A 115,343-nucleotide genomic window follows, 5' to 3' on the forward strand; every position below is an offset into this window, starting at 1 on the left:
TGCGGCATAGTTAGCAACTTTTTAGCCGCCCTTTCCAAAAAACAGTGTTTGGTAGCTTACAGCTGTGTAATTCGAGTAAACTTCCATTGTGAAAATGAGAAAGAAAGCCACAAATGGTAATTAAATGGAATTATAAAAGTAATAGTTGGCTATTTTACAATTTTTTGCAACGCTGCGCCATCTCCATTAAATGATCAAACACATTTTTAGGTGCCTTCTTCAATCTGGTAATACTTACTATGAAGGTGGTTGTAGGAAATTGCTAATTTACGTTGTGTTGAAAAATTGGATGATAAACTTTAAAATTACCTTCTGGTTTTATTGGTAAAGATCCCTGCCTCTTTAAAAAGACGGATCATAACGACGTTGCAACTTGCTTAATTATCTTTGACCTTTATAAGCCATCCATCCATTAAACCATGGATAGTTCCTACATCGCCGTTGTTATTACTTTCAGTATTGCCGGCAACCCAAAAGCTTCCATCGGCATTCACTATAACACCGCTTGCTTCGTCGAAACCTGAACCGCCAAAAGTTTTGCTCCATAGTTTTTGGCCACTGCTGTTCAGTTTCAGCACCCACAAGTCTTCACCTCCCTTGTTTGCCGCTACATCGCCATCGGAAGAAGTGGAATACCCGGCTATTATATACCCCCCATCCGTAGTAATGGCTATTTGTGAATAATCGGCCACCCCATCATATTGTGCACCACCCAGCAGACTGTTCCATGTTATATCACCACTGGCGTTCAGTTTCACTATCCACACATCGTTATTGCCGTGGTTTTTACCGGTTACATCACCATTTTCGCTGTTGCTGGTTGTGCCTGCGATAAGGCATCCGCCATCAGATGTGCTTTTTATGGAAGAGGCCCAGTCGTCCTTGATGCCACCCAGTAGTTTGGTCCATACTTTATCTCCATTGCTGTTCAGTTTAATGACCCAGGCGTCATCCATGCCATGGCTGGCACCCACATCACCGCTGTTATTGCTTTCGGTAGTTCCTGCTATCAGTATAGATCCTTCGCTGGAAACGGCGAGTGTATTCCCTGAGTCATCACCAGTACCACCCAGTTTTTTCTGCCAAACAACATTCCCGCTACTGTTCAACTTGGCAACCATTACGTCTTGATTACCGTTGAGATCTATACTATAACCGCATACGGCAAAACCGCCGTCGGGTGTAATAGCTATGGAGGTAGGATATTCATCTATAGTAGTGCCAATGAGTTTTGTCCAGGCAGTATCACCATTATTTTTCAGTTTTATGATCCACCAGTCAGACCCGCCATGGTTCGTGCCTACATAACCGCTTTTATTACTATGGGTTTCGGCAGCAACTACATAACCCCCATCGCTGGTTGCCACTGCACTAAAGGCCCCATCGTAATTGGCGCCGCCCAGCGCACGTGTCCAAATTGTATCTCCGTTACTGTTTAGCTTCACTATCCATGCGTCGCCCTGGTACGTTTGACTGGAACCAACATAATTGGTAAGGCCGGTCAGTAGAATACCGCCATCCAATGCCGGGGCCATGGAAATGATACCATCTTTATAGGTACTGCCCAGGGTTTTCTGTGTTACCAATTGCACATTATACGATTGTTGTTGTTGGTTCTGGCTTTGCTGATCTTTTTTACAGGCCACAAAAGCGGCTGACAAAAGCAGGAGGGATAAAGCGCTTGTAAACTTACTGTTCATTTTATAGTGTTATAAGAGATTCAGAAGAAACGATCAAAAGGGGAATGAATATTGCAAACGGGTCAATATTTATTCCCCTTTTACATGTTTTCCCTAATATCGTTTACTCCCCAGATTTACTATCCCGGTTATGCGGTAAACCAATTAGTGCAAAGAAGTATGAGGCGTTGAACGTTACTGACAAAAATTTTTGTTTACGTATTGTTTTTTGCCACTTGCAGTAATGGAATAACATCTACCCTTTGGATCTGTGTAGTATTTTCTATTTGACGATTCATCAAGGCTACTCGCAGCACGTGCCTGTTTTGCCGCAGCAGTTTTTTTTCAACTGTGCGAAATATGCGGCGTTAGGTATGAAATTATAGTTCCTGCAAAGAACTAAATGCTACCATAATTACAGCCTGTTTTGCATTATTGCAGACTTGCTTCAGATCATTGCAGCCCGGAATGATTCATTGCAACCTGAATTCAATTCATTTCAATCTGGAAACGTTCCGTTGTCCTCCCGTTGCAACCCGGTTCCTGCCATACCTGCCCCGTATTTTTGCCGGTTTCTGCAACCCCATAGAATCCCTGCCCATCACCAGGTAATTCCCTTATACCTAAGCACATAGTCTATAGGAATACAGCCCGCTTTGTTGCGAATGGCGTACATTGCGGCGAGAAACCTATAGTATAGCAAAATCATTCAGGAGACTTACCCCATGACGAAGGAAAAGGAGATACAACAGGCCCTGGCAGCATACTTCCCGGCAGAAAGAGTAAAGACCCGCCCAATCGATCTGCATGCGTATTCATCGGATGCCAGTTTTTACTCCCTGGTGCCCAAGGCCGTGGTATTCCCGGTGAACATCGAGGAAGTGCAACTGCTTTTTCAGCTCGCCAAACAATACCAAACCTCCCTTACCTTTCGCACCGGCGGTACCAGCCTCAGCGGCCAGTCGGTTACCGAAGGCATACTCGTTGATCTGTCGCGCAACTGGCCCCTGGTAAAAGCTGAAATGGAAGGCAATGCCGTACGCGTGCAACCCGGTATTACCGGCAGCCGCGTGAACTATTTCCTGAAACAATATAAAAAGAAGATCGGGCCCGACCCGGCCTCTATCAACGCCGCCATGATGGGGGGCATCCTTTCCAATAACTCAAGCGGCATGTGCTGCGGCGTCGTCAATAATTCGTATCACACCGTACAATACCTGCAATTTGTACTGCCCAATGGGGAACTATTCAATACGGAAAACAAAGCCGATTACGAACGCTTTGAGACCACCCAGCCACAACTGTTCGCCGGTATTCAAAAACTCACCCAACAGGTCAGGAACAATGCGGCCTTAACAGCGAAGATCAGGGAGAAATACAAAATAAAAAATACCGTCGGGTACAGCATCAATGCCTTCCTCGACTACGAGCACCCGTTAGATGTGCTGGCGCATTTGCTCATTGGCGCCGAAGGAACCCTGGCCTTTATTGCGGAAGCAGTGCTGCACACCATTCCCGATAAACCATATAAAAGCACCGGACTGCTGTTCTTTGCTTCGCCGGCTGCGGCCTGCAACGCCATCCCGGCCCTGAAGGAAAGCGATGCGGAAGCGCTGGAGTTTATGGACCGCGCCGCCATTCATTCCATTGAAGACCTCGCCGGCGCACCGGCCTTTTTAAAATCATTGCCCGAAAACAGCGCGGGCATCCTGTGCGAATACCAGGCCGATACCGCAACAGGCTTGCAACAGAAAATGGAAAAAGCCGCGCAGCTCATCGAGGCGCTGCCCATCACGTATAAAACGGAATTCACCACCGATGAAACCATTCAGGCCGGCTACTGGAAGCTGCGCAAGGGCATGTACCCTGCCGTAGCTGCCGTCCGTCAAAAAGGCACTTCAGCATTGCTCGAAGATGTGGCTGTGCCGGTACAACACCTCGGCGCCGCCATCGAAGACCTGCAACAACTGTTCATCAAATACAAATATTACGATGCCATCGTATTCGGCCACGCAAAGGAAGGCAACCTGCACTTCCTGCTGTCGCAGTCGTTTGATACGCCTGAAGAAATAGCCGTTTTTGGCGCTTTTAATGATGAACTGGCGCAATTGGTGGTAAAACGGTACAATGGGGCCTTAAAAGCCGAACATGGCACGGGCCGGGTAATTGCGCCCTATGTTGAAACAGAGTGGGGGGCCGACGCGTATGCCGTCATGAAGGAATTAAAAGCCCTGATAGATCCCGGTAACATCCTGAACCCCGGCGTTATCATCAATGCCGATAGCCAGTGTCATTTAAAGAACCTGAAGCCCATGCCCGTGGTGGAAGCCGAGGTTGACAAATGCGTGGAATGCGGCTATTGCGAGAACCGCTGCCCCAGCCGCCATTTTACCCTTACCCCGCGCCAGCGCATCGTGCTGCGCCGTTCCCTGTCGCGGCTTAAAAAAGCAGGCGATACCGCCACGTATAACAGCATTGTAAAGGATTACGCCTACGATGGCCTCGATACCTGCGCGGTAGATGGGATGTGCGCTACTGATTGCCCCGTAGCCATCAATACCGGTGAACTGGTGAAACGGTTACGCAAAGAAAACCACTCCAAAACCGGGAATGCCATTGCCGGGCTGGTGGCCAAAAATTTTGGATTGGTGGAACGGTTGATCAAAACCGGCCTGCGGAGCGGACAACTGGTGAATAGTATTTTGGGTAAGAACGCCATGTTCAAACTCACCAGCGGCATACGAAAAATAGCACCGGCATTTCCTTTATGGCCCACCCAATTGACTGCGCCGGTACCAGTTACGCCACAATTGCCCGAAAAGGCTGATGTGGTGTATTTTGTTTCGTGCATCAGCAGAACGATGGGCCGCGATATCGAGAAAAAAGAATCCATTGTGGAAGTGTGCCGCCGCCTGGCCACGAAAGCGAACATCCGGCTGCTCATACCTGCCAACCTCACCGGTACCTGTTGCGCCCAGCCTTTTTCTTCAAAAGGATTTGCACCGGCATACAGTTTCTTCGTCAATAAAACAATCACCACTTTGTGGGAGTGGAGCAAACAGGGCGCACTGCCCATTGTGCTCGACATTACTTCGTGTACGCATTCACTGCAAACCTGCCGCCCACACCTTACGCCGGAGAATCAACAGCGTTTTGATAAATTGACCATTATCGACAGCCTGCAGTTTGCCACCGATATGCTGTTGCCCCGGCTCACCATCACAAGGAAAAAAGACAAAGCGGTGTTTCACCCCGTATGCTCGCTGCATAAAATGAACCTGAATAAGAACCTGTTGCAACTGGCAACTCAAACTGTACTGGAACCAATTATTCCCAGCACAGCAGGTTGTTGCGGCATGGCCGGCGACCGCGGCTTTTTTTATCCCGGGTTACCTGCTTCAGCCACCAGCGCCGAAGCGGCCGAAGTGAAGAACACCCAATGCAATGATTGCTATTCCACTGCAAAGACCTGTGAAATGGCGCTCGCCGAAGCATCGGGGAAGAACTATCGATCGATCTTGTATTTGCTTGATGAAGTAACGGATTAAAGTTACTGGTTACCAGTTCCCGGTTCCCGGTTACCAGGAACTTAATGTCAGCATGCCCGCCATTAATCGAACTGTCATAAATTTCTGCCCGGTAACTGGCAACTGGCAACTGGTAACTGGCAACTGGTAACTGGCAACTGGTAACTGGCAACTGGTAACTGGCAACTGGTAACTGGTAACTGGTAACTGGCAACTGGCAACTGGTACCCGGTACCCGGTAACAGCAACAACTGACTATTACTCAATAATCAACTATTTAAGAAAACGGTTTCTTAAATAGTTTCAAAATACCGGACGGCACAGGACGCAGAAAAAAAAATATTAATGCAACTTTACACTTCCCTTCCGTGTCTTACCAGAAAATATTAATCCTAAAAGTAATTGGTAATTCACCGAGATCAATTGCCTAATGAATTCATGAAATTTTAATGAGTGGTATAGGAATAATATTTAAAATATGTTATCTTTAAAAGAACAGGTTTAAATATCAGTTCCAACCGATTCAATTGTGCAACAATAACCAATCCTTGGCAGGTTTTCACTCGTTCCATCACTGTATTGATTCTCATTACCGTGTATAACAGAGATGAATTCGCTCCAATTTATTCAAAGATTCTACTCCGGAAACTCAGCTCTTACCCGCCGTGCCTTATCCGAACGTCACCAAGTAATCAATAACATTTTTCGTTCCTGCGAAGACACTATATGTCCATTGCATTGCCTGCCATGGCATGTAAACAGCTTTGTTACACTTTAAAACTCAACCAAACATGAAAAAGATTCTTGTTATTGAAGACAATGCCGGGATCAGGGAGAACATTGCCGAGATACTGGAGTTGGCTAATTACAAGGTTTTTACAGCGGAAGATGGAAAAATGGGGATCGAAATTGCTTTGCACGAGAAACCTGACCTCATCCTGTGCGACGTAATGATGCCGCAATTAGACGGTTATGGCGTTCTTCACTTATTGCATAAAAACCCCGCCGTTCGCAACACCCCCTTCATTTTCATGAGCGCCCGCGCCGAAAGGGCCGAAATGAGAAAAGGGATGGAACTGGGCGCCGATGATTATATCACCAAACCATTTGAGAAAACTGAACTGTTACAGGCCATTGAATGCCGGTTAAAGCGGGCCGAATGGCTGAAGCAGGAACTGGCGCCGCATGAAGCGCCGGTAAATGGCAATGGCCATGCCGTGAATGGGCTGTCGCCGCTTATAGCTGAAAGAGATATTTTATCCCTTTTAAGCGACAACCGCGACGTGTGCAAATACAAAAGAAAACAGATCATTTATGTAGAAGGCAACCGCCCCGCCCGCCTGTATTATATAAAGAAAGGAAAGATAAAGACGTATAAAACGAATGAAGAAGGGAAGGAGCTCATCGTGGGCATCTATGGCGAAGGCGATTTCCTGGGGTATGTTGCCCTGCTTGAAGGCACGGTGTATAAAGAACGCGCCGAAACCATGGAAAATACCGAACTGGCCATCATTCCCAAAGACGAATTTGATGCCCTCATGAATACGCGGCGCGAAGTAGTGCTGCGGTTTATGAACATGATGGCGAAGAACATCACGGAAAAAGAACAGTTATTGCTGGGGCTCGCCTACAACTCACTCCGCAAAAAAGTAGCCGATGCATTGATCACGGTGAACCGGAAATACAAATCATCCATCAACCTGAGCCGCGAGAACCTGGCGGCCATTGCCGGCACCGCCACTGCTTCCATGATAAGGACCCTCAGCGAATTCAAAAGCGAAAAGCTGATCGATATTCATGACGGCGCCATCACTATCCTCAACGAAAAAGAACTGGAAAATTTATTGAACTAATGTATTGAAGGATACACATAGCCTGTAGTTAACTAAAAATATTAAAAAGTAGGGGCCCCTTTTGCAATGGGGGCCCTTTGCTTTATGTTTATATGTATGAACATAAAAAAGGAGGCCCCGATGAATCGGCGCCTCGATCTGATTTTTTAAATATCCTATGAAAAACCCGTTATGCGAATATATAACAGGTGCGTATAGTTTTTTATGATGGCTATCATACGTTATTATGATTGTTGATAAATGTTGATCATAATTTTGCGGACCCGGTAATGTGCCCGGCAAAAAAATAAGGCAACCGGTCTGTATTCATCACAATCGATTGCGTTGCATTTAGCAATAAATGCCCCTTTTTTATATTAACTTGGTCTCGGAACTGCTTTTCAACATTATTGAATGAATAATCAACGCTACGGTGTCATTGGATAATACATATACCGACCGCGAACTGTTACAACAGGTGGCCAGTGGTGATGTGGTGGCCTTCAGGCAATTATTTGACCTGTATAGAATGCGGTTGTTTTCTTTTGTATTGAAGATGACCCATTCCGCTGCAGATGCGGAGGAAATTGTACAGGAAGTATTCACGAAATTATGGACGAACCGCGACAGTCTTCCTGCCGTTGAATTTCCCGGGAAATATATTTACACCATTGCGCGCAACAAAACATTGAACCATTTAGCCCGGGCGGCGCGCGATCAGCAGTTGCAACAACAATTATGGATCAATTTATCACCATACCACAATACCACGGAAGATCTGTTACAGGCACAGGAAAGCCAGCGCCTGATCAATGAAGCAATCAATTTGCTCTCGCCACAGCGGCAAACCATCTTTCGCCTGAGCCGTGAACAGGGGCTTACGCATGAGGAAATTGCCGCCCGGCTGGGTTTGTCAAAAAGCCGGATCAAAAATATTCTCGTTGAGATCCTGAAACATATAAAGGAACAATTGGTTCGTTATTCTGCCATTCTCCCCATTTTATTCTGGTTCTGAGCCCTTCAATCACCAACTTTCTCTTTTTTTTAAAAAAAGTTTCAATTTTCCCGGTCCTGCTTCTTTTTTCAACTGTCTGTATAGTTAATACCATTAACCATAAATCATTAATACTTTATTACATGTCCTTCACCGACCGCATACAATACCTGTTTGACCGGTACATGCAAAAAACATGTACCCGCGAGGAATTACAGGAATTATTACAACATATAGCCAACCCCGCGCACCGGCCATACCTCGAAAAATTGATGGATACCGAATATGACACCATGCAGTCGCTGGCTGTTGCACCGGACACCGATTGGGAATTTATGTTTCAACAGGCTGTGCAATCGAATGAGAACAAAATAGTTCCCTTAGGTAAACCGCACCGGTTTCGATGGATGCGGGTAGCTGTTGCCGCCATTGTTGTACTGGCAGTGGGTGTAACAGGTTACTGGTTTATTAACCGGCCGGCAAAAAATAAAATGGCTGAACAGGTACAACCCGTTCAACACCCGAATGATGTACAACCCGGCGGAAATAAAGCGGTGCTGACGCTGGCCGATGGATCCATCATAACCCTCGACAGTGCAGCAAATGGGCAACTTGTTCAACAGGGAAACAGTGTGGTGAACAAGACAAAAGATGGGGAGCTGAAGTATGAAGTAAGAAGTACGAAGTATGAAGTTGCCTATAATTCATTGTCAACCCCACGGGGCGGTCAGTATCAGCTTGTGTTGCCCGACGGCAGCAAAGTATGGTTGAACGCGGCTTCTTCTATTCGTTATCCGGTGGCATTTGCTAATAATGAACGCCGGGTAGAATTGACCGGTGAAGCCTATTTTGAAGTGGCAAAGGATAAAACCCGGCCCTTTCATGTAGCCGTTAATGGAATGCAGGTGGAGGTGCTCGGCACTCATTTTAATATAAACGCGTACGATGACGAGCCGGCAATCAAAACAACATTGTTGGAAGGCTCTGTGAAAGTTACAAAAGCTGATGCAACAGTTTTATTGAAGCCCGGAGAACAGACCTCATTATCCCAGTCATCCCATCTATCCCAACCCATCCCAGTTGAGACAGAAGAGGTAATGGCCTGGAAGAACGGCCTCACCGCTTTCAAAAGCGCTGATCTCAAAAGCATCATGCGGCAGGTGGCAAGATGGTATAATGTAGAGGTGGAGTATGAAGGCAACATTCCATCACGCACCTTTACCGGTGGCATTTCAAGGAATGCCCGCCTTTCTGAACTGTTGCATTTGCTGGAAGTAAGCAAGGTGCATTTCAGGATTGAAGGGAATAAATTAATTGTAACGCCTTAGGTATATAGAATTGTTGGTCCAAAAAAAACCGTTCCGGGTAGTAGCCGGAACGGCGAATGATCTGGATTGAAACAATAGTCCCCGATAGTTATCAGGGAAAGAAACATTGACTGTTTATTGCTTAACCCAAAACAAAACAAAGGTATGAATTTAAAAATTCATTCGCCGCTGTTCAGGAAAGCCCATGCGTGTAAGCCAGGCTCTTCTGGGTGGAGTCGAAGAACCAAAACACTGCTGATCATGAAGCTAACTGCCATCATTGTATTGGCAACCTGTTTACAGGTGAGTGCAACAGGCTATGCGCAAAAGATCTCTTTATCGGAGAAAAATGCGCCCCTGGAAAAAGTACTGCAACAAATTAAAAAGCAAAGCGGGTACCAGATCTGGTATGAAGACAAACTGCTGCAAAGATCATTGCCGGTAAATATCTCCGTTAAAAACGTTTTGCTCGAAGACGCGCTGAAACAGGTGTTCATCAATCAGCCGCTTTCTTTCGAAGTAATTGGCCAAACCATTGCGGTGAAGGAAAAAGCATTGACGCCGGTAACAACACCGCCACCATCAGCTGGTCCGCCGCCGGTTGATATAACCGGCCGCGTATTGAACGAACAGGGTGAACCACTGGCAGGGGCAACCGTTAGTTTGCAACGGGGTGGTAATATTCAAACCGATGCCAATGGTATCTTCCTGATAAAAGATGCCCGGCCCGAAGATGTGGTCACTGTTTCCTACACCGGTTATGAACCGGTCACTATAAAAGTAGGTAACAAAACTTTATTGTCTGTGGTCATGAAGCTCGCTGAAAAGGGGCTCGATGAAATGGTGATCGTTGCCTATGGCAAGCAAAAAAAGATAAGTGTCACGGGCTCCGTTGCTTCGGTGAACATGCAGGATATGCGTACGCCGGTGCGCTCACTCACCAATGCGCTGGCCGGCAAGGTTGCCGGTGTTATATCCATGCAAACCGGTGGCGAACCGGGTTATGATAATCCTACGTTCACCATCCGGGGTATTGGCACTTTCACCGGTGGCACATCGCCCCTGATCATCATCGATGGCGTGCAACGCGATGATGTGAACAGTTCATTTGGCGGCGCCTATAATAATATAGATCCGGAAGACATCGCTTCCATCTCTTTGTTGAAAGATGCTTCTGCTACGGCTGTTTACGGCGCCCGCGGCGCCAATGGGGTGCTCATCATCACTACCCGCAAAGGCGCTGCCGGCAAACCCCGGGTTTCCATAAAATCGGAATCGGGCGTGAGCGGGCTAACCAAAACGCCAAAAATGCTCGATGGCGTTTCCTACATGAAATTAATGAATGAAGCAAAGACCAATATGGGCGAAGCGCCGGTATACAGTGATGACGCCATTCAGAAAACAGCCAGTGGTCTTGATCCCTACCTGTACCCAAATGTGAACTGGATCAAGACGATCTATAAAGACTATACGCCCATGTATAACGCGAATGTGAATGTAAGCGGTGGCGGCGAGGCAATGCGGTATTACATTTCGGGTTCTTTTTACGACCAGGACGGCAGTTATAAAGTGTCTAAAATAAACGGGTACAATCCCAATCTCAATTTCAAACGGTACGATTTCCGGAGTAATATAGATGTGAACGTAAGTAAAACCACCCAGCTTTCGCTGAACCTCGATGCCATGCTGGTGAACAGCCGCTACCCGGGCACTTCGGCCGGCCGTATCTGGTATGCTGCCTACGCCACCAATCCCATCGCCTTCCCGGTGTCGTACCCCGGTGGCAAGTGGGCCGGCCCCCGCAACAATGGCGGTTCCAATCCTTTTAACCTGGTGCAGAATTCAGGGTACAGTACCGAGTTCAGGCCCACTATACAATCTATTGTCAGCCTTAATCAACGGCTCGACGTTATTACCAAAGGGTTGGGTGCCATGGCCCGGTTTTCCTTTGATTCATACGGCGAATTTGATAACAGCCGTAATGGCGTAAACGACCTGTGGTATGCGGGGTCAAGAGATGCAAATGGTAACCTGGTGTATGAACATGTGCGTACAGGCAGTCAGTTCCTGGGCTATTCTTCCAGCTCTACGGGCCAGCGGGTCATGTACCTGGAAGGGAACATTACCTATGACCGCTCATTGGGACCACACAGAGTGGGCGGTTTATTGTTATACAATATGCGCAACCGCGTAGTGGGTACGGCCAGCGATGTGAAGTATGCCATTCCATACCGTAACCAGAGTTTTGCCAGCCGCATTACTTATTCATACAATGATAAATACCTGGCCGAAGTAAATGCCGGCTATACCGGTTCAGAAAACTTTAAGAAAGGCGAGCGGTTTGGATTTTTTCCGGCCGTGTCAGTGGGCTGGGTAATTTCCCGCGAAAGTTTTTTTGACCCCTTAGCCAATACGGTTAACCTGTTAAAAATAAGAGCCTCGCATGGCGTTACGGGCAACGACCAGATAGGTAATGGCGACCGGTTCGGCTACCTCACCTATATCTCGGGCGGTAATTCGGCTGCTTTTGGGTTGTCGCCCACTTATTACGGCGGTATTACCGAAAGTGTATTTGGCGTAGAGAACCTGCGTTGGGAAAAATCGACCAAGGATAACCTGGGCCTCGAGCTGGGGTTGTTCAACAAAATAAATATCGTGGCCGATGTGTTCCGCGACCGCCGCAAAGACATTTTGATCCGGCGTCAATCTATTTCCTCCATAGGCGGGTATTCGTTGAGCAGCATCTATGCCAATATGGGCGAAATGAGTAACAAAGGCCTCGATGGCAGTATTGAATACAACGATAAATACGGCAAAAATGTACGGTTGCGCCTGTTCGGTAATTTCACTTATTCAAAGAACAAGATCATTTATGCCGATGAACCCAAACGTACCAATGCTTATCAGCAATGGGAAGGGCACCGGTATCCTGAGTTTACCGGTTATACGTCAGAGGGATTGTTTGTTGACCAGAACGATATTGATAAACATCCTGAACAAAAGCTGGGCAGTGTGCTTATTCAACCCGGCGATGTTAAATACCGCGACCTGAATGGGGATGGAACCGTAGATGCCAATGACTGGAGTTACCTCGGCAAATCTTCTTTTCCAACCCTGTTGTACGGGCTGGGTTTTACCATTGGCGTAAAACAGTTCGACCTCTCGGTTTTTCTGCAGGGCGTGTCTGATGTAGGCATAATGGCCAACGGCTCGGGTATCGCCAGCGTTGACGGCGCTGCCGCCGGGGTGGGGGTTGTTCCCTTTGCCGGCATTGGCCAGTATCCCGGTAATGTACTATCGAATGTAACCAGCAGGTGGACGAAAGAGAACCCGGTACAGAACGTAGATTATCCGCGCCTGAGCGTATCGAACCTCAGCAGTAATAATTATCAGAACAGCAGCTGGTGGTTAAAAGACGGAAGCTTTTGCCGCGTGAAGCAGGTTTCAGTAGGATATGATCTGGGTGCAACATCCCTCAAAAGAGCAGGTATTGCCAGCCTGTATTTTTATGCCGCCGCACAAAACCTGTTCACTTTTTCAAAGTTCAAATTGTGGGACCCCGAACTCGGCTCGTCAGGCGCCACCTATCCGCCTGCGCGTACGGTAACTGTTGGAGTAAGAGCTCAATTTTAAAGCGATTAAACGGAATCAATATGACTATCAATAAATGTTTTCAAGGTGTCCTGTATTTGTTATTGCCTGTTGTAATGGTATCGTGCTATTACCTCGATAAAAAACCGGATAACCTGCTCACGGAAGATATGATCTGGCAAACCCGCGCCAATGCCGAATCTTATTTGAATAACATCTATGGGTATATGCATAATACCGATGGCGGTGATTATGCCAGCATGGGCGCCAGCGATGAAACCAGTGTGTGCATTCCCGGCGTAAACGTTCGCCAGATGATTGCCGGTAACTGGAGCGCCGCCAGCGGTTATTTTTATAACTGGGGCGCTTATTATGTTGGCATCAGGCAGAGCTATGTATTTGAAAACAATATCGGCAAAGTGCCGGTGGTGGAACTGAGCGATGAATTGAAAACGCAGTACAAAGCCGAGAACCTGTTCCTGCGGGGCTGGTTTTACTGGCAATTACTGAAACAATATGGTCCCTTTGTAAAAGTGACCGGTGTATTGACCCAGGGTGAAGATTATAATCAATATGCCCGGACGCCCTTTGATACCTGCGTGGCCTATATCAACGAGCTCATGGATAAAGCGGCGCAAACCCTGCCACAGGCATGGGGTTCTTCAGCCAATTACGGCCGCCCTACCAAGGGATCGTGCCTGGCGGTAAAAGCACAACTGGCCCTGTTTGCGGCCAGTCCGCTCTGGAATGGCAATGCCCGGTTTGCAGCATTCAAAAACCAGGATGGTACGCAACTGGCGCCCACCCAATACGATGCAGCCAAATGGAAAACGGCAGCCGACGCCGCAAAAGCTGTGATCGCACTCAATACTTATAAATTATACACCAATCTCGACGATGGCGGCGCCACCTTCGATCCTTATTTATCGTGCCGCGATGTTTTTTTGACCACCTGGAATAGTGAGATCATTCTCTCGAATAACAACTGGTCGTATTGGGGCTGGACGAAATGTTCATCTCCCGGCCCGGGTGGCTATAACATGTACAATGCCACGCAGAACCTGGTAGATGCGTTCAGTATGAAGAACGGCCGCACCATCGATGACCCCGCGGCCGGTTATGTGGAAACCGGGTTTGCATCAGCCGGCGGCGCCAACGCCTGGGAACACAAAAAAGGCGACTGGAACATGTACGCCAACCGGGAGCCCCGCTTTTATGTCAGTATCCAGTACAATGGCCGGGCGGTATTACCTGCACCTACAGTAGATGATAAGAACTATTATTCTTCAGACGTCAATAAAGACGCTACGGGCCGTACGGAATTTTATTACAACGGTAAGAGCGGACAAAAATCAGCGGGCACCAATAATATCACGGGGTATGATGTGCTGAAAAGGATCAGTCCATCTGATAACATCCGCAGTGATGCCACTACCTACCGGCCTTACATCCTGATCCGCTATGCAGAGATCCTGCTGGATTATGCAGAGGCATTGAATGAATATGACCCCGCCAATGGTGATGTGGTAAAGTACCTGAACCTGGTGCGTGAGCGGGCCGGTTTACCCGGTATTGAAACGGTATACCCATCTGCGGTAGGAAATAAAGAGGAGATGCGCAAGCATATTTTAAGGGAGCGCGAAGTGGAACTGTGCTTTGAAGGCGACCGCTATCATACCCTGGTAAGAAGACTGCTGTTAGGCAAAACGGAGTACCAGACCATTTATGGCATGAATGTGAATGCCGATGACGGCGGACTGGGATTTTCTTTCACCGGTTTTTACCAGCGTACGTTATTCCAGAAAAGATACTGGGACGATCGCATGTACCTGTTCCCTATTGCGCAAAGCGATATTGAAAGGGACCGGTCCCTGGTTCAAAACCTGGGTTGGTAAGCTTTTTTAAATTTAGAGTTTCAACATATGGGTACCGGTTACCAGTTACCAGATGCCGGGCCTCGAATGTCGATCACTCTAACTATAATCGGGTTTGCTGAATTTTTTGCCCGGAAACCGGAAACCGGTAACCGGCACACCAATTACAAATAAAAATTATGTTGAAGAATATAACTACACCTTTACTGGCAGGTTGTCTTTTTATGATAGCCTGTGCAACAGGTTGCAAAAAAGACGGCGGTAATGGGCATAATGCCGGCGCGCCCGTTATCATTAACAGCTTCTCCCCTGTGCAGGGCGGTGGCGGTACGGAGGTACTGTTCACCGGTTCCAACTATATCAATGATACCAACCAGATCACGGTAACCCTGAATGGAAAACCACTAAAAGTAGTGGGCGTAAACGGGTCGCAAATAATGGCCGTGGTGCCAAAGAAAGCAGGCTCAGGCCATTTTGTGGTAACGATCAACGGCGACAGTGTGGTAAGCAGCGGTACTTTTAATTATGTATATACCAGAACGGTAAGTACGTTTGCCGGCGGCGACAAGGCCGGTTTTACCAATGGCAAAGGTACCGATGCCCTGTTTGATTTCAGTGGACAGAGCTGGTACCGCAGCATGGGTATAACGGTGGATGACAACCTGAATTTGTATGTGGCCGATTGCGGGAACCATTGTATAAGAAAGATCGACAGCAATGGCAATGTAACTACCTTCTGCGGCAGCCCCGCCGCTTCGGGGTATGCCGATGGCAAGGGAACGGTTGCCCGGTTCAGTCTGCCTTATGATGTGGCCCTCGATGCAACCGGAAATGTCTGGTGTGTTGATCCCGGTAACTGGGACATCCGCAAAATTGCACCCGATGGCACCGCCACTACCTGGGCCTGGGGTAACCAGGCGCCATGGAGTATCTCGGTCAATAAAACCACCGGTACGGTATATTACTCCAGTTGCGACCCCGCGGGTAATATTTACCCGGTCACTGCGCAGTGGACAACCGGCGCGCCGGTAGTTTCGGGCCTCAATTACCCCGCCGGTATGAGGTTCGATAAGAACGGTAACCTGTATGTGGTATTAAACGGAGATCATGTTATCAAAAAGTTTGCTGCCGGTAGCTTCACGGCCACAACCGTTGCGGGGCAAACCGGTATTGCCGGTTATGCAAACGGCACCAGCACCCTAGCTAAATTCGACCATCCCTGGGGGCTGGCCATTGACAATAGCGGCAACCTGTATGTAGCGGGTAATGGTACCTGGGATGGCGGCGCTTACAATACCGATCAGGCCATACGCTATATAGAAGCAGGCACCAATACGGTGAGCACCTTTGCCGGCAGCGGCAGCGCCGGTTATGCCGATGCGGTAGGCGAGGCGGCTGCCTTCAGCGCGCCCACCGGCGTGGCCGTTGATAAGAACGGAACGGTGTATGTGCTCGATAAAAATAATAACCGCATAAGAAAGATCATCTCTGAATAGTATAGCCAGGAGGAATGCTCCCGGTAATTGCCGGGAGCACGCCTCTTTACTGAATTTTCCCTTATTTATTTTAATGCATTGTATCGTATGTTAACCATCCTAGACCACACCTGTGGCAAAACCCTGCGCACAACGGCTTTTTTGTGCGTGCTGGCAGCTGCAGCCTGCAGTAAAAAAAGCAGCCCTTCTTCCGAAACCACGAATACGGCAACCGGCTATTATGTATCGCCCGATGGCAGTGATGGCAATACAGGCACTATCAATAATCCTTTGCGAAGCATCAACACCGCTTTAAGCAAAGTGCTGCCCGGCGATACGGTCTTCGTTCGGGGCGGCACGTACAGCGAAAAGATCGTGTTCCCAAAATCGGGCCGGCTCGATAAATACATTACATTAAAGGCCTATGCCGGTGAAAAACCGGTGATCGACGGCACCGGTCTTTCTGTTGTTGGAAAAGAAGCGCTGGTGACCCTGCGCAATAACAGTTTCATCATTTTTGAAGGCTTTGATGTGTGTAATTTTAAAAGCGCCACACCCTGGGTAAATGCGAATGGGATACTGGTTGACCAGGGATCGAAAAACATCCAGCTCAAAAAGAACCGCATCTATAATATTGAACACAATGTAAAACCTGATGACGGCAGAAGCGGCCACGGTATTGAGATCATTGGCAATACCGATGTAATGATGAAAAACATCCTGGTTGAAGAAAATGAGATCCACGACTGCAATACCGGCTATAGCGAAAACCTCACCATCAATGGGTATGTAGATAGTTTCATCATCAGGAAGAATAAAATATACAATGCGGAGAATATTGGCATCGATGCGGCCGGCGGTTATTCGGCCAACACCAATGCCGCTTACAATTATGCCCGCAACGGGCTCATCAGTGAAAATGAACTGTATAATATCGATATGACCACCGGGCCTATCGGTGGGGCGCATGGCCATGGGGCCATTGGTATTTATGTAGACGGCGCCCGGAATATTATTGTAGAACGGAACAAGGTGCATGAATGCGACCGGGGTATCGGTATTGTCAGTGAGAACGACGCCTATCCAACGAGTAACTGTATTGTACGGAACAATTTTGTATACAACAGTTGGCGCACCGGCATTTACCTCGGGGGCTATCTGAATTATACCTCAGGGGGTACCAATGATTGTTATGTGGTGAACAATACTTTGTATTATAACAATATTGAGACGGGCGCCTTTGGCGAAATAGAAGGCGAGATCAGGTTAACAGAGCGCTGCAACAATAATGTTATAAAGAACAATTTGGTGTATGCCCGCCCAACAGATGTGTTTGTACATAAATACACCACTACCGGCACCAACAATATCGTCGATAATAACCTGTACTACACTACCGGAACGGCCGGCTGGATCTGGAACGGCACGGCGTATGCCGACTTTGCTGCCTGGAAGACAGCCTGTGGCGGTGATGCCGGTTCTACCTACGGCATCGATCCGTTATTGCTCAATACGGCATTGCCCGATCTGCATCTTCAAAACGGTTCACCGGCAAAAAATACCGGTGTTATTATTGATGCAACCATACAGGGCGATAGGGATATAGATGGCAACCCGCGTATTGTAAACAACAAAATCAGCAAAGGAGCGCAGCAATGAACGCATATTTATATGTTAAGCACAAACTCATCTTTTTTATTTTTTTAGGGTTGGCCATACCGGCCTGTTCAAAAAGTAAAAGCGGTCCGTCGCCTGAAGTGGCTGCCGGGCAGGTGTATTATGTATCGCCCAATGGCAGTGATGGCAACACAGGCACCCTGACGGCGCCGTTCAAATCAATTACTGCCGCCCTCAATAAAGCGGTAGCGGGTGATACCGTATTGGTACGTGGCGGTACCTATTACGAAAAAATAAGTTTTCCCAGGTCGGGCACTTCCGAAAAAACAATAACGCTGAAAGCCTATGCGGGTGAAAAGCCGGTTATTGACGGAAGTTCGATCACCGTGAGTGGCTGGCTGGCGCTCGTTAGCTTCAATGCCGTGCGTTATATAACCCTCGAAGGTTTTGAGATCTGTAATTTGTTTACTGCTGCCCGCGCTGCAGATCCCGAAGGCATCTACATTGATGGCAATTCGAAAAATATAACGATAAAGAATTGCAACATTTATAATATTAAGAACAGTGCCAGCCTCAACGACTGGCGAAGCGGCCATGCCATCCTGGTGGCTGGTAATGGCACAGCGGCCATCAGCGATCTTGTTATTACCGGATGCACCGTACATGATACCCAAACCGGCACCAGCGAAAACATTACCCTGGCAGGCAATATCGACGGTTTTACCATAAGTAATAATACAATTTACAACACCGAGAACATCGGCATTATTATAGCCGGTGGCGATGGGTTAAATCCTTCCGGAAATGTGGCTACCAATTTTGCCCGCAATGGCGTGGTAAGCGACAATGTATTGTATAATATCTCCATGGCGAACAGTGTGGCTATCTGGGGCGCTAACAATTACGGCGCTATCGCCATTTATGTGTGCGGCGGGGCCAATACAGTCATTGAAAGAAATAAGGTCTATAACTGCGACCGGGGAATTGGATTGGTAAGCGAGAGTAAGATCTATGCAACCAGGACGACTATTGTTCGGAATAATTTTGTGTATAACTGTTGGCGTACCGGTATTTACATGGGTGATTATTTGAACTACGTCGGCAGTGGCACCAAAAATTGTTATGTGGTGAACAACACGCTGTTCCAGAACGACCGGGTAACCGGTGCATTCGGCGAAATAGAAGGGGAGATCCGCCTTACGGAAAACTGCGACAGCAACGTGGTGAAAAATAATCTTGTTTACGCACGGCCAACCGATGTGTTTATACACAAATACACGGCTACCGGCAGTAATAATAGCATTGATAACAACCTGTATTATACCACCGGCACCGCGCAATGGATCTGGAACGGTACGGGCTACACAGATTATACTGCCTGGAAAACAGCCTGCAGCGGCGACGCTGCTTCCACCAATGGCATTGATCCGTTATTGACGGGCACCGCGGCGCCCGATCTGCATCTTCAAACCGGTTCGCCGGCAAGGAACACCGGCGTGATCATCTCCACCGCTGTTAATGGTAATACGGATATAGATGGCAATGCCCGGATTGTAAACAACAAAATCAGCAAAGGAGCACAGCAATGAATTATAAAGCCGTTGGTCTTGTTCCGGTTTTGTTGATGTACTGGTTAGGGGCGTTTGCCCAAACTACCGTCGCCTTCGGCAATGCCGATGTACGATATGCTAAAAATAGTCCACCCGCACGGCAGGATATTTCAACGCAATGGACGGCCACTGCGTGGAAAGGAGAAAAAGTGCATACCCAGCTGGTAATACGTGCTACAACGCCGGTGAAAGCACTGCGTATCACAAGCGGGGTATTAAAAGATGGTAAAGGGCATAGCATTGCAGCCGCTGTTGTATCAACCGGTTTTATCAGGTATGTACTAAGCGACAGCCTGAATAAAGAAGGACATGGTTGCGGTATTTCTACCACGGCTGAATCGCGGGTTGAGCTGGTAGCGGATGGCATTGATTACATTCCGCAAAAAGCGGTGGCCGCAGGCACCACCCAACCGGTATGGGTTAGTATAACAGTGCCGCCTACTACCGTACCCGGAAATTATACCGGTAAACTGTATGTTCATATCGATAATAAGGTGCGTACCTTACCTTACCAGGTACGGGTAAAACCATACCAGCTTCCGCCGCCTGCCCAATGGAAATTCCATCTTGACCTGTGGCAGAACCCCTATGCGGTGGCCCGGATGTTTGGGGTGCCCGAATGGTCGAAAGCGCATTTCGACCGGCTGCGCCCCTATATGCAATGGTTGGCCAATGCCGGACAAAAGACCATAACGGTGAGTATGATCCACGATCCCTGGCGCGGCCAAACGTATGATATCTACAAATCAATGATCAAATGGATAAAGAAGAAAGATGGCGCCTGGGCATATGATTACAGCATTTTTGATCAATGGATAAATTTCATGCAATCGTTGGGGATCAACAAAGGGATCAATTGTTACACCATGGTTCCCTGGAATAATAAATTTTATTATTACGATGAAATTTTGCAACGCGATACCCTGCTGATAGCAAAAACCGGAACGCCCGAATATGAAGCCCACTGGCGGCCCATGCTTACCAGTTTTGTGCAACACCTGAAAGAAAAAGGGTGGTATAATAAAACGGCCATAGCCATGGATGAGCGGCCGCTGGAGGATATGCAAAAAGTGATCAAACTCATCAGGAGCGTAGATGCGAATATGAAGATCTCCCTGGCGGGAAGTTATCACCCTGAAATAGCCAATGAAGTATATGACTATTGCATTGCGTCGGCAGAAAAATTTGATTCATTGGTATTGCATAAGCGCATCGATGCCGGGTTGCCTACCACGTATTACACGTATTGCTGGGAAGGGCATCCCAACACGTTTACTTTTTCGCCGCCCGCGGAAAGCGCCTGGCTGGGCTGGTATGCCGCCAATAAGCAATTCAACGGGTATTTGCGCTGGGCTTACAATTGCTGGCCCCGTGATCCCATGCAGGATGCCCGCTATAGTACCTGGTCGGCAGGCGATACGTATTTCGTTTATCCGGGGGGAAGTTCTATAAGATTTGAGCGACTGATAGAAGGTGTCCAGGATTATGAAAAGATCAGGCTATTGAAAGCTCTATATAAAGACCAGCCGGCAAAATTGCAGCCGCTGCTGGATGTATTAAAAATATTTGAAACGGCTGCATTGCCCGATCAACCGGCAGCGGTGCAATTACAAAAAGCAAAAGCGGTATTACATGCTTATTAGAATACAATTTTTGGTAGGCGGCTTTTTATTAGCATTGACCGCATTCACGCAACAGGCGCCTTCTTATAACTGGCACAACCCGGTTGATAATCCATTTCCCGTTATTGAAGGACAGGCATGGCCGGCTGCAGCATTACAGGCGCCCTATGATCGCTTTCCGGCCCGTGCAGAAAAGGAGCTGAATCCCAATGTGTGGAATATTTCGCACAGCAGTGCGGGGTTGTACCTGAAATTCAAAACCAATGCTTCGGATATAATTGTACGGTATGTTGTTAAGGGATCCCGTGAAATGACCCACATGCCGGCTACCGGGGTAAGCGGGGTAGATCTGTATGCGATAGATCCCAATGGACAGTTGAAATGGGCGCCCGCCCGCCATTCGTTTGGGGATACGGTTGAATACCGGTTTTCGAACCTCGTGGTGAGCCGTGAATTTCCCGGTAAGGACTATGAATACAGATTGTATTTTCCGCTGTATAATTCGGTGGCCTGGCTTTCCATTGGCGTTCCGGGTAATAGTTCCTTTCATTTTATGCCGGTATCGCCCGAAAAACCCATTGTAGTATATGGTACCTCCATTGCCCAGGGGGCCTGCGCTTCCCGGCCCGGTATGGCCTGGACCGCCTTATTGCAACAACAATTAGACCGGCCGCTGATAAACCTGGGTTTCTCGGGATCAGGAAAACTGGAACCAGCTGTCATTGCCCTGATGAATGAAATTGATGCGCGGGTATATGTGTTGGATTGTGTTCCCAACTTAACGCAACGTGCCGGTATTACAGAAAAGGAATTGGAAAACAGAATATGGGCGGCTGTAAAAGCCTTGAAAGAAAAACGGCCCCAGGTGCCCGTGTTGTTGGTTGATCATAGCGGCGGTGCTGAAAACAATATAATGGATACAGCAGCACAGCATGATTATGAAAATGCCAACAAGGTGCTGCAACGCAGTTTTGATAAAATGAAGGCGGCGGGCATTACCGGTATTTATCTTTTAACGAATAAAGAGATTGGCCTGGGTGTATACAGTACTGTAGATGGATTGCATCCAAACGATGTGGGCATGATGGAATATGCAAAGGCCTATGAAAAAAGCATCCGTACTATTTTACAGGAGCCCACAGGGTTGTTGACTACTACCATTCCGGTTACACAATACCGCGATGGGTATTATGACTGGCGCAGCCGGCATAATGAAATAATTACCGGAAACAAATCAACAGCGCCCCGCATTGTTTTCCTCGGTAATTCCATTATTCATTACTGGGGTGGGCGGCCTGCCGCTCCATTGTCGCGCGGCGCCGATTCCTGGAATGAATTCCTGGAGCCGGCCGGGGTTAAAAACTTTGCTTTTGGCTGGGACCGGATCGAAAATGTACTATGGCGGGTATACCACGATGAACTGGACGGTTTTGATGCAGCGCAGGTATGGGTAATGATCGGTACAAATAATTTAACCATCAATACAGATGGGGAAATAACAGCCGGATTAAACAGGTTAATTGATGCTATAAAAGTTCGCCAGCCTGCTGCTTCCATTGTGTTATCGGGCATTTTGCCCCGCAGAGAGCTGGAAAAACGGATTGTTGCCCTGAATACCCGGATTGCTACCCTGGCCGGCCAGTTAAAAGTACAATACGTAAACCCGGGTATTGTATTATTAAACGGGCATAAGAAAATTGATGAATCCCTGTTCGAAGACGGATTGCATCCCAACGCAGCCGGATATAAAAAATTAGCAGTAGCCATTAAACCTTATTTAAAAAAGTAATAACCAAAACACGATAGTTGATGCGATTAAGTATGTACGTTTTATTGCTGCTGGCGCCGTTTTGTTTGCGTGCAGGTGATTTCGATGGTATTATGCAACTGGCCAAACGAAGAGTGCCCTGGCTGGCCAATAACCTTGTTTTTGCAAAAATGGAACCGGTGAAAGACCGGGAAACTTTTCGCGTACAATCTCAAAATGGAAAAGTGGTGATTGCCGCCACCGGCCCCAATGCCGCTGCGGTGGGGTTAAACTGGTACCTGAAATATTATTGTCACCGGTCTATGTCGCACATGGGCGATAATTTATCGCCCGTACAACCATTGCCGGTGGTGAAAGAGCCGGTTGTTATTGATGCCATGGCGCAATACCGGTTTGCCCTGAACTATTGCACGTATAATTACACCATGAGCTTTTACAACTGGATCGATTGGGAACGCGAGCTCGACTGGATGGCCCTGAATGGGGTGAACCTGATGCTGGTTGCCAATGGGGAAGAAGCCGTATGGCAAAACGTATTGCGGCAGCTGGGGTACAGCGAAAAAGAAATAAGTGAATTTATAACGGGACCTGCCTATAACGCCTGGTGGCTGATGGGCAATATTGAAGGGTGGGGCGGGCCCATGCCGCAAAGCCAGATCGATAGCCGGAAAGTGCTGGTGCAAAAAATGATTGCCCGGATGCAGGTGCTGGGTATTGAACCGGTGATGCCCGGTTTTTATGGAATGGTGCCGCACAACTTCAATAGCAAAACAAGAGCGCATATCATTACACAGGGTACCTGGGGCGCTTTTACGCGCCCTGCTATCCTCGACCCTACGGATACCGCTTTTAACCGGGTAGCCGGCATTTTTTATTCGGCAACCAAAAAACTGTATGGGCAGCATCTTCGCTTTTTTTCGGGCGATCCGTTTCATGAAGGCGGTATAACAAAAGGAGTAGACCTCGGAAAAGCCGGCGCCAATATCCAAAAGGCCATGCAGCAACAGTTTCCCGGCGCCATTTGGGTATTGCAGGGCTGGCAGGATAATCCTAAAAAAGAACTGCTGGCAGAAACTGACCGGTCCCATTTGCTTATCCAGGAATTATTTGGGGAGAATACCAATAACTGGGAAACCCGGAACGGGTATGAAGGCACGCCTTTTATCTGGTGTTGTGTAAACAATTTTGGCGAGCGGCCGGGGTTGAATGGCAAACTGGAACGATATGCCGGTGAAGTGTACCGGGCTGCAACCGGCCCTTTTAATACTTATATGAAAGGCGTGGGCATTATGCCCGAAGGGATCAATAATAACCCGGTATCGTATGACCTGGTGCTTGAACTGGGCTGGCATAATAAACCGGTTGAAACCGGTAGCTGGATCAACGATTACATAACAGCGCGGTATGGAAAACCCAATGACGATATTGCCACTGCCTGGAAGCTATTCCTGCAAACGATCTACAGCAATCCCGGGTACCAGGAAGGCCCACCCGAAAGTGTCTTATGCGCCCGGCCGGCCCTGCAGATAAAATCTACTTCGAGCTGGGGTAAATTGAAAAAAGGATATGATACGGCGCTGTTTGTAAAAGCCGTAAAAGCCTTTGCTGCGGCCGCACCTGCATTTGCCAACAGTGAGCCGTATAAAATTGACCTCATTAATTTTACCCGCCAGGTACTGGCTAACCGGGCCGACCAGGTATTTGACAACCTGGTAAAAGCGTATACCGGAAAAAATACCGCTGCCTTTAATACCGCGGCCAACGAATTTTTAACATTGCATACCCGTACCAATGACCTGCTCAACACACATTCCTGGTACCGGTTAAGTAGTTACCAGCAACAGGCGTTGCGGGCGGGCAATACGCCGGTTGAGAAAAAGAATAACCTGCACAATGCCATGATGCTGATCACCTATTGGGGCGAGAACAACCGGAAGGAAGATAATTTACATGAATACGCGTATAAGGAATGGGCCGGTATGATGCAGTCGTTTTATCAACAAAGATGGAAGTTGTATTTTGATCACCTGCGCAATGAGCTGGAAGGAAGAACAACCACGCCGCCCGATTTTTTTGCCTGGGAAAGGGAATGGGTACAACAAAATGAGCAGGTGAAAAAGGAATCACTGTCCGGCCAGTCTTTGAATAAAATAATTCAGCAGGTATTATATTGATAGCAATAATGCGCATACAACGAATAACGGCCATTGCAGCAGTGGCCTGTGTAATACAGGTTGCGGCTTCCGCACAAAATACAACCGCGCTCAATGCATTGATCGGGCGAAGGGTCCCTTTTTTAAACAACAAGGTTGTTTTTACGCGCATACCCAACGTGCAGAAGGATACCGCATCCTATTATACAAAGGGGCAACGGTTATATATTCAGGCGTCCAATACAACAGCCGCTGCTTTTGCATTGAATGATTATTTGCGTACCTGGTGCGGCATTAGTTTTTCTCATACCGGCGACCAGGTAAAGATGCCGGCTTCATTGCCTGAAGTAAGAAAGGCCATTCCTGTTGCGGCTAACTTCCGGTACCGTTATGCATTGAATTATTGCACGTATAATTATACCATGAGCTTTTGGGGATGGAAGGAATGGGAACATGAGCTGGACTGGATGGCCCTGAATGGTGTGAACCTGATGCTGGCGCCTGTAGGTACGGAAGTGGTTTGGCAACAGGTATTACGGGAAATAGGATTTAGTGAAGCCGATATCAGCGCTTATTTACCGGGCCCTGCTTTCAACGCCTGGTGGTTGATGGGAAATATACAGGGGTGGGGTGGGCCGGTAAGTGATACCATGATACAAAATTGGCGCAGCCTGCAGCAACAACTGTTACCGCGCATGCATGACCTGGATATACAACCGGTATTGCAGGGCTTTTGCGGATTGGTACCCTCCACTATTAAAAAATATTTTCCAACTGCACGCACCATTGACCAGGGCTCCTGGGGGAAAGGGTTTGTGCGGCCTGTTTTTTTATTGCCGCAGGATAGTTTATTTAAAACAATTGCCGGTAAATACTATACACAGTTGCGTAAGTTATATGGCAATACCGTGTTTTTGGGCGGCGATCTGTTTCATGAAGGCGGTGCTACGGGTAATATCGATCTGGCTGAAACGGCCGCATTGATCCAGGCCGGTATGCAGCACTATTACCCGGGTAGTACCTGGGTGCTACAGGCCTGGCAGGATAATCCGAAAAAGGAGCTGCTGAAAGGGTTGGATGTTCGCCATACATTGATCCTCGACCTGCGCGGTGATGCCGATAATAACTGGGAGCGCACCAATGGTTTTTCCGGTTATCCCTGGATCTGGTGCTCGATGGTGAATGGTGGCGGCACCCTGGGGATGGAAGGCCGGCTGCTTAGAATACTGAAAGAACCGGTGCGTGCCAAAGCAACGGCCGCCGGCCGTTCCATGGTAGGCACAGGAATTGTTCCGGAAGGTATTGCCAATAACGATATCATGTACACCTCGCTGTTACTGGCAGCCTGGCAAAAAGAAATCAATGATGTGGCGGTGTTTTTGAAAAGATATGTAGTTGCCCGTTATGGAAAATACGATGCCGATATTTATAATGCCTGGCAATTGTTATTGCAGTCGGCTTATATTTCGCATACCAATGAACTAACAGGTGCTTTTGAGTCCATCTTCTGCGCACGGCCCGATTCCAATTTTATTATCAGCGCCTCTACCTGGGGCTGTAAAAAACTTCCTTACGACACGGCGATATTTTACAGCGCCGCTGCCTGCTTTGCCAAAGCCGCTGCCCGGTTTGCTTCTTCAGAAACCTACCGCTACGATCTCACCGATCTATGGCGACAGGTTATAGCCCTGAAAGCCCGTCAACCTTATGCGGCCTTTATGAAAGCATGGCAAGAACATGACCTGGCAGCATTCAAAAGCAATGCAGCTGAATTTACTGCTTTGCTGCAATTGCAAAACCGATGGACGGCAACCAACGCCGGGTTTTGTTTACGCACCTGGCTACAGCAGGCAGAAAATAAGTGGCCGGATGAAAAGGACAAAGCACTGGCTGTATGGAATGCAAAAGTACAGATCAGCTATTGGGGGCATTCAGCCAATCCGGAAACCCTGGGCCACGATTATGCCAATAAGGAATGGAGCGGGTTGCTAAGCGGGTATTACCTGCCGCGCTGGCTTGCATTTTTTGACTATGTGGAAAAGCGGCTGCAGGGCATTTCTTGCGCCTGGCCCGATTTCTTTACTATGGAAAAAAACTGGACAGAACAAAATACAGCGCTGACCGGCAAAGGCGAAGATGGTATAGCTATTTTGCCCGAAGTGATGCGGCTGATCGCAGGCGAAAGGCCCTGAACCAATAATAACATAAATTGAACTTCACCAATTAGCAAAACAAACACCAATGTATACGGCAAAGAAGAGCTTCCTTTTTATTTTTTCCCTGTTATTGTTCCGGGAAATGCATGCGCAAAAGAAATTAGGGACTGAAACGCGGCAGCAAAAAGAAAAACGAATGGCCTGGTGGGCGCATGATCGCTTTGGGATGTTCATTCACTGGGGATTGTATGCCCAGCCTGCCCGGCACGAATGGGTGAAACGCTGGGAACGCATGAGCAACGAACAGTATCAACCGTATTTTGACATGTTCAATCCCGATATGTTCGATCCTAAAACCTGGGCTAAGCAGGCAAAAGCCGCAGGAATGAAATATGCCGTATTGACGACCAAGCACCATGAAGGTTTTTGTTTGTTCGATTCAAAATATACCGATTATAAAGCCACCAACACCAAAGCAAAACGTGATCTCGTAAAAGAATACGTGGATGCGTTCAGGGCAGAAGGAATTAAGATCGGGTTTTATTATTCATTGATCGACTGGCATCATCCTGATTTTACGGTAGATGGCATGCATCCCCTGCAGCCCAAAAGTGAAGCGGATTCAGATTACGCCAAAATAAATAAGGGAAGAGATTGGGCGAAGTATAAAGCTTATTTGCATAATCAGATCAGGGAGCTGCTCACCAATTATGGCAAAATAGATATTCTTTGGCTCGATTTTTCTTATCCAAACCCTAACGGCCATGGTAAAGGCAAAAACGACTGGGGGTCTGTTGAGCTCCTGAAAATGATCAGGCAGTTGCAACCCGGGATCATCGTCGATAACCGGCTCGATCTCGATGAATATGCAGATGGCGCCGATTTTGCCACACCCGAACAGGTAAAGCCATCGGAGTTACAAAGCCAGTATGGTGGTTTGCCATTTGAAACCTGCCAAACGTTTTCCGGTTCCTGGGGCTATTTTCGCGATGAGAACAGCTGGAAATCGAACCGCGAACTGCTTACCCTGCTCATAACTGCCGTAAGCAAAAGTGGTAACCTTATTTTAAATGTAGGACCCACAGCCAGGGGCTATTTTGATTACCGGGCTGTTCGGGCATTGGACAGTTTGGCCATGTGGATGAAATATAACAACCAGGCCATTTATGGTTGTACACAGGCGCCTGCAGAATTTAAAGCGCCGGAGAACACGTTGCTTACTTATAATCCCGTTACAAAGAAATTATACCTGCACCTGATGCAATACAACCAGGCAGCCCTTACCCTGCCCGGTTATGCCGGCAAAATAAAGTATGCCCAGTTCCTGCACGATAATTCAGAAATAAAATGGCAGGCGGCCGGTGATAATGGTTCAAACCTGGTTATAAAATTACCACAACAGCCGAATGTTGAAATTCCTGTTATTGAATTGACGTTACAACCATAGATAATGAAAAAATTATTAACAGTAATTATTTTATTAGCGGGCAGCCGTTTGCATGCCCAATACCAGCCGCCCAACGATCCGCTGGTAATTAAAAAGCTGGCCGAATGGCAGGACCAGAAATTTGGCCTGTTTATGCATTGGGGGCCTTACAGTCAGTGGGGCGTAGCCGAAAGCTGGACCATTTGTCCCGATGACTGGGTGGTGCGTACCGGCCCGTATGCCGGTAATTATTTTGACTATAAAAAAGCCTATGAAAACCTGTCAACCACATTTAACCCCGTAGCGTTCGATCCGGGGAAATGGGTGAAGGCGGCCAAAGCAGCCGGTATGCGGTATGTGGTATTCACCACAAAACACCACGATGGGTTTTGTATGTTCGATACAAAGCAAACCGATTATAAGATCACAGGCACGCAATCGCCCTTTGCCGGCAACCCGCGGAGTAATATCTCAAAAACGATCTTTGACGCTTTTCGCTCAGCAGGCTTTATGACCGGCGCTTATTTTTCAAAACCTGACTGGCATAGTGAAAATTTCTGGTGGTCCTATTTCCCGCCCAAAGACCATAATGTAAACTATAGCACTGCCAAATATCCCGACCGCTGGAAACAATTCCAGGATTTTACCTATAACCAGATTGAGGAACTGATGACTGGTTATGGACCGGTAGATATTTTGTGGCTCGATGGCGGTTGGGTGCGTCCATCGCAAAAAGCGGATGATCCATTTAATATGGATATAAATATGCCCCGCATTGCAGCCATGGCAAGAAGCCATCAGCCCGGTTTAATAGTGGTAGACCGTACGGTGCCCGGCGAGTTTGAAAATTATACTACCCCCGAACAGGAAGTGCCGGAAAAACCATTACCGTATCCCTGGGAAACCTGTATGACCATGGGCAATTCATGGAGCTACAGTAAGAACGATCAGTATAAAAGTGCGCATCATTTACTGGAACTGTTGGTAAAGATCGTATCGAGGGGCGGTAACTTTTTATTAAATGTTGGCCCCGATGGCAATGGCGATTGGGACCCGGTGGTGTATCAGCGGTTACAGGAAATAGGCGCGTGGATGACTATTAATGGCGAATGTATTTATGCCTCCCGGCCAGTTGCTCCTTATTCAAGTGACAATCTTTATTATACCCGGTCAAAAGACAGTAAGCATGTTTTTGCCTGCTGGTTGTCAGAAAAGGAAAACGTGCAGTTGCCGGCCACTATTCAAATACGGGTGAGTAAAACCGGTAAACCAAAACTGGTTACTGTATTGGGAGCGCCTAAGCAGAAAATAAAATGGACGTACGTCAATGAGGTGGTAACTGTACAGGTGCCGGCAGCATGGCAAAATAATTCCGGGTTTAAACACAGCGTGGTATTTAAAGTAACCTGGTAGCTGCTTATATCAAAAACGTCAACGCATTCTTTTGCACCCGTATACGTACGGGTGCATTTTCTTTTAATTTGATGGTTTCATCATCCACATGCACATGCGTGCCTTTCCATTTTATTTGTATGTCTTCTGCTTTGAGTGTTACAAACGAAAACGATACTTCTGCATCATTGATCCTGGTGTTAACATATGCGGCGAATTTGGGCTGGTCATCACCAGGTATCAACACCACTTCAAACCGGCCATCGCCCGGATGCCCATGCGGCGATAAAAAAAGATTGGGGCCAATGAAACGGGTATTCATAATTTCAGCCATCAGGAATTCACCTGAATGGTCTTCCCCGTCAATGATGAGTTCGCAATAATGCGGCTTATACGAATGGGAGATGCTGCGCATCAGTTGTAAGGCGGCTTTCATTTTTTCGTCTTTGTCTTCAATGTCGTTCTTGCCCTGTTTATGCATTTCCTGCATCAGGTAAGGGAATAATCCATACCCAAAGCTTTCAATAAAATAGAGCGTTTTTTCTTCTACATCAAAAACCTCACCCACATCAATGGCTGTAGTTTGCATGGTGCTCCAGGAGCGGATGATATCAACAGGCTCGCCGTTTATATTTAACGATTCCGCGATATTGTTGGCTGTTCCAAATGGCAGAATGGCTACCGGTATTCGTTTGATGGAAAATTCTTTTTTCAGTAACAGGGATACCACTTCTTTAACAGTTCCGTCGCCGCCCGCGATCACAATAAAGTCGGTCTCCCGGTCAATGTTTTTCCATTCGTCAGCGTCGTCTGTAGAACAATATCTACACACATATCCGGCGCCTTCGATCAAACGTAATAAAGCTGATTTTGAATGCGCTTCGTCGCCTGCGCCCGGATTGTGTATTAGATGAATATTTTTCATGGCTCTACTTCTATAAAAATTAGAGCTGATAAAATTATACCAGCCATGCTGGCATGATAATCTCATGCATAACTTCATGAAAATACTCATCACCAACGACGATGGAATTTATAGTCCGGGCATTGCCGCTTTGGCAACCGTCGCTTCCCGGTTTGGTAAGGTGACGGTGATTGCGCCCGATGTGGAACAAAGCTCCATGGGACATGCCGTAACGCATTCCCGGCCTTTGTCGTTAAAGAAATCACCCATTGCTTTTGATGGCCAGGGAATTGAGGCCTGGAAGGTAAATGGCACGCCGGCCGATTGTGTGGCCCTTGGTACGCATATATATGCGCATACTGATGTGGTTTTATCGGGTATAAACATGGGGCCCAACCTCGGTAATTCCATGTGGCATTCCGGAACGCTGGCTGCGGCCAAGCAGGCGGTGCTGTTAGGCATCCGGGGCATTGCATTGAGTACGCCGGTCGATAAATCGGAACCCGATTTTGAGGCGTTAGCACCCTTTGTTGAAAGAACGCTGGCGCTATTATTTGAAAATACCGCATTGGGTTTATACAACGTGAACTTTCCGCCGCAACCGCTGGGTATACAATGGACCCGGCAGTCTGTCAGGCTCTACGATGGCAAAATTGTACCGGGGGTTGACCCAATGGGCCGCAAGCATTACTGGTTCACCGTAACGCCGCTGGAGCCGGCTGAAGAAGGCACCGACCGCTGGGCAGTTGAGAACAGTTATGTTTCCATTACCCCGCTGCGGCTCGATTTAACCGATGAGCAACGGTTGAAGGAAGTAATGCGGATGCAGCCGGTTTAGTTTACCGGCATCACTGTTTTGCCGTTGATGGTAAAAGGTTTGCCTTCTTTATGCATCTCCCGTTTTATTCCGTTCAATACATCATCGAGGGAAATTGACGATCTGTCTTTTTCCAATGCTTTCAGGCAGGCATACTGTACAATGTTAATGATGTTGCCACCGGTGAGCTCGTATTTCTTTACCAGCGCGGGGATATCCATACCATCTGAAAATGCAATGTGGCGGGGGAACGATTTCTTCCAGATGAGGGCCCGGTCATCTTCAGCAGGCAGGGTAAAGCGAATGATCGTATTGAATCTTCTGATAAATGCATCGTCGATATTATTTTTCATATTCGATGCCAGTATCACCAGTCCATCAAAATCTTCCACCCGTTGCAGCAGATAAGATACTTCCTGGTTGGCATATTTGTCGTGCGCTTCCTTTACGCCGGTGCGTTTTCCAAACAACGCATCCGCTTCGTCAAAAAACAGGATCCAGTTCTTGGCCTCGGCCCTGGCAAAAAGATGCTCGAGATTCTTTTCGGTTTCTCCAATGTATTTCGAAACTACCATCGACAGATCGATGCGGTATACATCGCGCCCGGTATATTTTCCGAGCAGGCTGGCCGTAAGGGTTTTGCCGGTGCCGGGCGCACCATGGAACAACACGCGATACCCTTTTTTCAGCCTGTCGCGCATACCCCAGTCATTCATCAACACTTCCCCATGATAGATCCATTGCTCCAGCTCTTTCACCTGTTGCATGATCTCTTCACTCAGCACCAGGTCGTCCCACTCCAGCTCCGTTTGCATCAATTTGGCGGGAAAGCTTGCGCTGAAATGCGGGCGGGTGAGTTTTCCGGTAGTGAACAACTCGGCATATTCCTGCGAAAGCACCAGCCGGCCACTGGTTATGGGCTCACCGGCGGGCACTTCTTCGAGCCACAGGATCCTGTTCTTTGCAAAAAAATGATCGGCATCGAACAGCTGATGCAGGCGAAAGCGATGTTGATAATTTTCTCCGGCCAGCAGAAATAGTACGGTGTCGCCGGTAGGGAGAAAGCTTCTTGCGTTTTTGCCGCGCACGCCACCCATTACGGGAAGATCGGTGGGTTCCTTCAGCGCGTCCATAATGGCTTCATCGAAAAGGGCTGCTTTTATATGTGGCGCCAGGGCAATCCATAACAGGATGATGGCTTCTGCCTCGAGCCGGTGTTGCTTTGCAAAGGCCACCATATTAAGTTCCCAGGTGGCGGGCTGGGGAAATACCGGCTGCTCCTGTTCTATACCCTGTAGCAGCGCAATACGGTATTGTATCAGCTGGCGCAGGAAGGTTAGTTCTGCCGGCAATGAATGATCGTTCATAGTATCGCTTTATGATGATTGTTTGTCCTTATCCTGCTTCATGCGCTCGTCGTTCGTGGCTGTCTTTTTGTCCTCCTCAGGCGTAGCCGCCTTTTGTATGGCCTCGTCTTTTTTATCCTTGGTGGGGTCTTGTTTGGCAACCGCATTGGCCGTTTTATTGGCTTCTTTTTCCAGCGCATCTTCTGCGGTGCCTGCTTCATTTGGTTTGGCCTGGAAGAAAGCGCCCTTGCTTCCTTTGTCACCTGATTTTTCCCCTGACCGGCTGAAGAATTTTTCTTCCTGCGGTTGCTCGTTCTCGTGCTGATGCGCATTGCGCTGGCGGTATACCCTACTTCTGTATGACATAATTTACTGTTTAAGCATTATTGAAAAAAATGACCTGAATTTCCTCCCAATCGGGTGTTGCCCGCGCTGTACAGGGGCCGTCCATCGGGCCCGCGGAGCGCTAACAGGGCAGCTCTTATATTGGCATCGATCGTTGTGCTGGCCAGGTTCAGATCGCTTATGACCGCGGCACGCGTTTTCGATGCAGGGGCTGCAGTGCATATATCGGCAAACATATTTTCATACTTCGTTCTGTCTCTTTTCGCTGCCTGCAGCATTGACCAGTAATACAGGCTTCCCAGGTTCACATAGCCGGCGGCGGTAGTTACCAGCCCTGGTGCCGGCGTTGCGAGGTTTTCGTCGAGCATATATTTGCCCTGTGCTTCGTAGGCCCTGGCCTCCAGCGCCAGGGAATCGACCAACTGCTCTGTAGGCCGGCTCAGGTCATCTGCTGCATGCGTGAGTTCATGTATGATAAGCGCCCGGTGATCGAGCTGGAAAATATCTACATCGGTTGGTACGTACATCGTATTCGCTTTACGGATATCCTGGTCGGTTGAGTAGCTGTAACCGGCGTCGCCGCTGCCTAATAATCTTCTGTATACGGAGGGAATAAGTGCGTCCACCTTTATAGTGCCGTTCAGGATGGCCGATGCAGTGGAGTGATTGTACCTTCTGGCAATGACATACACGGTGCCGGCCATGATCTGATCGCCCGGTGTGCCGTCAACCGCTGCATTGTTCATGGCGGTAAGCACTTCCAGCAGTGGGACCACGGGCTGACTGAAACTGGCCGAAATGGTGAGCTTGATCGCCTGATCGGCAAATTGTGTTCCGCCCACTTGTTGTATGTGTTGCTCAATGTCCTGGTCAATGCCCTGCTGTGCCTGCGCTATGGTTTCGCCCGAGAGGCCCAATACGGCCTGCAATAAACGCAGCATGTAACCGCTAAAGCCGGGCGGAAGCGCCGTGCGGTCGAAATTGATCACATAATTCTTATCGGCCTCCAGTATGTTGCTCATAGAAAGGATCAATGGCCCGCCCCGGTGCGCCCGCATCAGGGTTACATTCACCGGGTTGCGCATGGCTGCCATCAGCAGCAATTCGGCATGTAAAATGGAACCGTTGCGTTCAATGGCATTCTTTCTTAATACCCGGATCTCATTGTCGCTCAGCACACCATCGGCCACAAAGTTCTTTACGGTGTTGAAGAAGCCGCTGTTCAAGCCATCATGTCCCGGGTCAAATATATAGTTGCCGGTAAAGGTGGTGCCGGTTGGGTCTTTCTCCGCCTTTCTTTTCACCGGCTCGCCATGCCCCTGTTGTACGATATGAGTGAGCTCATGCGCCAGTAATTTTTTGCCTTCCGTGGAGGCAGGTTCGTATTTACCATTATTGAAGAAGATGTGGTTGCCGTGGGTGAAGGCCTGTGCGTTGACCTCGCTTGCCAATGCTATTGCTTCATTGTCATAATGAACACGAACAGTGGAAAAATCACAACCAAACTGTTTGCCCATTTCGGCTCGTACGTCAAGGGGCAGTGGCTGGCCGTGTGCTTTGGCCGTTTCCATTCTTTCTGCAAAATCATCGGGTACGGCATAGCCATGTTCGCCCGGTACTTCTTTTTTCTGTAGTGGGTTTGTTTGTTGGGAAGCCGGGGCCTTGGTCGATTTATTGGCATTGGGATCGGGCGGCACCAGCATTTCAAGCTGCATTTTGTCATCCAGGGTAAGGGTAGGGCGGTTGCGCATAAAATCATCAATGATCAATAGCTTCGACGCCGCGGTAAAACCGGGTTCGTTTTGCAGCCATTTATAAAAAGCGTCGTATTCTTCCCGTTCATACCCAATGATCGCGTTCCTGAGCATTTGCCTGATCTCGGGTTTTAGCTTTTTATTTTCGTCCACAATTTTCCAGGCCTGTGTTCTTTTGTCGAAATAATCCTGGTTGATGGATTGGTTGAAGGCAAATACCTCTTTGGTGTACGCGCCGCGGTAAGCGACGCCCACACTGGTTTTGATCCTTTCTGCCGTTTTTGCTTCCTCTTCTTTGGGATCGGGCGCTTTTCCGTCAACGCCGTCTTTCGCCTTTTCTTTAAAGGTTTCGGGATCTTTGGCGTGCTCACCGATCTTGTCTTTCAGCTCGCTGCCAACGTCTTCAGGCGCCAGGCTGTTGTTCTCCCCAAATTTCAACGGCACTTTCAGGGTGCCATCGAACCAGCTGAATTTGTATTCACCTTTCAGGTCGTCGGGTTTCCATTTGTGTTCCCATAGTGTTACATCGGTAAGCAGTAAGTTGAGATAAACTTCCACGCCCACTTCCACATCGTAGCCGATCTTTGAATCTACCTCGAAGTCCATTTCGGCGGTCTTGAATTCAAGGCCTTTATCTGCCGAGAAGCCGGCCTGCACCTTCGCGTGTGCCGTTGCATCGAAAGCGGTGAGCTTCAGATTTAACCGGCCTGTTCCGCGCACGCCGGCAATCAGCACTTCCAGTCCGGCCGAGGCGCCAATAAACGCATCCACCCCTGCCGCCACGCCGGTACTGAGTGAAATGTCTGACGTGACCTTCGCTTTGCTCAGGTCTTTCAAACTTACCGGCTCCAGGGTAACATTGGTGCCTTTATCGAGCGTGAGCCCTTTGAAGTCATAGAACAATCCTACTCCTGCTTCGAGCCCCAGCACCAGGGAGGCAACGCCGCAGGAGGCTACCGGAATGCTTTTTTTGAAGTCGAATATTTTAAGTGCTTCATCGGTGTGCATGTCTCCTTTCTTCCCTTTCACTATGTTCTTGTCTTCCTTTACCTCTATTTTTCCGCCGATGATAAGGTCCCCGTCTTTGGTGATCTTCACGTTCAGTGTGCCGTCAACGTCCTTGACGATATCGAGGGTTACCGTACCTGAAGCATAAAAGGCCAGTTCTTTGCCAACGCCTTCGATCTTTTTTCCTTCCTCGTCAAGATTGCCGTTGGTTACACCCAGTTCGAAATCTCCCTTCACCTTTCCTTTTTCAAAATTCACTTTAGCCGATACATCAAATACGCCTTTTGAAAATCCCACTTTCACTTCTGTGATGGTAAGCCCGGCAATATTGATATTGGGATTAAGCGTTCCTTTGATACTAACATCCCAGCCCGCATCGCCTTTTTCAAATACGGCCTGCACTTTGGCATCGGATTTCAGCTTGTTACCGAACTCGATGTCGCCTGCTATCTTCAATCCGCCATTTTCCTGTTGTTCCACCTTGATGCCGATCTCCTTTACGCCCGGAATATTCAATTGCGCCTTGCCTTCACCAGTGATCTTGTTATCGGCATAGCCTAATTTCACCGTCAGCTCTTTTACGCCGGGGATCTTTTCTTTTTCCAACGTAACAGAACCAGCGAATTTGAACTCTTTGTCGATATAGGATGCTTCGATCTTTGACTTGAAGAGCTCCGGATCAAATTCAAACATGCCTTTGATACCGAAACCATCGTGCGTACTGCCAAGACCCGTTAACTGTCCCTTGCCAACTTTCTCCACTTCGAACTCAAGAAAACCCTGCACACCCAGTCCCTTCTTCGTGCTGGCGAAAATAGACAGGCTAAGATCGTTGATCTTAAATGGCTTTGGGAACTTGTCTTTGAAATCGTCGACCTGCAATTGTTTGCTTACCGTAAAATCATCGCCCTGTAAACTGAATTCGATGGGTGTTTTGTCGATGATGGGAATGGTGGTGATGATGTTTCCATTAAGGATAAGACCTGCGGTTTCGTGCAGGCTGAACTCAGTAAGCTGAATAGGGCTGAGGCCATTGAATTCAAGAATACCTTCGAGGCCTTTGTTTTTATCCCAGGCTGAAAAGTCAAAATAACCTGTATTTAAAAGGAAAGGCATTTTTTTGAATGGCACCTCAAAAGGCCTGCCGGCCTTCATTCGCTTGGTAAAGTTCTGGCTAAGTGTTACATTGACCTTTCCAAAATCCTGGTCATCTGCCGTTCCCGGCGTGTATTCGAAACCGGTAAGGTCTATCCCGGGTAACCAATTCTTCTTAGGGCCTTTAAAGGGCAGCGCTATCTTCATTGGGATGCCGGAGCCTTTCCGGATGTACAGCACAAACTCTTTATCTGAACCCTGTGATGCCTTGATCTCACCGGGAGTCATTTCTCTTATCTGCAGCAAATGTTTACCATCTTTGATTTCGTCTACATTCCAGTATACATTACTGTTTGCCTGTCCCGCATAGGGCAGGTTCCAGGCTTCTATTTTATGGAAATGGGTGATATAATCTGTATTGAGTACTTTTCTGTCGGGAAGATCGGGATTTGTCTTTTTCAATTCAGGCCGGGCCTCATCCATTCTTTTTTCCCGTTCTATCTTTATTGCATTACCGGAACTGGTATTGGCCAGTTTGTCGGTCAATTCATAATTGGTCTCAATATTGTCACCGCCCAGTTGCAGCTCTACAATATGATCTACCTGGTGAATATTGCCTTTGCTGAACCGGTTCCATTTGGGGTTGATGGCTTCTTCCTGTATTTGCTCCAGCTTGCCGATGATCCGGAATTCCGAATTTTTTGCTTTTAAAAAATAGATCCCGTCGTTGCTCTTTTGTTTATCTTTCAAAAAGTCTGCTGTCTTTGCATACACTGCGCTTTGAACAAATTCTTTCCAGATCTCATTATGATCACGCACTTTTGGCCGGGGCGAGAGGGCGTGCAGTGGCAGCTTGAACTTCTCCTGGTTTCTTTTTTTGAAGTCGGGAAGAACAATTTTCTCCAGATGTAATTCCAGCTTCCCCTTATCGAACCGGGGGAGTTTATTGGGATCATTGGCCGGTTTGTTATCATCCCCATTCCGTTGTATCAGCTTCCGCTTTGCCGAGGCGCCTTGTTGTATGGTATGCGTTAGCTCATGTGCCAACAGGTGCTGCCCATCTTTGGTAGCCGGGTTGTATTTTTCGCGGTTGAAATAGATGTCTTTGCCATGGGTGAATGCCTGTGCGTCGATCGCCCTGCTCATATCAGCCGCACGCTGGTCGGTATGAATGCGCACCCCGCTGAAATCGGCGCCCATGGCCGACCCCATGGAACTTTGTACTTTGCCCGGTAGCGGATCGCCTTTTCCTTTGGAAGCCGTAATGGATTGTTCTACCGAAGCAGGTGCTGTTGCATTTTCGGCTTTGCCTTTTCGTTGTATTTTTTTTCGTTGTACGGGCGAACCGGCGCCAAAAGCCGTAAAAAATCCGGTATACGCACTTAAGGGCCTGGTATTTTCCTTTACCTCACTGTACAACCCACTGTTGCCATCGATGCTGTACACATTGTTGCCATCTATTTTCACAATGATACAATGGTGCTGATAAGGTTGATCGATATACCCGATATCGCCGGCCTGTGGATTGGTGGTTTGCTGAAGGGTGCCGAATGCGGATACCCCTTTCCCGATCTGCCAGTTCCCGATATCTTTTCCGGCACGCTTATGCGCCCATACGGAGAATATACCGCACCAGGAAGGCAGCTTTGCCCCCGCGGTTTGAATGGTGGCATCGTCCCAAACCCCGGGCGCCGCCAAATGAAAGATGTCGAGCAGGTATTTGGCGCCTACCCGCTGACCGCCTTCCGCATGTTTCGCTTCTATTTTGCCGATCATCGATCGCGCTGCGGCAACAACCGATTCGCGTGAGCCGTTACTGTCTATGTCTTCACCGAGCCGTTGAATACTGGCGGGTTTAAGGAAGATATAGTCGCCTTCTTCGCATTCGCGGCCGCGTTGTGCCGGTTCCTTTTTGGTTTGAACCGAAGGGCCGCCCTGGATACTGCTTACTACTTTGCTGGCCATTTGATCTGCTTCGGCTTCATACGGATCATCAGGCGCACCGATGGCCAGTTTTGCCTGCACTTCGTCTGCCACCTGGTCTGCTTCCTGCTCCATAACGTCATCGGCCTTTCCAATGGCCAGCTTGGGTTGAATGCTTTCGGGATGGGTAAAAAATGCAGGGGCGCTGGTAGTGCTTCCTTTCCGGTCAAAGAAAGGCGCACCGCTATGCGAAGCAGTGGTAGCCGGTTGTGCCAGTTTTGCGGTTTTACCCATAGATTGTTTTTATCGCCATTCTACACGGATCAGTTGATTAAGCCAGGGAAATTTTATGATGCTCAGGTTCCAGGGCAGATGATCAAGCAACACATCGATACCACTGGTTTCTAACGTGAATGTGATCGTTGTTTGTTCCAGGAATAATTTTCCGGGCCGGCTTAAAAAGCCTTCCCTTAATCCTGCTGCCGAGGTATTATTTATGATAGTCCATTGTGCAATGGCTGCGTGCAGCATGTTCCCGGTTTCCTCTTTTTCCGGTTCGGTTAGCGCATAAGCGCCTGCTTCCAACACCTCCCATAAAGGCATGCCGCACAAAGTTTTTGCGACTGCCAGTTCATGATCTTTCGGATTGGTATTGCCGGTAGCTGCATAATAGATCAGGAGCACCGCCTTTGCTTTCGCCGCCTCGTTTATAAACAAGCCGTTTTCGAGTAACGACAGGTGGTTGAAGAGGTGTTTGAAAAAAGGGTGCAGCAATACCACGCCGGCAAAGGCGCAAAAAATACCTTCCTGCAACGGCGAGGGTTGCGCTTCCGGAATTACAGCTTCCCCGGTCGTTCCGGGCAAATGGGGCAACGCTTCTCCGGGCTGCCACGTTGTTTTACCGGCAGCAAATTGCAGCAGGGCCGCTGACCATAATTGATGTTTAGTTCGCTGGTATTCGGGTGATAATTCCATTTGGCTGGCCATTCTATCGATCTCAGCTGGTAAGCCGGGCTGCGGTTTCGCGGTGAGCACCCCGGCCAACTGTTGCAAAAAATGCGCAGAATGGTCGCGCACCACGCGTAACAGGAACCAGCGATGTTGCTTAAGAAGATCTTTTGTTCGCGCTGTCAACTGGTGATCAATGGCCAGCTGGTGCAAAACCTGTTCAAGCCAGGCTGCGGGCGTATGCTGCAATGCCCAGGGCAGCACCCCGTTTTCCATATAATACAGCCATTGCCCGCAGGCATGCGCCGGCCTGGTCCTTACCGTAACACTGGTTGCTTTGTTGGTTTCCTCCCTGCCAGTAGCAGAAAGCCTTTCGGATAATGACTGTTTAAGGATCTGGTAAAGCTGTTCGCTGTTTGCTATGAGTTTTTCATTTTTCCAGTGCAGGTTGCCCAGATCGATCTCGACCCGGTCAAGACTGATCATTTCGTTGGGTGATGATAGTTCGGTGAGTACTTTATCGAGCGCAGGAGCCACCTGGTCATAGAAATAATCCCTGGCACTTTGCTGTATCGAAAAGGCATCGTGCCCTGCAGCAAGCTGTAAAGAGATCAATTGTTTTCTGATGACGTGCTTCATGCTATTCGTCTTTTTTCTTTTTTCGTTTAGGCGGTGCTTCCTTTGGTGCTTCCTTTGGTGTTTCCTTCGGTTGCTTTACCGGTTCTTTTGTTGGCGCTGTGCCGGTCCCCTGCTTTCTGCCGCAATAATCTTCAAAGCAATAGATCTCATTGATCTGGTCTATGAAGCCTAACGGGCGCAACACCCGGTCTTTTTCATCCCAGCAGGTTTGTTTCGGTGGCGTGGGGTCTTTGCAAGGTTGGCAGTCAACACAAGCGGGCAAACATTCGTAATAGGTGCTGAAAAGCAGGTCAATGAAATTGCAGGCATTAAAATCAACGTTGCAATTCGTAAGACCGGCCATCCATTTTTCCCACTGGAAATAAGTTGATTCGAGCCGGCAAAAATCAATGGGTCTTAGCCAGATGATCCGCAACAGTACATGGGCAGGTGCTTCGCGGTATAACAATTGTTCAAACAGCAGCCGTTCTTTTTCATCGCGGAACCGCTTACTCCAGGCAGGCAGGAAAACGGTAGCGATAAAAGAATAGGGATCGGTGCCTGGTTTGAAGCAGACGTTTATTTCTTTTCCGGCACACCCAAAATCTTCCTGCACCCAATGCGGGAAATCACAATCTGTTCCGCAGGCTGCCAGCTTCCTTCTGCAACGGCAATCTTCTTCTTTAAAGGGGCGTAGCAGAATATGTTCTATCAAATGCATGCCCTGCATATTGATGAGCCGTTTAGCCCTTTCCACCGCCTGGCAATCTTCTTTTATTGTGGGATAACATTGCGGGTTAATGGCGATGATATCCGACTGCGGCGCGGGTTTTTGCGAAGTGATGATCGACGGGTGAAAGCTATGCAGCGCTATGCCATACGAGTTGTCTTCGCAGTAAATGACAGCCCGGTAGTTTTTCTTATCGGCCAGCATTTTCAATGCTGGTTCCAGGGCGGCAAGGGCTTCGTAACAGGTGGCGTAACAGCAGGTGCTTTTCCAGGCCACTGTACAATTGTTTTTCTCCTTCCTGTCGTTACCACAGTCGTTATATCCGGGAAATTTGATCTCCAGGCAGTATTTGAATTGTTCGGGCTCGCCTTTGTTTGTTTTGAGTTTTGTTCGCACAATAGGGAAGAGGCAGGCCCAGGTGCGTAATTCCTTTTCCCAGGCTTCTATCCATTGTTTCTTTTCTTCATCGGTTAATTGCGGTTTGTTTTCGGTTGACCGTATAACGATCTGCGTATTGGGGAAGCTGTGCTCGAGATAGCCATTGGCGGTATAGGTGGTGTTGCCTTTATTGCCTGCGAGTATCAATTCGGCCAGCCGCACAAAGATGTCACAACGGTCCTGCGAGGGAATTTTATCGAGGTTTATTCTTGCAAAAGGTTTTCCTTCCTTATTGAACAGCTCACCCGTTGCACCATTAAAGGACCAGGCGTTATTTTCGATATATGCCTTTGCCTGTTCCTGCAATGCTTCGAGCGCTTTTTCCTGTTCCTTTTCTGAATCATACTGGCAGGGGTGTTGCAACGAGCCCTGCCCGCAGGTACCATAAAATGAAAAACAGGCTTTATTGCGCTGATAGGTCCAGAAGGCCTTTTCGCCCTGGGCGGCACAAATGAACTTTTCAATGCCTTTAGGTCCCCAGGCGTCTTCAATGGTGGCAAATACATCGGTGCTTTGCGCCAGCACTTCGCGTATAAACAGCTTAAAAGAATAGGTATGGTAAATGATGCCATTATCATAACTGCCGGTGCACGCACAATCGGCGAAATAATTGCCTGCATAACCGGCAAGCAGCTGGAAAAAAGCAAATTCCTCAAAGGCTTCTTCTTTGGTTTCAAAATGCGTGGTGCTGATCCAGTTGCCCTGTAATTTATCATCAAGCCGCAGGTTAAAGTAATATTTAATGTTGGCGGGGTCATCGGCTGCGCCCGGCGCCGGTGCTGTATATTCTTTGCAATACAGTTCGGCATAGGGAATAGAGGTGATATCGATCTTCCTGAAAGGATAGAGCGACAATACTTTTATCAATTCATTGAGCCAGCCGGCTCCCCAGGTATTTTCAAGGGTTGTTTGGGTGGCAGCGGGTATCCGAACAATGGTGTTGGCGGTGGCGGGCTGATTGTCATAAATAATGTAATCGCCATAACTGCCCGTTGCCGCGCCATAGGTGAGCACATCGATCAGGTTGTTATTAAAAGCATCGATCGCTTCCTGCTTACTGTTATATATTTTAATTCCCTGAAATAAAACGAGGTCGCCTGGTATGCTGCCCAGGTTTTTTACCGGAATAATAAAAGGGTATTGACCCGGATTGGTTTCGATTAACAGGTCCTGGTTGAACAGCACAATGGGTATTTGGTTAATAAGGTCCCTGGTAAGGGCCGCCAGCTGGTGTCGGCTGCCAAGGGCCGTTGCCTTGTCGGTAAAAGGCATCGAGAAAAACGCAGGAAGATGTTCTTTGTCGACCAGCCGGTATACATAACCTAATCTTTCGGCAGCTGCACCTGCATCCCGGTCAGCGATCTTGTTGATGTTGCTGCCACCTTTCAGAAGCGGATCAAAGAAGTAAGTGTCGTCGAAAGGCTCAACAACAAAAGGGCAGCCATAATTTTTTTTACCGGAATATATACCTGCAATAGCTTTTACTTTTTTCTCAAAACCCGATACATTATAATTGATGAGGCTATCTAACTGGTAATTGAAGGCTTTTCCCCGGTTACGGCTCAGGTCGGGATATTGCAGCAGGTACTGTTCGGCGGCATAGATATCCGTTACCCCCATTGCCGACTTCCAGTTGTAGATGACAAAGTCGGTAAATTGTTCTGCAAATCTCGACAGCAGATGGGTCAAAAAACCAGTTCTTCTTTTTTCATAAAGTTCCTCATCTTCAACCAGGATACCCAGGTAATCGGTGTAGGTGATCAGGTTCAGCTCAAGATCAAAGGTAAACTGGGTGCCGCCGGTTATAAAGCTGCGGTAATTTTTTTCAAATACACCCGCATATTGTACACTCGATGCATGTTTTTGGGCATCTTCTTCTGTATCGAATACTTTATTGCCTATCATTACAAAATCACCGGTTGAAGAAACGATGGCATACAGCCATTTAAGGTCCTGGGCCTGTTGGGTGACAACCGTTGATTCGCCTTCATTGATAAGGTCGTTCATTAACAGATCGGTTGACTCATACACGCTGTACAGGCTGGTGAAAGTGTAGGGCGAAAAACCGGCGAGCAGGGTAGCCGCGGGCTGTGCTGTGAAGACCGTTGTATCCCACGTGCTTTTATCAACGGGATAAGCCAGTACGGTGCCGGCAGGGCCCAGCCCATTGCCTGCGCCAAAACGCAGCAGTTTGTCCATCTCCGGTATACTGGTAATGTTATTCAAAAAATAAGTATGCTGCGACTGCGCACTGACAGGATGTGCAAAGGAGAAAAGCTGGCGGACGTTCTGCAATTGGGAAAGGTAGTTGGCCAGCATTTGATCAAAGAACATCAGGTAGCCGCGCAGTTGCAGCATCTGGGCTTTACGCAGATCGCTGGCGTCGTCGGGGAGGTCGCCTTCGCCAATGCCGTAAACAGCCGGGAAATCGTGCATGATGGAATAATGTTCACCCAGCTCAGGATGATATACACCTTGTGGAAGTGGGGCATCGAGGTAGGGCGAAGGCATTTTGTACAATATTTTCCCATTGTACAGCCAGCCCAGTTCCAACTGGGAATTGAATTTGTCCTGGTCAATAGTGACCGGTAACCCGTTCATGGTAAACTCAAAACCCGAGCAGGATAAAGAGAATACCGGTACATGGTTTTGCGGCAGATGGAAGATCCAGTCTGAGTTTGTTTTTCCATCGGTCGAAAGGCATTGTTTGCCACAGCTTCTGAATTTTAACCGCGAAACTTTTCTTACGCCTTCCACGTTAAAGATCTCGTGATAGATGTCGCTCGTATGGATCTCTTTTTTCAGCGTAATGGATTCCAGTTCGGCTGTGTCTATAAAGCCATGGCTTTGCTTGCTGAAAGGCCTTCCGGCAAAAGCTTCATCCATGGAATAGCCTTTGTTAAGCAGTTGATCTAACGTATAGAACCGGGGGGTGGGAGAAAAAAACGCCCGTAGCCGGTTGGCTACGTTCATATACACCTCTTCTGCGTTTGCTCCATTTTCAATTTCAATAGTGGCGCAAACCCCGGTTTCCAGTTTGCAGAGTATATAAATGTCGGCGAAATCTTCACAAAGGTTCCGGTGCGCCATCAACACTTTTCTCACTTCACCGGTTATCTGTTTAATGAATTGCTCTTTATCGGCTTCTTCAATAGCCGGGTCCTCATTCTCAAAATCCCTGTCAACATCTTTTTCAGTTTCTATAAAAACATGATAAATGCCATTGAGGAATTGTTCGCAGGTACCGGTTGTATTCGGGTTGTTAGGCCGGCAAATGTCTTTTATATCCCGGGCCGGTTGTAGCCAGGCATTGCGAATACCGGGAATATCAATAAGCAGTTTGCGGTAGTCGTTTATGGTAAGTGGGTTGTTGGTGAGTATTTGGGCTGGGGTGAAAAAATTATCTTCCGGTTTGGGCGATGCCGGGTCTTTTGCCAGAATATCTGCCACCGGCAGGTTGGTGCGGTAACCCAGATCGAGCAGGGCGTAACAGAGTTCTTCAAAAATGGTGATGCCCGGATCGTGCAGGTTATGATCGCTCCAGATCTTACCTGAGAGTTTTCCTAAGTAATCAATGCCTTCCGTACGCAGCCTGGTAAAGTCGAGGTAATCAGGAAAGCCTGCATTGTTCTTACTAATGGTGATCGCTTTTGTTGTATTGGCTGTCATTCCTGTTTATTTAACCGATAATAATTGGTGGTGTTTCCCGGATGGGTACTGGTTTATGGTCGCAGCAATCTTCCTGGCGGCATTTGCACCAGGTTTCGCAGCCGGGATCATCGATACAAACATCTACTGAGCCGGCAATGAGAATGCTTCTTGCCGTTATGGGTTGAACCACACCGGTGTTACCGGCCACGCCGGCCGTTGGTTGTTTAAGGTCTTCATGCACCATGTGCAGTTCTATGATATAGTCGATATAATCCCTTGTTTCGAGGAAGCGGATAATATCTGAACGGTAAACGGGTTGGCCGAATGACAATTTTTCGTACTCGCCAATGGCCCAGGGCGCCAGGAAATTCCTGATATCGGCCTGCAGCTTTTCTTTATAATACACTTCATCTTTACCGGGTAATAATTTTACCCTAATGCAGAAATTCACCTTTTCATATCTTGGGTTCATCACTTTAAGCCGCACAAAAGGTGAAGTGACCTTGCGCACCGTTTCTTCTATATTTTCCAACAGGCTTACCGGTACTTTCGGTTCATAAGACCCTGCTGCTTTTAGTTTGGTCATGTCGGGTATTACCGCTACCAGTACATAACCGGGCGCTATTGTGAAATCGTTGATGTATTCATTGGCGTTCAATCCATAGGTATGATTGATACATTTCGCTTTATAAACCGTTGGGAAATTTGCCAGTACAATGCGTTCGTAGTCGAATTTCTGAATGGCGCGATTCTTATGCCGCAGCAGTTCACTAACGCGTACATAAAAAAGTCCTTCCGTTTCCGGTTGCTGTCCGCCGAAAGATTCATAAGGCTGCGTGATCGTGGATACCGCAGAATCGGCTTCCTGCAGTTTGGCAATGGAGCCGGCCGGCAGGGCAGTGTTTAACCGCAGTTTATCGTTGGCTTCCTCATTGGTAAAGCTTACTTTAAGGGCCTGGGTATGCAAACCCACCAGTTCGCTTACTGAGGTTGTATGGCAGGGCATAGATACGCGCAGCCAGTGCAGTGAACCGGGCAAAATGGTGTTGTTCTTACTGATATTGCCGGGGATCGAAAATTTCACAATGCCCGAAGTGGTCAACCCGTTGGTTTCATCGTTCAGGACCTCAAACCCCGGCCGCATCAATTTCCACCGGTTATTTTCCAGGTAATACCATACAGGTTGTTCCCGTTCCGATTCCGAATCGGCAGTGGCTTCTGCAAACTGCATCAATAAACTGAGGTTGGCGCCGGGTGTAAGCGATTCCAGGCCAATATAAAGCGTTCCTTCATCACAGATAGTGGGAAACAGCATGGCGCCCTGTTCCAGTTCTTCGGGTTTAAAACATCCTGTATACGGATACAGATGAATAAGGTCGATATCGTGTGCAGTAGCGGTGGCTGTGTAATCGAGGGTGAGCGACCGCATGATGGGCGTCCAGGGTTCGTTGGGAATAACGGCCTGGTATTTATCACTGCTGCTGATAATGCCTTTTATAACATTGATCTGGTTTCGGAGGCTCACTACATCCACCTTCAGATTACCGCCCGGCGAGTTGGCTAAAATGTTCCTGATGGCATTGGCATTAGCGGTGGCTATGCTGCCGGCAATACCAGCCCGGGCTGCAATGCCGCCGGGATCATTGATATCGGAACGTACGTTCTCGGCGAGCGTGGCCGAGGTGTTCACATTGCCTTCAATAAGCGTGGTATCGAAGACCACCAGTGCATTGGCGCCATCGTAATAGATCGCATCTTCGATCTTTTCTTTAGGTAACTTTCCCAGCGCCATCATTTGCCTGGCCAGTACATAAGAATATACTTTATGACAAAAGTCCTGTACCTGCAGGTTGAACCTGATAAAACCATCCCGCGTGCTCACTTCATAACGGTCGAGCCTGTCTTTATTTATTTTATAGCGTTGCGCAAGGGGGAAGAATTCTTTTTTCAGGTAGATGGTTTGCTGCCCTGGGATGGCGCTGCAGAGAACAAAATTATTATGGGTAAAGAGCCGGCGGTCGTTGTAAGGCTGGCCCTTAATGGTTACCGTTGTAGTGGCGGGGTTGGCGTGTACCAGTTCCTTTTTCCAGTCGCCATCTTCCAGTACGGCAATATTTATAAGGAAGCGATTGGGGTCGAGCCCGTCCTTTAAATAGCCTTTATAGTAGTCTGCGAAATTACCCGGGAGGTCTTTCCAGTCAATATGTAAATAAATACGGTCCCACTGCTTTAACAACATCTCCTTGCTTCCGAGGTAAAAGTTAGGCCCTATAAGATTGGCATTACCCAGTGCATTCAATGCAGGAAGCGGTTTCTTGATGTCGAAATCAATAACCTCGGGCCGGGTGCCAAACGGGTAAACCGGCGTGTTCACGTTCTGCAGGCTTTCGTCGTTTTGCACCACAAAGTTCTTCAATCCACAAACCTCTACATCTATTTTGCTGTCACTGCCGGCTTTTACATCGCGGAAGAAATGATAAAGAGAAACCTTCTGTGTTTTGTTTTCAAAAGGCCTTTCACAACAAGTGGTGGTAGTATCGCGGCAAAGGTCGGCCAGGGTCTCAATTTTGATCTTGTCGTCGAGCTCGATCTTTACCAGTGGTAATTCGGTTTGCAGGTCTTCTTTTAACAGACCGGCATTGTAAAAGGTTATTTTGTCCTGTTCGGGAAGAATGGTTGAAATAATTTCCAGTACAAATTCTCCCGTGGAGGCATTGAAATTTTTTAGATTGATGGCCAGGTTTTGGTCTTCGGGTTTCACCCAACCTTTTTCACCACTGAATAGGGGTTGCAGCGCTTTCCGGGGGTACACCAGGTCTTTTAGGATACCCTGTTCTACCGGAGTGAATTTGGTGGTGTATTCAGCGGCAGTGATCGTGATCTCGAACAGGTATTCCTCGCGGCCGCAGTAGCAAAGGTCTATGTCTTCTTTTTCGCCCAGGTCGGGATTGGCCTGCCCCGGTCGTTTATATTTTACCAGCAGCAGGTCTTCCAGTTTTTTGCGCAGGTCATTCGGGATGCCTTTTTTTACCAGTGCTGCAATGATGGGCCTGTTGATGTAATAATAGGTTTGTTTTAAGATGGCCTGCACCTGTTTGAAAAATGCCAGCGAGGGAAAGCCGGGCGTACAGGTACCGGTAGCAAGGGTGGGTATTACTACTGCTCCCTGCGTTGAACGGTCGTCGCAACAGGGATTGGCGGTGGGCTTTTCGGGTTGTTGCGTGGCGCAATAATTATTGATGACCTTACAGGGCAGGGTAATATGGATCTTCCGGTTGCCTTCCTGCAAATACAAAATGGGTGAGGCCAGCACAAAACCTAAACGCGCGTTGGGGTAGGGGTACAGAAAATTATTTTCGGGATCGCGGTATTTACTCCATTTAGCCCCTAACGTTTCTCTTGAAGCTGGCTCGTCAAAAGGTTTGTCAACGCCATCGGCCATGGTGGCATCGGGCGCCATATACACGCCTTCAACAACAGAGAAGGTGTCACATTCTTTACGAACAGGATAGCGAACAGGCGCAGGTTGTAAGAAAAGGGTGCGCTGTTCTTTTACCTTTGCTGTATTTACAACGATCTCTTCACCGGAAGCAAAAATGATATCTGCTTTGTTGGCATCCTTTCCGTCCTTAAAAGCCAGCCCTTTCTTAAGCAGGTATTTGTTGAGTTGTTTTTGAATTTCTATTACCAGGTAAGCGTGATCGGGTTGGGCTGGTTTGGGTTTTAATTGCAGCACCTGTTTGTAAAAATAATCGAGGTGCTTTTTGGCAAAACCGTTCAGGTCGGTTTGCAAATAGTTGAACAGCTTTATGAAGGCGAAAATAATGGCCAAATGCGGCGGATGATTTTCCTGCAGTTCTTTCTCTAAGGGAATAAGACTTGCTTCCAACCCCATTTCTGCCGATGCGGAGAATAGTTTCAATGCATCGCGCATGGTTTGGATGAGCCTGTAAACATTATTATACAGGCCGGTGAGTCTTTTATAATAAGTGCCACCTGCCAGCAGGTAGCTGGTATCTTCTTTTGTAAGATCGCTGGCCGACAGCATCCATTCCGGATGGCTGGCAAATGAGGTAAAATCCAATGCCTGCGTTCCAAACTTATTGGTGGCGGCATTGGCATAAGCAATCAACAGCTTTAAGGAATTGCCCAGTTTGTCTTTCATCAGCTTCTCCATCACCGGTTCCAGCGCCGTATGCTGGCCGGCGATCTGCAGGTGCCACTGGTCTATCTTTTTGAAAAGAACATACAGCGAGCGCAAGAGCAGGTACAGACCGCCCTTTGACGGTTTTTTTAAAAACCTTTTTTTGTATGACTCGAATTTTTCTTCTGCTTCTTTGCTGTCGTATTTGGCAATGCCGGCGAGCATAAATGGCAAACTGGTAGAAAAGAATGCCTGCCAGTCGCTTATTTTCAGGTGTTCATCGTAGTACTGAACATGTCTGCTGAGTTGAACAAAAAAATCGAGGAGATCGGCCAGCGACCGGTTGTCGATGGTTGTTTTGCTCGATAGCAAATCCGGATCGATCCTGTTCCGTTGGCTGGTGCCCGGGTCGTTTTTGAAGGGATGTATAAGATTCTTACAATCGATCATGGCCTTAGTTCATTAAATGGGTTTTACTGCTTCATTCACGTAGAAGGGATACACATAATTAAATCGTGAGTTCGTTCCCGGAATGCTGTAAGTGATGTTTATCAAAAATCTGCCTTCCAGATTGTCGGCTGAACCTTCGCTGGTTACATCGAGCTGTTCTACCACTATCCTTGGTTCGTAATAGAGGATAGAATTGGCAACACGTTCTTTTATATAACCGATAGTGGTGCTGTTCAAACTTTCGAATACATAGTCGTTCAAATTGCAACCGTAATCGGGCTGCATTACCCGCTCACCCAGCGAGGTAGACAGCAGGATGTTCAAACTTTGCCTGATGTCTTCTTCATCGCTCACCATGTCAACAGTGCCGGTCACTTTGCTGAATGTGGGCGGGAAGGCCCATCCTTTTCCTAAAAAGCTGTTGTTGCTATTTTCCATATTATCCTCCTATTAAAACGGTTGGGTTGCCAGCTACTATTACCCCGCCATGTGCGGTAAGATCGCCCTGCCTGGCTGCGGGCTTGCCACCGATGAGTACGGTTGTGGAGCCCTGCACAATGATATCGGGCGGGCCCGTGCATACGAGCATGTCGCCGACAACCGCCGCTGGCATACCGCCGATGAGTACGGTAGCCACGCCGGGACCCGTAACCGGCCCGCCCACATGGGGCACGCCGCCGGGGTTCACGAGGGGGCAGGTGTGCAGGTCTGTTATTCTGGCTGCTGATGGCATCAATTTATTTTTATGAGTGATCCTTTTATTTCTGCAATACCCGAGGCCGTTAGCCCCACCATGGCGCCATCCATACTTACCGATCCGTCGGCTTTTATGCCCAATGTGGCGCCGCCGATAGAAAGGGACGCGCCTGCCTTCAGCGTAAGGTTAACCCCTGCTTCTATATCTATATTTTGCGGACTGCTTAGTTTTACGCCTGAGCTGTTCAAAGAAAATTTGTTGTCGTTCTGGTCTTTGATCTCTATTGTTTTTGCTGCTTCATCCAATTTTATACTGTTGCCGGCAGGCGTATCGATGGTAATGGTTTTTGTGCCGTCATTAAAGTGAATGCGCATTTTACTTCGGGTGAATATGCCCTTTTCATCGTTCTGGTCCGAGGCGCTTAACGGCGCTTTTTTCGCACTGCTGTTGAGCATGCCCAACACCACCGCATCGTTGGGGTCGTCATTGATAAACCCAACGATCACTTCGTCGTCCTGTTCGGGTCTGAAAAAAGTGCCTCTTTCAGAACCGGCGTCTAAACAGGCTACCCGCGACCAAATGCCATTGGCCTTGTTATCGATCGTTGGAATTTTTACCAGTATCCTGTCTTCTCCATCGGGGTCAGTTGCCAGGTGCACTACTTTACCGATCTGCAAACCGCGGATGCCACCCACCAAACCGGCTGCCGGTTCATCATTGATGTCTTTATAGATCTTTGCATAGGCTTCGGGGTCGAGGCCAAACTGAATATTGGTTTCCCAGGAGCCATTGCCGATATCATGTTTCACCGCGGTAACGAAGACATTCCCATTATACCGGTCGCCCACACCATCGAGCTTGAGCATATCGCCGGGTTTAATGCCTGAAAACCCGGTAACCTTTACGCGGCCGCGGATCTTTGCCAGCCGGCTTCGCATCATTACGCCATCTGCCCACAACTTTAACTCCTGCTCGGTCTTATAACCACTGTGGTGTAATTCAAATTCGTTGAGGTCAATGGTATCGGCCAGTTGAGCGCCGGCCAGGTTGCCGGGTTGGTTAATGTCTTTTGCTTCTTCCGTATCGGCAGTGAATAATTTCTGGTTCGTATAATCCCAGGCAGTGGCCTTTACCTGCTTCCACTGGTTGCGGGCATCCATCTCGGCTTCAAACTCCATGATTGAAGTTCCGTAGCTGGCCTGCAGTACGGGTTCTGCACCGGTTGCCGGTGTAAAGGTTTTGATCTTCCCATCTTCAACCGTTACCAGCGTGCCACTGCTTTCGGCTCGCAGCAGCAGAAAATCCCAGTCGGTAATATGATGCTGCACCAGCTCTTTGTGTGTGATGTTGGTTTCTTTTGCTTCTACTGCCAAACCATTATAGGCTTTCACCAGTTCTTCGATGGCCTGGCTGTCTTTTACTTTTTCAAAATATTTACTCTTTCTTCCCATGGTCATCTTCACCGCTTCATCCCGGCATTCAACCAGCAACTGCGAGTTGCCATTGGGTTTTACCTGGATGCCCTGTTTGGTGATAATGCCTTTGAACACCTGTTTGTTATTACCGTCGTACCCCAGTTTGATCACAATTTTTTTGCCGGGAATGAATTCATTGCCATTGCTGAGCTCGAAAGTTTTTGCGGCGGCATCGCCATCCCTCAGGGTAAACCGTACCAACGGGATGCGGTTTATTTCCCTGATCGCCGTGAGCATGGTCAACTGGTACGAAGCATTCATGGCCTGCCCATCTATGAGGATATCATATGTGGACACATCATGTTTTGAAGGATTGGGAATGATGAGCTCCTGCATCAGTGTTCGTTTTTGTCGAATGGTGGAAAATTCAATTGAATGGCCGGTTTGATCTTTCTGATACTGGTGAGTTGATTCACTTTTGCCACCTGCATCACATATTTGGGATCGTTGTAGATACTGTAGGTCAGCCGGTCGAGCCGGTCGCCCTGCACTACGATCCTTGAATGGGTGAGGTCGGGTGACGATGCCCTTGATTCGGCCAGCAATTGTTCGCGCGACTTATGTGCAATAAAGGTAGCGGTGACCTTTACCCGCAGGGGCGAACCATCCGGTTCAAACAACGTGTAATTGAGGTCGAGGTTGCCCAATACACATTTGAAATTCATATCAGAGCCCCACATGACTATTAAGAACCGCGGGCGATGGATCTTGCCATCGAAATTATACACGCAATTTTTAAGGTCCTCTATCTGGTCATGCACCGGCTTTTTTTTGTAATCACTGTTTTCGCCCCCATAGCCTTCCATAGTGCGGGTGCCATCGAGAATGAACTCGAGCCGCAATTGCTCGGGTTCAGTACCCTTGTACTTGGCTTCGGTGCCGGCATTGCCATGCCCGCCCGAGGTATCAGCATTCACTTTCAGTGTTTGCATGAATGACTCAGGATTGATGGGCGTACTGAAAGCCTTTGACGGATCTTCGTTCTTGAAATCGCGCTGTTCAAATGAACGGATCACCAGTTTCTCCAGTTTTTTTCTATCGCTCATTTTTTTCTTTTAAAATGGCCAGTACTTTGTCAACACATTCCTTGATGAGGTCTTCGCCCGGTGCGGCGTTGGAGGAAGCTCCCTTGCCCGGGGCATTTGTTCCGGTGCCGGGGGCCTGAGCGCCATCAACGGTTGCCTTGATCACCAGTTCTCTTATTTCAATTGGCATTACTGACAGTTATTTGGTGTTGAAAGACTTTAACTCGGAAAATATCAGGCGGTTGTAATTGAGTTCCAGGGTTTCTATCAGCACTTCACTTCTTTCGGCATTCATTTCAGCGATCTTCCAGCTTCTTGGCCATACATTGGTTACCGTCCAGCTCATCAATGGCTGGTGATCTTCGCCCAACAGATCGATAATAACGGTATCAATCACCTGGAAATTCTCGTTTCCGGTAGCCGCATCAAATGGTTCGCCTTCAAAGGTTTTTTTCAGCCAGTTGGCAACAGGGGAACTGAGGGGGCCTATGAGGCCTCTTTTCAGTACCAGGGGACCAAACCTTCTTCGGGTGGGGATCACGTGTTCGAACCGGTTTTCCCCACCTTCCTTGATGGTTTCAATATCAAGCGTTGAGTCGAGGCCGGCCACCGATTGAAATCTTACATCAACCGAACCCCTGTCGCCCGCTGAAAAATGTACCGCGAAATGAAAACCTGTTGTTTGATAGAATGTATCCATTCATTTACTTTTTCGCTTCTACAATCGTAAGCCCTTCATGCGCCAGTTCCATGCTTTCGATAGCGATCTCGCTGGCATCTGCCTTCAGATCGGATGAAGTGACCTTGGTGGGCCATGCTTTGGCAACCGACCAGCTTATAACCGGTTTATGCTCTTCATCGAGCAGGCGGATGGTTACATCCCTTCTGAATTTTTCTTTTCCTTCCTGGAACATCATGGTCTTTTTCCATTGCTCAAAGAATTCGAAATCGCCGGCAAAAGTGCCGCGTTTGAGGGTGATGTTCTTGTACTCGGTTAAACCGGGCTGTTTGGTTTTATTGAATTGCGGGCTGCTGCCTTCGCGGTATTCAATCACCTTTGTTTCAAAATCCAATCCGCTTACTTCGGTGAAGCCTATCCGGGTTCCGCCCCAATCCAGTTGAAAATGGAACTTTGGGAGCGGGTATGTTTTTTTTGGATCGTCTGCCATGAGTTGTAATTTTTATTTGTTGAATGAGCTTATTTTTCGCTGAGCATTTTGTGCATGAAGGTGAGCACGATGAATTCGGCGGGCCGTACCACGGCCATGCCTATTTCTACGATCATTCTGCCTTCCCAGATATCGAGCTCGGTCATGGTGCTGCCCAGTCCAATGTGAACGTAGAAGGCTTCCGCTGTAGAAGCGCCCATGAGGGCCCCGTTCTTCCATTGGGTAGTGAGGTAATTTTCGATCATCGATTTTACCCGCGTCCAGGTGTTCTGGTCATTGGGTTCAAACACGAATTGTTCGGTAGCGTTCTTGACAGATTCTTCTACCATGTTGAAGAAGCGGCGAACCGGAACATAACGCCATTCATTATCATTACCGGCCAGTGTTCTGGCGCCCCAGATAATAGCCGGGCCGCGGCCGGGGAATGAACGGATAACATCGATTGATTTGCCCGATACTTCATCAACGTTGAGGCCGGCCTGTTGTTTACCGGTAACGATGAGCTGGGGGCGGGTGGCGCGACTGATATTTACATTGGCCGGCGCTTTCCATACACCGCGTAAATTGTCGGTAGCGGCGTATTGACCCACCACGGCTGGCGCAGCTGGTAACAACATCTCCAGCCCATTGATGGCGGCTTTGGCCATATTGTAATACTTTAAATTAGCTGCTTTCAATGCATCGAGCGTGGCAGAACCGCCCACGCCGGTAACTGTTACTAAGGTTTCGTCGGAGTAATCGTATGTAAGCAGGGTATATAGCCTGGGGTAATAGGCCGCTCCATATTTCAACTTCAGCACATCGTTGGAAAGGGTGCTGCGAAGATCGGCCGCGGCGGTGGCGCCACTTGGGTATACATCCATTACGGTGAACCTGTCCTGCAATTCAACACACTGGTCAAGGGCTTTGTCAAAAATGCCATAGTATTGAGCAACGGCCGATCCGCCGGTAATATTAACGGCTTCGGGAACCACCAACAGGGTTACTTCATTGATAGTGCCTGCATCATCGATGCCATGTTCGAGGTCGGTGTTAGTGATCGCTCCCGGGTAAATGCCTACTGAAATAATATAGCATGGCCCGCCGCCATTGGCAAAGAATAATTGCATGGAGTAGTACAACAGATGTACCGAGGCTGTGGCCGGGTTAATAGTGGCAGTCACCGCTACATCTGATGTTCCGGCGCCGGTAAAGGCCGCCACCAAACCTGTTTCCGGATCGGCTTTGCCAAAATATCTTTCATATTCCAGCATGGAGGTGATCCTGGTTGGCTTTCTGATTAGATCACCTGCAATTTTCAGGTCTGCCTTTTGGGTATACCCTATAAAGGCAGGAATGGCTGTTTCTACTGACGCGATGGAGGGTGGAAGCTTGGGTATTTCTTGAATATAGACACCCGGTGTTTTAAAATCTAGCATTTTTATTCAGTTGACTGTGAATGGATGTTGTTTTATACCAGTGGAAATAAATTTGATTGTGGCACCTGCATGTTCAGGGTGATCTTGTTCCCATCTCTTCGTACCTCCATATCGGGGTCAGGATTCGGAAGCAGCTGGAAACTGTTATCGGGCTTTTTCAATTTCACAGGTGTGTAACTCATAGGCACCGGATTCTTGGATACAAGTACGCCGCTGTTGTCATTTAGCAGGTCGGTGGTTGCCGGCGTCAATTTGAATTTCTTTTGCCGGTTATTGGAATATTGCCAGTAGGCCGACTTGCTCTTCATCCACAGTTCGAAAATGGGGGCGGGTTGTTTTATACCGCCCGGCGATATGCGGGTAAAAAGATAGCCGCTGGCGTCGAGCAGGTCAAAGCTGGCGTTTGCCGGTTTTATTACCAGGTCAATTACGCCAATGCAGGAAGCAGGCTCTATGGCATCGTGGGCAAAAAGAAGGTTGTTGAACGTTTTTGAATAGCCGCCGCTCCCTGTTACTTCCAGTTTGTATAACTGATCGGGCGTTACTGCCTGGTAGCTGATGGCTTTTACGATCTCTTTATTGGTATGGAAATCGACGGTGACATTTTGCATGGGTTTGGGCGAGGCGAGATCGAGCTGTTGCACTATCGTACTGGTTGAATCTTTTAAAATGAAACTGGCATTGGTGATGTTGTCAAGCTCATTGAACGTATACACAAATGTCAGCGGCAACAGCAGGGCGTCGTTTGTATTAATATATTGTGTGCCTGGCAGCGTGAGCCAGGGATCAATTGCCCCATTGTTTAAAAATGATTTGGCTATGCCGGCATGTAAGGCGAGCTCACTTTGCACATATGATTGGGTGTTAACAAATGCAGGGATTGGGGCCGTTAAAAAAGGGAATGTTCTGGCCGCAGTAAGGTCGTTGCTGCTGAAATACCATAATGGTTGTAATGGCCCCGGGCTGATCTCTGCGGAATACCGGCTGATATTTTTTTTCGGCCGCACCATTATGCGCAGGCAAAGCTCATTGGGCAGGTTTACAAAAGGCCGGTAAACAATAGTGCCATCCATCAGTTTTTCTTTTCTGCATTGTACGGCCAGTTTGAAACCGGCGTAGGCGGGTAACACCCGCACATAATGGTCGGGGAAAGTATTGTTGGTGGAATGGGCAACAAATTCAAGGTCTTCGTGAATGGAAGGCAGGTCTTTCACAAACCGGTCGAACAGGAAATTCATCCGGTCCTGCTGAGCGGCTTTTTCAAAAATGGTTTCACCCTTTTCCAGCGTGCAATAATATTCATGCAGCCATTTTACCTCACATAATATTTTATATATGGTCATGCTATTATGGGTGCTTTTTTATAACGTTGGTGGTTACTTCTTCTATCAGCGGTACTTCTCTTCTTATACTTCTTTCTGTAATGCTCACCATACGTACCTTATACATAACGAATGGGATCTGGCGGCCGCCCAGTGAACCCCAGAGATGGTTGATTTGCTCGAAAGTGAGGGTATACATTTCGAGGTTCAGCTTCAGCGATGCGATATCGGGGTTTGAAAAATCGCTCAATTCGGGCGGAAGCGGTACTGATGAAGTGGCAGGCGTAAAAATATTTTTCCCCTGAAAAAATTCTATCACCAGGGAAAGGCGGTGTAATGATTGTACATAACCGTTATTGGGTGGCACCCCGCCGGGAAAATTGGCGGTTATAAGTACATAGAGGTTCAGATAAACAGGCCGGTTCTCATACCGCGCTTTGCCATCGGGCCATTTGCTGAATGTTTGTCCGTTTTTAAAACTGCTTTCTTCTTCAATGTTAACGAGCGAGATAATAATATTATCCTGCAGGTCGGCGCCATGCTCTGTTTCGAAAAGACCAATATTTTCGATGATCACATCGGCCGGATCGCCTTGTGTTACCATATAGGCCGTCAATTCCTCGCGCAAAAGGATCAAGGCATTTGCTATCATATTATTATTTCGGTTTGGGCAAAAGTTGTACGATGCGTGGTTGTACACACATGCACACTTTTAGCATTACCATAAAAAGATTTAAATCAGCAAAAGGACAGCAAAATCTGCTTCACAATCCAGGACAATAGGATATCTGATGCGATAGTATCAGCAAGAATAATTCTCAAAAGGGTTACAGAAGCTACTAATTCAGGAAACTTTTCTCGGGATTATGTTCAGGGGTTTATAATATATTAAAAGTACAATGATCTTACATCTTCCCAATACCACTAAGTGGTAAAATTTTTCCACATATGATGTGAATTGACGATCATGCCTGTTCGATTGCCAATGGAGTGGTTCCGGTAAACCCGTTTTTCCATTCGTTGAATAAATGATGTCGTTCGTTGAAACGGCTTTTTAGAATAATTTATATAAGTGCAATTATTTATATCAGGTAGCGTTTAGATAAGTTGGTATGATAAAAATGCCAGTACATTATCTATGAAAAAAGGAAGCTTCATTGGCCTGGTTTCCATACTATTGTATTGTTCCTGCCAGAAATCTTCAAGCAATGACCCGGCACCTGTTACCAATTCAGACAGCGCTACCGTAACCGTGGTAAATGGTTATGGCAGTGGTAAATACAAGATCGGCGACACCGTGCACATTTGGGCCAACCCAACTTCGGATAGTTATGTTTTTGATCAGTGGACCGGCTACAGCAGCCTGTTGCAGAACAGTGGTGAATGGCATAATGAGTTTATAATGCCATCACAGAATGTGACTGTAACGGGTAACCAGAAAGCCATTACGCCATTTACCCTGAAGTATGAAAAGATCAAAGGCGTGAGCATTTCCAAGAACGTATATTATTATTTTCCCACCACGCAAAAAGGAGTGGCTTTTCTGCTACACGGTTCCGGTGGCAATGCGTTGAACCTGGTTACCAACTATGAGTGGTTGCAAATGATCAAAGACCTGGTAACAGCCGGTTATGCCATCATTGTAACCGAGGCGGAAGAGGCTTCTTTGAATAAGGACGTGAACGGTAATGGTTCCATTCAATGGAATACCACCCCGGTCGATAGTACTACCAATGTTGATCTGGGTAATATAAAAGCCCTGCGCGATACATTTTATGCAAGAGGTTATACCAATGCGTCGGTACCCCTGTATTCAATTGGTATGAGCAATGGGGGGGCATTCTCCTGCATCTTGTCGTATGTATTCAAATTTAAATCGGGTGTGTCTTATTGCGCCCAGGCGTATAAGGCCATATTTAATGTATCAACCGTGCCTTACCAGTTCTGTATGGCAAAGAACGATGATCAGCCCGAAGTTGGCGCAACGGGTAATGCCGACGCGCTCACCAATTCGCAGGGGCTTAATAGCCGCGGTGTATGCAGTAAATACTTCATAACCGATCGCAGTCCGGTGTATCCCGAGCGTTTTGCGCGGTTGTCAGATATCAGCGTTGCTACCTCAACGGCGATCTTTAAGGAGCTCAAGAATAACAACTGGCTCACCGATAAAAACTTTATGAAAGCAAACTCTGATAGTGTGTCAAAAGTTTGCCTGGCCAATACGGCTACCTATCCAACGTATAATTCATTGAACGCGGTGCTGCGCTATTTTGTGAACATGGAGATCGATGTGATGTTCGCGGGGCATCAGTTCTATAGCGATTTTGACAAAACCACGATAAAGTTTTTGGATTCGAGGTGTCAGTAAAGACGGGTTTATAAGTTTGTGAGTTAAACCAGTTGAAAAGTTGATAGTTCCTGTCAGCTTTTCAACTGGTTTATTTTCTTCAGATAGTATTCTCTCACATCGCTCTATTTATAGTAGGGCCATTCACTGACTTTAAAGCTGCGGTAGGCGGGTGACAGGTCGTAAAACCGCAACAAAGTATCCAGGGAGACTGTGATCTATCTGATCTTCCTGAAGGGTGTTTTATTATTTTCATAAACAATAAAACCGGTCGCCTTTCCTGCTTTACCTGTTACGAATTGGATCTCCACCGGAAGGTGCTTGTCTATAAAAAATACTGTTTCAGAAGCCGCCAGCAAAGGGAACGTTTTATTCCGGTGCGTAGCCTGCAACCCATTTTCCTTTACCTGCACCACAACGGTATCATTTTCCAAACCGACATAGGTTCCGGAATACTTTTCAAGCAACCTGGTATTGACGGTAGTTGACTGCGTATATTCGAATTTCTTTTGTGATAACAGCCATTGATATAAACTGTCATTGTTGTACGTTGCCGTCCAGCTATCGTGTTCCGCATCCGGATATACGGTAAGCTTTGCGGCGGGGTTATAGACCTTGAGTGCGCTGATCATTTTTTGACTAAAAGCCAGGGGAACGTTGTTATCCTTGGCTCCATGAAAACACCAGACGGCGGTATGGCGAAGTTTCCAGATCTCAGCCGTGTCGCCGCCACCGCAAATAGGAACTATGGCTGCAAATTCTTCGGGGTGTTCAATGGCAAGGCTCCAGGTGCCAAACCCGCCCATGCTTAAACCCGTTAAATATATTCTGTCTGCATCCACCCGGTATTTCTGTTTACAGGACTGCAAAAGGGCATACAGATCGGCTGTTGACCACCGCTGCTCCTGTTGGGACGTTTGAGGAGAAACTACAATGAAAGGGAATTTTTTTCCCTGTGCTACCAGTTTGGGCGGGCCATGTTTTTTAACCTTTTCAAGATCATCACCTCTTTCTCCGCTTCCATGAAGAAAGATCAGTAAGGGCCACTTTTTCAAAGTATCCTGCTGCTGGTAACCGTCAGGAAGATACAACAGGTAGTTAACAGCTCTTATATATTGTTCATTCGTTTGCTGCGCCTTAGCAGGCAGGCTTATTGTCAAAGCCCAAAAACAGGTGACGCATATTAGTAGTGTTTTATTAACAATTCTCATTGAATGGGTTTTTATTTATTCCTGATGGAATTTACTAAGAAAGTGCCACATAGAACAATACCGCAGGACAAACCCTGTGGGAAGACCCGCAAGGATATATCAACAACTCGCCCAGCTTCAGGGCTAACATGATCACTACACCGGTGCGCATATGATTTCTACAATCATCCTAAAAAGAATGTACCTGTACTCGGGGTTCGTAAACAACTCCATAATAAAATTGAGGACCACTTCATACCGTGAAAACACCTTTTTTTGCCTTAGTTAAGTAAAATAGAGGAACCCTTCTTCGGTTATTTCTTTAAATATTAGTAATCTCGATACCAGGAGATCGTTTGGTTTCCATCCTAACTGTTGTAATAATATACAGGATATGCCAATTCAAAAAATTCTATCTGACGCTGCAATTTCAGCCGCGCAGGGTGTTTCCAAAATAGTCTTAGGTAAATTACTTCAATCAGTCAAGGGCGAAAAAAAAGGAACTATTATTCCATATCGTTCCGAAGGAAATGAGAGCATTGTTTGCTTTGTTCATGGCTTTTCTGGTGACCCTGAATCCACATTTAAACCTATTCCTGAATTCATTATTGCAGAAAGCGAACTGAATGGTTGGGATGTAATAAGCATCGGTTACTCCACTGACTTAATGCCAAATATTGGAAAAGGCATTTGGGCAGCAACTCCTGACATTACAAAAATTGCTAGTTATCTGCAAACAAATCTTGAAATACTGTTTGAACATTATAACAGGGTAGCTCTAATCGGGCATAGCATGGGAGGATTAGTCATTCAAAGAACAATTCTAAATAGAGACGATATACACAAGATTTCTCATGTTCTTTTTTATGGTACGCCAAGCGGCGGTTTAAAAAAAGCTTGGCTCTTGAGATGGTTTAAAAACCAGATTAGTGATATGGACTATGAAGGCGAATTCATTAAAAAACTTCGCAATGAATGGAATAATAGGTTTAGTCATAAATACCCATTCAAATTCGCAACTGTTGCAGGCGAGTTGGACGAATTTGTTCCCACAAATTCAAGCTTAGACCCCTTTACAAAAGATTATCACTGCATTACAGCTGGCAACCATATCACAATGGTGAAACCTGAGAGTAATATGGACACTTCATTTCAGGTTATTAAAAAAATGTTGGGTATTGGCAGCGGAATATCGTATTTAATTGGTAATGATAAGGACTTGAATAACCTAATAGCAAGGTATTATGAAGAAGCTGATATACTTGGTAAGAAGCTACCTGATTTGGATGCGAAAGGATTTAAGAAATACATTTTTGCTTTAGAAGGAATTGGCAAAATTGATGACGCAATTAAGATGTTGGAAGAATCTGAAATCATAAAATTCAATACAGATTTTATGGGAATTTTAGGTGGAAGATTTAAAAGAAAATATCTTGTTGAAGAAACAACGGCATTTTTAGAAAAAGCTATTTGTTGGTATGATAAAGCGTTGCAGTTATCGTTACGATCAAATAACAGTTCTCAAATATATTATCATGCAATAAATCTTGCTTTTCTCTTTTTAATGCTTGATGAAACAGATTTAACTAAAACTAAAGAAATGGCTCAATTGGCTTTGAAGCATTGCCAAATTGCTAAGGGAGGTCAATATTGGGAAGACGCAACAATTGCCGAGGCATATCTGTATCTGAATGCGTTTGAACAAAGCAAAATCTTTTATACTTCAGCAATAAATAAATGTAATCAAAGTATAAGGGAAACAAGCTCAATGCTTATTAATGCTGTTTATGCCTGTAATAGTCTTAATAGGCCTGACTGGAAAAAAGAGCTTGAAAATGTTTTTAGCATCTAATTAAATTTAGTTTTTGAATGGCATATAAATACGACATATTCATTAGTTACAGACGGGATAACTTAACTCGTAAATGGATTGAAACACATTTTGTTCCGTTACTCGAACACCATATTAATCTTGAGCTCGGAAGAATACCTGTTATCTATATAGATACTCTGCTTGAAAATGGAACGACTTGGCCTATTGCATTAGGGAATGCATTAGGAGCATCAAGAACAATAATTCCTCTATGGACAAAAACATTTCTTAACAGTGTATGGTGCTCGTGTGAAATCGGTCACATGCTTGAAAGAGAAAGAAAGTTTGGCTTTAGAACTATTCAAAATCCAGGCGGATTAATTTTCCCAACAATCATTCATGATGGTGAAACTATGCCAGTTAATCTTACTACAATTCAAAAAATTGAAATTCAAGAATGTTACAATGTAAGAATGTCTATTGATAGTCCTAAAGCAGAGGTTCTTGACGACAGATTAAGACCTTTAGGAAAAGATATTGCAGATGCCATAAACAATGCACCAGTGTGGCAACAAGATTGGCAAATTGTAGCAGTAAATAGTTTTGTTCAACAATTTCATATCGAAGAACAGCCCTCTCAAAGTCAACCTCCAAAATTTTCCAACCCATGAGTAGTATAATTACATTTTATTCTTACAAAGGAGGTGTTGGGAGAACCATGGCCTTAGCCAACATTGCTTATGAACTTTCAAAAAGAAATTCTAAAGTTTTGATTGTTGATTGGGATTTGGAAGCCCCTGGTATTGAAAGGTATTTTAGTGGATTCAAAATAGAAAATACATCAGAAGGGCTTCTGCAACTTTTATTATCCTATAAGAATGATGCCAAGCCCGACTACAGAAATTTTCTTTGGCAAATTGAAACAGGAACAAGCTTTCCAATTTCCTTGCTTCATAGCGGTAGAGATAAAGACCCTGCATCATATTCTGCATTACTTCAAAATTTTGATTGGGGCGATTTCTTTACCAAGGAAAATGGTGGCAATCATATAGAGAATTTACGGAAGCAATGGCAAAATGATTTTGATTTTGTCTTGATTGATAGTAGAACTGGCTTAAGTGATTCAAGTGGAATTTGCACCATCATGATGCCTGATATTTTGATCCCAATGTTTACAGCAAACTATCAAAGTCTCTTTGGCATTCGTGACATTGTTAAGTATATTCAAAATGCAAGGCAAAAACTTGAGGTTGACAGAATGGCTTTGACGGTTTTGCCGATACCTTCAAGATTTGGAACCCGTGTTGAGTTTAAAGAATCTCAAGAATGGCTTGAAAGAATTTCCGATATATTAAAAGACTGTTACAGCGATTGGTTGCCAAAATGGATTGAGCCAAAATATATTTTAGAGCAGATTAAGATTCCACAAATTGACTATTTCAGTTTCGGGGAAAAGTTAGCCGTTGTAGAACAAGGAACAAATGATCCCGAAGGAATGGGTTTTATTTTTTCAAAGATTGCTAAATTGCTTTCATCAGACTTTTTTGATATTGAAAGCTTTGTTGGTGTGGATTATTACAAGAAAAAGAAAAAAGAGTTTGCAGAGAGCAACCCTTCGGACAAAAAGCAAGATGAAACAGAATATTTGTATGATGTTTATTTAAGTTATTCAAGGGAAGTATATCAATGGGTGAGAGAATTACTTATTCCTGCACTTACAGAATATCTCAATGACGAACTTGGTTATAATCCGCAAATTTATTTTGACATCAATGAATTCAATATTGGTGAATCCATTTCAATAAATATTGAAACAGCAATGCTGAAGTCAAAAACATTTGTATATATTATTACGGATTCCGGGCTCGATAGCTCTTTCCTGAATATTGTATTGAATTCAATTTTTAAAAGAGAGAAAGACAGTAATAGGAACTTGCTATTCCCTGTTTTGTATAGCCAATCTAACATACAAAAAAACGACTCAATTCCCCCAGAATTAAGAGACAGGCAGTATATTGATTTTAGCAATTTCAAATATGAAGATACTGTCAGAAGCACAAAACTTCGTGCCCAATTTGGACAAGAGGTTGAAAAATTATCTAAGGCAATAGCAAAATCATTGCTCCAAAAAGCTCAACAGAAAAAAACTGAAAAACCAGGAAAGAGAAAAACAAATCAAGAAGAAGGAATTGAGGAACTACTTTTGCTTGCTAAAGAGTATGAGGAAGTGAGAAAGAAAATGCCAGGTGGTAACCCAAGAACAAGAGTGATGGAAAATATTGTTTCAAAAATGAAATCTGTTATGAATGATCCCCTTAGTAATTTAGAAACATGGACAACAAGCAAGTCCGCTGGCGAAAGGTTATTGGCTATTGCAAAGCTTCAAAAATTTCCGAACAAGGAATATTTAAACTGGCTTGCAGAACATGTAGGTGATTCTGAAATGCCGTTTATTGGCTATCATTCCTCTGTAGCACTTTACATTTCATCAAGAACCTTCGGGAAAGAAAATAAAACTGTAGTTGAGAATATTTTAAAGAAAGCTCAAGCAAACATTGACCGATCCCAATTTAAAGACCCTAATCAAGTTGAGGTTTTGAAATCAGCAATTAATGAACTCAAATAAAATGATTTCTATCTTTTGAAGAAAGGCAAAAGATGTTATGCTTTCATTTCATATTTTCACAGTATGACAAGGTTTAAAATTAACTGAATAAAGGCGATCTTTGAAAATTCACCCACAGAAAATATGCTGTTTTATTGTATCCAATACGCCAATCCAGGTAGATTTACAAGGCACACCAAGCCGACACACAAAAGCCAACCTTGCAAAAGAGCCTGCCTTGTTCCTGCGGTTCCGGGACACACCCTACAATAACTAATACATAGGTGTATTAAGACCTCAAAAATCAATCTCATAGATCCCGTACTTCACGGCGAACAATACCAGCCCCGCCGTATTTTGACAACCCGTTTTCAACAGCAGGTTATTCCGGTGGCCTTCTACGGTACGCACGCTTATGAACAGCTGGCCGGCGATCTCCGCATTGCTTTGCTCCCCGCAGATCAATCGCAGGATCTCTTCTTCGCGCCGCGTTAGCTCAATGGGAATATTGTTGACACTCTTCAGCGACTTGTTTTTATCACTTGAAGCATGCTGTATTGCTTTCAATACCTGCTGGTTGATATAGAACCCATTGCGGTAGGTACTATAAATGGCTTCGGTGAGTTCTTCGGGATCGCAGTTCTTGAAAAGATAGCCCGAAGCGCCTGCTTCTATCATGCGGGCGATCAGTCGTTGCTTTTCATGCACCGACAGAATGATCACTTTTACGGAAGGGTACCGTTCTTTCAGCAATACATTCAATCCTATTCCATCTACCTCGGGCATTTCCATATCAACCAGCGCAATGTGCGGAAGCTCCCGCACTTCAGCCAGTTGGCGCAGGCAGTCATTGCCATTGGCAGCCTGCAATACGATCCTGAAGTCGGGGTTCTCGCTCATCAGCAGCGCAATGCCGCGCCTGAATAACTGCTGGTCATCGACCAGGGCTATGCGAATAGTTTCCATTCTTTTAAAGTTAATCAGTTTCTGCACTCGTTTTCCCCGCTCCGGCAAAAACAGGTAGTTATACCTGGTTTTCAAATCGGGTGGTTCCCCGCTGAAATTCGCAGCTGAGTGAACGTTATTTTGTATCACACATTAATCATTAAATAATAATTGTATGAAACCTCAGGATTTTATGAATCTCATTCTAGCCGACGAGCCACAGATCGCATTAGCCATCAGTACAGGCGCCGCTTACGAGGTATGGTTCCAGGTTGAGCTGGGCATACTTCTCAGAAAAGCGAATATTCAGTTTGCCCGTGAATTGCCTTATTCAGCCCCTTATGCTTCCTGGAAACTCGATACGGCCGTACAGGACACGGATGGTATTCACGCTATTGAAATAAAGGTAGAAAGCGCTACCAATGCCGGAAGAGCGTTGGCAACTGCCCTGCACATGGATGCCGTTAAGGTCGCGAACTATACAACCACGAACGGGGGTAATCTCACCCGCTGGGTAGTGGCTATTGCTTACAGTGGTGAGGCCAAAACTGCCCTGCAACAAATTGCCGCCAATGACCCCAAAAAGATGTCGGGCTACCTGGAAGGCGCGCACAAAGCTATTGGCATCCTGTTGCAGGTGGTGCAATAATGCCGTCATCCTGGTGTCATACAGGCAGCCTGATGACCATTCTGAAACCTTTATGCAGGGTGTTAACCACCACTGCTTCTGTGATGCCAGGTTTCATTGTCCCCGTTTTGGCATCGGGATGCACCGTTACAGCCATACCGGGATAATCGATCGTGTAAGCTGCGCCGATATAGCTTAACCGGCTTTCAATATTATGCAATCCCATTCCGGCCCGCGCGGTTCCCGTCATACCTATGCCATCATCACGGTATTCAATGTGCAGTTCATTGCTTAACACAGAGAACAGGATGTTGACCTGCTGCGCACCGGCATGGCGAATGGTATTATTGACCAGCTCGGTGAGCACCCGGTACAAAGCCAGGGAAACCATTGGGTTCAGCTGTTCCAGTATACCGGTTTCGCACAAATGCAAAGTCATGGCGATCTTTTCAGAACGGTTCACCCTTTCGCTCAGGTCTTCCAGCACATCGTGCAGGAAGTAAGCGCTGCCCAGCGGCGGAGAAAGATTGTGGGCAATATCCCTTACGTCGGTGATCACGCGGTCTATGATCTGTTTGCATTCATTTCCCAATGGGCTGGCAGGTTGTTGGCTGGAACCGGATTCCCGGGTCAGCTTCACGATCATCATCCGCAGGGCGGAAAGGGTAGAGCTCACTGAATCGTGCAGGTCCATGCCAATGCGTTTGCGTTCTTCTTCCTGGGAAGAGATGATGGCATGCAGCAGTTCCTGCTGATGATGAATGTGGGCGTCGAGCAGTTTTTGTTGCTGTCGCCAGATCCTGTTGCGGGCGGCAGCCTGAATAAGCACAAAAGCCCCTGCCAGCAGCGACAGGCCAATCATTGCCATGATCACCAACGCATAAATATTATCTGTTACTTGTTGCATTTGTAAAACCCTATCGCCATAAGAATGTACATACACAGCACCAATGTTCCGTGAATGTCAAGGATCAGCAGCTTGATAGTATAACCGGCCGTGGCGCTCACAACATTCGAAAAAATGAACTGGAACAGGGAGCCGGAAAAATACAGGAGGAACCCTGCGTTGATCCAGTTGAATGGGTTGGCTGTCCAGGAGCCCGTTTCCCTTTTTGCAGTATCATACCAGCTATAATAAGCGCTATTGCCGATCAGTAGTATCGCTTCAATGGGCCTTACATAGGAGTTGAATTGGTAAATACTTTGTAAGAACAGCCCGTTAATAATGCATAGCAGGGGGAATGCAAAAATGAGCACGGTATTCAATTGCCTCATCCATGGCACCGGTTGTACGGTTTGGTAGAACAAAAGCAGCAAGGTGCCTTCCACACAGGTATACAGGTGCAGGTACGGCAGGTTGTTTTTGCCCGAGTTCAGTATAGCCACCATGTTAATACTGCCCGAAACAACCAGGTAGCCCACCAATATCCATAAAGGACGGCGCAGGCTTATGCTTTTCAACAGGGCCGTTATCAATGGAATTAGCAACGATAACGGTACCACGTATACCAGCCAGGCATAGGAGAATGCTTTCATACCAATGCAGAGATTGTAAAGCGGTTACAGCTTTGTCACAGGTTCATCGGCGTTGTACAGGATGCTCTCTGTGTCACAGAAGTCAGGGCAGGGCTTGGTAAAATCGTAGATGGATGTTTCAACAACTTCAACGGGCGCCTGCACCTCATGAACAACGATAAGGTCACGGTAGGCAGGCACGTAGTTCGTGGTGGTTTCCACCACGGGTACCAGCATCAGTCTGATCTTGTTCTCGAAGAAGGGAGTGTCTAACGCGAAGTAGGCTCTTACGCCGGCTACCTTCAATCCGTATTTGTCGCTGTACTTATCGGCCAGCGCCTTGATATCGGGTATGGGTATAAAAACTGCCTGGGGAATGAAATCGGGGATCGATCCTTTTTCCTTACTTACAACACGTTTGAAGGCTTCTTTCCAGTTAGTGATCTTGGTGAGGGCTGTTTTAACAGGGACGGAGCTGTTCTGAATGTCTACTGCAGCGGGATTAGGTTCCATGTTGATAGGTTTAATTGATTTGAAGGTTTATGTTCTATACAAACATACTGTTTTTTTATTACTAAAATATGAACACACACTAACCCCCATCTCTATTCTTTTATTTCTATTCATTAATAGTAAACGCTTAAATTATGCCATCAGAAATTCCTTACGATCCTTCGCTGGTGCTGGGTAACCTGGTTTCCCAGGCGAAGCTGGATAATCTTGTCGCCATCAGCGCGCTGGAAGCGCCCATCGACGCGGCAGAAGACAACCTGAATACGTTGATCGCGACAAAACGGTCGATCGATATGACCATTCAGGAACTCATCAACATGGGTATCGACACCGCCGACCTGGTAAAGGAAAGCGCCGCCGTTGGTCAGTCTATTCAGAGCGCCGCCACCGATTATGCTAAAGTTAAGGTCGACGGTCTTACGAAGATCCAGCCACTGAAGGCGAAGATCCAGACCATCGACGATGAAATTGAAAGTCCTATCGATTACAACAAGAGCGGGATCAAGACCATGCCGCTTTCTGCCGATTCGCTGAAAATGAATGTGCAGTATTTTGCCTTCGACGAAAACCAGCAGGACTCCAATACCCAGGCTGCCACCGTTAAAGGCTTTATCAGCAGTGAAATTGATTTTCTGGGCAAGTCATGGTCGTCACAGGCTTCTTCGGCTGTGCAAAGTCAAATGAACAGCCAGTATAGCCGTCACAGCATTTCGGGCACACTGGTCATCAGCATTACCTGTACGCACAAGAATGCCATGTTGCTGGCGCCCTTCATCATTGATGTAGATAAGGGTATCCGTGCCTGGAACCGGTTCTTTCCCGGTGATATGATCAACCCCACTGACCCCGCCGGCATTGCTCAAATTGCAGCGCAGGCCAATACCCCGCAGGAAAAATCGCTCACCCTGCTTTCCGGCGCCACCTACGGTTCCTGCTTTATAGGCATGGTGCATATCCTCAATACAACTACCACCACTTCTTCTGAGAGCGTGTATTCCGCTGCTTCCAGTATTCAAACACAGTTGACTGTTGGTGGCTGGTGGAGCAAGTACAGCGGCGGCTTCGGTGTTGATTCCAGTTTTTCAGAAGATGCCAAGAACCTGTTGAGCGCCCAGTCCATCACTTCACATTGTACCCTGGTTACGGTGGGTTCCATTCCTTCCATCAAATCAAATACGGTGAATATGGCGGTGCAGGGCTTCTCGCAATTCGACGGCGCCCAGGCCATGACGCAGCTGGCTGCATTGCAGAATGCCACTGCCGGCGACAAGGATACGGTAGACTCTTCGGCTTCTGCAGCCAGGACCGGGCAGCAAATGCTCGCCATGCAGAATTCCAAGATCCAGGGCGTACTGTCGGCGCTGGCGCCAATAGACAATGAGCAGAACAAGATCCTCGACGTAAACTCCATGATGGATGCCATGGATGATTATATACAGAAGGCCCTTGCGGGAAATATTGGCGTGCCTATTAACTATTACCTGAAACCGATCACCAAATCGCAACTGGCCGAAATGTGGGTAGCCAAATATTACCCCGGCAGGTACCTGAACATAGCAGGTGATGATAGCGGTGGCGGTCCTGCCGGCAGTGCAACGGGCATCAGTGGAAGTTCGGGCGGCAGTAGCAACAGTAGCGGTAGTTCGGGAGGTTTTGGTAGTTAGCCGCTGTTCCAGGTTGCCGGTTCCCGGTTACCAGGACCTTATTGCAGAATGCCTGCGAATAATCAGGCTGCTATTAATTTAAGCCCCGGTAACCGGAAACTGGTAACCGGCACCTATCAACTTATCAACTTTTAACCATGCCTTCTTCGATCCCATATACCCATCCATCGCTCGTACTGGGCAACATTGTGAAATCAGCAATCATCAGCCGGTTGCTGCAGATCAGCTCCCTGCAATCGCGCATTGATGCAGCGCAGGATAAAATGAATTCATTCATTGCTATGAAGCGGAGCCTCGAGATGACGGTGACCGAATTGTTGAATATGAACGTGGATGTGTCAGCCATTACAACCCGCATTGGTGAGATCGATAAGGAGATCACGACAGCGGCATCAGATTATATTACGGTGAGGCTGAGCAATGAGGCGGCCATACAAACGCTGAAAGAAGAGATCAGTGAGCAGGAGGATGGGGCGTCGCTGGAAAGTCCCGTTGATTTTGCACGCAGCAAAATACTGATGCTTCCGCTTTCTGCCGATTCGCTTCACCTCGATGCCCAGTATTTTTCTTATGACGAGAACCAGGAGAGCAATCCCCTGAATACCGTTAACCAGATCGAGAATTATCTCAAAGCGGCTACCGATGGTCTCGGCACCCAGGCCTCTTCCGATGTCAGTAACAAAGCCATGGCGCAGATCAGCGTGCAGCGAAAGAACCACCAGTTGTCGGGAACCCTTATAATAACGGCCACCTGCACACACAGGAAAACAAAGCTGCTCGATCCCTGCATCCTGGATGTTGACAGGGCCATCGAAGTGTGGAATGCCAGCTATCCGGGCGACCCCATCGATATCATGGCCCCGGCCATCCCGGCCGGTAATGTGGGTGGAACCGAATCTGCCGCGATCACCATTCTTTCCGGCGCCGCCCTCGGGAGTTGCTTTATTGGCATGGTGCATATGTTAAAGAATGATGCGGTGGGCAATAGCGGTGATGCCCTGACGGCCCTTGCTTCCAAATTGCAGGACCGGTTTAGGATCGGTAACTGGTTCGAAGAAGCTTCCGGCGGTTTTGGCGTGGATCCTTCCATGGCAACGGAGATCAAAAGCCTGCTCAGCACCCAAACACTGACCACGCATGTGAACCTGGTTACCCTGGGCGCCATCCCTTCTATCGGTTCTAACCAGATACAAATGGGTGTGAAGACTTTCGCGAACATCGATCCGGAGAAACTAAATACCTCCCTGGCTAATGCGACAACAGCGGAAAAAAGTACGATTGATCAGAGCGCCAATGCCGCCAAAACCGGCGCACGGGCCCTGGCCATACAGGGCGCCACCATTCGCAGCGTGATGATGGGCCTGGGGAATATTGACCGGGGCGCCAATAACAAGGTAATGGATATCGCCTCCCTGATGGCCGCATTCGAGAATTATTTGCAAAAGATCGATACGGGCGAAGCCGGGGTACCTGTCAGCTTTTATGTAAAGAACATTACCAAAATACAATTGCTGAAGCTGTGGAAGGAAAAGTATTACCCCGATACCCCTGCGAAACCAACTGAAGAAAAGGATGACAGCAAGAGCAACGGTGGTTTCCCCTTTAAATAATTGAGCCATGCAACAAGCGATCATAAGCCAGGAGATGATAGAGGCAGCGAGCCGGTTTACCGAAGCCTGCAGAGCCCACTATGTGCAAACGCGGCAATTGGTAAGAGCGCTTACTGCTGAGGCCGAACAGGATGGGGTAGTTGATGCCTTTGGGGCCGGTCTTTCACCCATCAATTCTTTTTTACTCCCTTCCCAACCACTCACTGTATTTATTGAGCAGCTGCCCCGTCGTTATGCTGCCATCAGGGAATTGTTTTATGGATTGCACCGGGAGAACGAGGAGATGATACAAACGACGGAACGCTTCAGGAAGCAGCAGGCTGAATACACGGAGATTTTCGATAACAATATCCGGAAGCTGATCCGCCTGCATGATGAGCTGGCGGGGTTTGTGAAGGGGAAGAACCTGAAGCCGGAAGCCCGCGACTGGGTGGAAGGGTATTTTCAGGTATTTAACCGGTGGATGCAGCAGGGGGCTCCCGGTGATTGGCAATCGATGGAGCAACAAATTATAACACCCGTTCTTGTGCTGAACAAAACGCATAGTGGCAGCCCTTTCATCCACCGCAGTTCCTCAGCAGCTCTGGAGTGTAAGTTTGCCGGGCAAAACCTGTTGGCGCTTACGCATACCTATGGCTGCCGCCTCGAAGCGCATGCCGCTGTGTTTAAAAGGATCATTCGCCTGGCCGGTATATTGGATAAATACCTCAGCACCTCCCGTAATGAGCAAATTAAATACAATGATCGCCGGGAGCGGAACCGCAGACGCAGAAAGGTGGTTGGAGCAGCTATCGGGCTGCCGGCATTACTATTGCTGTTGTATTTTATATACCGGGTGTTGCCTGATCCCCCGCAACCTGCCGGACTTATTACACAAGCCCTTCCGGTTACCACTTCGGGTAGCCATGCTACCGCTATTGCTACGGCAGACGTAAGTCGCCCTTCGCTCGACAGTGCGACCCTGGTATGTGGAATAGATATTTCAAAATACCAGGGTAATTTACTGGAAGACCTGAAAGCGCTGGACACATTTCATTTTGTCATTTGCAAGGCAACGGAAGGCCTCACCCTAACGGATAATACATTTACAAGTAACTGGGAATGGTTAAAAAAGGCCCGCCTCATCAGGGGCGCCTATCATTTCTATATTTATGGCGACGATCCCCTGGCCCAGGCCCGTCATTTTCTGCAAACGACAGGCGCCTTTACGAATGCCGAAATGCCGCTCATACTCGATATTGAAGAAGGCGGGCTGGGACGAAAGGCTGGTATGGCCCTCAATGCCGACAGGGATGCACTTCAGGTACATCTGCTGAGCTTTCTGCAATACCTCAGCAAACAAACAGGGCGGGCGCCCATCATTTACACCGATCTTAGCTTTGCCAATACCTGGCTGCATAATGAAGCATTTAGTGACTATCCTTTATGGCTGGCTGAGTATACCGGGAAGCCATCGCCGGTGCTGCCCTGGGCCTGGCGGAATAAGCAGGCTACTTTCTGGCAAAAGAGCTCCAGCTATACGATCGATTCGCGCAGTATCGATTATGATGTGTTCGTTGGCACCGGCCGGGAACTGACAGCATTTATTAATGGGAAATGAGCATGATTGTTCAGAAAATAAAACAGCCCTCCCGATGCATCGGGAGGGCTGCTATTTTAATCATTGATTACTCAACCCAGTACACTAATGTAACTTCAATAAAACCATCATCGCCTTCCTGGCTGGGGTCAAGCGTCACTGTCTTTGACACTGCACCATCCCAATTGCCGGGGTAGGCGCCGAAAGTGTATGTGCCCGCAGGCAATCCTTCAAATTCATTACCTTCCTGGTTGGTAGGATCATAATAAATGCCGGTGGCCACATTTTTGGCCCAAAATCCGCGCAATCCTGTACCTCCGGTAACGGGGCTGCCATCGGTATGCACCAGATTAATGCGTACTGCGTAGGCAGTAGTGATGTTGTTTTGTTGAAAGGGCCGTACCAGAAGGGGAGATACTGAAGTGGCGGAAGTAGTCTGGATAACAAATAACAGTGCCAGAACAGGGAAGATAAGTGTTTTTCTCATTGGATAAAACGGTTTTATGGTGAATTATCGAATTTAGGCAGATTAACTTATATCGCCAAACCATAAACGATTAACAAAACCTGAATTATTTTATCATGTGAATTAAAGTTATGCTGTATCAAAAACGAACACTGCTGTATCAAAATCGTGCTGTTCAATGGCGCCCAATGGCTCCCAATTTATTGATGCTCATATGAACTGTTAAACTGGCATTTCATTAGTGCTATTGATCTCAATTCAACCCGTTTATGATTAAAAATTATTTTAAAACCGCATGGCGTAACCTGATGAAGAGCAAGGTGTTTTCTTTCATCAATATTCTTGGATTGACCATTGGAATAACGGTGTGCATGATGATCTTTCTTTTTATCATGAATGAATTCAGTGTTGACAGGTTCCATAAAAATAACGACCGAATTTTCCGGGTAATGCGGGGCATTGAGAATGATGGAAAGCAAGGCAGTGTATCTTATTTGTCGGGACTTCATGCGCCTGCGCTGTTAAATGATTTTAAAGGCGAAATAGTAAAAGCAGTCCGCATAAATAAAAACGATGACCTGTTAACTGTTGGTAACAGGTCTTTTCATGAAAAGAAAGTAATCGATGTGGACCCTGATTTCTTCGACCTGTTTTCTTTTCCATTAATTAAAGGTAATGCCGCCACCGTTTTGAAAGATCTCAACAGCGTTGTATTAACAGAAACAACAGCAAAGAAATATTTTGGAAGTATTGAGAATGCCATGGGTAAGGTAATTGAGATGGATAAAAGTCTGCAATTAAAGGTTACCGGCATTGCCAAAGATGTTCCTTCCAATTCGCATTTGTATTTTGACGTGGTAGTGCCACTGGTTAATTATAAAGATGCAGGATGGATGAAGACATGGATCAGTAATGGCGTATTTACCTATGTGTTGCTTGATCCGAAAGTGTCGCGTAAGCAGGTGGAGAGCCACCTGCCTCAGTATATGGAAAAATATCTGGGCGGTGATCTAAGAAAATATGGTTTTCACTGGACGCTTTTCCTTACGCCTTTAAAAGATATTTATTTCGGCGATGCTACCTTTGACGACGTTAAACACGGTGATAAAACGGTCGTTTATATTTTTCTTTCCATCGCTGTATTAATTCTCCTGATCGCCTGCATCAATTTTATGAACCTTTCTACCATTCGTGCAGTTGACCGCTCAAAAGAAGTTGGCTTGCGTAAAGTGCTGGGCGCCTTGCGTAATAGCCTTATATGGCAGTTTATTGGTGAAAGCGTTTTACTTACCACCATTTCATGTATACTTTCCGTTGGGTTATTGATATTGGTAATGCCCTGGTTAAATCAATTGCTTGGTTATACTTTAACTGTTTCCTGGAATGCATGGCCCATTTATCTTTTCCTGGTTGGGGTTATTATTGTTGTAGGATTTTTGGCGGGCAGCTATCCTGCATTTTTCTTATCGGCCTTCTCGCCGATAGAAGCAATAAAGGGTAAGTTGAAATTAGGCAAAGGCGGCGCCACCTTCCGCCAGGCACTGGTGGTTGTACAATTCAGCATTTCCGTATTTCTCATCGTGGGCACCATGATCATTACCAAACAGATGCGTTATGTAAAGAACAAGCAACTGGGCTATAATAAAGAGCAAACTGTAATTGTAAATCTCGATAACGATGATATCAATAAAAACAGGCGGGTTTTCAAGACTGACCTGCAAAATCAAAGCCTTATTCAAAGCGTTTCGTTAATGTCTGGTGAACCCGGTGGTTTTTTTGATAGTCAAATGTTTGATGTAGAGGACCGCGCAGAAAAATGGAATGCACGAACGGAGTTTGCAGATTTTGAATTTGTAAAAACCTTAGGTTTAAAGATCATAGCAGGAAGAGATCTCTCCGCATCTTTTCCAACAGATACAATGGATGCTGTTTTAATAAATAGAACGGCTGCTGCAAAACTTGGATGGACACCACAGCAAGCCATTGGCAAATGGATACAAAACACGGTGAGGGATAAGGCAAAACGCCATGTTGTTGGCGTGGTAGCCGATTTCAATTTTCAGTCTTTAAAACAGGAGGTAGAACCACTTATTATTTCACCCAACACCGATAGGAGAGTGGTGTTAATAAAACTGAAAGGTGGCAATATACAGGCCGGGATTAATACGATAGAAAAGCAGTATAAAAAAGTAGCTTCAGCTTATCCATTTGAATATAAATTTTTAGATGAGCAGTTTAATGATCTGTATAAAAAAGATCTCAGGCAGCAAACTATTTTATCGGTGTTTGCCATGCTGGCCATTTTTGTTGCCTGTCTTGGATTGTTTGGATTGGCTTCCTTTACCGCTACAAAACGGTTTAAGGAAATTGGGGTAAGAAAAGTGTTGGGCTCATCCGTGCAGGGCATTGTTGTTTTGTTATCGAAAGACCTGTTAAGGCCCGTATTAATAGCATCCTGCATTGCATTGCCTGTTGGTTATTGGGTTATGAATAAATGGCTGCAAAACTTCGCTTATAAGACAAGCTTAAGCTGGTGGGTATTTGGCCTGGCCGCACTGATAACCTTTGGGATCGCCTTATTAACGGTATGCATAAAAGCCATCAGGGCAGCCATTGCAAACCCGGTGAAGAGTTTGAGAACGGAGTAGTAATAATGCCTGGTGAGCAATCAAAATAAAACAGCCCTCCCGATGCATCGGGAGGGCTGTTAAGTATATCGCTCTTTATTCAACGTTTGGGGTTTTATGGAATATTTAACTGGAAAGACTTAATCTGCGCTTAACAGACAAAACACGGATTTGTTGCCGCAGACCTATACTTTTGACCGCCGGGTTAAGCAGTTATTAAGGAATTGTAAACTCATACCTTATCCGCCCGAGGTACTGACTCTTATTGGGTTGGTATATCTTCTTTTTTATTATATTAACAGTGTTTTGCGTATAAACCCAAACTCATAATGCGCCTGAAAAATTCAACCATCCTTCTTTTGATTGCCGTTATTGCCGCCCTGTTTTTTATTCCTTTTCTGGGGCGGGTGCATTTATTCGATTGGGACGAAATAAACTTTGCCGAATGCTCGCGGGAAATGATGAAGTTGCATGATTATACCCGGGTATATATAGATTTTAAGCCTTTCTGGGAAAAGCCTCCCATGTTCTTCTGGATGCAGAGCACGGCGATGAAATGGTTTGGCGTAAATGAATTTGCCGCCCGGTTTCCGAATGCGATCTGCGGCGTTGTAACCCTGCTCGTAGTTTTTTCCATAGGCAGGCGTATTTATGATACCCGTTTTGGCATCCTTTGGGCGCTGGCCTATGGCGGCTCGCTTTTCCCGAATATGTATTTTAAATCGGGGATCATTGACCCCTGGTTCAATCTTTTTACCTTTCTTTCTCTTTACTATTTCATCCTGTATCATTGGAAAAAGAATGGGTTCGATAAAGAGGGGCTTACAAAGCCATTGTATTATTATGTGACCTGGTCAGGCGTATTCATGGGGCTGGCCATTCTTACCAAGGGGCAGGTGGCCCTGATGGTGTTCTTACTGGTATTGGGTGTATACCTGATCTATAACCGCTTTAAGATCTATTTCAACTGGGGGCATGCGCTTCTTTTCCTGGTCATTTCTACAGCGGTATTGTCTACCTGGTACGCTTATGAAACTATTACGCGGGGGCCCTGGTTTATCAATGAGTTCCTGAAATATCAATACCGGCTTTTTACCACCCATGATGCAGACCAGGCCGGTTTTTTGGGTTATCATTATATAGTGCTGCTGGTGGGGTGCTTTCCCGCTTCCATTCTGGCCATACCATCCTTTTTTAAAAGTAATTACAGCAGCCGTTTTGATAAAGACTTTAAAAAATGGATGCTCATATTGTTCTGGGTAGTGACTGTGCTATTCACGATCGTACAGTCGCGTATCATTCACTACTCCTCGCTGGCCTGGTTTCCCGTTACGTTCCTGGCAGCCTATTCCGTTTATAAATGGCAAAGGCAGGAAGCTGTTTATAAGAAATATGTCGGCATACTCCTCGCCATTCTGGGCGGCATCATCTCGTTGCTGATCCTGGGAGTGGCTGTTATCGGACTAAAAGTAAGGCTGCTGGCGCCATATGTTGACGATGTATTTGCAAGAGCAAATATGGAGGCAGATGTTCATTGGGCTGGCTGGGAAGGCATTGTGGGTTTGCTGCTTGTTGTTGCGTTGATCGTTGGCATCAAAAAATTAAAACAGAACCAGTTTTACAGGGCCGCTTATACGCTCTTTGGCGCCATGGCCATCGTTGTGTTTCTGGCATCGGCCATCATTGTTCCGAAAGTAGAGCGGTATTCACAGGGGGCAAGCATTGATTTCTTTATTGCCCGCCAGGGTGAAGATTGCTATGTACATTGCCTGGGCTTCAAAAGCTATGGCGATCTGTTTTATACGATGAAGGAAAAGCCAGTGAATCCAAATAGCTATGATGAACAATGGCTGATATCGGGAGATATTGACAAGCCCGTTTATTTCGTGACGAAAATAGACCGGGAGCAGAACTATAAATTTCCGCAGTTAAAAGAATTGTATCGTAAAAATGGTTTTGTGTTTTTGAAAAGGGAACCGCCTGCTAAATAATGGCGGTCCCCGGGAGAACTATCTTTTTTTCCTGCCTGAAAAGAGTTTCAGTATGTTGCTCACGACCTTGTCATTGGAACCAAGCCGGCCTTTAATATTGGTATACAATGAAACCATGGCATTATCAAGCCCTACCATCAATTTTTTATTTTCTTCACCAGGTCTCGTCTGATAATAAGTGGCCCTGCGGTAAGGGTTTTCTTCAACAGTGTAATAATACAATGCAATAGACCTTCTGTAAACGTCTGCGGGGCAGGTTGTAGGCTCGGGATGCCCGTGGTAAGAGTCGGCATCGGTATTGAAAATAACACAGCGGTTGTATACAGGCAATACTTTTTCTTCGCAGGCTTTCATTTGCGTATCCCAGAGCTCCAGTTTTCCGCCATATTCCTCTTTCCAATCGGGGTTTAGATAAACCAGCACATTCACCCGTCTTTGCCAGTTGCGATGATGGGGGTGCACCGTAAAATCGGCATGGATATTCAGGTAACCGCCTTTGCCCGACTGATGAATGCCGCCGCCCTCGAGACCATCATCTTTCTGAAGGTTTTTAATTCCGGTAATGGCGCTGAGCCATTTCAGGAAGGCGGGCGAGTTTAATTCGTTTATGGTTTCCCTGATCGTTTCAGGCAACAGGTCGATCTTGTTCAAGCCACGTTTATCTTCGTTATAATGTTTATAATTGATCCAGCCGTCAGATTCGTTCAATTTGTTGAATTCCTCAATACAGGTATCCAGCACTTCGGGATCAAGGAAATTCTCGAGAACAATATGCGGGTAGGGGCTGGCTCCCTGGTATTTTTTACTTAAGTCATCGAGCTTACTATTCCATTTGTCGTAATCGAAGATTGCTTTGGTAGTTGTGATCACTTTATTGGGATTTTAAGCGCTAAAGATATTTATTGGGGTAAAACTTCAAGGGTGGATACAAAGACTTGTTGATTATTTAACGTGGGGGTCATACAATCGTAACTTAACTGCCGATGCACTATCATAACAAGCGAGGGAAATTGCATAATTAAAAAGCCTTAAAATTCTATGGCCTGAAGGTTCTTTATTAAATTCGTCGGGAAATTTGAACAAACAGGCAATTTTATGAGGAACGTATTATTGTTATTTATTACGGCAATTCTTTTATCCAACTGTAATGACCGGCAAGCAGTCAATAATGCTATAGTTACCAATAATAAGGATACGGTGACAAAGGATACTTCGCTTGACAGGGTGAACAGGATCTTCAACAACCCTTTCAGAGATATAAATAACTTTGACATTTCGTTTGGGGACAATTTCATAGACAGCCTGCATGTGTCGTATGTAAAAAAAGGACGATCAGCAGTTACGTTGACTAAGGACATATGCATTGGAGACAATTGCGAATCCTGGAAAACAATTGTTGACAAGCAGGAAAATACTGTTCTTTATTTATTTAAAGGTGACGGTGGTGAATATGGGTTTTCAAACGATCAATACTTTTTAAGAGGTGACAGTTTAGTATATGTTCGGAATTTTAGTGTAAGTATTGAAACATGGCCGACAGATAGCACCGATACAAAATGGAAGATTGAAGAAGTGGTTTATCATTTTCAGGCTAACCAGCCATACACAAGAAATAGAACGGGGTATACCAGCACCCTGGATAAATTTGATTTCAGCTTAAAGGATATGGCAGCGAAGACATCTTTTGATATTGCCACAAAGTTATCTCGGGAAAAGTCGTTGGAACTGAAAAAGCTTTTGAAAATGAAGGACTCGGAAAATCGCGAATAAAAGCTACTGAAATTGGGAATAATGAACTACCAGCGGATAACATGGCAGAACCGAAAAAAGGTGTGTTGCCTGGAAAAAGGATTATAACAACCAAATTGGGGTAAAAATAAATGGCTGATGAAAGTTAAATGGATAATTGCTATGTCTTCAGTTGGAATAGCAGCTTATATACTTGCAGACATATTTCATGAAGTAGTAGGGCATGGCGGCACCTGTGTGATAATTGGGCACAAGATCGATCTTATAACCTCTGTATATTTTAAAAGTACTCCTGGTAGTTTTCTTACAGATATCGGCGGCCCAATAGCTAATTTATTATTTGGTTTGCTAGTACATACTCTTTTAAAAAAACAAAAAAGCCTTTCTCTTCTTTCCATTCTATTTCTGCTGAATTTAATGGCTTACAATTTATGCTGGTTTTCGGGGACTATATTGCAATCTGGCTTTAGTAAAACCGGTGACTGGACTTATACAATAAAAGAATTGAATATCGGAGCATTAGGAAAACCAGTTCTTATAATTGCCGGCGTTATCGCGTATTTGCTTTCCATGAAAATTATCAGGGTGCATGTCAATAAAATCGGGCTTATTTTTGCCGAAGTCCCATTGAGACAAAGTGTTGTCTGTTCCTACTTTGCTGCAGCAATAACAGCAATCGTTAGCGGCTTATTTTTTAAATATGATAGAACACACGCTGCGATTGAAGGGCTTCTCGAAATGTTAGGGTCGCTACCCATTATATTTATTATCCCAGGCATACAAACAAAAGTCAATAATTACGAACTCAGGGCGGGTCCGATCGTTACCGTATCGGTATTCATTTTGTTCATTACTTTTTGTTTCACTCTTGGTAGAGGGATGTCCTAATAATTGCAGCTTTATTAATTAAAGGAATATTCTATTCGGAAATATTGCAGTCATAATAATATGTCATAAGTTCTCAAAACTCCGCATCCCATTCCCCATAAAACTGCTTCAGATAATTCTCCATTAAAGATGCCGTTGCGGGGATAATTGCTCTCCCTACCGGTAATGGTGAAAAAATGCCTTCAGATCCAAAGATATGAAGGCAGGCAATAATGTCCAATCTTATGTACAACTGCTTCATTTTCAGATTGAAACATTGATTGTAAGGTGGGATTCGGTATTTTGCGCCTTTTTTTGGGGTATAGGGCAATAATATTAAGCAGGAATAGAACATGGGGAGTTTTGGAATAGAAATATTTAGAGGCGGCAGGCACTATTTCAATAGTAACGAATGCTGATTTGACAACTGACTCAAGACCCTTGAACTCAATCATATTAATTTGGCAACATCAATATTTATTACTCTTTAAGAGTGTAACTTAGTCCTGGGTCTTCATGTAATAATGGGGAATCTAACTATTGCTATAAATTTGTTGTATAGTTTAATAAGCAAATGATGCTTCTAAACAAAACGCCATACCTGCTATTCATATTATTTGTCTTGCTTCAAAAAAATGTTCCTTCATTTTCACAAAACAAATCTTTGCCCCTGGATGAATGGGTAAAAAGTTTAGACGCGGATGATGATACGCTAAACAAAAACTTTGATACGATCGTGAATATATTGCAGCGTACAGACACTGCCATTGTTTTCCGCACTTTAAATGAGCTTGAAAAAAAAGGTGCTTCGAAAGGACCGTATTTCCAGGTGCGCATAAAACACCTTCGGGCAACTATGTTATGGAAAATACGGGACAAGGCGGCAAAGGATTCCATAATACAACTAATGAAGCCTGCATTGCAACAGGCTTATGCAATAAATGACGAATACCTGATTGCAACTGTAAGCTGGTGGTATGGAGAAACAATGTTTTTTTGCAATCAAATTGAACTGTCGACAATGTATTGTTTAAATGCGGTTGAAATTCTTGATAAAAAAGGAATAACAGCTGAATCGCACAAGTACCAGTTTCTCGGAGAGCTTTTTTATCTCACACGTGACCTTGACAAGGGTATCTATTACATTCGTCGATCTATTAAAAATGAAAAAGACACTTCCCGTGATGCAAGAGTAAATACGATGAGCCGTTGGAATACAATAGCGCTTTGCTGGCGAAAAATTGGCAACTACGATTCTGCATTTCATTATTTTGATGTTGCCATGCAAATGGCGAATGCGTTAAATTCTGAAGTTTGGAAAGGAATAATTTCGGGAAATAAAGGATATACCTATTTTTTACAAAAAAAATACGACATCGCCAAGCCATTGTTGGAATTTGACTACCGCACCAGTAAACAGCATGACGAAATTGCCAATGCGGCCCACGCGTTGCAAATGATAGCGAGACTGAATTTAATGCAGGGCAAAAAAGACAGCGCATTGCTGCAGGTGAAGGAAGCGCTGCGAATGCTTCAACAACAACCTCAACCGTTGCCTTATTTCCTTCAGGACCTGTATTATGCCACAGCCGATGTATATCGTGTACTGGGCAACAGCGACAGCTTTTATCACTATTCACAATTATACAATAACCTCCACGATTCCATCGAACGGGCCGTTGCAAACAGCCGTTTGGAAATTGCCCGGCTCAGGCTCGACAATCAGTCGAACGTTTCTGAGATTCGTGATCTTCAAAAAGAAAAAGAGGCTGAAATACAAGAACGTAACTATATTATTGCCGCAATTGTTTTTGTTGCCATTGTGGGTTTACTTATTATCAATCGCCAGCGTTTAAAATCCAGGTTTAACCGACAATTGGCTTTTCAGCAAAAGGTTGCTGCCGAAAATGAACTTACAGCGGCAAAAGTGCAACTGGATATGTTTACCCAAAGCATTATTGAAAAAACAAGGGTTATAGAACAGTTGGAACAGCAGGTAGCAACCAAACCATTTACCGATGAACAGCAACAGCTTGCCAGCGAGCTAAGCCGGCAAACCATACTTACCGAAGAAGAGTGGGAAAAATTTAAGACACTATTCGGAAAAATATATCCGGGCTTTTTTTTAAAACTCAAGGAAATGGTACCCGACATTACTGTAGCCGAGCAGCGTATGGCAGCGCTTATCCGGTTGCATCTAAACACAAAACAAATGGCGTCCATGCTCGGTATTTCTACCGATAGCGTTTATAAAATCAGGCAACGTCTTCGCAAGCGGTTACAACTGGATGATGAGTTAGCCACCGAAACATTTCTGACCAAAATTTAAAGAGCGGGTGTTTGCTTGCGACAACAGATAAGTCAACTTCCGCAGAATAAACCCCTCTCCTAAAAGGAGTTACGATATATGTCCATTTTTTGTCCAGTTGGTGTCAGACTTTTGTCAGCCTTCGAATTTGGATCTCCAGCTGGTATGCAGGTAATTTCGCTTTTAATAAAATGGCGCCGCCTGTAATTCCATGAAGAAAAAAAATTGGTTCCTGGTTATTATCATACTTATTGCGGCGCTGCTGATAGCAATCGTATTTTGGGTTTATGCTAAAAGAATTGAGCATATTGAAAATAAGATGAGCCACTCCAAGCTATCAGCCCATTGCGTTGCACCAGCCGATCCCCGGCGTATAGAAATCATGTAATATTTTTTCTACTCATGCCCATGAAATGTCCCGGGCACACGACTAACTATTTATTGCCGCGTTAAATTCATGAGCCCGTCATTTGACATTGGGGTCTCTGAACATTCCCAATTGCCAATATAGCTACGCAGATTAAATTTCTCATCTATAGGGGTTTATAATTCATTTCCATTTTTTGTCCGGTTGTTAAAGGATGACGTTCAGCTTTTTGTCCGGTCGGTGTCAGACTTTTGTCGGCTTCAGAATTTGGATCTGCCCTGGTCTGGAGCTAATTTACGTTCAGAAAAAAGGCGCTACTTAATCAATAAAAAAGCATCTCCAAAAACTATCATAAAAATGAACACCACACATCAATCCCAGGTAAGCAGCATATATGAAGATCAGGCAGATTGCAATGGCATTACTGAGATACCAACAGAAAGGGACGGAAGTGATAGCACTTTTGTAATAGTGGACTCTGCGGAGATGGAACTTTTTCCTCTCATGAGTCCTGCGGCAACAGATGATGCTGCTGTGCTATACCTTGAGAAAGGCGAAGTTACCCTGGTGCTCGACATGAAAACATACAAACTTTCCAAAGGGATGCTTCTTTACAAGGTTCCCAAAGTGACCGTTCAGTTACTAAGCTTTAGTGAAGATTGCCATTTTAAAGTATTTTGCTTTGCGCCTCCCTTTGCAATTTCAGGCAGTATGCCCATAGCCCACCTTGAGACAATAACAGTGATAGCTTCGAACAATCCTGTTCTTATTCTTGATACTTTAACTGCAGCAACGGTCACTGTTTTGTTCTGGCTGCTTCTGAAGAAAGCAAATTGGGAAGAAAATGCGCAATCGCATGATGAAACCATACAACATATATTTAGTCTTTTGATGCTCGAGATTGTTTCCTCCTATAAGAGGAATATAGCAGAGTAATCCTTGTTGATAAGGCTGAAAAGTGTAACTCACAATTAAAACGACAATAATGAAACCGCAACATGTTCAGCAGGAAGTTTTGATTTTCGCAAACACAACACTTTCACAGGAGGCTCTATGTAGAAAAAACAGCAGCAACAAAAACAACTCAGCTAATGAGGAACTGGAAGAAGCCTTCTGGGATGGTTTGTTAAATGAATTAGTCCCTGAAATCATGCCTTCAACACGGAATACAATGATGGTTATCTGGGGAGTATATGTAGGAGAATTTTATTTTCTCATTGATCTGGCAAACAGTCCCGGAATTGTTGAACCAATATATTCTATAAATCCTGATTTACTTTCATCTTTAATCAATATGAACTGATTAAAGATGCTGACATGGCAAAATTGACCGCCGATCCCGCATCATCGGTAGCCATTTAGACATTATTATAATATGAAAACAAATGAGCCTATTGTAGGCAGCAATGCTTCTCCAATATCTGTAAGAAAATTTAGCGTGAAAGAAGTTTTAGTTGCGTTGATATTTTTCCTTGTCCTATTTATATTCCTTCCATTGGAGTATGATAACATAAAAGCAAAGGCAATTATCTATCCTGTTATGTGGATCAGCATGGGGTATATCGTGTTCAAGGCATTTCCGGGAAAATCACTTACCAAAAGTAGTTTACTTATAATATTGGGTGTAATCTGTTTATCTTACACCTTTAGCCATGTGATTGGTTTCTGCGGATGGATCAAACATGGTACTTTATACAAAAACAAAAGAGATAAATCCATTAGGATCATCTGCAGAACATATGAGTGTTTTGGAACTGCTGAAGGTTGTCAATTGTTTGAGGAGCGAAGAATTACAGAACACATTAAGTGGGTTACGAGTTTCGACGAAAAACCTATTGACACAACTAAGTGGCAAAGCGTTCCTTTCATGTCCTCAGAATGAAACGATTTATTGGAAATTCAACAGTTTACCTATATACTAAATCTTCTGAAAATTTAATTTTTAAACAAGATCCATCCGGATTAATCCTCTTATAACGGTCCGGATATAGTGAGTTCTTATCTTATTAAGATCACCGTTCCCTGGGCCTGCGTCGGCTTCCCCGTAAGAAGGTCTTCATACTCGATGATCCACACGTAAGTTCCCAACGGTTGTGGCTGACCGCCAAAGCGTCCATCCCATCCCGCCGCGTTGTTACTGGTATAGAAGACCCTCATACCCCACCGGTCGTATACGGCAAAGGCATTTAGCTTCACAGGTCGTGATGGAGGTATGCGGAATACATCATTTTTTCCATCCCCATTCGGAGTGAAAGCGTCGGGCATCTTCAACGTCTTAAATACGCTGATTGTCACCTTGCCACTTGCCGTGCAATTCGCGTCTGTAGAAACGATCACCTGGTAGGTCGTATTATTCACAGGGGTGGCTACCGGCGCTGCGGTATACGGGTTGTCCAGGCCGGCGGCAGGCGTCCATTGATAGCTCGTCACGGGACCCGTAACGCCGGTTTTTAATACCACCGACTGGCCCATACCGATTATGGTATCCGGCATCAGGGCAACCGTCGGATTGGCATTCACGGTCATTACCACCTGGTTTTGAGAGGCCGTTGGAACGCTGCAGCTCAGGCTGCTGGTCAGGATACAGCTCACCACATCCCCGTCGGCCAGGTTATTGGAGGTGAACACTGCCTTGTTGGGCCCTGCATTAATTCCATTTACCTGCCATTGGTATCCGGGCGAAGTGCCTTCATTGACCGGCGTTGCTGTAAAACTCACCTGCGTTCCAGAACAGATGGCCGTCGTTGAGGCAGCAATATGCACGGAAGCGTTTGGCACAGCTTTTACCTGTTCTACGATCGTATTGGAGACAGTGGTTGGTGTGGTAGTACAGGCTGCGCCGCTGGTCATAACACAACTGATGGCATCCCCATCATTCAACGACCCGGTAACATAGGTGTTACCTGTTGTCCCCGCAGGCACCCCATTCACCAGCCATTGAAAAGCAGGTGCAGCTCCCCCATTGGTTGGGCTTGCCGTAAAGCTCGCCGTCGATCCTATGCAAACAAAAGGCGCCGCCGTTGCAATGCTGACAACTGGTGTCACCAGTGGACTCACCGTTATCGCCACGAGGTTGGATGCCGCAGTGGGCTTCGTCACACAGTCCGCATTGCTCGTTACCATACAGCTCACGATATCTCCATTATTTAACCCGGAATTGGTATACGTGGCGCTATTCGTACCTGTATTGGTTCCATTGACCAACCACTGATAAGCCGGTGCCAGTCCTCCATTTGTGGCAACCGCCTTAAAATTCGCAGGCGATCCGGCACACAACGGCCCCACTGGCCCTGAAACAATTATGACTGGCGTTACCAGCGGGTTCACGGTAATTTTCACAGCGTTGGAAACTGCCGATGAAGTAGTGGTACAAACCGCATTACTCGTAAGCAAACAAGTCACTACATCTCCGTTATTTAATCCCTGATTCGTATACGTGGAGCTATTCGTTCCTGTATTCACCCCATTCAGCTGCCACTGGAAGGTTGGAGTACTGCCCCCATGGGTGGCGCTGGCGGTAAAGCTGGCTGGTGAACCGGCACAGATGGCCCCTGCAGGCCCCATCACGCTGACGGTTGGCGTCACTATCGGGTTCACTGTTATCGTTAAAGAATTGGAAGCTGCCGTTGGCGTAGTGGCACAGGTAGAATTACTCGTGAGCATACAACTTACAACATCTCCGTTATTCAACCCCGAATTCGCATATGTGCTGCTGTTTGTTCCCACATTTGCCCCATTCACCTGCCATTGATAGGCCGGTGCACTGCCTTCATTCGTTGTACTGGCGGTAAAGTTCACTGCAGAGCCTATGCAAACATCACCGGCGGGCATTGTGATCGACACTGTTGGTGGGGAAGGGGTGTTGACAACCAGAACAACCGGAACCGTAGTGATTAGCCCGCACGTATTGGAAATAGAACACTGGTATTGCAAAGTATTCATTCCGGCTAAAGCTGATGTCACCGTCAGGTTATTGGTCGTAGCGCCGCCATATACCCCGCCATCACTCAGATCGCTCCAACCACTACCTGAATTCACCTGCCACTGATAACCCGTAGCATCCGTTGCTGCCAGGGTAAAATTCGTATTCGCACCCACACATACCGCATTGCCGGCAGGTTGCGTGATAATCTTTGCAAACAGGCAATTATGTACTTTCCGGATGATAAAATTCGATTGATCGGCAAGGTAGAGATTGCCTCCATTGTCAATGGCGATACCGGTGATAGCCGTCATTTTGGCTGCGTTCGCCGGCCCTCCGTCTCCACTATAGCCTCCCTGACCACCAATGCCTGCATAGGTACTGATCGTTCCGGTATTGTCTATCTTTCGCACGCAGTTGTTTGCCGCATCGTCGATATACATGTTATCGCTGGCATCGAACACTACCTGCCATGCGCCAAAGAATTGGGCATTTATCGCCGGGCCGCCATCTCCTGAAAACCCCACTGTTCCGTTGCCGGCAACTGTAGTTATGATCCCGGCAGCATCAATTTTCCGTATCCGGTTATTCCCCGCGTCTGGAATATAAATATTGCCTGCATTGTCAAAAGCAACCCCATAAGGATGGTTCAACTGCGCCGAGGTAGCCGGTCCCCCGTCACCGCTAAATCCTGGTACTCCTGTTCCGGCAATCGTGGTGATGATGCCGGCACTGTTCACTTTACGCACGACCCCGGCAGAATAGTCTGAGATATAAAAATTCCCCGCATTGTCGGGCACAAACCGCGTTATCTGTTTAAAGGTTGCCGCTGTCAACGGTCCGCCATCGCCTGTGCTGGCCATTCCATTGGCTTGTGTAAATGTAATGATCGTACTGATGATGCCCGATGCATCTATCTTCCTTACTGTTCCGTCATTTGCGTTGAAGTAAAGATTTCCGGCATTGTCTACCGTAAGCCAGTATCCGCCCTGAATTTGGGCCAATGTTGCCGGTCCGCCATCTCCCGTATTACCAAAGGTACCGGTACCTGCATACACAGTCGCAATGCCTGCGGTATTGATCTTCCAGATACGATTGTTGTCGGGGTCGGTAAAAAACACATTCCCGCCATTGTCAACAGCCACGTTAAATGGGTCCCTGATCACTGTTGAGGTTGCTGGTCCGCCTGCTCCGCTAAATCCGAATACCTTCGGTGTGCCGGCAATAGTTGTGATCATCTGGGCACGCAGCTCCCGTATCGGGAAAAAGAACAGGATGGCTAAAAAGACGGGTAAAGCGGGTTTCATAGTTCGGTTTGAATAGCGCTAAAATAATCAATTTTTTTTTCGCGTTGATCCTTCTTAAAGTAAACGAGAATTAGGGCAGTACTGTGTCTTCGCTCGCATCATCGACTACTCCATAACTGGCTCAACCATCGTGGAGGCAAACGGGTCTGGATATGGGAAAAGGTCAAATACAAAAGACGTCATAGATGGAGCTGCGAGGTATTGCAGAAGGTTTAATAAAGAGTTCTCTGTTATGTATAATGCTGAAAATCTCGTTATACGAACGGGTACCGTTTATATATCAACAAATGATGCTGATCTGGTAGTGCTGGCAAAAAAGGCCCGGCACGCTAACCTGAAATTGGGAAAAGATATAGGTATTATTTCATTTAACGAAACACCGCTGAAAGAGTTGTTAGATATAACTGTAATCACAACCGACTTTGAAGCCATGGGCAAAAGCGCCGCTGAATGTATCATGGAAAAGAATATAAAACAGGTATTGAACCCTTTTTATATGATAAAGCGGGGATCAATATAACCAGAAAATTGAAAAAATACAGGTGATTTTCCTTTTATATTTTTGGGTAAATGATGTCAAACTATGTAAACGAAAGCGAGGTATTTGAATTTTTCTTTGCCACAAGCCTATGCTATATGCAAATGACGGCAAATAAGAGGATGCTTTTACCTTATTACCTGCAGTCCGAACTTTTCAATATTAAACGTAGTCTTTTAACGAAGAACCTCACAAGATAATCCCGTGCCAACGCCACCGTTTTTTTCGCCGGCTATAGCTTTATTTAATTGCAGGGCGTCCGTCCAATAGGCTTCATCACCGAAGGTTTCGAAGCGAAATGTTTGTTTGCCTTCTTCGAGCATTTTATTTGCATTGGCAGTAGTTGGATCTTCCTTTTCTTTTACGTTTTTTGGGGGCTGACCAGATGAAGAATAATGCACTATATGATATTTTATTACTCCGGAAAGAAGTCGTATAATTTACGCATTTGAGGGCGGCTTAAGCTTGTTGATTAGAAGGTTGCACCCTTCTCTTTGGCTAGCAAGTGGCGAATAGAATTGCAGCGCTTGTTCAAAGCTTTATTATGAAATGAAGTTATTTTTTAACAGGCACTTCCAGCATAATTGTTATTATGCTTCCCACTGAACCACCTTCATTGCCCACATTATAATCGGCGCGCTTAATATTAAATTGCCCTTTAAAAAGACCGGCATCCCCTTTTGCATTAAATGTAAAAGATATTTCCACCGGCCTGGTAGTGCCTTTTAAAGTCAAATCACCGAGTGCTTTATATCCCGTACCGGCTTTTTCAATTTTCCTGGAGTGAAAGGTGATCAGCGGGTATTTATCTGTATTTAACCATATCTCCTTTTTACGAAGGTCCCGGTTGCGCAAACCTATCCCGGTGCTTACTGTTTTTGCTTCAATACTTGCCGAAACAGAACTACCCGGTAAATCATTTTCGCTAAACCGGATGGTTGCCTTCAACCCGGAGAAATTACCATGTACTGTTCCAAAAGGGCCTTTTACACTAAAATTAATTTTAGCATTCACTGCATCCACATTCCAGTTGCCTGCCAGGGCTAAACTTATAATTACGAGTGATGCCGCTAGTGGTTGTCTTACTTTCATATGATTTTTTTTGTAGCCCAACCTAAGAATCTTTTATAGGCTAATTGACAATAACAGTAGCTTTCATTGTAGAATGGTATGTACAGTGGTAGGGAAAAGTACCCTGTGCGTTAAATGTTTTCGTAAAGGAATACCCCGCTTTAATGTCGCCACTGTTAAAACTGTCGTTATCTGCTGTAACTGTATGCGTAGTATTGTCATTATTAGTCCAGGTAACAGTCGTTCCTGCTTTCACCGTAAGGCTGGTTATAGAAAAACTCATGTTTTTCATGGTTACGGTGTTATTGTTGGCAGGTGTGTTATTATTATTATTCGAGGATGAACCATAAGAACTTCCTTTACTGCAAGAACTTGCAAGCGCGGCTACCAATGCTCCAATGATAAGCATTGGTAGGAAATATTGCTTTTTCATATACAATCGTTTATAATAATTACGAATAATGAAGCTTATTAGTTGCTCAACAAGAAAATCCAATATGTTAAAAGAGAGCTGAAGCCTTTAATGATAACCTGCCTATAGCAGGCTTTTTTCGCTGGGCTTTAGTACAAAAAATCATGTGGAGTAGATGAAATTACAATTGATACAAAAAAAGACAGGATATAAGATACTACCGAGTTGCGCCTGTTGCACAATTATGGATTAGGCAGAATGAATAATACTTTGGCAGCCGGTATGCGCTATGCCCATGCATGGTTTAAAAGTTATTCAAATTAAAAAAAACTTCAAATCCAATCATTTGAAGGGTTTCATTTTTTGGTCGGGTGGACTGGCGAATTTCGAACCTGTTGGTACAGGATTTAAAGGTATTAAGAGAGTTTGTAAAACTCAATGGAGGATTGATAATAACCGCGGCAACCAATTAATTTTGAGTGCCAAAATGACAAAGAATAATTTCGAGGAAGGCAAGAAGTAAGAACTATAATGCAGATTACTAAGCATTAGATCGGCTCAAACAAAGGGGCAAAAAGATCAGCTTAGTATTTTGGCTATTGATTCAGAACGATGGTTTTCACTTGTATATTGGCACCATTGTAATTAAAAATGACCTTAAGACGTTTTAAAGAAAGGATAAATGGGTGAAAGCAGCTTTATCACGGGAGCGAATATTGATATTAATGGAGGTTCATTCTTTTCATGAATGAGAACCACGTAGCCCGGTGCAGGGAAGTACGGCGCGGAAGATTTCAATTAACAAAAAAAACATATATAGTATGACCACATTATTGGGTGTTATGCCGGTCGTGCTGCTGCTGGCTTGTTCGCGGCAACTGTCTTCACCGGCAGCGACAGAGACGGCAACACTCACTCATACAACGGCCGTTTACAGAACCGTGTATGTCTCCACGGCCAGCCAGCTAACGAGCGCATTGGCCAATGCGCTGCCCGGCGACAGCATTGTGCTGGCCGACGGCACTTATTCCGGTCACTTTACCATGGCCGTGAGCGGAACGGCTGCCGTGCCTATCATTTTGCAGGGTAGCCGCAATGCCATTCTGGATGGCGGCGATATCAATACGGGCTATGTTCTGCATCTGAAAGCAGCCTACTGCACCGTTCGCGGTTTCACCGTTCGCAACGGACTCAAAGGGATTATGACCGACGGCACAGTGTATAATCTAATAGATAGTGTGCGAGTGTATAATATCGGCGAGGAAGGCATTCACCTGCGCACGTTCAGCTCGCACAACACCATCCTGCGTTGCGATATCAGCTACACCGGTTTAAAAACACCTGGCTACGGCGAAGGCGTGTATATGGGTTCCGCTAAAAACAACTGGGGGACGTATACCGGTGGCAACCCCGATAAAAGTGATTCCAACCAGGTGTTGAACAACCATATCGGCCCAAATGTAGCAGCCGAGTGCATTGATGTCAAGGAAGGCACCACGGGCGGTCTTGTCAGCGGCAATTATTTTGACGCCAGCGGCATCACCGGTGCCAATTCGGCCGATAGCTGGTTGGATGTGAAAGGCAATTACTACAACATCGATGGCAACACGGGTTATAATCCTTCCGGCTCTGTACTGGTGGATGGTTTCCAGGTGCATTGCGTGTACAGCGGCTGGGGTAACTACAATGTGTTCACCAATAACAATTGTACCGTCAATGCCAGCGGCTATGGCTTTAACATCCAGCTGAGCGGCAGCAACGGCACGACGGTGGGCAATAAAGTGTATTCCAATAACACGGTGACAGAAGCCGTCAGCGGTGTATCCAATATCGCGTTAAGCAATTAAAGCGATCCGGCGTATGAATTAAAAATTCAGCAGGGTGTTCGTACTGGCACGCTTTGGGTAAAGACACCGCTGGGTATAGTAAAGGAGTTGCTGCTGGAAAATATTCATCAGGAAGGCAATGCCAAATCAATCATCTGGCGGCACGCTAAAAGGGCAACCGGCTTTCAAGGTACTTTATAAAGAACCCAGATGGAAAAGCATTTACAGTCGTCTTTAAGAAGATTACTATCAATGACCCAGTTAGTAGACCTAAAAAAATAGTTATTTATACTTTGTGAAATTCTTTATATTAGTTGAGAGCGTGTGTTAGATAATGAGTAAAAGGTAGTACCAACCATTCTTCCCTTATGAATAAAACAGTCGTTGTTATTGGTATATTGTTGATAGCACTGCAACCATACCAGCCCTGCCAGGCGCAATCTGCCAACATTTCCCGGTTAAGAAGCAAGATTCTTGCCAGGCAACAACAACCTGGCTATTTAAAAGATACAGCCTATGTTGATCTACTTGACAGCCTGGCCTTTGCCTATTACAAGATTAGCGTCGACAGCCTGGTTTTCTACAGCGACAAGGCCCTGGCACTTGCAACCCAAATGGGGTATGCCAGGGGCCAGTCCATAAGTCTAAGGCATAAAGGAAATGCCTATTTTGAACTGGGCGACTATTCAAAAATGTTACAGTATTACCAGGATGCACTTCGTGTGGCAGAGAAGGCGAACGATTCGCTACTCATGGCGAAAGCCATGTACAATATAGGGAATAATGCCTACCTGATAATAGGGAGAGATGAGGACGCCCGGAATATAATAAAAAAGGCAGCCGATATTTTTCAAGCCAGGAAAGACAGCCTTGCCTTGTATCAGGCAATAGCTGTAATTGGGAGACTTTGGACCTATGATGAAAAGTACGAAGAGGCGTTGACATGTTTTAATCGTGCATTGCAGGTGGCAACAGCCCTGAAAGACAGGTATGCCATTGCGATAGTCAACGAGCAAGTTGGACTGCTTTACCAGGCCGAAGGCAGGTTAAAAGAAGCATTGGCCTTGTTATTTCAAGCCTGGGATTATTTTAGTAATACCGATGATATGGCACGCCAGTCCATATGCGCCAGCGAGGTTGCCAACGTATATATTCAGTTAAAGAACTACCCAATGGCTTTAAAATATGCCAGTATAAGTTTACAAAAGGCGCAGTCGGTAAAAAGTAAACCCCATATTCTGAACGCCGTCAGAGAGATGGCTGCTGCTTATGAAGCATTGGGCAATACTCGTTATGCATTGAAGTATTTCAAATTGATAAAGGAGGCTTCGGACAGTGTTGCTTATGAAACAATGCGTAAGAAAACAGAACAACTGGAGGCACGCTATGAATTCGAGAAAAAGGAAGCCCTTTTAAAAGCTGCCCAGGAAAAAAAGGATGCCCTGAATAAAAGTATTGTTCAGAAAAAGGAACTGCAGATTTTCATTGCTTTGCTGTTAATCCTGCTCCTTAGTCTGCTGGTTCTGTTACTAATCAGAAGTAGAGCAATCAAACAAAAGAACAACTTGATACTGGAAGCCAAGAATGAAGAAATAGAGCGACAAGCCATATTATTGTTGAAAAATAACCAGGAAAAAGACAACATGTTCTCCATCATTTCCCATGACCTGAAAGTGCCATTACATTCTCTAAAAGTGATACTGCAATTACTGGGAGATAGCTACCAGGAAAAGGAAACTATGGAAAAGATACTGGAAGAACTTCGCCGGGATATTAATCATTCTACGGACCTGGTGAATAACCTGCTGTTCTGGGCCAATAGCCAGTTTAAGGGCAGCACCGTTTTGCCTGTTATATTTTCTGTACGCCAGGTCATAACCGATGCTTTGCAAATTTTTATTAAACAGGCTGCCGTAAAAGGCATTAACCTTGAGCATGAATTGACCGCTGATGAAATAACTGTATGGGCCGACATGAATATGATACAGGTTATCATTCGTAACCTGGTGAGCAATGCCATTAAATTTTGTAATATGGGCGATACTATTACCATTTCGGCAAGCACCACCAATGCTGTAGTTACCATAAGCGTGGCAGATAGCGGGATAGGCATACCACCGGAAACACTGGAAAAAATAAACCAGGGCCAAATGGTTTCCACTTTTGGTACGGCAGATGAAAAGGGCATAGGCCTGGGCTTGCGGTTATGTTATGAACTGGCCAAATTAAATGATGGCATATTAACAGTACAAAGCAAGCCTGGAAAAGGCAGTATCTTCTACCTGGCATTGCCATGCAAGCCTTTGCAACCCTATGTCAGGAACATATTTGCACCCCTAAAAAAGTGAGTTTTGTAAAATCGAACCAAATTTGTGAACCCCAAGAGACAACGTCCCCAAAATTACCTGGAGCGCTGAAGGGGACAAGTTCGGGCTGCCCGTATTGTCCGTCGTGCCATGCCGCGCGGTAAATATGGAACCTGCCGGTATCGGCAAGGGGGCGCATGAAATAGAGGCTGCCATCGGCTGCAATTGTCGGAGAAAAGATCGATGAACCGCTGTTGATGATATCCGGAAGCCGGTATGGAGGGAAGTTTTATATAAAAAGGTATAATATCAATCTGGGATATGAACATTTGAAAATTGGCAGCCCTTTATACGATTATATTTCTCTAGGCGAAATTCATTTTCAGATCGAAATGGTAAGAAAAATTAAAAAGCGTCCGAACCCACTTTGTCGCAACCACACCCTAACAATGTCGTATTCTGCCCTTTTGTTCAAGCGGAGCGATTTTTATCTTTATAAAAATCTTCAAAAAAATTGAGCGGAAAGACAAAAGCAATCAAATGAGAAATGTAATCTTCGCAATCAACACGACCTTAGATGGCTTCTGCGACCATACCAAGTTCAATCCCGATGAAGAAACGATGGCATATTTTACGCAACTCACGCGAGATGCTGACACATTCGTCTACGGACGTAAAACTTATCAATTGATGGTTCCTTATTGGCCCGATGTTCTGAAAGACCATACCGGTATTGTGCTTCGCTACTTGAAACAGTGAGAAAAAAAATACCAATATTACCTGATACGAAAAAAAACCGTTAGAAGTTTCAACAATCATCTAAAAGTAAAAGGCATGAATTTTCTTCTCACTTCCGCTGGTATAAAGAACAAGAGCATCCACAACGCGCTGGTCGATCTGCTGGGCAAACCGATCGCCGAGTCCAACGCCCTCTTTATTCCCACCGCGATCTACCCCTTCCCCGGCGGTGCTGGTATGGCATGGCAGGCGATCTGCGGAAAAGCCCCATCCCACTTGTGCCAATTGGGTTGGAAGTCCCTTGGTGTGCTGGAGCTCACCGCACTGCCCAGTATCGACAAAAAAGCTTGGGTCCCTTCGGTGGAGGAGACGGACGCCCTGCTGTTTTGGGGCGGCGATCCCCTGTACCTCAGCTATTGGATGCGGCAGTCCGGACTGACAGACCTCCTGCCATCGTTGCGGCGCGAAGCGGTCTATGTGGGAGTGAGCGCCGGTAGCATGGCGGCGTCCTCCACTTTTGGAGAGACCTACCGTAATCCGCCCAGCGGCAGCGGCAGCGCGCTCACGTCGGAAGACATCGTGTTCGTTACACCCGAGGGAAAAATCAGCAGGATCTTTGTCACGACTCAGGGAGCGGGGCTGGTTGACTTTGCATTGATTCCACACCTGGATCACAAAGATCACCCGGACGCTTCCTTGGCTAACGCAGAAAAATGGGCTGCGAAGCTACCGGTTCCAGTGTACGCGATTGACGATGAAACCGCCATCAAAGTGACCGGCGGCATCGTCGAAGTCGTCTCCGAGGGTCACTGGAAGCTGTTTACTCCCTAATACCCAGACTACCAGCGGGTACATTAGGTCTACAGTATTGCAATTAAATGTCTATTCACTTGTGCATGACGGCGCCCGGGCTGGGAAAAAATCAAAAAGCAATCATTTCGATACCTGATTTGTAACATTTGAATACCCTGTTTCCTGCTACCGGCTCCTAATTTTGCTTTCCGAACGCACCTTCAATAAAACAACCGTAATGTTTATCAGGAAACTCTTATTTGCAACGATTGCATCAGTTATTGCTATTTCCAAACTAACTGCGCAAACAGAGAACAATTATCTCGTTAATGAACCGGTCGACATCAGTCCGGATTTTAGGAATTTCGCCAATACCTATTGCCTGGCCGACAGCCTTGTTTCTTTCGACCCCGCAACCGTGTCGGGCACCCTGCAATGGCAACGCAGCCGCTATTCGCGGCGCATGGCATTTAATAATGAACTGGCCGTGCTGCAGGCCGCAAAACATGTGGTGTTTCCTGAAACAGAATATGCGCAGGACCCGGTACTGCCGTTCAGCATTCAGTTTATTTCGCAACGGTCGTTGCGCATCAGGATCAAAACCGGCTTTGCTGCCCACAATGAAACGGACACCCTGATGCTGGCAAAGGAGCCTGCTACAGACAACAGCTCCTGGAAATATACAAAAACAAATGACGGTCATTTATTTAAAAGCGCCTATGGTTCTGTTTTCATCAAACCCTGGCCCTGGCATATCGAGATCAGGGACAACCGCGGCAAATTATTAACTGGTACCAATCACGCCGTTGACAATAAAAGCACATTCACCCCTGTTCTTCCGTTTTCGTTTGTACAACGCGCATCCGATCTGTCGAGAAGCATCGCTGCTTCCTTTTCGCTTGCCCCGGGAGAAAAGATCTTTGGGTGTGGCGAATCGTATGGGAGTTTCAATAAGAGAGGACAAAAAGTGGTATTGTGGACCGATGATGCCAATGGCGTACAAAACCCAGGCATGTACAAACCTGTGCCGTTTTTTATGAGCAGTAACGGCTATGGCATGTTCATCCATTCATCTGCCCCCATTACCTGCGATTTCGGCGCTTCTTTTTACGGGGTAAACACCATGATGGTCGGTGATGATGAATTGGATCTTTTTGTATTTATAGGCAATCCTAAAGAAATACTGAACGAATATACCAACGTTACCGGCAAATCGCCGATGCCGCCCCTTTGGAGTTTTGGTTACTGGCAAAGCCGTATTTCGTATTCCTCCGAAACCGAAACAAGGGATATTGCCGCAAAGCTGCGGCAGTATAAAATACCGGCCGATGTGATACACCTCGATGTTGGCTGGTTTGAAACCGACTGGCGCACCGATTACAAATTTTCCGCATCCCGGTTTAACGATCCGGCGAAGATGATCAGCGATCTTAAAAAAGACGGCTTCCATATTTCCCTTTGGCAACTTCCTTATTTCGTTCCAAAGAACAGGTTATTTCCGGAGATCGTGCAAAAGGGATTGTATGTAAAAGATGCAAAAGGGAATCTGCCCTATGAAGATGCCATTCTCGACTTCTCTAATGCTGCAGCGGTAAAATGGTATCAGGATCAACTGGATACCTTGTTGCGAATGGGCGTAGGCGCTATTAAAGTCGACTTTGGCGAAGCAGCGCCGGCAACGGGTTTATACGCTTCGGGCAAAACGGGTTTTTATGAACACAATTTATACCCGGTTAGGTACAATAAAGCGGCTGCCGACATCACGAAACAGGTAACCGGTGAAAATATTATCTGGGCAAGATCGGCATGGGCGGGCAGCCAGCGATATCCTGTTCATTGGGGCGGAGACCCGGCGCCCACATCTTCGGCTATGCAGTCGACCTTAAGAGGCGGTTTGTCATTTGGTCTTTCCGGTTTTTCGTTCTGGAGTCACGACATTGGCGGTTTTGTACAGCGTACCCCCGAAGACGTTTGCCGCAGGTGGGCACCTTTCGGTTTTTTGAGTTCGCATACAAGAAACCATGGCGAACCGCCCAAAGAACCGTGGACATATAGTAAAGCATTTCTCGACGAGTTCAGGCTGAGTGATGAAATGCGTTACCAACTGATGCCCTACATCTACGCACAGGCAAAGCATTGCACTGAAACGGGACTACCCATGTTGCGGGCGTTGTTTGTAGAGTTCCCGGATGACCCCGGTGCCTGGTTGATCGACGATGAATACCTGTTTGGAGGCGACCTGCTCGTGGCTCCTTTATTTCAGGACAGTACCTATGAGCGGGATGTGTACCTGCCCAAAGGTAAATGGATCAACTATCAAAGTAATGAGGTATACGAACAGGGATGGCATCACCTGCATGGAGGAAAAATTCCGGCAATTATTCTTGTTCGCGACGGCGCCGTGATACCGCATGTGAAACTGGCGCAATGCACAAAAGAGATCGACTGGAAGAACATCAGGCTGGTGACATACTCAACCGGCAATACTGCGAATGGATATATATGTCTGCCTTCCGATAATGTATTGCACAGCATAGATCTGAACGGCACCGGCGGTAAATTTACGCTGCGCAACGATTCGTATAACGGCAGTATAAAATGGCGCATTCAATCTTATAAAGAAACAAAATGATCATCCCGGCAAAAGCTGCTACGCGGTGCTTTTGTGATTGCTTGCTGATTCAGGGTGCCCAATAAGGCGCAAAACGGAATAATATGATTAGAACTGCTTTATTTGTTATTATTTTTTTAGTAACGGGGCTTACTGCAAAACCACAGCAAAAGGCTGCCGCATTTTTTCCCGACAGTAGCCTGGTGACTACCGGCATTTATTATTATCCCGAACATTGGAACGAAAACCAGTGGGAACGGGATATAAAAAAGATTGCTGATATGGGTTATGAGTTTGTGCATCTTGCCGAGTTCGCCTGGTTTAAGATGGAACCCGGGGAGGGGAAATTCAATTTTTCCTGGCTTGACAGGGTCGTTAGCCTTTGCGCAAAGTATCAGCTGAAAGTTCTTTTATGTACACCTTCTGCAACCACTCCTACCTGGGTGCGGGTAAATTACCCCGAGACTTTTATTATGGATGGCCATTATATCCGTGCAGAGAATGGTACCCGGGGGTTAGGTTCCATTGTTAATTTGAAGTATCGCGGTTTTGTTACAAAAATTGTAGCGGAAATGGCCAGGCGTTACGGGCGGAATAAAAATGTGATCGGTTGGCAAATAGATAACGAACCTGGCGCCCTTTCCGATTATAGTCCATCGTCGCAGCAGGCATTCAGAACATGGTTAAAAAATAAATACAAAACTATTGATGCATTAAATACTGCCTGGGGAGCAGCTTTCTGGAGCCAGTGGTTCAATAATTTCGATCAGATAATTATCCCTAATACAAACCTGGTCGGCTGGTGGGGTAATAATCCTCATGCTTTGCTTGATTTTAAGCGGTATTCGGCAGATGCCCAGGCTGAGTTCCTCGATCTTCAGGCAGCCATCTTGCGGAACTATATTTCAAAGGATCAATATATCACCACAAATTATACGGCAGTTTGTACGGGCTCTGATGCATTGCGCACAAAAAAACTTGATTTTGCTACCTATACAGCTTACCCAAATGGCGGTAGCGACAATATAGGCGATCAGGGATTCAGATTGGGCAATAGTAAAGTAATTCTTTTTGCCGCTGATCATTATAAGTCGGTTGGTGGCGTATCCGGGGTGATGGAGGTCCAGCCCGGGCCGGTAAACTGGGGTAGCTATAATCCGCTGCTTTTACCGGGTACAGTGCGGATGTGGCTGTACCACAGTTTTGCAGCAGGCGGAAAACTTGCCTGTTCGTACCGGTTCCGTCAAATCAATTACAGTGCAGAACAGTATCATGCCGGTATTATGCTTCCCGATGGTGTAACGCCTTCGCCGGGCGGTGAAGATTATATGCAATTCATGGCGGAAATAAAAGAACTCCGCAAACAATTCAAACCAGGTGTTCCGATGCCGGAAAAAATGGCCGCACGGTCAACAGCTATTCTTTGGAATCTTGAAAATTACTGGACAATAGACAGACAAAAACAAACCGGGCAATGGGATACATGGAACTATCCAATAAAATTCCTGGAAATAGCAAAATCATTTGGGGCTCCGGTCGATATTATCCCGGAAACAACCGCTCTGTCGAAATATAAGTTTGTAATTGTCCCGGCATACGAAATGGTGGATGCTGTTTTGGTGAAGAAATGGAATGATTATGTGGCAAATGGAGGGCATTTAATTATTACCTGCCGAACCGCAACCAAAGATCGCAGGGGGCACTTTTGGGAGGCAGAACTGGCTGCTCCAATTTCCCGGCTTATAGGGGCGCAGGTTAAAGCAACCGATATGCTTTCGAATTACGCCAAAGGCGATATTCTCTGTAAATCGGCTCATTACAATTGGAATAACTGGGCTGATTTACTAATTGCAGATAAGAATACCGATGTTCTTGCAACATATGACAACCAGTTTTATAAAGGGAAGGCTGCTGTAGTAAATCACAAGGTTGGTAAAGGAACCGTAACATACATTGGCGTAGATACAGACGATTCGAAACTGGAAAAAGATATTTTGCGTGATATATATATGGGCGCAGGGGCTACCGCAGAAGATTTTCCGCAGGGCGTTTACGTTTACTGGCGGGATGGTTTTTATGTTGCTGTAAATTATTCTTCGGATAATTATACAATGAACATTCCTGAAACTGCGAAAATTTTGATAGGTGAAAAAACATTGAAACCAGCCGGCGTGTTGGTTTGGAAAGAATGATCGCGGGAAACTTCCGGATAAGACAGTGAACGATGTTTGAAATTTATCTGTAAAAACATCATGGGTGTTTAATGCCTGATTTAAAGTGTGTAACTAAAAAATCATTTCTACAAGAATACTTCGAACCGGAAATCCTTCAGAATCGAGCGTTTTTTATTTGGTATCCCACTCCTGAGGTAAGGAAGCGCTTGCCACATCATGTCCCAGTTGATTTCAACATATGGTTCAACTTCACCCGCAAATAGTCGGATTTGTATATGAAAAAGTCGTTTTTGGGAAGCGGCACAGATGCTGCCTGGCGTTAATTTTGAAGGCGGAATGATTAATGCCGGGTGATAATTGTAGTGATTTCTAACATTGTTTGACCTAATAAATAAGAAATGAAGCATATTTTTCGACTGATTGTATTTGCATGTCCGGTCATTTGTTTTGGGCAATCTGTAAAAAGTTTTGATCATTTGGCAAATACAGTTAACGTCCATTTACCTGATGGAACACTAAGTATTCAACCGCTCACTGACAATGCTGTTAGAATAAAATTCTACAGGAACATATCGGATTCCCTGGATGAACTGGTATTGATTAATAAGCCAGCTGAAATAAAATATCAGCTTACTGAAACACCATCCGGCATTATAATAAAGACAAAGCGCATTGTAATAACAGTTGACAGGAAAAACGGTCACCTGACTTATGCCGACAGCCAGGGCAAGGTGTTTCTTGAAGAAAAAGCAGGCACCCGCAAACTGATACCCGATACTGTATCAGGTGAGCCTTGTTATAAGGCGGAACAGAGCTTTGAGTCACCTGATGGGGAATACATTTATGGCCTGGGCCAGTTCCAGGATGGGCATTTCAACCTGAAAGGAATTACACGCCGCCTTACCCAGGTAAACACCCAGATTTCTATTCCGTTCATTTATTCCAGTAAAGGTTATGGATTGCTTTGGCATCAATACGGGCTAACAGATTTTAATCCTGCGGATAATTTTGTTAGTCTCACAAAACAAGCAGCTTCCCCAGATAGCAGTAACATGATAGAAGTAACTACTGATGCGGGAACGCAAAGAGTGCAGCAAAGCCAGGCTGCATATAAAGGAACTTTTTCAGTAACAGAGCCGGGAGAATATGCTATCATGCTCGATTTGGGCGGCATGGGTAACCGTCATTTTGTGATTGTAGATGGCAAACCCTGCATTGACCAAACAAACCTGTGGTTGCCGCCAACTGTAAGCGCTAAAGTATTTTTGAAAGCAGGAGCACACTCTATACAGGTCATTTGTAAATCTGACAATCAGCCTACGATCTCCTGGAAGAAAATTGACAACCTCAACAGCTTTCGTTCACCTAATGCCAAATTGATAGACTACGTGGTTTTTTACGGGATCAGGGCAGACAGTGTAATCAGCACCTACCGCAGGTTATCGGGCCAGGTGCCGATGCTGCCGCTTTGGGCTTATGGGTTCTGGCAATGCCGCGAACGTTACACCTCTGGCGATCATCTGGTACAAACTGTAAAGGAATTCCGGAAAAGACGACTTCCCATGGATGTGATTGTGCAGGATTGGCAATATTGGGGCAAGAATGGTTGGGGCGTACCCAGGTTTGATGAAACCAAATATCCGGAACCTGCAAAATTCATCAGGGAGCTCCATGACCTGAATGCTCATTTCAATATATCGGTATGGGAGAATATTGATAAGACCTCGTCAATTGGCAGGGAGTATGTAGCCGACGACCTGTACATACCCGGTAGCGCGTGGATTGACATGCTAAATCCCAGAGCTCGCAGTAAACATTGGAATACGATGAACCAGAACCTGTTTTCCCAAGGTGTAGATTCCTGGTGGATGGATGCAGTTGAACCGGAGAACGACGCATTAAAAGGTAAAAAGACCTATTTGGGATGGGGAGATTTTTACCGGCTTACATATCCTTTGTTTGTAAGTAAAGCGGTGTATGAAGGGCAGCGTGGTACAACTGCTGATAAAAGAGTTTGTATTTTAACCCGTTCGGCCTTTCCGGGGCAGCAGCGATATGGGATCATCAACTGGTCGGGCGATATTGGGAGTGATTGGGATACCTACAAACGACAAATAGTGGCCGGGTTGAACTATACGATCACGGGCTTTCCTTACTGGACTACAGATATCGGCGGTTTTTTCCGCCCCGAAAAAACGCAATACACCGATACCAGTTACCACGATCTGTTAATCCGCTGGTTTCAATGGGGAGCGCTAAATCCTATATTCCGGATCCACGGTTATAAAACAGCAACAGAGCCCTGGAAGTTCGGCGAAGCGGTTGAAAGCAATATGAGAAAGGCCATGAATTTGCGTTATCGATTACTGCCCTACATATATTCTGAAGCCTGGCAGGTTTCAAGTAAAGGGTCTACAATGATGCGGCCATTGGTCATGGACTTTAATGATGATACAGCCGCACTCAATCAGCCATTTGAATTTATGTTTGGTAAATCATTGCTGGTTGCCCCTATCACAGCGCCTCATGTATCGCAGTGGGATATATATCTTCCAAAATCGAATGGGTGGTTCGACTTCTGGACCGGCAAACGTTACCTCGGCGGCCAGACGGTAAAAGCTACTGTGCTTAAAGACAGAAGCCCGTTATTTGTAAGGGCTGGTTCAATAATTCCATTAGGCAAGCCTGTTCAGTTCTCAGGCCAATTGCCGGCAGATACAGTGGAAATTCGTATATACAAAGGAGCTGATGGTGCATTTGACTTGTATGAAGATGAGGGAGATAATTACAACTACGAAAAAGGAAACTATACAGTAATACCTTTCGCATGGAATGATAAAAGCCAAATACTCACCATATCAAAAAGACAGGGCCGTTATCCCGGTTCCATAGATAACCGGGTTTTTCAAATAGTTCTTGTAAGTGAATCGAATGGAGCCGGTATAGAAAGCAGCAATATAAAAAAACAGATCAGCTATATTGGAAATAAAGTTATAATTCGTTTGAAATAAAAGCATACAGTTATCGCAACGCCAGCTTACGTATATATTAAATCTCGAAAACTGCAATCAGACTTAATGTTGCAAGCCGATTAGAATTCCCAATGTATTGTGGTCGGCCATGCCATGCTGAGCCGGCAATACCGGTTAAAAACGGGCTTTAATGAATTGCTGCTTACGAACCTGCAAAGCCTGCCGAACGGAATATATTTTATCAAAGCTTCCGATGGCGCCAGTTACCGGAATGGTAAATTGGTAATTCATCATAACTAATCCAATATCCGCATACAATGAAACGTATACCCATACCGCCTGCTCTAAGGTATTCAAAATAAGTGCGATGATGCTTTTGCTATGAATGAATTCAATATAATTCAAATTAAAAAACCCTTCAAATTTATAGATTTGAAGGGTTTCGTTTTTGGGTCGGGACGGGCCATCCGCCGAAAAAAAGCACTCCATCCATATTTTTAGTTATTTTTGGCTACACTCGCTACAACCCTAATTCCATGAAAGTGTTTTTTCCGATCTCTAATGAATCTGTGCCGGGAAACCAAATTGTTCACAGGTCATTGTTTTGCCTGATCATTTTTTTATCGTTCTTTTCAATAGCGGCAAAGGCACAACCTTCTATTAGTTCTTTCGCCCCTGTATCGGGGCCAATTGGCACTTCGGTAACTATTACGGGCGCCAATTTCAGCGCGAACCCGGCCGATAATATTGTGTTCCTTGGAGCAGTAAGGGCCGCCGTTACCAGTGCAACCAGCACTTCCTTAACCATTACGGTACCTGCCGGCGCCACCTACCAACCGCTGTCGGTTACAGTTAATAAACTTACGGCCTTCGCCAGCAAACCGTTTATCGTCACTTTTCCCGATGCACAAAATATGGTGGAGGTTCGGTATCAGGTTCAAAACACTTTCGACACACCTATAGACTCAACTACCGGTTTGCATCCTAATGGCATTGCCATAGCTGATTTTGATAATGATGGTAACCCAGATGTTGCAACCGCCAATAATTACAGCATCAACGGAGAACCGGCCTCCGTTTCAGTACTCAGAAATACAGGCGCTGGCGGGGCATTATCTTTTACCTCTCACCAGGATATAAAAACAGGCGTTTTGACCTATGCGGTTGCTGCGTTTGATTTAGATGGCGATGGTAAACCCGATCTGGTCTCATCAAGTATTGCCGATCAATCCATCTCCATACATAAAAACACCAGCACCCCAGGCGCTATTAGTTTTGCAACCAAAATAGATTATACAACGGGTAACAACCCCTATTCAATTGCCATCGCAGATCTGGACAATGATGGCAAACCAGACCTCGCAGTTGCAGGTTATACAGCAAGTGCTATTTCTGTATTCAGGAACACTTCTTTAAACGGAAATATCACTTTTGCACCCCGCGTTGATATTTTAACAGGCGCCTCGCCCAACGCCATTATTGCAAGCGATCTGGATGGTGATGGTAAGCCCGACCTGGCTGTAACGAATGAATTTATGAATACCATTTCGCTGTACCGCAACACCAGTACTACCGGTGCTATTTCATTCGCTGCTACAACAACTTATGCAACAGGTAGTAAGCCGTTCGGTATTGCCGCAGGTGACCTGGATGGAGATAATAAACCCGACCTGGCCGTTACCAATTCCGGCACCTCTACGTACTCCGTATTCAGAAATACAGGAAATGCAGGCACTATCTCTTTTGCTGCCAAAGCAGATTTTAATACCGGCGCCACGCCCTATGGCATTTCAATTGGCGATCTTAACGGAGACGCTAAACCTGATGTTGTAGTAGCAGCCATAAACTCTACGTTTGCACAAAACACAAGCACGGTTGGCAATATTTCCTTTGCTACGCAAATATATCTATGGCTTGGGCGAACTTCTTTCTATATAGGTATTAGCGATTTTACTGCCGATGGCAGAAATGATCTTGCCTGTGCAAATTTCACCAGCGAAAGCGTAAGCCTGCTGCGTAACAAGAATAATGAACCCACCATTTCTGATATTTCTCCTTCCACAGCAGCCGCGGGCGCAACCGTTACCATTACAGGCTACAATTTAAGCGGCGTTACAGCACTCAGTATTGGCGGCGTACCTGTTTCATCATTCACTATAGTTAATTCAACTACTATTTCCGCAGTGGTTGGCTCAGGCGCAACGGGACAAATAACGGCAACCAATAAGTATGGTACTACCACAAGTAAAACTGTATTTACATTTGCAGGTCCGCCGGTTGTGCAATCATTTTCGCCAACAGTGTCGGGACAGGGCATGACGGTAGCCATTACAGGGCAGAATTTTACGAATGCCACTGCAGTAAAGTTCGGCGGCACCAATGCTACATCATATACTATAGTTTCACCAACTGTTATAACTGCAGTGGTAGGCGCCGGCGCTACGGGCAATGTTTCTGTAACTACATCGTATGGCACCGGAACTGCAGCCAACTTTACCTGGGTAACGATTCCCAAAATAACTTCATTTACGCCTGCCGTGGCCGGTACGGATTCTATAGTAACCCTTACCGGCAGTAATTTTACTACTGTAACCGCCATTACTTTTGGGGGTATACCAGCAGCGTCATTTTCAATAATAAATACCACTACAATTAAAGCAGTTGTGGGTAGCGGGGCTACTGGTAAAATAGCTGTTACCGATCCTGTTTTCACAGCTGACATAGATGGGTTTACCTATGCACCAGCGCCCAACATTACTTCGTTCACTCCGTTGCAGGGTATAGCAGGCGACGAGGTAACATTAACCGGGACTAATTTTATTGGTGTAAGCAATGTGAAATTTGGAGGAATTGACGCAACCTCATTTACCGTACCTTCATCCACGACCATAAAGGCCATAGTCTCAGGCGGCGGAGCATCCGGAGACATAAGCATTGTAACAACCGGTGGCAAAACGAGCATTCCTGGTTTTACATTTATTCCACCACCAGTGATAACTGGTTTTTCCCCGGCCTCGGGTCCTGTTGGAACAACGGTCACCATTACCGGCATTAATTTTAGTGCTACACCCGCAAACAACATAGTGTACTTTGGCGCAGTGCGGGCCACTGTAACGGCAGCCACTACCACTTCTTTAACTGTTATTGTACCAGCCAGCGCCGACCATCATTCCATCACTGTTACCAGTAATAAACTTACAGCTTGTACGAATGAACCGTTTATTGTTACTTTTCCCGATGGCCCGGCTACATTTACCACATCTTCATTTGCTACAAGAAAGACTGTTTATAGTAATGCGATCAACGACGATATTTTTGTAATTGATGTAGATGGCGACGGCAAACCTGATATTGTTACGCCGGATTGGGCTGTGCACTCTGTAAGCATCATAAGGAATACCGGCACCTTCTCAACCATTTCATTCGCACCACCCGTTAAATTTGACGTTTCCTGGTATACCAACAATATTACAATGGGTGATGTTGATGGCGATGGTAAACCCGACCTGGCTATTTCATCGGGCGATTACAGTATTAATATTTTAAAAAATTCAAGCACGCCGGGGAATATTTCTTTTACCACCGCCGCTATAGTTCCTACCAATAATTTATTTAACGCAACCCGCATGCAACTGAAGGATATTGACGGTGACGGGCGCCCCGATCTAACGGTGCTTGCAGGCGGCAGTAATTCCGTATGGATGTATATTTACCAAAACATTAGCGGAAACGGTACTATTTCGTTTTCAACGCCAATAATTCTTCCTGCAGCCTCTACCTACTACTCAAATCCTGAATATGCAGATCTCGATGGCGACAAAAAGCCTGAACTACTATTCACAATAAGTGGTACAACAATTAGTATTTATAAAAATAAAAGCATCCCCGGCACCATTTCTTTCGACAACCAGATGGGGGTTAACGTTACCACTAACTATCCACAATATACAACAGCCGGTGACCTTGATGGCGATGGGAAAAGCGACCTGGTAATAACCTATGGAAATTACATCGGGTGGAAGAGAAATACAACGACCGGCGGGGTGATCTCATTTGATGCCCTTCAAATAGCTTTCCCGAGTTCAGGGCTCAACAAAGCAGTACTGGCAGATCTGGATGGTGATGGCAAACCCGATATTATTGAAAGAAGCGGAGGCCCTAATGGTGTAGACCAGGGGATCTATATTCGCAAAAACCAAAGCGTACCTGGCACCATTTCTTTTTCCGCAACTGCGGCCTATCCCGTAAAAATGCAGATAGCCGCCGGTGCTGTAGCCGTTTGTGATCTGAACGGCGATAGTAAACCTGATCTGATATCAACCGAATACGGTCAAAAAACTATATCAGTTTTTACCAACCTGGCCGGTGCGCAACTGGTCAATGCCTGCCCCGGCGGCAACCTTTCGCTTGTAGCTGATAAAACAGGTACTAACTACCAATGGCAACTGAATACGGGAAATGGCTTTTCAAATCTCAGCAACAATAGCACGTACAGTGCGGTAACTACCCAAACCCTGCAAATAACCAACCTGCCGGTTAATTATAATGGCTATAATTATCGTTGCCTTGTAGATGGGAACAACAGCATCATTTCAATTTTGGAAATTGAACAAATTTTTACGCCGGTTATCGCCGTTCAAGATAATACCATTAGCATTTCTATTGTTGATACAGCTTGTCGATACACATGGCAGTTAAAAAATGGGGCCGGCGTATGGAACGATATTACACCTGCCGCAACCGACACTAGTTTCAAAGCCTCTGTAAGTGGCAATTACCGTATCAAAGCTACAAAAGGAACTTGTGTATCCTATTCAAATGAGCAGGTAATAAACATTCCCATTACAGCAATACTTCCTGTGCAGGCTAATGACATGGGCATTCATGTATATCCGAATCCGGTTACAACTACTTTAATTATAGACTCACTCAAATTATTTGACCACTGGCAAAGCCTTGAGATATTTTCTACTGATGGAAAACAAACGATTAAACCGATATCCATTAAAAATCATACTAAGTTTTTATTACCCGTTAATAGCTTAAAGAATGGCCTGTATATGGCTATATTAAAACGGACAACTGGCGCTCCTGTATTGATCAGATTTATAAAACAGTAATCAAATTTAAAAAGCCCTTCAAATCCAACGATTTGAAGGGCTCATTTTTTTAGTCGGGGTGACTGGACGATTGTCGAACCGGTTATTTAAAATATATGCTAACCCGTATCCTTCTCCGATATGAGAAAACCCGGATGCAGATAAAAAAACGTTGGTTACCGGTCTGAATTGGTCAAGGTGTAAATGGTACAGTCAGGTTTAGTCGTATAAATTCGAATGGGCTTGTTCACAGCTGAAACGTTCAGCCGCATCCGGAAACAAACCAACAAAAGCAATTAGGAAACTGACGTTCAGCACGCCATTTGACCAATGACCAGCTTATATCCTTTGCCATGCACATTCAGGATGCTTACACGTGGATCCGCCTGCAACTTTTTCCGCAATTTCGAAACGAACATATCCAGGCTCCGGCCAACGATGACGCCTTCATCTTCCCACACTTGTTTCATCAACTGATCACGATCTATCATTTCCTGCTGGGCGTTGGCAAATACGTGCAACAGTTTGGCTTCTTTGGCTGTGAGCAGAATGATGTCAGCACCAGCTACCAGTTGCTGACTTTCCCGGAAGAAAAGCAGGTTACCAATAGCAATACCGGTTGGTGCGGGGACTTCCTGTTTAATTGCTGACGGTGGCAGATCTGGTTGAATATTTTGCGGCCCTGGACTATCCGTTATACCGGTTGGGGTACCCAGGGCTGGCATATTGCCAGGCTTGTCGGCAGTTCTTCTTTTTCTTATATACAGGGCGCGGAATAATAGACTTGCCAGAATAGCCACCAGGCTACCTGCCAGCAGGCCGCTTGAAAACGGATCCATGCCGGCGGCTTCGGTTTCTGTAAACCTGATCCGGATATTGTAACAAGCTTTTTCCTGCCGGCGACCCAGGCAGGGTATTACATCGTGGGCACTGTCTTTATATATCTGAAATCCGTAGATCACTTCGGCCGATGGGGCGCAATGGATCACTTCCACGAGGTAACTGGAGGGCAGGCCGTTGGCCGCTACCACCCGGCGAACAGTAGCCACCAAAGCATCGGGCACAAAGGTAAAAGGTGCCGCAAACCGGATCAGGTATTCCTTGTTCGCCCGCTCTTCCACAGGGAGAATGCGGGAGGAGGAATCGCCTGCCTGTAACAGCAATTGGTGACCGATCTGCCGGATCACCAGCTTTTCAGTCGCCTGATCTGTAGCGGGCAGGGCAGCCCGGCGACGGATGGCGGTCCAGGAAACGATGACTATAAGGGCGGTGCCCATTGCCAGCAAGACTTTCCAGCTCATACTTAAAATTACAGCATTCCCTGCGAGCCCCGGTAGCGCCGGACAGATTTTACATTCGTTTACAAAATTTTTACCATGCTTTTACTACTCGTGCGGACGGGCACCGTAGGTTTGTATCAACAGCCCGGGCTTCTTTGTTTCCGCTTTCATCATCACATAAATCAACATCTTATGCGGTCAATCTTATTGTTCGTATGCGCATCCGTGTGCCTCACAGGCGCCGTCGCCTGCCGGGATCGTTCAGCGGCGGCTATCGCTGCTCCTACACTTGCTATTACAGAACCGGCACCTTCCACCCCGGTGGGGAGGGTAGTGGGCTATTCCCTTGTTATACCAGAAAGTTTTGTCAATTGGAAAGGCATGCATGTCATGGGAGGCAAGGGACATCAAGGCTATATCAAACCCCTGACGGGCACCCTGGCTTTCGATGCTAATGGCACTATTGCAGGAGGTTATTTTGAACTGGATATGAATACAATTACCATTACCGACAGGAAAGACACGAGCAGCGATAACGGACTGGTATTGCATCTGAAAGACCCAGACTTCTTTGATGTGAAGAAGTATCCCAGGGGTACATTTCAATTAATCAAAGCTATTAGAGCCTCCAGCGATTCTTCTTATTATATTACCGGGCAACTGACCTTGAAGGCCATTACGCAGGAGATCCATTTTCCGGCCACAATCATCAGGAATGGGGAGGATATTGTTGCCACAGCGTCGCTCACAATAGACCGTACGAAATGGGGGATCACTTACCAGTCAGGCAGTGTATTTGGACTTGTGAAAGACGAGTTGCTGGAAGACAGGGTACTGGTGTCACTGGCTTTACGGTTTCACCAGCAGCAGTAGGAAGCAGGCCAGGCAGGAACACAATCTCTTATTGATGTCGTTGCCGGCTATCAGGGCAATTAGCTGGTGGCGGGATTGGGCTATCTTTTCCAACTTTAATTAAAAATTTATATGAAATATTCAGTCGTTTTAAGCATTCTCATCCTGTTCGCTTGCGGATGCAACCGCAATGACGTGAGGACAAAACTTTTGAACGAACAAAAAATCCTAAAGGATAGCGCTAATAATATTCGCGAAAGGATAGGCGGCTACATGGAAAAAGGCGTTTGCGACAGCGCAGCGGCTAAAAAGAAGCAACTTGGAACCGTTCATGCCCGGTTAATTGATATTCAATCTTCACTTGATAGTTTTGAGAAAATGAAATAATAGTTGAACGTAAGACAAGTAGCAAGAAGCTGACTGCTTCTCTGAAAAGAATGAGTGAGTGGATAAAATCAGTAAGGTTATTGGGACACTGCGTGGTTCGCACCAGGTTTCAATCTCTACTTTCAACGTTTCTCCATGCCGTTGAAAAAGGGGGAAAAAATGAGCGTGATTCACTCATTTGCAACATTTCCCACCCCATCCTGAAACAATCTGACACTATGGTGCAACCTTAATGGCATAACATTTGAATCCTAAACGGCTTCAACCAACGAATAAAATCCGCTCACATGAAACAATGTTATCCTAAGAAGCTTTTATTGTTCTTAATGTTGTACATAATATCAGCAAAGGCTGTTGCTCAAACCGATTCATGGAAGAATGTAAAGATAGGCGCGGGTGGTTACGTAACCCGACTTATTTTTAACCCCGCTCAAAGTAACCTGCTCTATGCCCGTACCAATGCGCTTACCATTGGGATGCCGCATCCAACTTCTGGGTGCCGCTTACAGATTTCAAGATCCTTCTAACATGAGTTCTATCCTCATTGAATGATTGATAACACAATTGATAATTTTATTCTCTGCAGGGTCTTCTGTAGAAGACCCTGCAGAGAATAAAAAAAATCAGAAGGTTTATGAATCAATTATAAACAACTTTTCCTATTAAAAACCACATTTATGACAAAGTCTAACAATTTCAGCCCTTTTTATTGTCGGCCACGATTTATAGTGGTTTTTTTGCTGATTCTTTTTTGCTTTTCACAAACAAATCTAATTGCACAAACATTTGGTAATGTAGCCTTGGGTGGAGGCGGTTTTGTATCAGGAATTATAAGTCATAAAACATCAGGCGATATTTACTGTCGCACAGATGTTGGTGGCGCTTACCGTTGGGATGCGGTAAATTCAAAATGGATTCCTTTGCTCGATTGGACTTCAGAGGATCAAACTACATACCAGGGGGTGGAAGCGCTGGCGCTGGATCCTCAGAATGCAAATAATCTATATTTACTTGCAGGGACTAGTTACTTTAACGGTGGAAAAACAGCGATCTTAAAATCCACAGATAAGGGAAATACATTCACTGAAGTGGTAGTAACTTCACAATTTACTGCTCATGGAAATGGAATGGGAAGATCTAATGGGGAACGTCTGGCTGTGGATCCTAATAACAGCAACATCCTTTTTTGTGGAACAAGAGCAAATGGTTTGTGGAAAAGTACCAACGGAGGATCCAGCTGGACACTGGCCTGGAATGGTGTAACCACTACAACCAATGGAAACGGAATCTGCTTTGTTGTGTTTGATCCTTCCAGTGTTTCGGGAGGAGTTACCCAAACTATTTATATAGGAGTTTCCCGCACGGGAGGTAATAATATATACAAAAGTACCGACGGCGGCAGCACTTTCAATGCAATTCAGCCTGATAACTCATTTATGCCCCACAGGGCTGTTTTATCTTCTGATAATTCTACTTTATATGTGACAATGGCGGATGCTGAGGGTCCATCGAACGGCAGCAACGGAAGAGTTTACAAATTGGCTACTGCTAACGGAACCTGGACCAACATTACTCCAAATGGGAATAATTACCCTTATAGCGGAATAAGTGTTGATCCTGCAAATTCGAACAGGATTATTGCTGCAACTACTAACGTCTGGAGTAACAACCAGTTTGGCAACACATGGGCAGATTTTATTTACTTTTCTACCGACGGAGGAAGTACCTGGACCTCAAAGTTGACGCCCACAAGTACCCTGAACAATAATGGCATTGGCTGGATCGCTGGTCGTGGGATACATTGGGCAGGTAGCATTGACTTTGATCCGTTAAATACGGCAAAAGTAAGGGTTATATCGGGGAATGGAGTTTTTACCTGCGATGATATCAATGCATCCACCACTTCCTGGAAATTTGATGTAAAAGGAATGGAAGAAACGGTTGTACTTGATGCCATAAGCATTCCCGGTGGTAATTTTATTTCAGCCGTAGGAGACCAATATGGAGCAGTGTATTCTGATATTTATGCCTATCCGGCGCAGGTACATACTCCCACCGTTACTTCTAATAACGGTATAGCTTATGCCGCAAATAATATCAACAAAGTGGTACGGGTTACAGATAAATTATACTACTCTACCGATCAGGGAGCAACCTGGACGCAAGCGGCTTCTACTAATGGCGGCGGTTATGGGAAAGTAGCATTGTCAGCAGATGGAAATACAATACTTCATTGTCCAGGCGGCGGAAGTACCACTTATTATTCAACAAATAATGGAGGATCATGGACCAGTACAGGAGTAACTAATGTTCAGGATGCTCATCCAATAGCAGATTACGTAAATACTAATAAATTTTACATTTATAGCCCTAATAGCGGACAGCTATTAGTAAGTACAAATAAAGGTGTAAGTTTTACCTCCTCAGCATCTAACCCAGGTCAATGGGGATCAGGACGAGCAAGGGCAGTTCCAGATAATGAAGGAAATGTATGGGTAGCTTTAAACGGGAGCGGATTGAAATACACCACGAACAATGGAACTTCATGGACAACTGTTTCCAATGTTACTTATTGCGGAGCTGTTGGATTTGGTAAAACTGCAACGGGGGCTACTTATCCCACTGTTTATATTTGGGGAACTGTTGGCGGAGTTAAAGGTATGTTCCGTTCTACAGACCAGGGCGCTTCGTGGACACGAATAAACGACGATGCCCATGAGTGGGGAGGTCCGGGGAACGGTAATTTTGTAATGGGAGATATGAACGTATTCGGACGTGTATATATGAGTACAGTAGGACGAGGTCTGGTTGCTATCGAATCAGATCTGTCGGCGCTGCCCCTGCAATTTACCCATGTATCAGTATCGCAACGGCCGGTATCACAAAAAGTATATGCAGATGTGAAATGGCAAACAAATGCCGATGCCGCTATTACCGGTTATGCAGTGGAAAGAAGCCTGGATGCGGTTCAT

Annotated in this window: 76 protein-coding genes and 1 pseudogene (1 of these 77 running past the window's edge); 45 read left to right on the forward strand and 32 right to left on the reverse strand. The window is 46.0% G+C overall.

Annotation, left to right across the window (positions count from 1 at the left end; translation table 11 throughout):
• Nucleotides 1–377: 377 nt before the first annotated feature.
• Together A3860_RS27650 and A3860_RS42335 are read right to left on the reverse strand one after the other, a co-directional pair.
• On the reverse strand, nucleotides 378–1,700 hold the full coding sequence (locus tag A3860_RS27650) for a hypothetical protein (protein ID WP_081152645.1): 1,323 nt from the start codon (nucleotides 1,698–1,700) through the stop codon (nucleotides 378–380).
• Nucleotides 1,701–1,874: 174 nt separating this feature from the next.
• Nucleotides 1,875–1,952 (reverse strand): annotated as a pseudogene (locus A3860_RS42335) (hypothetical protein); the annotation flags it as partial.
• A 452-nt stretch (nucleotides 1,953–2,404) separates the two neighbouring features.
• Here A3860_RS42335 and A3860_RS27660 point away from each other — a divergent pair.
• Nucleotides 2,405–5,227 (forward strand): FAD-binding and (Fe-S)-binding domain-containing protein, encoded by a 2,823-nt coding sequence (locus A3860_RS27660; RefSeq protein ID WP_081152647.1) that lies wholly within the window; start codon nucleotides 2,405–2,407, stop codon nucleotides 5,225–5,227.
• 74 nt (nucleotides 5,228–5,301) lie between these two features.
• Here A3860_RS27660 and A3860_RS40675 read toward each other — a convergent pair whose 3' ends face one another.
• Complete coding sequence (locus A3860_RS40675) at nucleotides 5,302–5,472, reverse strand: alpha/beta hydrolase (protein WP_143774289.1); 171 nt, start codon at nucleotides 5,470–5,472, stop codon at nucleotides 5,302–5,304.
• A gap of 525 nt (nucleotides 5,473–5,997) precedes the next feature.
• Here A3860_RS40675 and A3860_RS27665 point away from each other — a divergent pair.
• From A3860_RS27665 to A3860_RS27730, 14 genes are all read left to right on the forward strand, one after another.
• A complete protein-coding gene (locus tag A3860_RS27665) occupies nucleotides 5,998–7,059 on the forward strand; it encodes a response regulator (protein ID WP_081152649.1) in 1,062 nt (353 codons plus the stop codon).
• A gap of 412 nt (nucleotides 7,060–7,471) precedes the next feature.
• The gene (locus A3860_RS27670) at nucleotides 7,472–8,053 is read left to right on the forward strand and encodes an RNA polymerase sigma factor (protein WP_081152652.1); all 582 of its coding nucleotides are present in this window, start codon (nucleotides 7,472–7,474) and stop codon (nucleotides 8,051–8,053) included.
• A gap of 122 nt (nucleotides 8,054–8,175) precedes the next feature.
• Nucleotides 8,176–9,360 carry a FecR family protein gene (locus A3860_RS27675; RefSeq protein WP_081152654.1) on the forward strand — a complete coding sequence of 395 codons (1,185 nt, stop codon included), beginning with the start codon at nucleotides 8,176–8,178 and terminating at the stop codon, nucleotides 9,358–9,360.
• A gap of 144 nt (nucleotides 9,361–9,504) precedes the next feature.
• Nucleotides 9,505–12,972: a TonB-dependent receptor gene (locus A3860_RS27680; protein WP_081152656.1), complete on the forward strand. Its 3,468-nt coding sequence runs from the start codon at nucleotides 9,505–9,507 to the stop codon at nucleotides 12,970–12,972.
• A gap of 20 nt (nucleotides 12,973–12,992) precedes the next feature.
• Nucleotides 12,993–14,825 (forward strand): RagB/SusD family nutrient uptake outer membrane protein, encoded by a 1,833-nt coding sequence (locus A3860_RS27685; protein WP_081152659.1) that lies wholly within the window; start codon nucleotides 12,993–12,995, stop codon nucleotides 14,823–14,825.
• Between the two features lie 158 nt (nucleotides 14,826–14,983).
• Nucleotides 14,984–16,300, forward strand: a complete 1,317-nt coding sequence (locus tag A3860_RS27690; protein WP_081152661.1) for an IPT/TIG domain-containing protein — start codon at nucleotides 14,984–14,986, stop codon at nucleotides 16,298–16,300.
• Between the two features lie 87 nt (nucleotides 16,301–16,387).
• Nucleotides 16,388–17,938 (forward strand): right-handed parallel beta-helix repeat-containing protein, encoded by a 1,551-nt coding sequence (locus A3860_RS27695; RefSeq protein WP_081152663.1) that lies wholly within the window; start codon nucleotides 16,388–16,390, stop codon nucleotides 17,936–17,938.
• Nucleotides 17,935–19,485, forward strand: a complete 1,551-nt coding sequence (locus A3860_RS27700; RefSeq protein ID WP_143774290.1) for a right-handed parallel beta-helix repeat-containing protein — start codon at nucleotides 17,935–17,937, stop codon at nucleotides 19,483–19,485. Before A3860_RS27695 ends, A3860_RS27700 begins: the two co-directional genes overlap by 4 nt.
• Nucleotides 19,482–21,149 carry a DUF4091 domain-containing protein gene (locus A3860_RS27705; RefSeq protein WP_245843644.1) on the forward strand — a complete coding sequence of 556 codons (1,668 nt, stop codon included), beginning with the start codon at nucleotides 19,482–19,484 and terminating at the stop codon, nucleotides 21,147–21,149. The genes A3860_RS27700 and A3860_RS27705 overlap by 4 nt, the downstream gene beginning before the upstream one ends.
• Complete coding sequence (locus A3860_RS27710) at nucleotides 21,139–22,917, forward strand: SGNH/GDSL hydrolase family protein (RefSeq protein WP_081152665.1); 1,779 nt, start codon at nucleotides 21,139–21,141, stop codon at nucleotides 22,915–22,917. The genes A3860_RS27705 and A3860_RS27710 overlap by 11 nt, the downstream gene beginning before the upstream one ends.
• A gap of 20 nt (nucleotides 22,918–22,937) precedes the next feature.
• Nucleotides 22,938–25,070 (forward strand): alpha-N-acetylglucosaminidase, encoded by a 2,133-nt coding sequence (locus A3860_RS27715; RefSeq protein WP_081152668.1) that lies wholly within the window; start codon nucleotides 22,938–22,940, stop codon nucleotides 25,068–25,070.
• An 8-nt stretch (nucleotides 25,071–25,078) separates the two neighbouring features.
• A complete protein-coding gene (locus tag A3860_RS27720; RefSeq protein ID WP_081152670.1) occupies nucleotides 25,079–27,241 on the forward strand; it encodes an alpha-N-acetylglucosaminidase in 2,163 nt (720 codons plus the stop codon).
• Nucleotides 27,242–27,290: 49 nt separating this feature from the next.
• Nucleotides 27,291–28,652, forward strand: coding sequence for an alpha-L-fucosidase (locus tag A3860_RS27725; protein ID WP_081152672.1), 1,362 nt, complete (start codon nucleotides 27,291–27,293; stop codon nucleotides 28,650–28,652).
• A 3-nt stretch (nucleotides 28,653–28,655) separates the two neighbouring features.
• Complete coding sequence (locus A3860_RS27730) at nucleotides 28,656–30,044, forward strand: alpha-L-fucosidase (RefSeq protein WP_081152674.1); 1,389 nt, start codon at nucleotides 28,656–28,658, stop codon at nucleotides 30,042–30,044.
• Nucleotides 30,045–30,048: 4 nt separating this feature from the next.
• On the opposite strand, the gene A3860_RS27735 is transcribed toward A3860_RS27730, so the two are convergent.
• Nucleotides 30,049–30,948, reverse strand: coding sequence for a diacylglycerol/lipid kinase family protein (locus A3860_RS27735; protein ID WP_158085380.1), 900 nt, complete (start codon nucleotides 30,946–30,948; stop codon nucleotides 30,049–30,051).
• A gap of 76 nt (nucleotides 30,949–31,024) precedes the next feature.
• Between A3860_RS27735 and surE the strand changes: the two genes are divergently transcribed.
• Nucleotides 31,025–31,765, forward strand: coding sequence for a 5'/3'-nucleotidase SurE (gene surE, locus A3860_RS27740; RefSeq protein WP_081152866.1), 741 nt, complete (start codon nucleotides 31,025–31,027; stop codon nucleotides 31,763–31,765).
• Here the strand turns inward: surE and A3860_RS27745 are convergent.
• Genes A3860_RS27745 through A3860_RS27820 form a run of 16 tightly spaced genes read right to left on the reverse strand, consistent with a single transcriptional unit; the run spans nucleotide 31,762 to nucleotide 57,952 of the window.
• Nucleotides 31,762–33,111 (reverse strand): ATP-binding protein, encoded by a 1,350-nt coding sequence (locus A3860_RS27745; protein WP_081152678.1) that lies wholly within the window; start codon nucleotides 33,109–33,111, stop codon nucleotides 31,762–31,764. The two genes, surE and A3860_RS27745, sit on opposite strands and share 4 nt — an antisense overlap.
• Before the next feature lie 9 nt (nucleotides 33,112–33,120).
• Nucleotides 33,121–33,456, reverse strand: a complete 336-nt coding sequence (locus A3860_RS27750) for a hypothetical protein (protein WP_081152681.1) — start codon at nucleotides 33,454–33,456, stop codon at nucleotides 33,121–33,123.
• Nucleotides 33,457–33,473: 17 nt separating this feature from the next.
• The gene (locus A3860_RS27755) at nucleotides 33,474–39,509 is read right to left on the reverse strand and encodes an eCIS core domain-containing protein (protein ID WP_081152683.1); all 6,036 of its coding nucleotides are present in this window, start codon (nucleotides 39,507–39,509) and stop codon (nucleotides 33,474–33,476) included.
• Between the two features lie 9 nt (nucleotides 39,510–39,518).
• On the reverse strand, nucleotides 39,519–40,802 hold the full coding sequence (locus A3860_RS27760; RefSeq protein ID WP_081152685.1) for a contractile injection system tape measure protein: 1,284 nt from the start codon (nucleotides 40,800–40,802) through the stop codon (nucleotides 39,519–39,521).
• Nucleotide 40,803: 1 nt separating this feature from the next.
• The gene (locus tag A3860_RS27765; protein WP_081152687.1) at nucleotides 40,804–45,618 is read right to left on the reverse strand and encodes a hypothetical protein; all 4,815 of its coding nucleotides are present in this window, start codon (nucleotides 45,616–45,618) and stop codon (nucleotides 40,804–40,806) included.
• A gap of 10 nt (nucleotides 45,619–45,628) precedes the next feature.
• Entirely contained in the window at nucleotides 45,629–50,194 is a 4,566-nt protein-coding gene (locus A3860_RS27770; RefSeq protein WP_081152690.1) for a baseplate J/gp47 family protein, read from the reverse strand.
• A 12-nt stretch (nucleotides 50,195–50,206) separates the two neighbouring features.
• Nucleotides 50,207–50,632 (reverse strand): GPW/gp25 family protein, encoded by a 426-nt coding sequence (locus A3860_RS27775; protein ID WP_081152692.1) that lies wholly within the window; start codon nucleotides 50,630–50,632, stop codon nucleotides 50,207–50,209.
• Nucleotide 50,633: 1 nt separating this feature from the next.
• Complete coding sequence (locus tag A3860_RS27780; protein WP_081152694.1) at nucleotides 50,634–50,927, reverse strand: PAAR domain-containing protein; 294 nt, start codon at nucleotides 50,925–50,927, stop codon at nucleotides 50,634–50,636.
• Entirely contained in the window at nucleotides 50,927–52,702 is a 1,776-nt protein-coding gene (gene vgrG / locus A3860_RS27785) for a type VI secretion system tip protein VgrG (protein ID WP_081152697.1), read from the reverse strand. Before vgrG ends, A3860_RS27780 begins: the two co-directional genes overlap by 1 nt.
• Nucleotides 52,702–53,412, reverse strand: a complete 711-nt coding sequence (locus A3860_RS27790) for a CIS tube protein (protein ID WP_081152699.1) — start codon at nucleotides 53,410–53,412, stop codon at nucleotides 52,702–52,704. Before A3860_RS27790 ends, vgrG begins: the two co-directional genes overlap by 1 nt.
• Nucleotides 53,402–53,581 carry a DUF5908 family protein gene (locus tag A3860_RS27795; protein ID WP_143774291.1) on the reverse strand — a complete coding sequence of 60 codons (180 nt, stop codon included), beginning with the start codon at nucleotides 53,579–53,581 and terminating at the stop codon, nucleotides 53,402–53,404. Before A3860_RS27795 ends, A3860_RS27790 begins: the two co-directional genes overlap by 11 nt.
• A 9-nt stretch (nucleotides 53,582–53,590) precedes the next feature.
• Nucleotides 53,591–54,091: a phage tail protein gene (locus A3860_RS27800; RefSeq protein WP_081152704.1), complete on the reverse strand. Its 501-nt coding sequence runs from the start codon at nucleotides 54,089–54,091 to the stop codon at nucleotides 53,591–53,593.
• 4 nt (nucleotides 54,092–54,095) lie between these two features.
• Complete coding sequence (locus tag A3860_RS27805) at nucleotides 54,096–54,560, reverse strand: phage tail protein (RefSeq protein ID WP_081152707.1); 465 nt, start codon at nucleotides 54,558–54,560, stop codon at nucleotides 54,096–54,098.
• Between the two features lie 29 nt (nucleotides 54,561–54,589).
• Complete coding sequence (locus tag A3860_RS27810) at nucleotides 54,590–55,978, reverse strand: phage tail sheath family protein (protein WP_081152710.1); 1,389 nt, start codon at nucleotides 55,976–55,978, stop codon at nucleotides 54,590–54,592.
• A 32-nt stretch (nucleotides 55,979–56,010) separates the two neighbouring features.
• Nucleotides 56,011–57,321 carry a hypothetical protein gene (locus A3860_RS27815; protein ID WP_081152712.1) on the reverse strand — a complete coding sequence of 437 codons (1,311 nt, stop codon included), beginning with the start codon at nucleotides 57,319–57,321 and terminating at the stop codon, nucleotides 56,011–56,013.
• A 4-nt stretch (nucleotides 57,322–57,325) separates the two neighbouring features.
• Nucleotides 57,326–57,952 carry a DUF4255 domain-containing protein gene (locus tag A3860_RS27820; protein ID WP_081152715.1) on the reverse strand — a complete coding sequence of 209 codons (627 nt, stop codon included), beginning with the start codon at nucleotides 57,950–57,952 and terminating at the stop codon, nucleotides 57,326–57,328.
• A gap of 486 nt (nucleotides 57,953–58,438) precedes the next feature.
• Here A3860_RS27820 and A3860_RS27825 point away from each other — a divergent pair, with 486 nt between their 5' ends.
• Nucleotides 58,439–59,668, forward strand: coding sequence for an InlB B-repeat-containing protein (locus A3860_RS27825; protein WP_081152718.1), 1,230 nt, complete (start codon nucleotides 58,439–58,441; stop codon nucleotides 59,666–59,668).
• A gap of 197 nt (nucleotides 59,669–59,865) precedes the next feature.
• On the opposite strand, the gene A3860_RS27830 is transcribed toward A3860_RS27825, so the two are convergent.
• Nucleotides 59,866–60,858 (reverse strand): prolyl oligopeptidase family serine peptidase, encoded by a 993-nt coding sequence (locus A3860_RS27830; RefSeq protein ID WP_081152721.1) that lies wholly within the window; start codon nucleotides 60,856–60,858, stop codon nucleotides 59,866–59,868.
• Nucleotides 60,859–61,231: 373 nt separating this feature from the next.
• On the opposite strand from A3860_RS27830, the gene A3860_RS27835 reads away from it, so the two are divergent.
• Genes A3860_RS27835 through A3860_RS27845 form a run of 3 tightly spaced genes read left to right on the forward strand, consistent with a single transcriptional unit; the run spans nucleotide 61,232 to nucleotide 65,276 of the window.
• Entirely contained in the window at nucleotides 61,232–62,689 is a 1,458-nt protein-coding gene (locus A3860_RS27835) for a tetratricopeptide repeat-containing protein (protein ID WP_081152724.1), read from the forward strand.
• A 17-nt stretch (nucleotides 62,690–62,706) separates the two neighbouring features.
• Entirely contained in the window at nucleotides 62,707–63,321 is a 615-nt protein-coding gene (locus A3860_RS27840) for a TIR domain-containing protein (RefSeq protein WP_081152727.1), read from the forward strand.
• The gene (locus A3860_RS27845) at nucleotides 63,318–65,276 is read left to right on the forward strand and encodes a KGGVGR-motif variant AAA ATPase (RefSeq protein ID WP_081152730.1); all 1,959 of its coding nucleotides are present in this window, start codon (nucleotides 63,318–63,320) and stop codon (nucleotides 65,274–65,276) included. Before A3860_RS27840 ends, A3860_RS27845 begins: the two co-directional genes overlap by 4 nt.
• Nucleotides 65,277–65,552: 276 nt before the next feature.
• Here A3860_RS27845 and A3860_RS27850 read toward each other — a convergent pair whose 3' ends face one another.
• The gene (locus tag A3860_RS27850; RefSeq protein WP_143774292.1) at nucleotides 65,553–66,221 is read right to left on the reverse strand and encodes a response regulator transcription factor; all 669 of its coding nucleotides are present in this window, start codon (nucleotides 66,219–66,221) and stop codon (nucleotides 65,553–65,555) included.
• 172 nt (nucleotides 66,222–66,393) lie between these two features.
• Between A3860_RS27850 and A3860_RS27855 the strand changes: the two genes are divergently transcribed.
• Entirely contained in the window at nucleotides 66,394–66,849 is a 456-nt protein-coding gene (locus tag A3860_RS27855; protein ID WP_143774293.1) for a hypothetical protein, read from the forward strand.
• Between the two features lie 16 nt (nucleotides 66,850–66,865).
• Here A3860_RS27855 and A3860_RS27860 read toward each other — a convergent pair whose 3' ends face one another.
• Genes A3860_RS27860 through A3860_RS27870 form a run of 3 tightly spaced genes read right to left on the reverse strand, consistent with a single transcriptional unit; the run spans nucleotide 66,866 to nucleotide 68,856 of the window.
• Nucleotides 66,866–67,735 carry a sensor histidine kinase gene (locus A3860_RS27860; protein ID WP_081152738.1) on the reverse strand — a complete coding sequence of 290 codons (870 nt, stop codon included), beginning with the start codon at nucleotides 67,733–67,735 and terminating at the stop codon, nucleotides 66,866–66,868.
• Nucleotides 67,723–68,364 (reverse strand): hypothetical protein, encoded by a 642-nt coding sequence (locus A3860_RS27865; RefSeq protein WP_081152741.1) that lies wholly within the window; start codon nucleotides 68,362–68,364, stop codon nucleotides 67,723–67,725. Before A3860_RS27865 ends, A3860_RS27860 begins: the two co-directional genes overlap by 13 nt.
• A gap of 24 nt (nucleotides 68,365–68,388) precedes the next feature.
• Nucleotides 68,389–68,856 carry a hypothetical protein gene (locus A3860_RS27870; protein ID WP_081152744.1) on the reverse strand — a complete coding sequence of 156 codons (468 nt, stop codon included), beginning with the start codon at nucleotides 68,854–68,856 and terminating at the stop codon, nucleotides 68,389–68,391.
• Nucleotides 68,857–68,990: 134 nt separating this feature from the next.
• Here A3860_RS27870 and A3860_RS27875 point away from each other — a divergent pair, with 134 nt between their 5' ends.
• The 3 genes from A3860_RS27875 to A3860_RS27885 all read left to right on the forward strand — a co-directional run bounded on the left by A3860_RS27875 (nucleotide 68,991) and on the right by A3860_RS27885 (nucleotide 73,730).
• Nucleotides 68,991–70,520: a hypothetical protein gene (locus tag A3860_RS27875; protein WP_081152747.1), complete on the forward strand. Its 1,530-nt coding sequence runs from the start codon at nucleotides 68,991–68,993 to the stop codon at nucleotides 70,518–70,520.
• 137 nt (nucleotides 70,521–70,657) lie between these two features.
• Complete coding sequence (locus A3860_RS27880; RefSeq protein ID WP_081152750.1) at nucleotides 70,658–72,130, forward strand: hypothetical protein; 1,473 nt, start codon at nucleotides 70,658–70,660, stop codon at nucleotides 72,128–72,130.
• A 7-nt stretch (nucleotides 72,131–72,137) separates the two neighbouring features.
• Entirely contained in the window at nucleotides 72,138–73,730 is a 1,593-nt protein-coding gene (locus tag A3860_RS27885) for a glycoside hydrolase family 25 protein (RefSeq protein ID WP_081152753.1), read from the forward strand.
• A 67-nt stretch (nucleotides 73,731–73,797) separates the two neighbouring features.
• Here the strand turns inward: A3860_RS27885 and A3860_RS27890 are convergent, their stop codons facing one another.
• On the reverse strand, nucleotides 73,798–74,196 hold the full coding sequence (locus tag A3860_RS27890; protein ID WP_081152756.1) for a hypothetical protein: 399 nt from the start codon (nucleotides 74,194–74,196) through the stop codon (nucleotides 73,798–73,800).
• A gap of 248 nt (nucleotides 74,197–74,444) precedes the next feature.
• Here A3860_RS27890 and A3860_RS27895 point away from each other — a divergent pair, with 248 nt between their 5' ends.
• The gene (locus A3860_RS27895; protein ID WP_173820277.1) at nucleotides 74,445–76,823 is read left to right on the forward strand and encodes an ABC transporter permease; all 2,379 of its coding nucleotides are present in this window, start codon (nucleotides 74,445–74,447) and stop codon (nucleotides 76,821–76,823) included.
• A gap of 308 nt (nucleotides 76,824–77,131) precedes the next feature.
• Complete coding sequence (locus A3860_RS27900) at nucleotides 77,132–78,793, forward strand: ArnT family glycosyltransferase (RefSeq protein WP_081152759.1); 1,662 nt, start codon at nucleotides 77,132–77,134, stop codon at nucleotides 78,791–78,793.
• An 18-nt stretch (nucleotides 78,794–78,811) separates the two neighbouring features.
• On the opposite strand, the gene A3860_RS27905 is transcribed toward A3860_RS27900, so the two are convergent.
• Nucleotides 78,812–79,663, reverse strand: coding sequence for a 2OG-Fe(II) oxygenase (locus A3860_RS27905; protein ID WP_081152762.1), 852 nt, complete (start codon nucleotides 79,661–79,663; stop codon nucleotides 78,812–78,814).
• 225 nt (nucleotides 79,664–79,888) lie between these two features.
• Between A3860_RS27905 and A3860_RS27910 the strand changes: the two genes are divergently transcribed.
• The 6 genes from A3860_RS27910 to A3860_RS27940 all read left to right on the forward strand — a co-directional run bounded on the left by A3860_RS27910 (nucleotide 79,889) and on the right by A3860_RS27940 (nucleotide 85,966).
• A complete protein-coding gene (locus A3860_RS27910) occupies nucleotides 79,889–80,563 on the forward strand; it encodes a hypothetical protein (protein ID WP_081152765.1) in 675 nt (224 codons plus the stop codon).
• A 117-nt stretch (nucleotides 80,564–80,680) separates the two neighbouring features.
• Nucleotides 80,681–81,430: a hypothetical protein gene (locus A3860_RS27915; protein WP_081152767.1), complete on the forward strand. Its 750-nt coding sequence runs from the start codon at nucleotides 80,681–80,683 to the stop codon at nucleotides 81,428–81,430.
• Nucleotides 81,431–82,031: 601 nt separating this feature from the next.
• Nucleotides 82,032–83,738: a hypothetical protein gene (locus tag A3860_RS27925; protein WP_143774294.1), complete on the forward strand. Its 1,707-nt coding sequence runs from the start codon at nucleotides 82,032–82,034 to the stop codon at nucleotides 83,736–83,738.
• A gap of 703 nt (nucleotides 83,739–84,441) precedes the next feature.
• Nucleotides 84,442–85,020: a hypothetical protein gene (locus A3860_RS27930; protein WP_081152776.1), complete on the forward strand. Its 579-nt coding sequence runs from the start codon at nucleotides 84,442–84,444 to the stop codon at nucleotides 85,018–85,020.
• A 49-nt stretch (nucleotides 85,021–85,069) separates the two neighbouring features.
• Nucleotides 85,070–85,387 (forward strand): hypothetical protein, encoded by a 318-nt coding sequence (locus A3860_RS27935; RefSeq protein WP_081152778.1) that lies wholly within the window; start codon nucleotides 85,070–85,072, stop codon nucleotides 85,385–85,387.
• A 72-nt stretch (nucleotides 85,388–85,459) separates the two neighbouring features.
• Complete coding sequence (locus A3860_RS27940) at nucleotides 85,460–85,966, forward strand: hypothetical protein (RefSeq protein WP_143774295.1); 507 nt, start codon at nucleotides 85,460–85,462, stop codon at nucleotides 85,964–85,966.
• Nucleotides 85,967–86,082: 116 nt separating this feature from the next.
• Here A3860_RS27940 and A3860_RS27945 read toward each other — a convergent pair whose 3' ends face one another.
• The gene (locus A3860_RS27945; protein ID WP_081152783.1) at nucleotides 86,083–89,313 is read right to left on the reverse strand and encodes an NHL domain-containing protein; all 3,231 of its coding nucleotides are present in this window, start codon (nucleotides 89,311–89,313) and stop codon (nucleotides 86,083–86,085) included.
• Nucleotides 89,314–89,545: 232 nt separating this feature from the next.
• On the opposite strand from A3860_RS27945, the gene A3860_RS27950 reads away from it, so the two are divergent.
• Nucleotides 89,546–89,833, forward strand: a complete 288-nt coding sequence (locus A3860_RS27950; protein WP_081152786.1) for a type 1 periplasmic-binding domain-containing protein — start codon at nucleotides 89,546–89,548, stop codon at nucleotides 89,831–89,833.
• A gap of 194 nt (nucleotides 89,834–90,027) precedes the next feature.
• Here the strand turns inward: A3860_RS27950 and A3860_RS27955 are convergent, their stop codons facing one another.
• The 3 genes from A3860_RS27955 to A3860_RS27965 all read right to left on the reverse strand — a co-directional run bounded on the left by A3860_RS27955 (nucleotide 90,028) and on the right by A3860_RS27965 (nucleotide 91,355).
• Complete coding sequence (locus tag A3860_RS27955; protein WP_081152789.1) at nucleotides 90,028–90,252, reverse strand: hypothetical protein; 225 nt, start codon at nucleotides 90,250–90,252, stop codon at nucleotides 90,028–90,030.
• A gap of 154 nt (nucleotides 90,253–90,406) precedes the next feature.
• Nucleotides 90,407–90,943, reverse strand: coding sequence for a YceI family protein (locus A3860_RS27960; protein ID WP_081152792.1), 537 nt, complete (start codon nucleotides 90,941–90,943; stop codon nucleotides 90,407–90,409).
• Nucleotides 90,944–90,983: 40 nt separating this feature from the next.
• The gene (locus A3860_RS27965; RefSeq protein ID WP_216823516.1) at nucleotides 90,984–91,355 is read right to left on the reverse strand and encodes a cupredoxin domain-containing protein; all 372 of its coding nucleotides are present in this window, start codon (nucleotides 91,353–91,355) and stop codon (nucleotides 90,984–90,986) included.
• 800 nt (nucleotides 91,356–92,155) lie between these two features.
• On the opposite strand from A3860_RS27965, the gene A3860_RS27975 reads away from it, so the two are divergent.
• The 9 genes from A3860_RS27975 (at nucleotide 92,156) to A3860_RS28025 (ending at nucleotide 109,873) form a co-directional block, all read left to right on the forward strand.
• Nucleotides 92,156–93,181: a right-handed parallel beta-helix repeat-containing protein gene (locus A3860_RS27975; protein ID WP_081152798.1), complete on the forward strand. Its 1,026-nt coding sequence runs from the start codon at nucleotides 92,156–92,158 to the stop codon at nucleotides 93,179–93,181.
• A 347-nt stretch (nucleotides 93,182–93,528) separates the two neighbouring features.
• Nucleotides 93,529–95,508: a tetratricopeptide repeat-containing sensor histidine kinase gene (locus A3860_RS27980; RefSeq protein WP_081152801.1), complete on the forward strand. Its 1,980-nt coding sequence runs from the start codon at nucleotides 93,529–93,531 to the stop codon at nucleotides 95,506–95,508.
• 498 nt (nucleotides 95,509–96,006) lie between these two features.
• A complete protein-coding gene (locus A3860_RS27990; RefSeq protein WP_081152806.1) occupies nucleotides 96,007–96,225 on the forward strand; it encodes a dihydrofolate reductase family protein in 219 nt (72 codons plus the stop codon).
• A gap of 75 nt (nucleotides 96,226–96,300) precedes the next feature.
• Nucleotides 96,301–97,035, forward strand: coding sequence for a Type 1 glutamine amidotransferase-like domain-containing protein (locus A3860_RS27995; protein WP_081152809.1), 735 nt, complete (start codon nucleotides 96,301–96,303; stop codon nucleotides 97,033–97,035).
• A gap of 199 nt (nucleotides 97,036–97,234) precedes the next feature.
• The gene (locus A3860_RS28000) at nucleotides 97,235–99,628 is read left to right on the forward strand and encodes a glycoside hydrolase family 31 protein (protein ID WP_081152811.1); all 2,394 of its coding nucleotides are present in this window, start codon (nucleotides 97,235–97,237) and stop codon (nucleotides 99,626–99,628) included.
• Nucleotides 99,629–99,711: 83 nt separating this feature from the next.
• Nucleotides 99,712–101,799 carry a beta-galactosidase gene (locus A3860_RS28005; protein WP_081152813.1) on the forward strand — a complete coding sequence of 696 codons (2,088 nt, stop codon included), beginning with the start codon at nucleotides 99,712–99,714 and terminating at the stop codon, nucleotides 101,797–101,799.
• A gap of 380 nt (nucleotides 101,800–102,179) precedes the next feature.
• Nucleotides 102,180–104,792 (forward strand): glycoside hydrolase family 31 protein, encoded by a 2,613-nt coding sequence (locus A3860_RS28015; protein WP_081152816.1) that lies wholly within the window; start codon nucleotides 102,180–102,182, stop codon nucleotides 104,790–104,792.
• A 99-nt stretch (nucleotides 104,793–104,891) separates the two neighbouring features.
• A complete protein-coding gene (locus tag A3860_RS41270) occupies nucleotides 104,892–105,053 on the forward strand; it encodes a T9SS type A sorting domain-containing protein (protein WP_158085382.1) in 162 nt (53 codons plus the stop codon).
• Nucleotides 105,054–105,289: 236 nt separating this feature from the next.
• Nucleotides 105,290–109,873, forward strand: coding sequence for an FG-GAP-like repeat-containing protein (locus A3860_RS28025; protein WP_081152821.1), 4,584 nt, complete (start codon nucleotides 105,290–105,292; stop codon nucleotides 109,871–109,873).
• 290 nt (nucleotides 109,874–110,163) lie between these two features.
• Here A3860_RS28025 and A3860_RS28030 read toward each other — a convergent pair whose 3' ends face one another.
• Entirely contained in the window at nucleotides 110,164–111,153 is a 990-nt protein-coding gene (locus tag A3860_RS28030) for a winged helix-turn-helix domain-containing protein (RefSeq protein WP_081152823.1), read from the reverse strand.
• A gap of 171 nt (nucleotides 111,154–111,324) precedes the next feature.
• On the opposite strand from A3860_RS28030, the gene A3860_RS28035 reads away from it, so the two are divergent.
• The 3 genes from A3860_RS28035 to A3860_RS28050 all read left to right on the forward strand — a co-directional run.
• The gene (locus tag A3860_RS28035; protein WP_158085383.1) at nucleotides 111,325–112,005 is read left to right on the forward strand and encodes a YceI family protein; all 681 of its coding nucleotides are present in this window, start codon (nucleotides 111,325–111,327) and stop codon (nucleotides 112,003–112,005) included.
• A gap of 111 nt (nucleotides 112,006–112,116) precedes the next feature.
• Nucleotides 112,117–112,371, forward strand: a complete 255-nt coding sequence (locus A3860_RS28040) for a hypothetical protein (protein WP_081152828.1) — start codon at nucleotides 112,117–112,119, stop codon at nucleotides 112,369–112,371.
• Between the two features lie 677 nt (nucleotides 112,372–113,048).
• Nucleotides 113,049–115,343 carry the 5' portion of a WD40/YVTN/BNR-like repeat-containing protein gene (locus A3860_RS28050; RefSeq protein ID WP_081152833.1) on the forward strand. 432 nt of this gene lie beyond the right edge of the window, so 2,295 of the gene's 2,727 nt are visible here — the first part of the coding sequence; the start codon lies at nucleotides 113,049–113,051; the stop codon falls past the right edge of the window.

This window comes from Niastella vici (assembly GCF_002077945.1).
Classification (GTDB): domain Bacteria; phylum Bacteroidota; class Bacteroidia; order Chitinophagales; family Chitinophagaceae; genus Niastella; species Niastella vici.

Bases quoted from the DNA above. Each gene is read 5' to 3' on its own strand.
- A3860_RS27650 (WP_081152645.1), bottom strand. From the start codon at position 1,700: ATGAACAGTAAGTTTACAAGCGCTTTATCCCTCCTGCTTTTGTCAGCC.
- A3860_RS27660 (WP_081152647.1), top strand. From the start codon at position 2,405: ATGACGAAGGAAAAGGAGATACAACAGGCCCTGGCAGCATACTTCCCG.
- A3860_RS27665 (WP_081152649.1), top strand. From the start codon at position 5,998: ATGAAAAAGATTCTTGTTATTGAAGACAATGCCGGGATCAGGGAGAAC.
- A3860_RS27675 (WP_081152654.1), top strand. From the start codon at position 8,176: ATGTCCTTCACCGACCGCATACAATACCTGTTTGACCGGTACATGCAA.
- A3860_RS27680 (WP_081152656.1), top strand. From the start codon at position 9,505: ATGAATTTAAAAATTCATTCGCCGCTGTTCAGGAAAGCCCATGCGTGT.
- A3860_RS27685 (WP_081152659.1), top strand. From the start codon at position 12,993: ATGACTATCAATAAATGTTTTCAAGGTGTCCTGTATTTGTTATTGCCT.
- A3860_RS27690 (WP_081152661.1), top strand. From the start codon at position 14,984: ATGTTGAAGAATATAACTACACCTTTACTGGCAGGTTGTCTTTTTATG.
- A3860_RS27695 (WP_081152663.1), top strand. From the start codon at position 16,388: ATGTTAACCATCCTAGACCACACCTGTGGCAAAACCCTGCGCACAACG.
- A3860_RS27700 (WP_143774290.1), top strand. From the start codon at position 17,935: ATGAACGCATATTTATATGTTAAGCACAAACTCATCTTTTTTATTTTT.
- A3860_RS27705 (WP_245843644.1), top strand. From the start codon at position 19,482: ATGAATTATAAAGCCGTTGGTCTTGTTCCGGTTTTGTTGATGTACTGG.
- A3860_RS27710 (WP_081152665.1), top strand. From the start codon at position 21,139: ATGCTTATTAGAATACAATTTTTGGTAGGCGGCTTTTTATTAGCATTG.
- A3860_RS27715 (WP_081152668.1), top strand. From the start codon at position 22,938: ATGCGATTAAGTATGTACGTTTTATTGCTGCTGGCGCCGTTTTGTTTG.
- A3860_RS27720 (WP_081152670.1), top strand. From the start codon at position 25,079: ATGCGCATACAACGAATAACGGCCATTGCAGCAGTGGCCTGTGTAATA.
- A3860_RS27725 (WP_081152672.1), top strand. From the start codon at position 27,291: ATGTATACGGCAAAGAAGAGCTTCCTTTTTATTTTTTCCCTGTTATTG.
- A3860_RS27730 (WP_081152674.1), top strand. From the start codon at position 28,656: ATGAAAAAATTATTAACAGTAATTATTTTATTAGCGGGCAGCCGTTTG.
- A3860_RS27735 (WP_158085380.1), bottom strand. From the start codon at position 30,948: ATGAAAAATATTCATCTAATACACAATCCGGGCGCAGGCGACGAAGCG.
- surE (WP_081152866.1), top strand. From the start codon at position 31,025: ATGAAAATACTCATCACCAACGACGATGGAATTTATAGTCCGGGCATT.
- A3860_RS27745 (WP_081152678.1), bottom strand. From the start codon at position 33,111: ATGAACGATCATTCATTGCCGGCAGAACTAACCTTCCTGCGCCAGCTG.
- A3860_RS27750 (WP_081152681.1), bottom strand. From the start codon at position 33,456: ATGTCATACAGAAGTAGGGTATACCGCCAGCGCAATGCGCATCAGCAC.
- A3860_RS27755 (WP_081152683.1), bottom strand. From the start codon at position 39,509: ATGGGTAAAACCGCAAAACTGGCACAACCGGCTACCACTGCTTCGCAT.
- A3860_RS27760 (WP_081152685.1), bottom strand. From the start codon at position 40,802: ATGAAGCACGTCATCAGAAAACAATTGATCTCTTTACAGCTTGCTGCA.
- A3860_RS27765 (WP_081152687.1), bottom strand. From the start codon at position 45,618: ATGACAGCCAATACAACAAAAGCGATCACCATTAGTAAGAACAATGCA.
- A3860_RS27770 (WP_081152690.1), bottom strand. From the start codon at position 50,194: ATGATCGATTGTAAGAATCTTATACATCCCTTCAAAAACGACCCGGGC.
- A3860_RS27775 (WP_081152692.1), bottom strand. From the start codon at position 50,632: ATGGAAAATAGCAACAACAGCTTTTTAGGAAAAGGATGGGCCTTCCCG.
- A3860_RS27780 (WP_081152694.1), bottom strand. From the start codon at position 50,927: ATGCCATCAGCAGCCAGAATAACAGACCTGCACACCTGCCCCCTCGTG.
- vgrG (WP_081152697.1), bottom strand. From the start codon at position 52,702: ATGCAGGAGCTCATCATTCCCAATCCTTCAAAACATGATGTGTCCACA.
- A3860_RS27790 (WP_081152699.1), bottom strand. From the start codon at position 53,412: ATGAGCGATAGAAAAAAACTGGAGAAACTGGTGATCCGTTCATTTGAA.
- A3860_RS27795 (WP_143774291.1), bottom strand. From the start codon at position 53,581: ATGCCAATTGAAATAAGAGAACTGGTGATCAAGGCAACCGTTGATGGC.
- A3860_RS27800 (WP_081152704.1), bottom strand. From the start codon at position 54,091: ATGGATACATTCTATCAAACAACAGGTTTTCATTTCGCGGTACATTTT.
- A3860_RS27805 (WP_081152707.1), bottom strand. From the start codon at position 54,560: ATGGCAGACGATCCAAAAAAAACATACCCGCTCCCAAAGTTCCATTTT.
- A3860_RS27810 (WP_081152710.1), bottom strand. From the start codon at position 55,978: ATGCTAGATTTTAAAACACCGGGTGTCTATATTCAAGAAATACCCAAG.
- A3860_RS27815 (WP_081152712.1), bottom strand. From the start codon at position 57,321: ATGACCATATATAAAATATTATGTGAGGTAAAATGGCTGCATGAATAT.
- A3860_RS27820 (WP_081152715.1), bottom strand. From the start codon at position 57,952: ATGATAGCAAATGCCTTGATCCTTTTGCGCGAGGAATTGACGGCCTAT.
- A3860_RS27825 (WP_081152718.1), top strand. From the start codon at position 58,439: ATGAAAAAAGGAAGCTTCATTGGCCTGGTTTCCATACTATTGTATTGT.
- A3860_RS27830 (WP_081152721.1), bottom strand. From the start codon at position 60,858: ATGAGAATTGTTAATAAAACACTACTAATATGCGTCACCTGTTTTTGG.
- A3860_RS27835 (WP_081152724.1), top strand. From the start codon at position 61,232: ATGCCAATTCAAAAAATTCTATCTGACGCTGCAATTTCAGCCGCGCAG.
- A3860_RS27840 (WP_081152727.1), top strand. From the start codon at position 62,707: ATGGCATATAAATACGACATATTCATTAGTTACAGACGGGATAACTTA.
- A3860_RS27845 (WP_081152730.1), top strand. From the start codon at position 63,318: ATGAGTAGTATAATTACATTTTATTCTTACAAAGGAGGTGTTGGGAGA.
- A3860_RS27850 (WP_143774292.1), bottom strand. From the start codon at position 66,221: ATGGAAACTATTCGCATAGCCCTGGTCGATGACCAGCAGTTATTCAGG.
- A3860_RS27855 (WP_143774293.1), top strand. From the start codon at position 66,394: ATGAATCTCATTCTAGCCGACGAGCCACAGATCGCATTAGCCATCAGT.
- A3860_RS27860 (WP_081152738.1), bottom strand. From the start codon at position 67,735: ATGCAACAAGTAACAGATAATATTTATGCGTTGGTGATCATGGCAATG.
- A3860_RS27865 (WP_081152741.1), bottom strand. From the start codon at position 68,364: ATGAAAGCATTCTCCTATGCCTGGCTGGTATACGTGGTACCGTTATCG.
- A3860_RS27870 (WP_081152744.1), bottom strand. From the start codon at position 68,856: ATGGAACCTAATCCCGCTGCAGTAGACATTCAGAACAGCTCCGTCCCT.
- A3860_RS27875 (WP_081152747.1), top strand. From the start codon at position 68,991: ATGCCATCAGAAATTCCTTACGATCCTTCGCTGGTGCTGGGTAACCTG.
- A3860_RS27880 (WP_081152750.1), top strand. From the start codon at position 70,658: ATGCCTTCTTCGATCCCATATACCCATCCATCGCTCGTACTGGGCAAC.
- A3860_RS27885 (WP_081152753.1), top strand. From the start codon at position 72,138: ATGCAACAAGCGATCATAAGCCAGGAGATGATAGAGGCAGCGAGCCGG.
- A3860_RS27890 (WP_081152756.1), bottom strand. From the start codon at position 74,196: ATGAGAAAAACACTTATCTTCCCTGTTCTGGCACTGTTATTTGTTATC.
- A3860_RS27895 (WP_173820277.1), top strand. From the start codon at position 74,445: ATGATTAAAAATTATTTTAAAACCGCATGGCGTAACCTGATGAAGAGC.
- A3860_RS27900 (WP_081152759.1), top strand. From the start codon at position 77,132: ATGCGCCTGAAAAATTCAACCATCCTTCTTTTGATTGCCGTTATTGCC.
- A3860_RS27910 (WP_081152765.1), top strand. From the start codon at position 79,889: ATGAGGAACGTATTATTGTTATTTATTACGGCAATTCTTTTATCCAAC.
- A3860_RS27915 (WP_081152767.1), top strand. From the start codon at position 80,681: ATGAAAGTTAAATGGATAATTGCTATGTCTTCAGTTGGAATAGCAGCT.
- A3860_RS27930 (WP_081152776.1), top strand. From the start codon at position 84,442: ATGAACACCACACATCAATCCCAGGTAAGCAGCATATATGAAGATCAG.
- A3860_RS27935 (WP_081152778.1), top strand. From the start codon at position 85,070: ATGAAACCGCAACATGTTCAGCAGGAAGTTTTGATTTTCGCAAACACA.
- A3860_RS27940 (WP_143774295.1), top strand. From the start codon at position 85,460: ATGAAAACAAATGAGCCTATTGTAGGCAGCAATGCTTCTCCAATATCT.
- A3860_RS27945 (WP_081152783.1), bottom strand. From the start codon at position 89,313: ATGAAACCCGCTTTACCCGTCTTTTTAGCCATCCTGTTCTTTTTCCCG.
- A3860_RS27950 (WP_081152786.1), top strand. From the start codon at position 89,546: ATGTATAATGCTGAAAATCTCGTTATACGAACGGGTACCGTTTATATA.
- A3860_RS27960 (WP_081152792.1), bottom strand. From the start codon at position 90,943: ATGAAAGTAAGACAACCACTAGCGGCATCACTCGTAATTATAAGTTTA.
- A3860_RS27965 (WP_216823516.1), bottom strand. From the start codon at position 91,355: ATGAAAAAGCAATATTTCCTACCAATGCTTATCATTGGAGCATTGGTA.
- A3860_RS27975 (WP_081152798.1), top strand. From the start codon at position 92,156: ATGACCACATTATTGGGTGTTATGCCGGTCGTGCTGCTGCTGGCTTGT.
- A3860_RS27980 (WP_081152801.1), top strand. From the start codon at position 93,529: ATGAATAAAACAGTCGTTGTTATTGGTATATTGTTGATAGCACTGCAA.
- A3860_RS27990 (WP_081152806.1), top strand. From the start codon at position 96,007: ATGAGAAATGTAATCTTCGCAATCAACACGACCTTAGATGGCTTCTGC.
- A3860_RS27995 (WP_081152809.1), top strand. From the start codon at position 96,301: ATGAATTTTCTTCTCACTTCCGCTGGTATAAAGAACAAGAGCATCCAC.
- A3860_RS28000 (WP_081152811.1), top strand. From the start codon at position 97,235: ATGTTTATCAGGAAACTCTTATTTGCAACGATTGCATCAGTTATTGCT.
- A3860_RS28005 (WP_081152813.1), top strand. From the start codon at position 99,712: ATGATTAGAACTGCTTTATTTGTTATTATTTTTTTAGTAACGGGGCTT.
- A3860_RS28015 (WP_081152816.1), top strand. From the start codon at position 102,180: ATGAAGCATATTTTTCGACTGATTGTATTTGCATGTCCGGTCATTTGT.
- A3860_RS28025 (WP_081152821.1), top strand. From the start codon at position 105,290: ATGAAAGTGTTTTTTCCGATCTCTAATGAATCTGTGCCGGGAAACCAA.
- A3860_RS28030 (WP_081152823.1), bottom strand. From the start codon at position 111,153: ATGAGCTGGAAAGTCTTGCTGGCAATGGGCACCGCCCTTATAGTCATC.
- A3860_RS28035 (WP_158085383.1), top strand. From the start codon at position 111,325: ATGCGGTCAATCTTATTGTTCGTATGCGCATCCGTGTGCCTCACAGGC.
- A3860_RS28040 (WP_081152828.1), top strand. From the start codon at position 112,117: ATGAAATATTCAGTCGTTTTAAGCATTCTCATCCTGTTCGCTTGCGGA.